The sequence below is a fragment of the Vibrio sp. 2134-1 genome, from assembly GCF_033339495.1.
The window spans coordinates 1-115,343 of record NZ_JAWOUS010000018.1 but is presented as its reverse complement, the minus strand read 5'-3'; the positions used below and the strand labels follow the sequence as shown (position 1 = coordinate 115,343).

Below are 115,343 nucleotides of genomic sequence, written 5' to 3'. Positions count from 1 at the left end.
TACTGTGCCAACTTTAATATGCCCTAAAATACGTAGTTTCTGTGACATGCGTTGCTTAAAGTCTGAGTTTGTTTGCAATTTGCAACTGCGTTATGCAATTTGACTCTATTATGCTAATGATTGATTAATAAACAATGAACCTTTTAAAGCATGACTAAACTCGCCGTTCCTAAAAAGGCGAAAAAACCAACTACATCTGTCACTGTTGTTAGAATCACCGAGCCAGCCAAAGCGGGGTCCAATTTAAACTTATCCAGAATAATGGGAATCAGCACACCAAATAAAGCTGCGGTAATAATATTGACGATAATGGCCAGCGCGATGGTTCCCCCTAGAACCGGAGATTGAAACCACAATCCGGCGAGCCCGCCGATGATTAACGCCCAAGCAATGCCGTTCAGAGAGCCAATACCCAACTCATTTTTCAAAAGCTTGAAGCGGTTACCTGGGGTGATCTGATTAAGCGCCATCGCACGAATCATTAGAGTGAGCGTTTGGCTGCCAGCAATGCCCCCCATGGATGCAACAATTGGCATGAGCACCGCCAAAGCCACTACCTGAGCAATTACATCTTCAAACAGTCCGATAGTGACAGACGCCAAAATCGCAGTAAGCAAATTGATGCCTAACCAAACCCCGCGCTTTTGCGAGCTTTTTAATACTGGCGCAAACAAGTCATCGCCTTCATCCATACCTGTACCGGCCATCAAACGTGCTTCGTAGATTTCACGCTGTGTACTCAATGCAAACTGCCAATCGACTTCACCGATCAGTGTTTGGTCTGCATCAGTTACAGGGAGAGCGGGCAGTGTGCTGTGTTCTAATGCCTCTACCGCTTCAGGAAGCATCATTTTACTGTCTAGAACCGTCACAGCCTCAATAACGAGTGTTTTTAAGCGAGTATCGGGGTCACCACGTAAGATATCGAAGTAGTTGACCGTTCCACGATACTGTTTATTACGATTAATCAGATACACCTGTTGAGGCGTGTCGTAGCTATAGCGCTCCATTAACTGCTTAGCTGTCCCAATCGTAATATTGAAGGGCAGGGTGATGATCTTACGTTCAGCCCAGTGGCCGAGTTCTTCATCAGCATACTCGTTTGCTTGATCGTAAAGTTCCAACTCATCTTTTTCTATCAACGAGAGCGCTTCGTTGATGATCGACTCTGGCAACGAATCGGCCCATTCGATGAGCGACAAGTTGTCGAGTTTAGCGAGAGTGAGCTTTAGCTCGACTTCAGATAACGCATTGATGATAGAGAAACGTACGTCCGCACGCATTTCCGTTAACACGTCGATATGTAGCTCTAGTGGTAAAGCTCGCCATAAGCGAACACGATCGTCGATTGGAAATGCTTCTAGAATCAGGGCAACCGCGCCGGGCTCGAGGCCCGCTTCAATAGATTCATTGAGCGTTGCGACTTGATCCGCTTCTTCGGCTTGGCCAATTTGCTGGATTAGAGTGGAGAGATCTTGAAACTTGCTCACCGAGTACCCCGATAGTTAATTCGTTTTATGGAAGTATGGCATGTTATTGAGATGCACAACTATGCATCTTAACCTTGCTCAAGGTACTTGAAAGTAACAGAAAAACAATAGGCTATTCGCTGTTGATGGTGAGATATGGCTGTACCAATTGGCGAATGTTCACTTTTGCGCCAATACGGGCTGCCAGCAAGTACATTCCGCCGATTTTTCTGTGTAAAAATAGGGCATCTGCTGGTGGAGTATGCCAGTATTCTTGCTCCATGCTTAGAATGGTGCCAGCCTCGCGAAGCTTTTGTGCTAAGCCGCTGGCTTTGAAATCATAGGGCTCATCGACCAACATAGGTTCACATGCCATTTTCACTAGATCGAGAATCGCTTGGCGTTGGTCTGGAAGGATGGTTTGGCTGAAGAAGCCTATTTGTTCAAGCGCATCATTCAAGCCTTGTTCGTCATTGTTAACGACAGATGCGAAAGCTTGGCGATAACCAGTGCTGAACCGCTCGCTGTACTCGCGAGTGGCCCCGAAATCTAGCAAGCCGATTTGACGAGTATTTTCGATATATAAGTAGTTGGCGAAATTTGGGTCGGTTTGTACCATCTTAAATTCGAACAGCTCTCGAAACAGTAATTCGAGTAGGCTGTGCATGACAAAATCTCGCGTACTCTGATCATAATGTTCGATTTGCTCAATCGGACTGCCATCAATGAATTCCATCGCGAGAACGGAGTCTGAGCAACTTTCAGTATGAATCTTCGGTACGACAAAATGAGGGTGCTCCTTCAAAGCGTCATGATAACGAATGGCAAATTGTGCCTCTCGTGCGTAATCGGCCTCGTCATGTAGCTGCTTTTTCGCTTCTTCGAGCAATCCTTTGTAGTCGACAGACTCGGGAATCAACCCAACGACCTTGAGCAGTGTACCGACATTATCGACGTCGCTATCGATACTTTTCCGTATGCCCGGATATTGCACTTTGACGGCTAGGTTATCGCCCGCATCGCTGTAAGCTTGGTGCACTTGTCCTATTGATGCACTGGCGATTGGTTTGAAGTTAAATGACAGAAACTCAGCTTTCCAATTCGTCCCTAGCGAACTTTCCATTACTGCGTTGAGTTGTTTTGCAGGCATTGGGTCTGCGTTGGAACGAAGACGGGAAAGAATATCGGCAAGTTCAGGTTCTAAAACATCACCAGCATCCATTGACAGCATTTGACCAAGCTTCATTGCAGCGCCACGTAGGTGAGCAAGTTGGTCAGTTAAACGCGCGATGTTCTGTGGCGTCAGCAAGAGGTCTTTCGCTTTTGGTTTGTTGCCTTTGGCTATCTGCTTCGTGCCTTCTGTAATCACATTGCCTGCGACACGGGTAGCAAGTGAAGCGAACTTGCTGAATCTTGAGATGCGATGGGTAGGTAGGCTTCTTTCCTTTGCCGACATGAATCTTCTCCGCTATTTACTAACTAATTGTTATACGGGAAAAGGATATGTTTGGATACAAATGAAAAGAAAACCGCCAGCGTAACTGGCGGTTTGCGAGTTTAGATAGAGTAGAAGAAGTACAGTTGAGACTTCATTCGGATGATGATCCCGCGAATCACATCTAAGAAGGCCATGAAGCCTATCGGTTTTTCACCGCTGACCCATGCCAGGCCAACAGAGCCAACTGGGATATCGTAGCCTTCTGGCTCATCAATCTTAAGACGAACAAAGTGGTGTTTGTTCTGTAAGTTCTTTCCAGTGGTGACACGTACGGAATCATCGAAACCCAGTAGATTACCTTGTGACTCACCTGTTGCTTCAACAATGCCTTCGACGGTCGCTGAGAAGATCTTACCTGGGTAAACGGACGAAGAGAATTCCGCTGGCTGACCCGGTTTGATGTTACGAATCGCCTGGTGGTTGACTCGCATCAGCACGTACTTCTCGTTGGTGTACATGTTGATACGCGGCATCATCGATACACGCTGACCTTCACGCAGGATAAAGTTGGTGACAAAGCCATCTGTTGGGGCATGAACTTTTGTGCTATTCAAATCCCATTGCGCTTTTGCAATTTGCTCTTCAGCTTGGCGCAGTTCGGCTTGTTTAGTTTCAACTGCAAGTTCCGCTTTATGAATCGCCAGTTGTGCACGGGAAATATCGACTTGTTTCTTCTTGATTTGAGACTCAAGGGTCAACACGTTGTGACGTGCCATATCAACCGCACTCGATTGTTTGTCGATATCGCTTTCCGTGATGGTGTTGTGCACTACTCGGTTTTGCTCAACATAACGATCTAGCATTTTTTTCTGCAATTTGTAGTCAACTTTCGCCGCTTCCAACTGGCTCTTTGATGTTTCTAGATCTTGCACTAGCGCTTCGTGGTTAGCTTCTTCAATCTCGATGTCGCCTTTTGCCGTAGCTAATGCGACTCGTGCAGAATCGGCGGATACGTTCGCCTGATTTAATGCGATTTCGTATTGCGTTGGGTCAAGTTCATAAATGAGCTGACCCTCTTTAACTTGCTGATTCGGCTTAATGTAAATGTGGTCAACTTTACCTTTTACATTGGTTGAATCTGGACGCAATTGGATGTGTGGTGACTGCACGACAGAACCACCGGATAAATCCATCGGGGTGAAATTAATCAAACCTACCCATACGAACATTAGCCAACTCAAACCGCCAAGATAAGCGAACGATTTGGTTGCTTTGTTCCAAGGCATGCCAACCAAACGCAGCAGATAGATGAAGAGAGCCCATACCGCTAAACCTTCTAACATTACGCTTCCTCTTTTGGCTGTGTTTCTGTTTGCGGTTTACTTCTCCATGTATCACGCAGATTGATGATGGCTTTTTCCATATCAACGAATGCAAAGATCACAGCTAGCACCCAAACCCAGTGCCAGACAAACCCTATCCAGGTGAGCGCAGTGATGAGCCCTATCTGATGATGGTCTTTGCTGTGCGCCTTATTAATTGGCAACTCATGGATTTTCCAAAAGCCGTAACACGCGCCCGCGACACTCGCGATTAAAACGACAGCAGCGACAACATGTAACGCCGTATCTGCGCCTGTACCGACAAATGGGACACTCAGTAAACTCATTAAACACTCCTCTATCAAACTGTTGGCGTATTGTGATCTGAATTTGATTTGCGGCTTTCTTTGTGACAGATTCAATCACTATAGGATTAAATTTGATGTAATTGGTTATGAAAACGGTTCGGTTTATTCGCGCGATGGGCATTCTAAACATGCATAACCTCGCGTTATCTAAATACAATTTGGACTCAGATGAGTTAGGGATCCCAGCATCGGTGTTTCGTAACCCAATGACACTGATCCCGCTAAAAGCCGTTGCGGAATGGTATCGTTGTGTTGAACAAGCTAGTGGTGACCCGGATGTGGTGTTGAGTCTCAGCCGAGGTATTGAACTGCAAAAGCTAGGGCCAGTGGGACGCTGGTTATTCTCCGGCAATGATTTAGCCAGTACCATTCGGCGAGTGAATTATGGTGTGAGCAACCTACAATCAGGGGCGTTTTTTGCAGGCGAACAGTCGGGTAAAATCATCAAATGGACTTACCACAACCCGTTTATAGAAACGTCAGTAAAGGTGCACGATAGTATCCGCTGTGCGGTATTTATGATTAAGGTGTTACGCGAATTTCTTGGCAAAGATTATCAGCCTTTACGTGTCAAGGTTTCAGGCTCGAGAAAAAATACTGAGCGATACCGGGAATATTTCGGCTGCGAGGTGGAATGGAGTCAGCCAAAAACAGAGATATGGATCCCAGGAGATGACCGACTAGCTTCTCGCCAAGTGAGCCATCGAGAAGACAATCGTCTAGCGATGAGTTTTTCCGATTTAGATGATTTGCTTAATATGCCCGACCCAGAAGATGAGTTGAAAGTGATTTATGAAGTGGTGAATTACAGCAGCCATTATGGATTGCCAACGTTAGAGCGCGTTTCTTCTCTGCTTGATTTATCTGAACAGCAGTTTCAACGTCGTTTGCATAAATTAGGACTCAATTTTTCGACGGTTTCTGGCTATGTATTGAGTAATATTGCAGCTGGTTTGTTGAGTAAGCGCGTGAGTATTGATGACATTGCCACGCGCCTTGGTTATACCAATGTGGCGAGCTTCAATCGTATGTTTAAGAAACATCGTGGATTAACGCCCAAGCAGTATACGGGAAGATTAGAGAAGTAGTGCTCCACTTATCTCTATGAGTACAAGCAATAAAAGCCCTCAAAGTTGAGGGCTTTGTTATTTTTTTGTGTCGTTTTATGTGATGGCTATTTCTTAGGACGCCAACTTAGTGCACTTGCAACAGCGCCGATGGCAATTACATCCTTTTTTTGTTCGCTAAGTTCAGGGAGCATCTGTACCGCAATGGTACCGTTCGTCTGCACTGCGGCAATTTCTTGTGTGCCCTCCTTAAAGCTATAACCCAATGGAATGTCTACCGCCATCATGGCGTCAGGACTAGTATGTACAGTTTCTACATTAAAGTGGGTGCTACCAATACGCACTACGCCTGTCTCTTTTTTCTCAAAGCTGATGTCGATGAGAGCCGATTTTGGCTCCATCGCAAACTCACCGACTTTTTTACCATCTTGAGTAATGTCACAGGTGTAAGGATCATTCCCACCAAAATCGACGCCCATGTAGTTAACCGACATACCGCCTCCGGTGCAGTTCAAAAGCCAAGTTTCCCCGCTGTCGATCCGAGTCACTTCTGCGCCCATTGAACCTTCTTTGAAAGAGATACGGTTAAACCAACTTGAGTTAGAAGCACTGCGTGAATACTTGCCTTTGTACTTACCAGCAAAATCAAAATGGCCATCTGCACCGAATCCCCAAAAATCACCGTCGGTTTTGATCAGCATTTCTGGTTGTGCTTTTACGGCATCAGTACGATCCATGACGGCTAGGCCACCACAACCAGCAAGGAGCAAGGGAGCGAATAGAATAAGTTTCTTCATGTTTTTCATTTTTTATAGCTTGGTTACATCTAGGGTTTGGTCGGTGAATTGGATGTTCTGAATGTCGTACAACTCGTCAGTGCCTGTAGTCGGGCACTCAACAGAAACGCTCTTTGCTTTGATAACAGTACATTCCGCCAGTTTGTGTTGCACGATATAGGTGTTGATACCGCCTTCACCATAAATGCTGTTGTCTTTGCTGTTGCCTTCAAAAGTATTGTTTTGATCATTACCGATCACATTCATCGCGTCGTCGCCAATGATCTTCACTTTTGTTAGCCACTGAGATTTGTAGGTGTACGCTTCTATCAAACCGTCTTTGTTGGGAGCCATACGGAAGGTAGGTACTGTGCCTGGATTTGTCTTTTCTGTGTAGAGCTTGACGCCCGCAGAGTCGATATTCGCGGTATATTGCAAGTATCCGTGGAATAAGCCACTGATCCAATCAACGGCTTGTGGATCTTGGGTTTGCATTTCTTCACGCGTTAATGCTTGGTAGCCATCTAAACCATGTCCGTTTGCTTTTGCTACCCCCATGTAAGCTTCAAAAGCGGCAGCAAAATATTCGTGAGAATATGAAGGGCCCGTTTGTTTAACACTTTCAGGATCGAAGTCGTCCGATTTCCAATCGTCCCAGTCATACTGAGTAGGGCGCCACACCGTCGGTTTGCCCGATTGAATATCGTTATAGATGCTTAACGCATGAGCTTGAATGTCATTTTGCAGTGCCGCAGTCGCCGTGTTAGGTGCAATACCTTGCGCTTGGACCAAGTGTAAAATTTCTTCAAAAGCGGCGTCTCGTTCGGCTTTTTTGCCAAGATTGGCGCAGTAATCGGCAAAATTACTCATGTAATGGCAATCGCCTTCAACTGTCAGTTCTCGATACATTAAAGATTGGCTATTCCTTAGCCAGTTTGGTGTTTCTTTACTAGTTACTAATGTTGACGCGATAGATGTGACAAGTGTATCCATATCATCTTCGTTAAGTACGATCATGCTTACAACAAACTTTTCTAGAGAACTTGTATCAAAAGAGTGTGCTAAGCCCGAGTTTGTAACTGCGTCGTTCAGTTTGTCTTGGCGAATCAGTTCGTTGATAAAGATTTTGGTTAACATCTCATCATTCTGTTCGTCGTTTTCGGTCAGCATTAATGTGGCATCACGCTCGGCTAATGTCTTAGCGATACGAGACTTGTCAGCACCGTACTTAGAGTCTGGTTGGTTTGTTAGAAGGTGTTGGATGATTTTGGCTGCACGAAAGATTTTTTCATTATTCGCACCGTCATCAACGGCCACAATGTGAAATGTATCATTGTTATTTGCTTCAGAAAGGGAGATTTTCACATAGTGGGTGAAGCCCGCATCAGCAGCCACTTTTAACTTGGCCGGAAACTCTGTAGAAACGACAGTTGGGATTGTGACAGTGCTCAATGTTGGCACTGGTGGTGGTGGAGGTGTTGTTTTCGATGGTTTCGGATTAGATTCACTGCCGCCACAAGCAGTTAGACTTATCGCGCAAAATATGGCTAAAGGTGTTAATTTGGAATATCTCATTTCATGTTACTCGTAGACTTTATTAGAGCAAGAAACTTAGAATCAACATAAAGTCCTGTCTATATAAGCAAACTAAGTCATATATGTTGATATTGTTTTTTGGTAAGACCTATTATTCGATACATTTAAAAATATAGTGGATTTTTATTCCGAATTTTATTTTCTATGTGAAGCTATATTCTGAGAATGAATAAAACCTCAGGTTATTGCATGGTTTTAGGGGGATAGAATGATTAGGATTATCGTATATGTATGGTTTGTAAGCGTATGTAAGCCTGCGTTTTATTAAAATTATCATTTAAGTAGGTTGCGCAGTATAGGACGAGCGATATACTCCCTCCATCATATTGGTGGAGTAAATGATTCATGGTGGGTAATACAATCTTACTGGTAGAAGACGACTCAGAGATTGCTCGATTAACCAAAATGTACCTCGAAGCCGAAGGATATACGGTAACTGTCATCGGTAACGGTCAAAATGCATTAGAAACGATTAAGGGGCTCAAGCCGGACCTAGTGCTGTTAGATTTGATGTTACCAGGAAAAAATGGCGCAGAAATATGCCAAGAGGCGCGTAAGTTTTATCATGGTATTATCATTGTTTTGACTGCGACCGATGATGAAATGAGCGAGGTGAGCTTATTTAAGTTCGGTGCTGATGATTACCTTACCAAACCGATAAAAGGCAATATCCTTCTCGCCCGTATTGAAGCAGCGTTGCGTCGCTATTGTCGTCAAGTTGATATCGTTGAAGAAGAAAAGCTGAGCCGATATGGCATTAGTCTTTGTCTTCGTCGCTCCCAAGCATTTTATTTGCAAAAAGATATTGGTTTAACGAGCTCTGAGTTTGAAATTCTAGAGCTCCTGATGCTGAATGTCGATAAACCAGTATCTCGTGAATCATGTTGCCGTCTTGCCAGAGGCATTGAATACTGTATTACTGATCGTTCGATTGATATGCGTATATCCTCACTAAGGAAGAAATTCTCTAAGGCTCATATCCATACGGCTACCATTAAAACCATACGTCACCACGGCTACATGCTGACAGGTAAATGACGCATGTTTTCCCTGTTTACTCGTCTATATGTGGGGTTAGTAACTGGCCTTGCGCTGACTGTTGCTTTGTTTCTCTTTATGGGGGAAGAGTACATGCGCAAAACAGAAGTCGGTGTTTTTTTGAGTGACGGTGCTTATTTTGTCGATCAATACATTGAGCAACGAGGCACTCCGGATTCTCTCTACAAGAAGTTAACCGAAAACGGCAAGCAAGATTTCTTTATCTTTGATTTAACATTGGTTGAAAACTGGGACGGATCACCGCCTTGTCGAGATTGTAATCTGCTGTACCGTATGCAAGGGATACCTGTTTATCTTATTGATGGCAGTACCTATGCTGCGGTATTCCCTTTGCCTAACACTTCGAAGAGTTTAGTTTTCAAAGAAAAAACGGATTTCTTTAGCCCACACGTTGATTGGAATGAAGATTCTGAGATTGTATTTATACTTACTCTACTTTTGGTTGTTGTATGCAGTTTAGGCATTATGGTTTACATACCTGTACGACGTCTTGACCGCCAAATTCGGCAACTAACGGCTGCGCAACAACAATTTGGTTCTGGTGAGTTGAATACGCGAGTCGAGCTAAAGCAATTTTCGCAACCTGTGAAAGAGCTCGCCCAAGGCTTCAACTGCATGTCTGAAGAGATTGAGAGACGAGTGCGCCAAACACACATCTTTACTCAAGCTATTCCTCATGAAGTGCGCACTCCGCTGAGTCGTATTCAGCTAGCGACGGATTTAGCTCGACGCACGAGTGGTGAAATGCAGGCAGAGTTACATGACGATATTGAACGATACGTTGATGTCGTGACGGATTTAACGTCCGACATTGTCATGCTGTCTCGCTTGAGTGTGAAAAACCACTCATGGATCGATTCTGTTGAAACCATGGAACTGCCACTTTGGTGTAAAAGCCGCATGAATTACCTAGGCTTAGAGTCCGCCATGTTGAGAGCAGAAAATAAACTCGCGAACCAATTGATTCACTTTCAGCCTACTTTGGGTAACCTTGTCCTCGATAATTTACTGCAAAACGCCAAGCGTTATGGTGAGTCCTGCGTTGAGGTGACGATTCGAACGGTAGCGGATTGCTGGAGCATCGATATTGAGGACGATGGTCCGGGCATCCCTGAGGCGATGCGAGAAGAAGTATTTATGCCATTTTCGCGCTTAGACAAAAGCCGCAACGCCGACATGAAAGGCTTTGGTTTAGGGCTTGCCATCGCTACCAGTGCAGCGCGGCAACTGGGGTGGGAGCTTTCTGTCGGCGAGAGTCACTTAGGCGGCGCACGTTTTACGGTGCTTATTCCTGCCAACGGTTAGAGTAGGCACTGCGGTAGTCTGGCTCTGCGATACCTTCATACAAATCGTCACAAGCTTGCAGCGGACCTACGACGGTTTGGTAGGGTAGGACACCTGCCCAAACAGGGATGTCCATGTCTTCCGCATCGTCGTTGACGCCAAAATTGCTGATTTTCACCGATGCTTCTGTGAGTGGAATACGCAGCAGCATGGTGGCTTTGAGTTCTTTTTCATTACTCAAACGGATTTGTTCTGTTCTCCCCGGAGCGATCTGTTCAATAAAGTGATTCAGCAACCTGTCTTTCTCTTGGTTATCTTCCACCATCTCAAACTGGCCAAAGACCACAACACTGCGATAATGCGCACTGTGGTGAAACGCACTTCGAGCCAATACCCAACCATCAAACAAAGTAAAGGTTAAGCACGTTTGCACTCCTTGTTTGAGTGAGCGTAATAGTCGACTGTTGTTGGCACCATGGATATACACGTAATCATCGACACGCCATGCCAGCATAGGGATGACCACAGGGCCTGACTCGTTGGTTATCGCAATATGAGCGATTAGGCTTTCATCTATGATGGCGTGCAGTTTGCTAACATCAGAGACGGCTTTATGTGCGCCTTTCTTAATTTCCGTTCTATTGGTGTTGGATAGCATTTTCTCTCCTTGTTTGCTCACGATTACGAGCGATTGATCCTCATTCTTTGATTGCAATGTAGCGTTTAACTGGTAGCTTAAAGAGAGCCACTTTTAACTAATGGATGGATCCAGTTTGTCTTTGATTGATATCGGTGACCTGCATTTAAAAGACAGTGATGGAACGCGTCAGCAAGCGTTGTTTTTTGCTATTCGCAAGAAAATTGTTCAAGGACTGTGGGTGAAGAATGGGAAGCTGCCTTCTACGCGGAAGCTTTCACAAGAGCTTAATCTAAGTAGGAATACCGTGATTTCTGCCTACGAACAGTTAGTGGCGGAAGGGTACTTGAACAGCCAAAAAGGTTCTGGTTTTTATGTTGCCGTAGAACTGCCAGAGCAGTACTTGCCTGAACCTAGTTCAGTTCAGAGAGACTCATCACCGAAAGCTCACTTTGATATCAACCGCGCATTTGCACCGGGTGTGCCGGATTTGGACGCATTTCCGATGGCGCAATGGCAAAAGTTACTCACTCGCCATATGTCTCGTACTTGCTTGTTGGGGAATCAAGATATTCAGGGTAGTTGGGCATTGCGCTGTGCTTTAGCTGACTACCTCGCATCAAGCCGTTCAGTGAATTGTTCTCCAGAGCGCATTATTATTACCTCTGGGGCGCAGCAAGCGTTGTCAATTGCGACGATGGTAGTGCTCAAACAAGGTGATAAGGTTCTGATGGAGCAACCAGGTTACGCGCAAATGCGGAAGTTGATTCAGTTCCAAAACTATCAATTTGAGCCTTTGTTCGTAAGAGAGAAATTAGGTTTTGATGTGGAAGCGGTGACCTCAAGCGATGCCGATGCGCTGTATATTACACCAAGTAATCAATATCCGATGGGCACCACACTCAATACCGAGCAAAGAGGAAAGATCATCAACTGGGCGGTCGAACAATCAAGTTGGATCATCGAGGACGATTATGATAGCGAATTTCAGTTTGCTCATCGTCCCTATACTAGTTTACAGGGGCTAGCAGCTCAAATGGGTCGAGATGATCGCGTGTTGTATGTGGGTTCCTTCAGTAAAGTGATGTTTAACGGATTGCGGCTTGGCTACTTTGTAGTTCCTGAGCGTTTAGTAGAGCAATGCTTAGTGGTTAAGGATGCGTTAAGTGGTGATTCGCCGACGCATACACAAGAAGCATTGGCAGACTTTATTACTGAAGGTGGGTTATTACGTCATATTCGAAAAATGCGTCGACTGTACAAAACTAAGCATGAACAGATGCATGTATCCATTCAACAGCATTTTGGCGACCGTGTTTGCGTCGTTAGCCAAGCGGCGGGGCTTCATATTACGTTGAAATGGCAAGATGGTATGGATGAGCAGCGTTTTACGAAACTAGCAGAGCATGAAGGGATCATCTTGCGACCTTTGAGCTATTATGAACACCCAGATTTTCAAGCACGTCACTGGCATGGTGCCGTGCTTGGTTACGGCAATATCGCGTTAGAGAACATAGACGCTAGTATCCAACGTTTAGCTCACATATTTCGAAATGGGAAGCGATGACTATTCAACTACACGTGTTTGTCGCTTATGTCGCCACTGTTTCCAAGGCAGTAAAAGTAGAGTAAAAATGCCAAGTGCATAAAACATTGACCAGCCTAAACATATAAAAACACCGGTACAAAGCAGTAGGGACAGTCCCGCAAGTGTTTTACCAAATCCTCGAAGCAATTTAAAAGCGGCTAACATCGCCAACATGTAAACCAGAACGAATACACTGTTTGCGAGTTTTAGGAAAAACTCCAGATCGAGCTGTGATAGGGTTCCTATCACACAAGATATCAATAATATACCGCCAACTAATATGGTGGCTGAGAAAGGGACACCACGACGCGAAATCTTGGCTAGTGGACTAGAAGGACGATGTTCACGAGCTTGAGCCCAGACCATTCGCGCTAGGCTCTGTGTGTATAAGTTAACGCTCGCGAAACAAGCGGAGAAACCTATCAAGCTGATTATCCATTTGGCTCCATCGCCTAGTAGTTGGGCACTAAGCCAGGGGATGGATGCGTTATCAAATTGAGCGTTACCATACGCGCCAAATTTTAAAGTAACGACAGAGCATGCCCAATAGGTAGCCCCTGCTACAAAACAACCGACCACAATGGCAATAGGGAAATCTCTTTGAGGGTTTTTGAACTCTTCCCCCATATGGGCAAAAGCCTCTATGCCAACAAAACACCAGAACATCACGCCTAACGCTGCGGTAATAGGCCAAATTGACTCTTGTGTGATGGCGGGCATCACAAGATCGGCGCTGTTAACGTCGCCTTTCCATAAAAATGCGCCAACAAGTGCGAAGACACTCAAAGCAATAAGAGTTTGTAAATGACCTGATGATTTTGTGCCCATCAAGTTGACGAACACAAGAAGTACTACCGTGAGAACTTGTGCAAACAGATTGTTGCTAATAGGCTCTGGCAATATTTGTTGTAGGAAGCCTGCGGCGAGTGCAATCGCGGCCGGAACCCCTACCGGAATGACACTAACAAATAGCCAAGCGACACTACTTTCCAGTTTGGCGTTAAAGGCTTTGCGTACAAAAAAGGCTGTTCCGCCCGCGTTGGGGTATCGTTTACCCAGTTGAGCAAAAGTCAGCGCAATAGGACAAATCGCGATGAACAATAAAATCCAAGCCCATAGTGAAAAATGGCCAGCTATACCTGCTGCGATAGCCGGGATCATAAACAGCCCCGTTCCCATTAATGTGGTGGATAACTGTGCGATACCTGATGTGAGTGAAATGTCTTTTTTGAGCTCTTCCATGCGAATTGATTCATCCAATGTTATGAGGCTTATTACGAAAAAGCTTGTGGCTTCTGGTTATTTCGTTTTATGTGTTTAAGCGATGCTATTTATGTGCTGAGTACTTAAGTTGGGAATTTGATTTCAATGTGTTATCTATTTTCTGTTGAAATGGATAACAGCACTCATCTCATGCCCGCCAAATAGCATATCCAAAATGTTAATAACAAAATGATTTACTAAACCGTCAATATGACGGTTGTTTTAAATAATTCCAACAAAATGTCGGTTTCTTATGCAGTTAGAATCGGTATAGAATGAGAAAAATAAGGAAAGCTTGGTAACGGTATGGACAAGTTTGATCATAAGATTGTGGATCTGCTCAGGCACAACGCTCGGCTGTCGGTGACTGAAATTGCGGATAAAGTAAACCTTTCTCGTTCTGCGGTAACGGCCCGTATTCGTAAGCTAGAGCATGACAAAGTGATTCTAGGGTATCACGCTGAAATTGCGCCTTCGGGTGGGGATTCGATTTGCGCCTATTTTGCCTTAAAGTTCGATAAATCAACCTCTACGTATTATTGCGAATCATACGCGGACGAATTATACAAAATTGATGGCGTAAAATGGTGTCATGCGATCAGCGGTGAGACGGACATGATGGTTTTTGTCGAAGTGCCTACGATGGCTCGCTTGAACGAAATCAGAGATCAAATTCAACGATATCCAGAGCTTCGAAACCTGATGACTCATACCGTCTTAGCTGAATTCTTTAACACGACTGGGAACCTGTTTGTGAAGTGACCATGAATGGATGCCATGTTGAAAACCCTTCTGAGCGAATATGTTAAACAACATTAATTTGAATCTACTTAGATCCTTGCATGTACTTTTAGAGGAGTGTCATGTCAGCCGGACCGCAGACCGTTTGCACATTACGCAGTCTGCCGTCAGTCGACAGCTTGCACAATTGCGCGATCTGTGTGGTGACCCACTGCTTATTCGTCAAGGTAATCAACTGATACCAACGCCACGAGCAATAGCGTTAAAATCAAAGCTTGATGCATTACTGGCTGAGTTTGACCATTTACTCGATGACCAACCTTTTGAGCCGCGGCAGTGGCAAGGTGAGCTTGTTATTGCTTCTAGTGACTACGTGGCGCAATACGTATTGCCCGATATTGCCGCTCACTTGGGTGAACAAGCGCCACAGTTGGATATGGCGTATCGACTGTGGCAACCCAACTTTCTTGATAAACTTCATGAGACGGGCATCCATATCGCGTCTTCTATGTATCCAGAAAAACCACAGAGTGTGTCGAGCGTTAAAATTGGTGAGGATTCATCAGTTTGTTTGATGAAATCTTCTCATCCGTTAGCAAAGCAGGACCAGATCAGTATTGAAGACTTGATTTCATATTCACACATCAAAGTGACTGGCGGCGGAGACAAAGATTCCTACACTGATTTAGCATTGAAAGAGCTAGGGCACACTCGCCACGTTACCTTTAAGGTTCCATTCTTCTCTGCTGCGATCAATCGCTTAGTTGCAAGTGAGCACCTGATGGTGGCTCCTGAACATATTGCCGTTAACCTCGCTAAGCATTGGGACTTAACCCATAAAGCATTACCACTCGAAACACCTATTCATCAATATTGGTTAATGTGGCACCCCAAATACGACACGGATCCTGCGCATAAATGGGTGCGAGAAGAGATTCGCTCAGTAATGCAAATTTCTGAATATTCCATTCGCTAATACGTACACCGTTTAGCTATGACTTGAAGTCATGATTAGTATGAATAACTTTGATTTCTAATTATACCTCTTCCGTTGATAGAGTGAGCTTCAAAGAGGGGAGATTCTTATGACACTAACAGTTTGGTTATCACTTTTTACCGTGTGTTTATTAGGGGCTATGTCACCAGGTCCCAGCTTAGCTATTGTCGCTAAGCACTCGTTGGCTGGTGGACGTATCAATGGATTAGCTACGGCTTGGGCTCATGCGTTTGGCATTAGTATATATGCGTTTATTACCTTGATTGGTCTCGCTGTTGTTTTGCAGCAAAGCCCGATGCTGTTCAAGACGATTAGCCTTGTGGGTGCGGCATATCTTGCGTATTTAGGGTTTAATGCTTTGCGTTCAAAAGGTGGTGTGGCTGCGAAGTTGGAGTCAGGTGAGGAAACAACGGTAATCCAGTCTGCGCGAGAAGGCTTTTTTATCTCGATTTTAAGTCCCAAAATTGCTTTGTTTTTTATCGCATTATTCAGTCAGTTTGTCGCGCTCGGTAATGATTTGAGTAATCAGATGATCATTGTTGCCACGCCGTTTGTTGTGGATGGGCTTTGGTACACCTTTATTACCCTAGTGCTATCGAGCTCTAAAGTCGTTGACAGAATTCGCTCTAAGGCAGTGTTGATTGATCGTTTGTCAGGGGTAGTACTCATGCTGCTGGCTCTTAGAGTGGTCGTAACGGTATAGACAAGCTCGCAAGACAGAAATACTAAAAGCAGCCCGTGTGGCTGCTTTTTTGTCTACTCTCAGTAACCCTTACACAATTTACGTAATTCTGACGCTAAACGTTGCTAAAATTAATATTATCAATAGTGTTACTTTGGTTCATATTCTCATTTGCTGTGAAAGCTACTTTCCAACGCATTGTTATAATGAGAACGATAGCCACTTAACGTTAATACTAACAGTGTCGCATATTAAGTCGAGAGTGCTTTATTGGATAAAAACGGACTTTCCTCTTACTTACCCTATGAAAGGGGTAGAGACTTCATGACCGTTTAGAGGGTGAGAGCAATATGCAAAGAATAGTAGATTTAGCTCCAGTAGTAATTTTGACCAGTGTTTGCAGCGTTGCTTGGATATTCTTTTCAACAAAGAGCATTTGGGTGTTTTTTGAACTGTTTGTATTTACGATGCTTGGCTTTGGCCTTTTGTACGGGTTACTACAAAAGGCTGATCCTAAACACTTTGACTTTGTTTTAAATCACATCGATGAAATTAAGAAGGAAGGCAAAGATGCTTGCCTAAGCGGCGCTCCGAAAGAATCCAACCCATACTCTGGTGTCGATGGTGATTTATGGGAGGCTGGTTACACAGCCTCCAACAACAAAAAGATAAAGCAATAAACCGCTAGGTGCTTATTCAACATTGTGCTTTTCAAAAAAGCACCCTGCCATTTTAAGGACAGGGTGAAAGCAAGAAGTTTCTCAGGAGCGGTCGGGGGAGAGAAACTCATCTAAATCTTATTTACTTACCGGCGAACCTCTTCAAATTCACCTTCAATCGCATCTGCTTTACCTGTATTAAACTCATACTCTTCGTGCATTTCTCTCTGCATTTTCTTGACGCGCTTTTCAATACGCTTGCCGGTAATTAATGCTGCGATGGTCAACGGAATCGCAATGATCAAGCTAAATACTAACGTAAAAAAGCCGGTAATCAGTGCTAGTGCAGTTACAATAATCCGATTCATAATCATAACCTCTCTGTAATTTATGTGCTCAGATTAATGCTGTGAACATGAACAAAACATGAATGCTGACGTTCACTTTGTCCGGAGAGTGTCAAATGAATGAAACGAAAAAACGCCTGAGGGTGATCAGGCGTATAAACGGGGAAAAATATTAGTAATGCGCATGGCGCTTATTATTTAGAACAAATATGAGATATTGTCCGCTACGCTATGTGGTTAACGTTGTGGAGCAAAGTTCACCTATCGAGGGAATGTTTGGTAACGAACACCCATCATTTGTTCCATACAGTGCACAACTTGGCAGCTGTAACCGAATTCGTTGTCGTACCAGATGTAAAGTACACAACGCTTGTCTTGTGCGATAGTCGCTTGACCATCTACGACGCCTGCATGGCGAGAGCCAACTAAGTCAGTTGATACAATTTCTGTTGAATCGGTGTAGTCAATCTGTGCCGAAAGCTCAGAGTTCAACGCCATTTCACGCAAGTAATCGTTCAGTGAATCACGGTCTACGTCTTCACCTAAGTTTAGATTAGCGACTGCCATAGAAACGTTTGGTGTCGGTACGCGAATCGCGTTGCCTGTTAGCTTGCCTGCAAGCTCTGGCAATGCTTTAGCAACTGCTTTTGCCGCACCTGTTGAAGTCAGAACCATGTTTAGCGAAGCACTACGTCCGCGACGGTCACCAGAGTGGAAGTTGTCAATCAAATTTTGGTCGTTTGTGTATGAGTGCACGGTTTCAATATGGCCAGAAAGAACACCATATTTATCGTTCAGAGCCTTAAGGACTGGCGTGATTGCATTTGTTGTACAGCTTGCCGCAGAGATGATGGTGTCATCTTCTTTAATTACCGACTCATTTACACCGAATACAACGTTTTTGATGTCACCTTTACCTGGTGCTGTTAGCAGTACTTTCTCTGCGCCTTGACACGCTAAGTGTTGGCTCAGGCCTTCAGAATCACGCCAAACACCTGTGTTATCAACAACTAGCGCGTTATTGATACCGAAAGCTGAGTAATCCACTTCGCTTGGGTTATTTGCGTAGATGATTTGGATGTAGTTGCCGTTAACGATCAGTGCTTTACGCTCTTCATCGATAACAATACTACCGTTGAACTGACCGTGAACTGAGTCACGACGCAGCAAGCTAGCACGCTTCTCCAAATCGCCTTTTTTACCGCCACGAACCACAATCGCACGTAGTCTTAGTGGGTAACCTGGACCACTTTTCTCAATGAGAAGGCGAGTAAGTAGTCGACCAATGCGACCGAACCCGTAAAGAACCACATCACGCGCTTTCAATGAAGAATCTGCGTCGCGAGCACCATCAAGTGCAGTGATAAGGAAATCGTTTAGAGAGCTTGTATCGTCATGTTCATTCCAGTACATAGTTGCCAATTGGCCAACATCGACACGGCATGAAGAAATGCTCATTTCACAAAGCGCTTGAATAATAGGCATCGTGTGCTCAAGCGAAAGTGGGTTACCGGTATAACGTCTTGCAACGCGATGAGTTTTGAGAATGTCTATAGTAGTAGCATTAATAAGCGTTTTACCAAACAGAACCACTTCGATTCCTTTTTGACGATATAGCTTACCAATTAGAGGGGAAATAGATTCAGCAATCGTTTGGCTAGTTTGCCAGTCTTGGAGATATTTCTCTGGACTCATTGTTGTATTAGACCTTTCACGTTTTGGGGGCTAACCATACTCTCTGCTGTTGCCTCTTCGGCAGCGTGCAAGAGTGTGGTGGGTTATGTAATCGGGTTGTAATAGTTATGTGTGCGGATTCTAAGGTCGGAGTCCTTATTCTGCTAGGAAAATTAAATCCAGTGTAAAACACTACTTAAGGGGACGTTAGTGGTGGATTAATGTGACTAAAGCAGTGGTTTTCACGTATTGACATTTAGAAAGTAACTTACTTTTTTTGCGATGATAACGTTTGCTTTCAAATTAGTTTTGTTGACAAAAATGGATATTTTGCATTTTTGTGTGATTTGACTCGATAAGGCAACTCAATAGGTAAACATACAATAGATGATTTCCTGAAAAGTGATGCGACTCTTAGTTGTGAGTGAAACTTTATTGTTTGCATCCAACTTTAAGATCAAAAAATATGACTTGAATCACAATTGCCACTTCATTAGCCGATGATAAAACACTCACAATAACCATAATCTAGGTAGGTGAATGTTGTTTGAAAGTAACAATGTCGTATATGCCTTTCAATGCAAGAAACTAGTCTAATATTAAATAAACGGATGAAATCAACCATTAGGCTGATGGATGTTGAGATTATCAATAAAAACACGCTTAGCACTCCTCGCACTATTACCCGCTGTGGTAATAGTGGTGTTTGCAGTTCAGCAGTTTTCTGATAATGCGTTGCGCGTGAGCCGTCTCAATCAAACGGTTAGCAATATTCAAGGTTTCCAATTGATATCCAAGGCCTCCCACTTTATTTACTCCATAGAGAAAGTACGCCGACAGCCTGATCTTCAAGTCTCTGCAGCCATTAATATTGAAGAACAAGGTGAAGTTATTTCTTCTTTGCATCAAAAGTTTGTGAGTAACCCTAATACTGCTGAGTATGCTGATGAACTGAAAGAAGCCATGCTGGGGGTATTGTCAGGTAGATTGAGTGAGATGGACGACCTGGGTGATTGGGCATTTCAACAGCTCCAAAATATGTCGCGCTCTTTGTTGCAAAATCATCAATGGTATGGCAGTGACGACGGCATTCGCATGCAAAATTTTATTGCCTACCTTGCTCAGCTCTCTTTTTGGACACAGAAAGAAGCTTGGCTGACGAACCGTTTAGTCCAAGACCCTAAGAGTCGGCTAAGTCAAAGTATGTTTTATCAGGCGATTGACCGACAGCAGCAAAATTTGGATGCGTTTTTAAACTTAGGTGGGTCATACGAGCAAGTGGATAAATTGCTTGGCTTGTTTACTTCGCCGAGATATCAGAGAAACTTGGCGTCTCGCGGACAATTAATGTCAGGAGACATGTCACAAAGTGACTACGCCGCGTATTTAAAAGAACTCGATTTTCGTGTGCAGCGCTTACAAGTGCTCATTGATGGGTTCACCAAACAAACTGAGCAGTCGCTTCTCACGCAGGTTCATGAACAAAAGGCCAATATAGCGATGATCAGTTTTGGCGTCGCCTTAGTGGTTATCCTGCTTTGTTGGCTCGGATTTAGTACTTGGTTCCGAGTTAACAGCAAACTCGATGCGATCATTCATACTTTAAACGCGTTGATCAACTCCGAAGAGAAGCAAACAAAAGTCAAAGTTGATGGAAGTGATGAACTGACCATTTTTGCTCAGCAAGTGAATCGAGTGGTTGAAGAAATGCAGAGACAAACTGAAGAAATACTGCATGCAAAAGAGTCAGCAGTATCGGCTAATCGTGCAAAATCTGTGTTTCTTGCCAACATGTCACATGAAATACGCACGCCCCTTAACGGGATCATGGGCATGACAGAAATACTCTCTCAAAGTGAGTTGTCTTCGCATCAACAAGAAGTTGTTGATGACATTGACTCCTCATCTCAAACACTGCTTACTTTACTTAACGATATATTGGATCTCTCTAAAATCGAGTCTGGACGATTGGAGCTGTCACTAATAGAAGCGGATATCCGAGAAGTCGTGTATCAGTCGATGATTTTATTCCAATCCAAAGCAACATCTAAACAGCTAAAGTTAGGTATTAATTTAGCTGAAAATATCCCCATTCGCGTGATGGTCGATGATCATCGTGTCAAACAGGTAGTTACGAATCTGGTATCGAATGCGGTTAAGTTTACCGAAAGTGGGCATGTATGCGTTGATGTTAGTTATGAAGAGTTACTTGAGAAAGAACGTGGAGTGCTGACGTTTAAAGTAGAAGATACCGGAATAGGCATTGATCAAGATAAGTTAACCACGATTTTTGAACCCTTTACTCAGGAAGATGAAGGAGTGTCGAGGCAATTTGGCGGTACAGGGTTGGGTTTGGCAATTTGTTGTCAGCTTGTGTCGATGATGGGGGGCAAGCTCGTAGCAACATCTACAAAAGGAGTGGGCACATGCTTTGAATTCTCGATTGAGGTTGAAGCAATTCCGGTGTTTGGCTGGCGTTCGGAGGTGATTAATAAAGGGCTTTTGATCTGCTCAAATTACGACTACGCCGACCAAATATTAAAAGAGTGTCGCTTAGCGAAAATCAATCTCTTTGGCGTTAATAATGTGAATGAAGTGCAAGCGATAAATGATGACTTTGATGTCATATTTCTGTGCCACAGTAACGACGCTAATACCGATGAAGTTTTGGATAATCTATCATTTAATTACGATCTTCGCCGTGTGATTATTTGCCAGCATCATTTATCCACTCCCTACGAAAATGCAGAAAAAGTACATGCCGTACTCACATTACCTTTCCTTGGCAATCGATTTAAGCATGTCATTGATGATTTAGCTAAGGTTGAAAAGACTATATCAAGTGACAATGTCACCAATAATGTTGTCAGCTCTGAATATCGAGCGTCGCGCTCTCATCGGAGGATCTTAATTGCGGAGGATAATTTGATGAACCAGAAAATAGCGAGTTTTTTTCTGGATAAAGCAGGTTATGACTATTTGATAACAAGCAACGGCCAAGAAGCGTTAGAAGCCATCACAAAGGGAGAAGAATTCGATGCAATTTTAATGGACTGCATGATGCCCGTGATGGATGGACTGACCGCGACGAAAGAAATTCGTCGTTGGGAAAAGAAAGCAGGACGTGAAAAAACGATGATTATCGCACTCACTGCGAGTGTTTTGGAAGAAGACATCCACAACTGTTTTGCGGCAGGCATGGATGCTTATTTACCTAAGCCGTATAAATCGAACCAGTTATTTGAGCTCTTTAGTGAATTAAAACTCGCCTAGCTAACATTTCAACTTAGACAAGGCGTCAAAACGATAAAGCCCCACTTCAGGGGCTTAGTTCTGATTATTCATTGTTGTGCGTTGGCTTGAGCGCCTGCGAGTTTGCGTATGGTTTGGCGATAGGTTAGGTATGCGGAAACACCAGCTAACAGGTTGCCGATACAAGCGCCTAAGAGTAAACCTCGGATTCCATCCATTTGAGCGCCAACCCACAAGCACGGTAGGAAAAAGACAAACAAGCGCAGCGCTGAAATAGTGAGCGCGGTGTAAGATTTGCCTAATGCATTACAAAGAGAAACCATTAGCATACAAACCCCTAATGAACCCAAACTGATCGGCACTATCAGTAAATGCATTTCCAAGACTTGCTCCACTTGCACATCACTTGTCATCAATAATGCGAGTGGGTTTGCGACGGCAAATGTAATGGCAGCAATCAAAAGTTGGAAACCTAGAATGAATTTTACGGCAATACTGACGAGCCTTTGGATATCTTCATAGTTCTTTGCTCCAAGTAAGCGTCCAACCATTGGAGGCATAGACATTGTCAGCGCCAAGACCGAAACGATAGCAAAGAACTCATAGCGTGAACCAAGCGCCCAAGCGGCGACTGCTGCGGTTCCAAAGCTCGCCAATAATTTTGTTGCTAGCATGGAAGACAACGGTGGCAGCAGTTGGCTAATCATCGCAGGGCCCATAATGTTACCGATAGATGCAACACTTTTGGCTACGTTAAGATCTTGCCATTGTGTCGTTGCCCAGTGATTCTTTTTCACGCGAGGAGCGACGACTAAAATACCAAACCCAAAAGCGACGATGGTTGCTATTGCCGCTCCGTTAATACCCAAGTCAAATGTGAAAATAAATAGCGGATCGAGCACAAGGTTCACGCCGCTGGTTATCATCATCATTGTGCCAGGTAACATTGTATTGCCATTAGCTCGGCAGATACTGTAATAAAAATACAAAACCGCACCAGTCCATGAGCTTAATAACCACCAAGGCCAGTAACTGTCGATTATCGGCATAACAGATTCTGGAGCGCTTAATAGAGCTAAAATGGGGTAGCGCAAAAGCCAAATTAGCCCGCCAAAAATAGCGACACCAATTGAGCCGATCATCAATACTAATCCGCCCAGTTGTTTGGCATACCGACTTTCATTCGCCCCAAGAGCTTTAGAAATGACCGCTGTCGTTGCGATCCCTAGACCGACTTGAATGCCGATAATGACCATTTGCAAAGGCAGAGTGAAACCTTGAGCGGCTAACGGTAAAACGCCGAGCTGACCGATAAACGCGCTATCCACAAGCTGAAAGCTCATTAAAGACAGAACGCCAAAAAGCATTGGCCAGGTCATCGTAAATAATTGTTTTGCAAGCGTTGGTTGTGTACTTGTCGTAGTTGAAGACATAGAAAGCTGAATGCGTTAGGAATAAGAGTTAGATTGATTGTACACGGCGGTTAGTTTAGAGACAAAAATAAACCCCGAGGAAGATATTCTTGCTCGGGGTTCGAAAATCTAGCTTACGCGTTTATTTTTTGCCGCTAGTTTGCTTGTCTTCTTCAGTCAGCTCACGAATGCGACGGCTGATGTCACGACGTGCTTTAGAGATCTCAGCGCTTTTAATGATGTGGTCATCAACACGATCTTCATAGTCTGCTTTCATATTTTTGATGATTGCGACGATTTCATCGTGAGTCATTTCTGGTTTGATGTAGTCTAGAAGGTTTTCTAGAAGATCAACACGTTTACGGTTATCACGAACTTTCTTCTCGTTATCAAGAAGCTCACGTTTTAGTTTGTTTTTACGACGAGCTTGGTTAACGATTTCAAATACGCTACTCATAGTTCTCTTTCCTAATTTTATGAATATCTTCCTCGATTAAAGCACAACATCCAGTGGCATAACAGTCTTTAGATCAATAGCAATGCAGAGTTGAACGTTTCTCAACCAATTGCGTTGTGTCCATATAATCGTGCTGCTTTCTTCGAGTTTTGGCCAACATTGTAGAATCCATCGATTCATTGTCATAACGTGGCCTTCACTATATTATCAACACCATTGAATGCAAAATGATGAACTTGATATGGACTCTGGTAACACTGCGGAGCAAGTAAATAGTCAAGATAATGAGCAAGTCACTCGCTCTGTGGCTGAAAAGTTAAAAACGGCGTATATCAACGCTCGCGAGCAACTCGAAATCATCGAAGTTGAGCTTAATCGTTCAAAAATAATGATGGTCGACCAAGATGGCAATTTGACGAGAGTGCCGATTCTCTCGGAGCATTGATACCTGACCCTATTCGTAAGGGGTGTCAGGTCTTACGCTATGCTTTAGCCTGACACCAACACCTGAACCGCTAACGCTTCTTGCACTGCTGTGTGAATTTATGGCGTATGATTTCGAAGCGATTTAGGTACAAAGTCAAATGCAAAAATAATAAGGAAATGCATTATGAAAGTTGAGCTAACGGCAATTGAAGCACGAGTTATTGGTTGCTTGATCGAAAAAGAAGTCACTACCCCAGATCTTTACCCCCTCAGCCTAAACGCATTAACCAACGCGTGTAATCAAAAAAGCAACCGTGATCCCGTGATGTCACTCTCTGAGTCAGACGTTCTCGATGCCGTTGATGCTCTTATTGAGCGCAGGCTCGTCAGTGACGAAAGTGCGTTCAACAGCCGCGTCAGCAAGTATCAACACCGTTTCTGTAATACGGAATTTGGTGATTTAAAGCTGACAGAGCAGGAGAAGGGCATTGTATGCTGTATGCTTTTGCGCGGTGCTCAAACACCTGGGGAAATTCGTACTCGTACTAATCGTCTCGCGACATTTCATGATGTAAAAGAAGTGGAAACGGTCCTTGAGCATTTAGCAAGCGAAGAGAAAGGACCATTAGTGGTCAAATTACCACGTGAGGCTGGTAAGCGGGAGTCGCGTTATATGCATTTGTTCTGTGGTGATGTTGATGCGTCCGAACTTGCAGCGCCTGTGTCTGCTGCAAGCTCGAGCTCCGATCGAGTAAGTCAGCTAGAGCTCGAAGTCGCTCAGCTGAAAGAAGAGCTGGATGAATTAAAAGCTAAGGTTGAGTCACTGCTTTCATGATGGAAAATACAACGCAGCGTTGGAGTGTCTACCTGATACGAAATAACCGCAACGCGTTGTATTGTGGTGTTACCAATGATGTTGAACGAAGATTCAATCAGCACCAAACCGGAAAAGGAGCGAAAGCTTTGAAGGGAAAAGGCCCTTTGGTATTGGAATGGTCATCGGATTTTGACTCAAAGACGCTTGCCATGCGAGCAGAGTACTATATTAAGCAACTAACTAAAGCGAAAAAAGAGCTGCTCGTTATGTCAAAAGCAAATATTGTCGTCGACGAACATCAACAAATGATGTTAGAGATAGTGGCACTCTGATAAGCCCTTGCTACGCAAAGATACACGGAAACCGCCTATGTCACATTGGCGGTTTCTTTTTGTTTTTGGAGTACCATGTAGGAATAAACTGACGCATAATGGGCTGGTGTTCTGTTTAAAGGTCCTGAATATGAAAAGCGCGAAATGTCTCTACGTTATCGAGACAAAGGAAGCGACTCAATGTACTTTATTTGTATCCACTCAGACCAAGAACCAATTTACTATTGAAACAGGCACTAAGAGGAAGGTAGATTACAAGAGTATAGGATGACTCGGCTAGGTAATGAATAGAGCTGAATTAGGCTCATAAAAAAGCTAAAAGAGCAGTAGATGAAAAAAGCGTTAGTATTCTCCCTGATTTCAATGGCCGCTTTTGCGCCGAATGTGCAGGCCACCCAAGTTCTTAATGGGTATTGGGCATATCAAGAGTTTTTAGACCAGTTTCCACAACAGAAGCAGTTAACTAGTGCGTTGGCTGAAGTGGTAAGAGAAACCCCTGTACCCGTAGCAAAAGACAAAAAGCGTCCACTGAAAATTTCTGTTGTTTATCCAGGGCAGCAGATCTCTGATTATTGGATTCGAAACATCGATGCGTTTGAAAAACGCCTAGATAAGCTTGATATCGACTATCAACTAAATCAAGTGTTTACTCGTCCTAATGCAGATATAAAGCAGCAAAGTTTGTCTTTAATGGAGGCGCTGAAAAGCAACTCCGATTACTTGATCTTTACTCTAGATACCACAAGACATCGTAAGTTTGTTGAGCATGTCTTAGATTCAAAGAAAACCAAGTTAATTTTACAAAATATCACCACACCTGTTAGGGATTGGGAACATCATCAGCCGTTTCTTTATGTTGGTTTCGACCACGCAGAAGGAAGTCGTGAATTGGCCGTTGAGTTTGGCAAGCGTTTCCCTAAACATAGCCACTATAGTGTTCTCTACTTCTCAGAGGGCTACATTAGTGACATCAGAGGCAACACTTTTATCAACCAAGTGAACCGCGATAATCAATTTGAACTACAATCTGCTTACTACACCAAAGCAACAAAGCAATCTGGGTATGAAGCTGCAAAAGCCAGTTTGGAGAAGTATCCGGACGTTGACTTCATTTACGCGTGTTCTACCGATGTAGCATTAGGTGCTGTTGACGCTCTTAAAGAGTTAGGTCGTGATGATGTCATGATCAATGGTTGGGGCGGCGGTTCAGCAGAGTTAGAGGCGCTTTCTAAAGGGGAGTTAGACGTTACCGTTATGCGTATGAACGATGATACAGGTATTGCAATGGCTGAGGCCATTAAGTGGGATTTAGAAGGAAAGCCAGTTCCCACCGTTTACTCTGGTGATTTTGAAGTCGTTACCAAATCGGACTCTCCAGAAAGAATTGAAGCATTAAGAAAACGTGCATTTAGATACTCAGATAATTGATGACAACTACATCAAAAACAAGAAAGCGTCGCTCACTGTCGACGCTTATTACCAAAATAATTATTCTAGTACTTGCTCCGATCATTCTAGGCATCTTTGTTCAGAGTTATTACTTCTCGAAGCAGATTATTTGGCAGGAAGTCGACCGAACCAAGCAGCAGACCTCTGCCCTGATCCTGAACATTTTTGATAGCCATTTTGCAGCGATTCAGATTCATCACAACAGCAATTCGAAAAGTGATGTTGTATTGGATTTTTATACAGAACGTGATGAAGAGGCACTCAATTACTTTTTCATGAGTATTGACCAGAGTGATCCTTCCCATACACCGGAGTTTCGTTTCCTAACCGATCATCAAGGTATTATTTGGGACGATGGCAACGCGCATTTCTATGGCATCAACAACCTGATACTTAGCCGACTTGCCAGTCAAGTGACCTTTAGCAACAACTGGTATTATCTACCCTCACAGACCCCGATGGGAACTCGCCATCTGTTACTTCGTCGCGTACCCGTTTTACAACCTAAAACCGGTGAAGTGATGGGGTACTCTTACAATGTTGTTGTTTTAGATAATAACTTTGGGTTGATGGAAAGGTTAAAAAATGAAGGCAACGTCGACAATGTTGTGTTGGTCGCTAACAACACACCATTGGCAAGTTCATTAGTAGGAGATGAGGCTTATCAAATATTTGACGTACTCAAACGACGAGAGTCCCAGCACAAGCTTGACCAATTATTGATCATCAAAACCCCTATTGAGGTAAATGCCGCCGAGACTGACTTGTGCTTGCTTACTGTGCAAGACAATCAGAGCGTGGTGACATTGCAAATCCAACACCTGCTAGCAATGCTAGCCTCAGTTATCGGTATGGTCATGATTGCGCTAATGACTAAAGAATGGATCGAGAATCGTGTAGTTGAAGAGTTAGGATCCCTGATGGCATATACCCGCTCGGCTCGTGAAGAAAAAGGATTTGAGCGTTTTGAGGGGTCAGATATTGAGGAATTCGATCATATTGGTTCGACACTAGAAAACACTTTTGAAGAGCTTGAAGCACAAAAGCGCTCTTTCCGCGACCTGTTTAACTTTGCGTTATCTCCTATTATGGTGTGGTCTGAATCGGGTGTGCTTGTCCAAATCAATCCGGCAGCACGCAAAGAGTTAGTCATGGAAAACGATATTGAAACCATGCACCCAGTGTTCAAAGGTTTCAAAGAAAAGTTGATGCCACACCTTCGCATGGCGGCTCAGGGAGCTACGTTGACAGGCGTTAATGTGCCAATTGGAGACAAAGTATATCGCTGGAACTTATCGCCGATTCGAGTTGATGGAGATATTAGCGGTATTATTGTTCAAGGTCAGGATATAACCACGCTAATTGAGGCGGAAAAACAGAGTAACTTGGCGCGCAAAGAAGCAGAGAAATCTGCTCAAGCCCGTGCCGACTTTCTGGCTAAAATGAGCCATGAGATCCGAACGCCAATCAATGGAATTTTAGGGGTTGCTCAATTGCTAAAAGACTCTGTGGAAACAGAAGAGCAGAATAACCAAATTGACGTACTTCGACATAGTGGTGAGCACTTACTTGCTGTTTTGAATGATATTTTGGACTTTTCGAAGATTGAGCAGGGTAAGTTTAATATCCAAAAGCACCCGTTTTCTTTCACTGATACAATTCGAACGTTAGAAAACATTTATCGTCCTATTTGTGAAAGTAAAGGCGTCAACCTTGTCATTGAAAACAAAATAGATCCCAATGTTGAAATCTTTACTGACCAAGTTCGTCTGAACCAAATTTTATTCAACCTAGTCAGTAATTCTGTGAAGTTTACGCCCTCGGGTAGCGTGCGCTTGCATGCTGAACTTGAGCAGTTCTATGGCGCTGACAATAGTGTGCTGGTCGTGGAAATTACGGATACAGGTATCGGCATCGAGTCTGACAAACTCGACCAAATGTTCGAACCTTTTGTTCAAGAAGAAGCAACAACGACTCGAGAATACGGTGGCAGTGGCTTAGGGCTGACCATTGTGAAGAGCCTCGTCGACATGCTGGAAGGTGATGTTCAAGTCCGCAGTCAGAAAGGTTTAGGAACGACTTTTGTCATTACAATGCCAGTGAAAGATCGTGAGCGAGTACTCACCCCTCTTGATTCGAGTTTGCGAGTTAAGCCAGATGAACTATTTGCAGAGAGTCTCAAAGTGTTGTTGGTAGAGGATAACCATACTAACGCATTCATTCTAAAAGCGTTTTGTAACAAGTACAAAATGCAGGTTGATTGGGCGAAAGATGGGTTAGAAGCAATGGAATTCTTAAAAGATCATACTTACGATTTGATACTGATGGACAACCAGCTTCCGCATCTTGGTGGAATTGAAACGACCAAAGAGATCCGACAAAAGCTAAAACTAGGCACGCCAATTTATGCGTGTACTGCTGACACCGCGAAAGAAACCAGTGACGCCTTTATGGAATCGGGTGCGAATTACGTGCTTCTCAAGCCGATTAAAGAAAATGCGCTCCATGAAGCATTTGTGGATTTTAAGCAGCGGTTCTTAGTTGAGCGAACATGAATCATTGGCTCACTACGGGATAACCCAATTATTCATTATCTGAAAAGCACAACATCATGACAGTGGGTTGTGCTTTTTTGTATCTGACCCTTTTACTCTTATACAAATCAGACTTTATTGGTCTCGACGTTTGTTGTGTACATCGCTGCATTTCAAATTCAAACATAGTGTTGTGTTACTTAGATTTCTCCCCCTTCACTGACACACCTAACGTGATTTCAATCACAAAAAAATATTTACTTAGCGTGCTAACTATTTTATATTACTTAGCACGCTAAGTAATTGAGTAGATCTTATGATTCAAGACATCAACAGTTTGCGAGACCTTTCTCTGGCTGAAAAATTATCTCGTGTTGCTCGTTTGTGGAAAATGGTTGCAGATCGCGAGTTAGAGCCTTTAAACCTAACGTATCCGCGTTGGACTGCGTTATGGAAGCTTTATCGAATGGGTGACAACATCAGTCAGAAGCATTTGGCTGAAGCGCTTGAGATCGAGTTAGCGTCGTTGATGCGAACATTAAAATTATTAGAAGAGCAATCTCTGATCGTTCGCCATTGCTGTGAACACGATAAGCGAGCACGTATTGTTAGCCTCACAGAAGAGGGGAAAACCCTACTAAAGCAAATGGAGGCTCGAATTCTTCAAGTTCGAAGCAAGCTCCTAACGGACATCAACGACCAGGAACTTCAGCAGCTTTCATTGATTCTTGATCAGATTGCTCACAATGCGCTTGATTCACTTAGCGAATAAGTCAGAAAACCGAATTAAAAGAGAAGTAAACGCCTATGACTCCAGATCAAAAATTCGCACGTTGGATCAAATATTCTTGCGTCGCGTTTGTCCTTGTCTTTGCCTATTTTCTAGTTGCAGATCTCGCCATGCCGTTGACGCCTCAGGCAATGGCAACGCGTGTGGTAACTAAAGTGGCCCCCCGTGTGAGTGGGCAGATTACACATCTTTATGTTGCCAACAACCAAGAAATAAGCCAAGGCGATCTACTATTTCAGATTGATCCCCAGCCTTATCAGCTTGCCGTAGAAAAGGCTCAACTTAACCTTGAGCGTGTGATTCAAAACAACGAACAACTTGATGCTTCTATTGCTGCGGCAAAAGCAGACGTTGAAGCGAGTAAAATCGTGGCGGAACAAAAAGTTCGCGAAGCAAAACGTCTTAATACCCTGTTTCACCGTAATGGTACTTCGCAACAGCAGCGTGATGACGCACAGAGCAGTGCAACGGCAGCTAAAGCGAACTTACTGGCCGCACGTGCTCGTTTAAAAGAGTTGGAAGTAAACCGCGGTGATTTAGGCGCGACGAACGTGAATATCCGCGTGGCGCAAAACCAGCTAAAACAAGCGGAACTTAATCTGTCTTACACTCAAGTCTCGGCGGAACATGATGGCGTTGTCGCTAACTTGCAGCTGGAGACGGGGGCCTATGCGGCAGCTGGTACACCTCTTGTCGCTTTAGTCTCCGATGACGTGGATATCATTGCCGACTTTCGTGAAAAGAGTTTACGACACTTTAATCAGAACAGCCGTGCGTTAGTGGCTTTTGATAGCTTGCCTGGTGATGTATTTGAAGCTCGTATTACGAGTGTGGATGCCGGGGTCAGCTCGGGTCAGTTCGATGCGGATGGTCGCTTAGCAACACCAACTGACTCAAACCGTTGGGTGAGAGACGCGCAGCGCTTACGTTTACATTTAGCTATCGATGAGCCTCAGCAGCGTGCATTTCCAGCAGGGGCACGAGCAACCGTGCAGTTGTTGCCAGAAAACGCATTATCTGGCTGGTTAGCGAGATGCCAGATCCAATTCTTGAGTCTTCTTCATTATATTTATTAACGAGGAGGCGATATGAAGTTATGGGACCACCCCATGTCGGAAAACGACTTCCGTCAGTGTTTGCGCATTGCAACTGGTGCGACTATTGGTTTCACTTTATGTAAAGTATTTGGTTGGAACTATGGCGTATTCTTTACTGTAACCCCGATGCTGTTACTTGGAATGGTGCCAGTCATGAGTCTACATGCCGCACGACAACTGGTTTTTTCAGCGGTTGTGTGTGGATTAGAAGTTGGTGTTCTTGGTGGGTTATTTGGTGGGCATCCTGGCATGATGACAATCATTGCATTCGGGTTGTTCCTGTATAAATTCGCCTGTATGTCAAAAGGGAGCTTATTCTTATTTGGAGCGAACAGCGTACTGAGCTTAAGCATCATGCTGCATTTTGCGAGTTATCCAACCACTGACTTAAATGACCTAATATTTAGCAATCTGCAAGCGAATGTTATTTCAGTGATCGTTGCTTATGTGGTGACATTTTTGATTCCCGATGCGGAACCTCGTCAGCCACCAGCGAAACCGTCGCAGCCTAAACAGAGTCATCGCATGCGTCATGAAGCCCTTATGGGGGCGAGTATCGCTACAATGTCTTTCCTTGTATTCCAGCTATTTGACCTCAGTGACTCTATGTCTGCTCAGGCGACAACCTTGCTTTTATTGTTTCCTATGCATTGGAACGGTGCTTTAGGGTATGCGCGAAAAAGAGCAATGGGAACCTTGATGGGGGTGACCTTTGGTATCGTCGGACAACTTGTATTATACGATTGGTCGGATACCTTATTGTTTATCGTCCCATTGCTTTGGATTGGGGCTATGATGTTCAGCTATATGCACGTGAAAGAGTCTAGCGGTTCGGGAGCCGGATTTGGCGGCTTAACCACATTAGGCATTTTGTTCGGCCAATATCTTACTCCGGATGGTGACTTAATGTTCAGTGCGCTGTATCGCGTGAGCAGTATTTTGTTTGCTATTGTTGCGACGCTGCTTGTGACCTATACGGTTCACAGAATACTCAACAGCTTTGAGGCGACGCGCTTTAGCGAGCAGTAAGTTCAGACGTTACTGGTTAGAAAGGATTGCTCCAGTAACTCTGTTTTTAGTTCGTGAGTCATCGCAATGGGACTGGCAAACTTAATTCCAACTACCCATCCCTTCACCAATTTCTTAATGTTGGCAATGACACATCGATTTTCTTCTCCGATATAGTGGCTTAACGGGCATTCGATGGTAACACTCTCACCCACGTTGAATTCGGGCTCAATCAAGGTTGATATACCAACACCTGCTAGAGAGAAATCGATAAGGCTACCGTCGTAGACATTCCCTGCATGAATAACGTTACAGTCCATTTGCAACTTGTAACGCTCATGTTCCCGAACTGGTTTGGTTGCAAATGTTCCTGGAATGCGGATAAACAAAAGGGGGGATGGTCGAACGGTCGTCGTCAGCACGCTGGACTTAAACGCAATGACATGGCCTAACTCCGTATCTGATACACCACGCACGATGACATCGGCGTTGGGGAATTTTCTCATCACTTGCTCTTCAAGCAAACGCATTGGTATATCAAGAATCAAATAAGCATTTTCTTTCATCCCCAGATAGGTGGTGGAATACGTATATTGATCCTTAGGCCCAAATTCGAAATTAGTAGAAAGTTTCATTCCCGGTTTGAGAAACCTATGCAGTTCATCTTTAGTATGAGTGGCTGGCATCACATTGGCGTTTTAATTATTAGTTAAGCTGAGGCTATCAAAACGCCATTTTGTTATTCAAGATAGTAAGGCATAAGTTTTTGTAAAATCATCGCTATCTGTGAAGTGGTGGGCGATAAGTTTGGCTCATTCCACCTTTCATAAAGATTTGGCTTGCCACAATACTGCCGCATGTGACCAACATCAGCGCTAACCAAGTGAGAGAATCTGGTTGTTCACCAAAAATTGGAACGGCAAGAAGTGTCGCGACGACTGGAGTTAATGAACCAAAAGCAGCGCTGGCTTCGGCACCGATGATCCTAATTGCATAAATGAAAGTGAAAGAAGCGATTAAACCTGCGCCAACACCTTGTAGCATCGCGTGGCCAAATAACTCCTCCCATGGCCACTGGCTGAACGGTGTTACCACCAAATAACTGTCTACCCACCCGAAACCAACGGCGATGATGAGCAGAGCCAAAGACGCGATTGCAACGAATCCTGCACAGACGTGTGCATTAAGATTGGCGACACGAGCGCTGATGGTGAAAGCAGCCCACATGATGCTGCCAGTTAGAAACAGGATATGCCCTTGTAATTGAGACCAGTTGTACTCTGCGCCGCTATTAGAAAGAAGGAATACGAAAATCCCTAACAGCACCGTAGAAAGCCCGATTAAGCGGTGAGCACTCAGCGACTGTTGATAACAAAGTACCGCGATAGCAGAAACAAACAATGGCAAAGTGCCAGGTACTAATGCACTGCCGTGCGCCACGGGAGCGAAATGCATAGCCGTTCCGACGACCAGAAGATAGGGAAGGCCGCTTCCAACCACAACACCAACCAGGTAGCGTTTAGGCACTACGCGCAGCGACTGTTTATGCTTAATCACAAATGGTAATAAAATTATACTTGGGATTAGAAAGCGAACTAACGCGATATCGGCTGGCTGCAAGGCAGAAATTGCGCCCCCTTTTAAAGAAATAAAGAAACCAGACCAAAGCAGTAAGGTCGTTAATATAGCTGCGTATCCCAAGATCATTATCGACATGTCCATTTGTAAATGATGTGTTAATTGTTGAATAAAACTCTTGCCAAAGGGAGGCAAAGTTTGACGTAATTAGGCTTGATGTTGGTGATAAATTGCGTATAAGTGTTAATTGTTGGTGATTAAAGGCATGAAAGAATAAATGGATAAAATTGACAGGCAACTTATCAACCTAATGCAGAAGGATGCCACTCTGACAACGGCAGAACTTGCTGACCAAGTAGGGCTATCGGCATCACCTTGTGCAAGACGCATTAAGCGTTTGGAGCAGGAAGGTGTAATAAGTGGTTATCGAGCTATTGTGTCCAGAGACACTGTAGGCATCGCGATGACTGTATTTGTTGAAGTGAGTTTAAATAACCACCAAGCTTCTTCGATTGATGAGTTTGAACATGCCGTTGTTGAGATGGATGAAGTGATCTCATGCCATGTCGTATCAGGGGCCTATGATTACCTGTTAGAGGTGGTCAGTAAAGATCTCGCTGGTTATGAAACATTTACTAGAAAGTTACAGCGATTAGAAAATGTGAAAGATATTCATACCCACCTGGCGATTAGACAAGTGAAAGGAAATGGCAGTTTGCCGATTTATGCATAAGAAAGATGAAATTTTTCGATAGACTTAAGATTGCCCACTATCATCGAAAGCGATATAGACAGTTTGGTAAAGACAGAGCCCGAACTCTGGGATGGGCAGATAAGTATAGTCAGATCAGCCGTTTTGAGGCGTTGTGCCGAGGGTTAACGTTAGACGGTTCAAGGATTTTAGATATTGGGTGCGGCTACGGAGACTTGTTAGCGTTTATCGAACTTACGGGGGGGCTTCCTCAAAGCTATATTGGCATTGATCAGCAAAAACAGTTTATCTCTGAAGCCAGAAAACGAGATTTTCGCACGCAAAGTAAGTTTATATGTGGCGATTTTTCAACGTTGGTATTGCCTCGTTGCGATTTTGTTTTTGCTTCCGGATCATTGAACTATCAATCCACCAACCCAAATCATACCATTGAAATGATTGATAAAATGTACCGAGCGACAGAGAAAGGTTGTGTGTTTAACTTGTTGGATGAATCCAAACTACCCAGCATGAAAATGTTAGCGTCGCACAATAAAGAAGGTGTCTTTCGCTATTGTCGGTTGCTGTGTCCGAATACACGATTGATTGAGGGATACTCCGAGCACGACTTTACGATTGCCATGATCAAAAAAGCGGAGTCCGTTTCCTGACTCCGCTTAATAAATTCTTAAGCCTTATTGGTTTTTGTATTGTGAGATTTCACAGTTACCTGTGTATCTATCAACCTTGAATGAGAACGCGGCTGAATGGTATTCCCTCCCATCACTCCATATTGTTTCTCCGAAGATTTTACACAGATCCAAATCACTGATTGAACCGAACTCTTTTACGTGCCTAACTACTGACAAAAACTTGGCTTTGGTAGCATTAGGACATTCCCTGTTACTTAATCGATTGATAACCATGTTTGTAGCATCATCTCCAGCCAAATGTGACTTTTTATTAAATTTTATTAATGGCTAAACTAACCAAAAAATGTCCATAAGTAAAGCATTAATGTGACGTATGTCTCTATAAATTGATTGTCTTGGTCATGGTTTAGTCAAGTTTGTCAAAGGGAACAATCCCATTATTTACATTTGATATCATTCACGACTAAGGAAAGATAAAAAGCACGAATAACGTCCAATATTGGAGTGAAAAACCAACATCGTCTATTCAAAACTGGCTCTGTTTTTACTTCGAAACATCTTGAGCGTATTGAAGCGCTCGGGCTTCTTTATCATAGACTTGTGACAGAGTTTGATATTGTGAAGAGAGGCGCTTGTAATCTTCAGCAAGTTCCAAAGCGTTGGTGTTATACCATTCCGCAGTTATTTGATTGGCTGTTTTGTTTGACTCGCGGCACTTCTGGGCCAGTATCTCCCACCCATTTGCTGACCATTGGGATTGTGTGCTCAATTTAAGCAGCTGATTCGCTTTAGTTGTGAGCTCTTCTTTGTATTGAATCGATGCTTTTAATTGCGCTTTGAACACATTTTGGTTCGACTTGGCACGCCAAAGTAGCACGAGCTCATGCAGTGAAAAGGTTTCGGACAATAACTGACGCTGTTTATGTTCGGTCAAAAGTGTATTGAATACCTCAACATGCTGATTGTAATTGGACTCTAAACGATTGAATTGGGTAAGATTGTCATTCCACGACGATGGGTTACATTGAATATTGGCGTGCCCCGTTATCGGGAACAGAAGAAATAGTAGTATCCAATTGAGTCTGTTGATCATTATTGCTCGCGTTAGTTGACCTGCTCTTTTGAGTATATACCCAAATTTCTACGACATGCGTGCTGCTGGTGGGATAAGAATAAAGAATAAAGAATGAAAAGGAAAAGGGCATGAAGAAAATTCTCGTCGCATTGATTGTCATGCTGTTGCTCGGCGGAGCGGGGGCTGGATACTATTTCTTCTTTATGCAGAAAGATGAACCTGAAGCACCAAAGGCTACGCAAGTCGAGCAATCGTCACTGCAAAAAGAAACATCCAAACCGATTCTGGATTTAGAAGCCGCTCCCCCGGAAGTTACCGAGTACTACGTTATTGAGCGTCGTGTCAATGTTTACAACAAGCCTAACCCTAATGCTTTAGTTGTCGATACGCTCTATAAGGGAGAAAAAGTATCGGTATTAGAAAAAGTAGATGGGTGGTACCGAATCTCCGGCTATCTTGTCTATGAAGAGGGTGGAGAAGAAAAAGCCGAATGGTTGAATGCTGAAGGGTTATCGGATGCAGAGCCAGTTATTAAAGAGCAAGAGCGCTTAGAGATATTGGATGAATACCTACAGAAGTCGGATGATTTAAAAGTTCACTTGGATATTTTCCGTAAGAAAACACAGCAATTGTTAGACGATGAAACCTGTGATCCGAGTGATTTTGAGGAGCTCGGAGGCTGGGTTCGTTCTGTGACGTTCAAAAAGCGCAACGTTTACTTCATCTATTGTGGCGGTTTGGAGCAAGAGAACAAGATCTACTTAGATGTTGATAAGGGCGATATTTTTTATCGATAACTCACCACCAATTACACTAGTTTTCTAAAGACGTTTTGATAAATGCAATAACGATGCAAACCTGAAATCAGAGATTTATAACTTTTTAGTTGTGAACCATAATCAATAGGAATACTATCAACGAGTCAAGTGACCTAACTTGGCTCTTTGTGTTTTTAGTGAGTTCCTATGCCTTGGATTTACCTTAGAAAGTTGATTTTGCTGCTATTTGCAATGGTATTGCTACCAGTGCATGTATCTGCTGCGCAAATCGACCACAAGGCTCACGTACCGCACTTTTCTAAGCTACAACCTTTTGTAGCCGTAAGTGTATCGCCAAACTCTTCCGTCGATTTTTCTGAAGTTTCAGAAGAAAGCTCTCAATCTCCAGTATCTGAAGGCCATGCAAGTCTCGATTCCGTTGCTTTGTTTAACTCTCAGCGCTGGACGTCTTACTTACGGGAAGGGCTTGATGACGAGCACGTAGATTTTGTCGGCGATCTCACTACTCCGTTTTACGCTGATGCGTGTTACGCATACAGCTTGATGGACATTAACTGGCGTCACAACCAGTCCACATTTTATCATTTCACAAGCGATCATCGCATTTCTGGTTGGAAAGAGACCAATGCCATGTACGTCGCACTCAATAGTCAGTTTTCTGCCTAAACACCATTTATTTGCACCATTGTGCACTCTTAACACGACGATTGTATTCGACAGGACGTGAGCGTTCTGAGCATTTCATACCCTGAATTTATTCTGGGAGCATCTGTCGTGTGTTAAGCCTTGTTATTAAAAGCTTCACTTCATCGTGAAGGGATGATGTTTACATGAAAAAAACACCAAAGCAGCAAAAGAACAGAAAGCTGATGAATCACTACTCAGCTTGGAAATATGTAGTATTAATCACGACGGTCATTATTTTAACCCTAAGTGCTATACCAACTTGGTTTGGCGAACAGCCTTCTATCCAGTTGACGTTTGCGGATCAAAACAACAGTGAAATGTCGGTTGTTCATCTGAATCAACTGCTAAAAACCAACCATATTTCAGCCGACAAAATCATCGAAAAAGACGGCAAAACAACCATTGTATTCGATGGTGAAGATGCGCAAAGTAAAGCTCGTGCGTTGTTAAACAAAGAGCTAAATAAAGACGACAGCATCACTTTCTCATACGTATCGGTTGCGCCAGAATGGTTGAATGAGATGGGCTTTAGCCCAATTAAGCTCGGTCTTGACCTTCGTGGTGGCGTTCAGTTCTTGTTGAATGTTGATGTGAATAAAGCGTTTGAAGAGCAACGTGATGCGTTGATTGATGAAATCAAAGCGAATCTACGTGATCAACGTGTTCGTGGTGTGCAAGTTCGAGCAGAAAGCGGCAACCGAATTACGGTAAACAGTGACAGCGAGCAAGCATTGTCGGAAGTGAACAAGTTCTTGCGTCAAAACTACCCGGGCTGGATTTCAAAAAGTTCATCTCGTGGCTTTGTGCTTGAACCGAGTGAACAAAATATCCAAGAATTTCAATCCTCGACTCTTCAACAAAACCTGAAGATCATGCGTGGTCGTATTGAAGAACTTGGTATCACAGAAGCACTAGTGCAACGCCAAGGTAAAGAGAGCATTCGAATTGAACTCCCTGGTGTACAAGATCCTGCTCAAGCGAAAAACGTTATTGGTGCAACAGCAAGCTTGGCGTTTTATGAAGTGAAAGATGCGAGCCAAGCACACAGCAGCCAAGATCTTGTTCTTCAAGACAATGACGGCCGTACGGTGATTTTGGCAAAACGACCAGTCCTAACGGGTGAGTACATCGTAAACGCTCGAGCTGGTGTCGACAAAATGGGTATGTCAGAAGTAAATATTTCTCTTGACCACGCTGGTGGTAAGAAAATGAGCGACTTCTCAGCAACTCACATCGGCAAGCCAATGGCGACCGTTTACCGAGAGTACAAGACAAACGATCGCGGTGTAACCGAGCGTAGTGAGCGCGTTATCAGCGTCGCGACTATTCAATCTCAACTTGGTAGCCAGTTCCGTATTACCGGAGCAGGTAGCATGGACGATGCGCAGCAGTTAGCTCTATTGCTTCGTGCGGGTTCACTAACCGCGCCGGTTACTATTGTGGAAGAGCGAACAATCGGTGCTTCTCTGGGTGCAGAAAACATTGAAAACGGTTTTGCAGCACTGGCTTTAGGTATGGGACTAACACTGACCTTTATGGCACTTTGGTACCGCCGCTTAGGTTGGGTAGCAAATGTGGCGCTTTGTGCCAACATGCTTTGTTTACTTGGCTTAATCGCCTTGTTACCAGGAGCGGTTCTAACGCTTCCAGGTATTGCCGGTTTAGTGTTAACCGTCGGTATGGCAGTAGACACCAACGTTATTATCTTTGAACGTATTAAGGACAAAATGCGTGAAGGCCGCAGCTTCGCTCAAGCGATTGATCTTGGCTTTGACAGCGCATTCTCGACCATCCTTGATGCCAACATTACTACCATGATCACCGCCGTGATTTTGTACGCCATCGGTAATGGCCCAATCCAAGGCTTTGCCTTAACACTCGGATTAGGTTTGTTAACCAGTATGTTTACAGGCGTATTTGCCTCTCGAGCAATGATCAATTTAATTTGGGGCCGCGATGCCCGTCGTGATGTGAGGGTTTAATCATGGTCGAAATGCTAAAACAAAATATTCGTAAAATTCGCTACTTTACTACGCTAGTTTCCATCATTTTAACGGTGATCGCGATCGTCGCTCTAGGCTTTAAAGGGTTGAACCTAGGTTTGGACTTCACTGGCGGTATGGTGACAGAAGTAAAGGTAGATAAGCAGCTAACTAACCATGATCTGCTTGACGTTCTGCAACCAAAGCTTGGTGAATCTGCGTCAGTGACACGCTCTGGTGAAGATGGCCGTTGGGTGATTCGCTACTCTGCGCCTGCAGAAGGTCAAACACTACCGAGCGTAGCTGATTTGCTTAAGCCTATTTCACACCAAGTGGATGTGGTGAGTAACAGCATCGTTGGTGCACAAGTGGGTCAAGATCTGTTCGATCAAGGTGGTTTGGCACTATTAGTATCAGTACTAACGATTCTTGGTTACTTGTGCTTCCGCTTTGAATGGCGTTTGGCAAGCGGTTCACTGTTTGCTTTGGCTCATGATGTGATCTTAGTGCTTGGTTTCTTTGCAATTACTCAAATGGAGTTCAACTTAACCGTTTTTGCTGCTGTGCTGGCGATTTTAGGTTACTCATTGAATGACTCGATCATCATTGCAGACCGAATCCGTGAGCTGTTGATTGCGAAACAGAGTTGGAAAACAGAAGACATCAATGATCAAGCTGTTATCGCGACGTTTTCACGCACTATGGTGACATCTGGTACGACATTGATCACTGTTGGTGCATTATGGATTATGGGAGGAGCGCCTTTGGCTGGTTTCTCAACCGCCATGTTTATTGGCGTTCTGTCGGGTACATGGTCTTCGATTTCGATTGGTACTGTGCTGCCGGAGTGGTTGAAACTGGAGCCGAAACATTATCTTCCAGTTGAGATTGACGCAGCGCCGTAGCATTATTTTTAAGGTAAAAGTGCTTGCGCCACTCATCTTGAGTGGCGCTTTTTTGTGCTTATTTCACGCGCATCAAGCGATGTTTCACAAGTCCCAAATCGAACTCTAAGACTTGTGAGCGCTTCATTGCTTCGACTTTATTCAACATCGACTCTTGGTAGCCTTTCTTCTTCATCCACTGAAGAGGTACAGAGAAAGTATCTTCATTAACGACATAAGACTCGCCTTTATGCTCACCGCTATAGACGTTCACAACCCAAACTCGGGCTTGAAAGTCCAATACTTCACCCATGACTTTAGCGATTTTATTCAGAATATTTTTCATTGTTTCCAGTTTGCCTTAGCTTAGTAGCAACCAGACACCAACTCCCATCATTAAAGTGCCTGCGATACGGTTCATTAGGCGTACATTCTTAGACTGACCTAATACGTGTTTCAACCCTTTACCACCAGTAGCGTACAGAGACATGCAAATGAACTCAAACAGTAAAATAATGGAGACAAGTATGATCAGTTGCGGTGCAAGTGCTGCGTTTTGGTCTATAAAAGGCGGTAAAAGAGAAATCATAAATGCCCAGCCTTTTGGGTTTGCGATTGCGGTAACGAAGCCTTGCATGATAAGTGCGATATTGTCACTCTTTGGTGTTTCTAAGTTGTCGACATTAATCGCAAGTTTCCCTCGCGACCGCCACATTTCAACTCCAAGATAGAGTAAATAACCGCCACCAATGAACTTTAACGCGATAAACATCCAAGGATAATTGAGCATAATCGCAGCGATACCTAACACCGCAGAGACTGACACCAGCGCGACACCGAGAAGTTCTCCTATCATCATCCATAACGTGCGACGATAACCGATACTCATACCTAACGTTAGGGCGAGAGTCATGCACATACCAGGCGTGATTGAGACAAAAAAGAAAGTAGGGATGAACATACTGAGCAATGCAAGATTCATATCTGTTGATGATTTAGTGATTAAAGAGAAGCCACAAAGATAGTGCAAAGTGGAAAAGGATGCTACTACAAAGCGAGCGATTACTTTCACTAGTAGCTAGTTGATGTTCTTCGAATATATAAATTTAAAATGAAATTATATTTTAATCTATGCGTCATAATAGTGCGTATTGCACCAGTATGAGACAAGCTCTTATATCATTTTTAGATTAAATATATTTAATTTATTATATTTTATCGGTATTAATCATCACTGTGTTAAAATAATCGAATTGATAACTAAATTATCATTAAATGCAGTAATTAAATGATATGTTTGATAATTATTTTTACTGATAATTGAATTATTATTCTAATCTCAAGTTTGTTGTAATCATATAGGCTTAAAATTCAGATCTTAAATCATGACATAATGTAACGTCTACCATTCTGTATGTAAGTGCATGATATTTAATAATTATATTTCTATTTCTGTTGGTGTAGCTTTTGTGGAAGTGTGATTTAAAACAATGACTTATGTAAAGTTAACCATTTTATAATATTTCACGGGTAATGAGATCTAAATCAATCTTATGCAATTGGGTGAGTTTTTTATTTGAAATGTAATATTTCTAGGTTAACTTAAAATAAAGGCAGCACGGGATTGGTTGTCAAAAGAATAAATAAACACGTCAGTTGGTGAACTATTTCATCAGTGTATTAAGTTTGCTTTTTAAATGCCGTTAAGAATGGAGTCTTCAATGAAGAAAGTCGCTTTGATCACTGGATCAAAAGGCGGAATTGGTTCTGCTATTTCCTCTCAATTAGTCAATGACGGTTACCGTGTAATCGCTACTTATTTCACAGGTAACTACGAATGTGCGCTGGAGTGGTTCAACAGCAAAGGGTTTACCAAAGATCAGGTTCGCCTTTTTGAGTTGGATGTAACAAACACGACAGAGTGTGCAGAGAAATTGGCGCAATTGCTTGGGGAGGAAGGAACCATTGATGTTGTTGTCAACAACGCAGGAATCACACGTGATGGCGTGTTTAAAAAGATGACTGCGCAAGCTTGGAATGATGTCATCAATACCAACCTCAATAGTTTATTCAACGTTACGCAACCCCTCTTTGCAGCAATGTGCGAAAAAGGCGGTGGTCGTGTCATCAATATCTCTTCAGTCAATGGTCTTAAAGGGCAGTTTGGTCAAGCAAACTACTCGGCGGCGAAAGCTGGGATGATCGGTTTCTCTAAAGCCTTAGCATACGAAGGTGCTCGCTCGGGTGTGACAGTTAATGTTATCGCTCCGGGTTACACGGGTACGCCAATGGTTGAGCAAATGAAGCCAGAAGTGCTGGAATCCATCACGAACCAAATTCCAATGAAACGTCTTGCGACACCAGAAGAAATTGCAGCATCAGTGAGCTTCTTGGTCAGCGATGCGGGCGCCTACATCACCGGAGAGACTTTGTCGGTGAACGGCGGCCTATACATGCACTAAGGAGAGAAGATGATGGAAAAAGTATTTATCGTAGCGGCGAAGCGTACTCCAATTGGTGCTTTTGGTGGCAGCCTGAAAAATACTTCTGCTGGCGATCTGGCAGCAGTAGCGATTAAAGGCGCGTTGGAAGCGGCAAAGTTGCCCGGCGACAAGGTTGACGAAGTGATTGTTGGCAACGTTGTTGGTGCAGGTCAAGGAATGGGTGTTGGCCGCCAAGCGGCACTGTTTGCGGGGGTTCCTGAATCTGTTCCTGCATATGGCGTAAACATGGTTTGCGGTAGTGGCATGAAAACGGTCATGGATGCCGTGTCCCATATCCGTAGTGGCGATGCTGAGATCGTTGTTGCAGCGGGTGTTGAAGTCATGTCTCAGATTCCGTTTGCCGCACCAAGCAGCATTCGTGATGGCAACAAAATGGGCAATCTGGAGCTAAAAGATCTGCTCGTAGCGGACGGTTTAACCGATGTTTACAACCAATATCACATGGGTGTGACGGCAGAAAACGTAGCAAAACAAATCGGCTTAACTCGCCAGCAGCAAGACGAATACGCGCTGTCTAGCCAACAGAAAGCGGTAGCCGCTATCGAAGCTGGCAAATTTCAAGACGAAATTGTGCCAGTGGAAGTAAAGCAACGCCGTGAAACCGTGATGTTTGATACGGATGAATACCCAAAAGCGAACGCGACAATGGAAGCCTTAAGCAAGCTACGTCCTGCTTTTGACCGCGAAGGCACTGTGACTGCGGGTAATGCATCAGGTATTAACGATGGCGCGAGTGCGATTATCGTGGCGTCTGAAAGCGCAGTTAAAGCGCATGGATTAACGCCGCTTGTTGAGATCGTAAGCTACGCGCAATCGGGTCTTGATCCGAAGATCATGGGCCTAGGTCCTGTTGAGTCCGTCAATAAAGCACTCGCAAAAGCGGAACTCAGTGTACACGACATCGACGTTTACGAGTTAAACGAAGCATTTGCAGCGCAAGCACTTGGCGTGATTCATCAGTTGGCGGAAACAAACCAAGTTCCAGTTAACGCGATTCAAGATAAAGCGAACTTTAACGGTGGTGCTATCGCGCTAGGACACCCGCTTGGTGCTTCTGGCAACCGAATCTTAGTCACGCTGGTTCACGAGCTTCATAAGCAAAATGGTCAATATGGCGTTGCTTCACTTTGTGTGGGCGGCGGCATGGGCACGGCTGTGGTTGTAAAGACAGTTAAGTAATTATTTAAACGGACATTTTTAATTCTTTCTCTAGGAGACAAACCATGTACACAGATTTCTTCAAAACATTTAGCGATCAAACTGAAAAAAATCTAGAACCTTACTTGAAGTTCAACAAGCTAGTGACAAAAAACGTAGAAGTGTTGACCGAGCTTCAATTGAACGCCATTCGCACATACAGTGAAGTGGGTCTAAACCAGATGAAAGCAGCGACAGAAATCAAAGACGTAACGTCATTGACTGCTTTCAACAGTCAGCAACTAAGCGTACTTACTAAACTTTCTCAACAAATGATGGATGACAGCAACAAGCTTCAAGCGATTGCAAAAGAGTTCAAAGAAGACGTTGAGAAAATGACTTCGGAAAATCTAAAGACTGTTACTCCAGCGTAATTTGTCCGATTCTCGCCGCCCCTAGATTTGGGCGGCGTTGTTTTTTCCGAATATAGGAGTAAGACTATGTTTCAACACTTCTTTTCGGACTATCTTGTGAAGCTTCAGGAAACCAATCATCAGTGGTGGCATGATTTCGAAGTGAACAAGGCAGTCGTGAACTCTCCTTTAAACAAGGCCATGCAAGAAGTGAACTTTGAGGATACTGCCAAACTGTTCGAACAAGCTGCGAATCAGCCTGCTGCGATTTTAAAGCTGCAAGCACAGTGGTGGGAACAGCAGCTGCAAATTTGGCAGAATGTTGCATTGGCAGGGAACCAAGCACAAATCGTCGAAGCTGAAAAAGGGGATAAGCGTTTCTCAAACGAAGCTTGGCAAAATGAAGCCATGTATAGCTTCATCAAACAATCCTACCTTTTATTTAGTAAGACCTATCTGGACACCATCGAGTCTTTGGAAGGCTTAGATGAAAAGACGAAAGAACGTATTATTTTTTTCTCTCGCCAAGCCATTAACGCCCTTTCTCCTTCCAACTTCATCGCCACTAACCCAGAGCTTTTGAAGCTGACACTTGAGCAAAACGGTCAAAACTTACTGGCAGGCTTAGAGCAGTTGAAAGAAGACGTTGAGTCGAGCGCAGACATTTTAAAAATTCGTATGACGAATAACAATGCATTCCGCGTGGGCGATGACGTTGCGACGACACAGGGCAATGTGGTTTTTCAAAACGAATTGTTTGAGTTGATTCAATATCGACCTCTAACAGAGAAAGTGAATGCGACGCCGCTGCTCATCGTCCCACCTTTCATCAATAAATACTACATCCTTGATTTAACAGCAAAGAACTCAATGGTTCGATGGTTGTTAGAGCAGGGGCATAGTGTATTTATGATGTCTTGGCGCAATCCAGGCAAGGCACAAGCGCACATAGAGTTTGGTGACTACGTGACAGAAGGCGTAGTGAAAGCCGTCGCTGCAATTGAAGATATAACAGGACAAGAGCAAATCAATGCTGCTGGTTATTGTATCGGTGGTACTGTTTTAGCAAGCACGGTTGCCTACTACGCTGCAAAACGTATGAAGAAGCGCATTAAGTCTGCCACTTTCTTCACCACGTTGCTCGACTTCTCTCAACCAGGTGAAGTCGGCGCGTATATCAATGACACCATTGTTAGTGCAATTGAAGCGCAAAATAACGCAAAAGGGTATATGGACGGCCGTTCCTTAAGCGTGACGTTTAGTTTACTGCGTGAAAACAGCTTGTACTGGAACTACTACGTCGACAATTACTTGAAGGGTAACAGTCCGGTTGATTTCGACTTGTTGTACTGGAATAGCGATAGCACCAACGTTAGCGCTGCATCTCACAATTTCTTGCTTCGCGAGCTCTATTTAGAGAACAAGCTGGTGCAAGATAAAGGCGTCAAAATTGGTGGAGTATGGATTGATCTAAATAAGATCAAAATTCCTAGCTATTTTGTGTCAACGAAAGAAGACCACATTGCGTTATGGCAGGGAACTTACCGTGGTGCGCTGAACACGGGTGGTAACAAAACGTTTGTCCTCGGTGAGTCTGGTCATATTGCGGGCATCGTGAACCCTCCAGCTAAAAATAAGTATGGTTATTGGTTGAACGATAATTTGGATGACTCTGCTGATGAGTGGTTGAATAACGCGGAACACAAAGAGGGATCGTGGTGGACACACTGGAACGAGTGGTTACTCCAATTCAACCCTAAAGAGCAAGTTGAGCCTTTCCCTATTGGCTCAGAAAACCATCCGGTTATTGATGAAGCGCCAGGACAATACGTCAAACAGGTTCTGCCAGTAAAAGAATCTTAAACAACTCCCTATAGCAGTAAATCTTAGCGGCCTTTATGGTCGCTTTTTTTATGTATGATTGCTTGTTTATTGTTGGCAAGTACCATTGAGCAATAAATAAAAAGCGCCGAGCATTTGCTCGGCGCTCAGTGTCAACAAATAGGCTAGTTGACGAGTAGAGATGCGTTACGTTACACCTCTTTATCCTTACCAAATGACAGCAGCCAGAGAGAGATTGCTGCTACCGCCACAAAGCCGGAAAGAATAATCACTGGCATAGCACTGTAGCCAAGGATATGCCAAATTACAGATTCTAATGTACTCATGGTAAGTCTCCTTAGTGCCAGCCTTCAACGCCGCTCATGTCTGGTAGTTTGTGCGCAATACCTTTGTGACAGTCTACACATGTTTTCTCGCCTGAAGCTAGAGCGGTGGAGTGTTGTTCTGCCGCACGTGATCCTTGCTGAGAGTAATCCATGAAATCAAACTCATGACAGTTACGACATTCAAGAGAGTCATTCTTTTTCATACGTGCCCACTCTCGTTCTGCGAGGTGTCCACGACGCTCTTGGAACTTCTCTGGCGTATCGATCGTCTTCGTTACGAAGTGTGCAAATAGCTCTTTAGATGCCTGTACTTTACGAACGATCTTATCCGTCCATTCATGAGGAACGTGACAGTCTGAACAAATCGCACGAACACCAGATCGGTTGGAGTAGTGAATTGTTTCTTGAATTTCAGCAACGATCGGCGCGTGACAGCCAGAACAGAATTCTTCTGTGTTGGTTGCTTCCATACCTGTGTTGAATGCGCCCCAAAATAGAAGGCCACCAGCGAAGCCTAGAAATAAAACCACACCAGCGGCAGCTTTACTCGGGCTCGACAGTCTCTTCCAAAACGCTTTAAGTATTTTCATAAGTAACCTCTTAGTACTCGCGTTTCAATTACTGAAGCGAATCGACTGCCTTAAACTCGTTTTCCACTAGTGGTTTTGCATCCGTTTGTGGAACGTGACATTGCAAACAGAAGTAACGACGAGGAGACATATCTGCCAGTACCGCATCTTCTCTGTTTACATAGTGCGTTACGCTAATTTTAGTCGCACCTGACTCTTTTGCATTTTTCCAGCTATGGCATGCAAGACACTTGTTAGCATTTAACGAAATTTCGTAGTGACGAATGCTGTGTGGGATCAACGGTGGTTGATAAACATAGCTGTCTTCAACAATTTGATCTTTAGGGAAGTCTTTGAACTCGTCTGCTGGACGCGTATCTTCCAATTGAGACATTCCACGTAAAGATTCTAGACCTCCAATACCACCTGGATTATCCAACTCAGCTTGCGCAATGCCTGTCACTAACGCACCTACAGATAAAACTGCGACAAGTAATTTTTTCATCATTTCATCTCCGCCTTTATGGCTTAAATTCTTTATTAGGCCGCCATAATGACGGCCGTAGCATTCAGTATCTGAAGGTTAAGCAATCTTAGTGATTTTGACTGGGCACTTCTTAAAGTCTGTCTGTTTAGACAGTGGATCAGTCGCATCTAGGATAAGCTTGTTAATCAAAATACGTGCATCAAAGAACGGTACGAATACCAAACCTTTTGGCGGACGGTTACGACCGCGAGTTTCAACACGAACGCGTACTTCACCGCGTTTGTTTGCCATGAGTACTTCTTCACCACGACGAACATTGCGTGCTTTTGCGTCTTCTGGGTGCATGTAACACACTGCGTCTGGTACTGCTTTGTATAATTCAGGTACACGACGAGTCATGGTGCCTGTGTGCCAATGCTCAAGAACACGACCAGTACATAACCACATATCAAATTCCTCGTTCGGTACTTCTGGTGGCGCTTCGTATGGCGCGGAAATGATCTTCGCTTTGCCATCAGCATTGCCGTAGAAGTCCCAACCAGAACCTTCTTTCGCGTATGGGTCTGAACCTTCTTTAAAGCGCCACTGTGTTTCTTTACCATCAACAACAGGCCAACGTAGACCACGTACTTGATGGTAGCGGTCGTATGGAGCCAAATCATGCCCGTGACCACGGCCAAATGTTGCGTATTCCTCAAACAGACCTTTTTGGACATAGAAACCGAAGTGGTGAGCATCGTCATTCAGTTCACGAGCTTCTTCGATAGGGAATTTGTCGACGTTACCATTGCGGTAAAGTACGTCGTACATTGTTTTACCACGGTATTGAGGCGCTTTCGCTAGAAGCTCTTCAGGCCACACTTCTTCCATTTTGAAGCGTTTCGAGAACTCCATTAGTTGCCAAAGGTCCGATTTTGCTTGACCGACTGTGCCCACTTGTTGGTACCAAGCTTGGGTACGACGCTCTGCGTTACCGTAAGCACCTTCTTTTTCAATCCACATTGCGGTAGGAAGAATAAGGTCTGCTGCTTGTGCTGTTGCTGTCGGGTATGGGTCAGACACAACGATGAAGTTTTCTGGGTTGCGGTAACCTGGAAGACGCTCTGTGTTGATGTTTGGACCGGCTTGCATGTTGTTGTTACATTGAACCCAGTAACAGTTCAAAACGCCGTCATTCAGCATACGGTCTTGCAATACGGCGTGGAAGCCAGGTTTTGGTGGAATCGTACCTTCTGGCAGTTTCCAGATGTCTTCTGCAATCTTACGGTGTTTAGGGTTAGCAACCACCATGTCCGCTGGTAGGCGGTGAGCAAACGTACCAACCTCACGAGCGGTACCACATGCTGATGGTTGGCCCGTTAGTGAGAATGGGCTGTTCCCCGGAGTCGAGATCTTACCGGTTAGTAGGTGGATGTTGTAAACCAAGTTATTCATCCATACACCACGAGTATGCTGGTTCATACCCATCGTCCATAGAGACATCACTTTCGTGTTTGGATCCGCGTATTGCTTCGCAAGCTCGATAAGCTTCTCTTTCTCAACACCAGAGATTTCAGATGCTTTCTCTACTGTGTATGGCGCTACTGATTTCTTGTACTCTTCGAATGAGATAGAAGTGAGTTTGCCAGAGTTCGGGTTCTTCGCTGCTTTTTGTAGCGGATCATCGTCACGTAGACCGTAGCCGATGTCAGTGTCTGCTTGAGTGAAGTTCGTGTGTTTGTTCACGAAGTCCCAGTTTACTGCATCGTTTTCGATGATGTAGTTTGCGATGAAGTTAGCAATTGCAAGGTCAGACTGAGGATTGAAAATGTAGCCGTGGTCTGCCAACTCAAATGAACGATGGTAGTAAGTAGAAAGCACGTTCACTTTAACGTGAGGGTGGCTTAGGCGGCGGTCAGTAATGCGAGTCCATAGAACCGGGTGCATCTCTGCCATGTTTGAGCCCCAAAGAACGAAAGCGTCTGCGTTCTCAAAGTCATCGTAACAACCCATTGGCTCATCGATACCGAATGCGCGCATGAAACCTACAACGGCAGAAGCCATACAGTGGCGAGCGTTTGGATCAATGTTGTTTGATCGGAAGCCTGCTTTCATTAACTTTGATGCAGCGTAGCCTTCCATTACTGTCCATTGGCCTGAGCCAAACATACCTACGCTTGTTGGGCCTTTTTTCTCGAGGGAAGCTTTCCATTTCTCAGCCATGATGTCGAAAGCGTCATCCCAAGAGATAGGTGTAAATTCACCATCTTTGTGGAATTTGCCATCTTTCATTCGTAGCATCGGTTGAGTTAGACGGTCTTGACCGTACATGATCTTAGAAAGGAAGTAACCTTTGATACAGTTCAGACCTTTGTTTACTGGTGCTTCTGGGTCACCCTGTGTTGCTACCACTTTGCCGTTTTGAGTGCCAACAAGAACAGAACAGCCTGTACCACAGAAACGACAAGGTGCTTTGTCCCATGTGATTTTGGTTTGATCAGAGCTTGCAATCAGGTTGGCTGCAGATGCTGGTAGTGTCACACCTGCGACAGCAGCAGCTGATGCAGCCGCGTTTGCTTTCACAAACGCACGTCTTGTCATTTTCATACTTCACCCTCGATTTGGGAATGTTGTGTTCCAGTGTCTTCTTCATCCGTTTCTTCAAGCCCAGTTTCGATTTGGTGATAAACCAATACCGTGCTTAAGACGTTCGGTAAATTGTTAATGGCATCGATAGTGTCTGTGATGAAACCTTGGTTCTCAGTTTCAAGTACGACGATAATCTTGCCTTCAGGACTGTCACCATAGATTTCCGCATTTTCGTGTGCTTCTATCTTTTGTTTGATTTCGTCCAAATGTTCCGGCAGCACATGTACTACCAAACTTGAAATATGCACTTCATTTAGTGACATATAGCTCTCTCATTTATTTTTATTGCCTTTGGCCGACGACATTCGGCTTAGGCTGTTATATTGCTCACATTGATGGATGAAGTCGGGCACACTGAAACACAGGCGCCGCAGCCGTTACACTCATCAAGGTCTAAATTGGGTTGTGCTACTTTCCCCAGTTCTAATTTGAACTGAATTGCCATCGGGTCGCACATATCCCCACAGCTTCGGCATTCGACATTTTGTTTTGCTAAGCAGTTATCGTTGATACTTGCTTTTGCTTGCCAAGGTTGTTCTGTTTCTGGCAAGAAAAGGGGCTCAGGACAGGCGTTTGCACATTGATAGCAAAATGTGCATTCATCGATGGAAAAATCGACCGAGGGGAATCCGCCATCACTTTTGGTTATAATCTTTGTTTCACAGGCCTCAATGCATTTACCGCAGCGAGTGCAATCGTCCGTAAACTGTTGCGGTTTAGTTAACCAAGGCAAACGTACGGCGTTGTCGGGGTGCGCTTTTCTTGCAAAGAGTCTTCTTCTGGAAAGGTCTACCACTTAGTCACCTCGAAACTTGGAACCCAAACTAAGCATAGTCCACAATTTTCATTAATAAACTGTCATTTAAACTAACGAAATTGTAGTTTTTGACATATTTGTATAAATACCTCTTAGGGGGTAAATGGTATGCAATATTGTTTTGGATCAATAAATTCCGTCGCAGGTGATCACATATTGATAAAGTTGAAAGGTAATGGGTTCATTGCACGTAAAAATAGGATTGTTAATGGGCGAGGAACTCAGATTGTTTAAAAATGTGAAAAAGTCGGTGACGCGCACGATTGCGTCCGCGATGCTTCTTATTTTGCTGCTCTCAGTCGCTACGACTGGTTTTGCGATTTTTACGTTAGCGTCCAGTTTGAACGATGCTGAAGCCGTCAATGTTGCTGGCTCGATGCGAATGCAAAGCTACCGTCTGGCGAATGATATTCAGGTTAAATCTGTTGACTATTCTTCACATATTGACGCATTTGAACATTCGATATATTCACCTTCAATGAAAGCGCTTCAGCATTGGTCTGTGCCAGAAGACATCACTCACGATTACTACCGTCTTATTATCAGATGGCATGAACTCAAGGCGGTGCTTAGAGGAGACAACCCGGCAGAATATCAACTCCTAGTGGCCGGTTTTGTTGAACAAATCGATGAGTTTGTATTTAAGCTACAAAGCTTTTCGGAGCAAAAACTGATTAACTTAGCCTGGATCGGCGGGTTAGGGTTGGGTGGCATTCTTTGTGTCAGTATGTTTGTCGTTCATTTTGTGCGCCTCGAAGTTGTTCGGCCTCTGCGTGCTTTAGTTTTTGCTAGCGAGCAAATTAAAAATCGCTCATTTAATATATCGCTCAATGTATCTAGCGATAATGAAATGGGAATACTGACTCGAACCTTTAATCGGATGGCGACAGACCTTGGTAAGTTGTACCGAGGATTAGAACAAGCGGTTGATGAGAAAACACGTAAATTGCAGCATGCCAACCAGTCTTTAGAGGTGCTGTATGACTCGTCAAAAGAACTCACGGCGTCGCGTATTAATCAAGACAATTTCCAGGCGATTTTGCAGCATATCGTCAGTCTTGAGGGCATTAAAGCGGTCAAACTTGAAATCGAGCAGCTGGGAGAACCGAGCTGGATATTGATGGAAGGAGAAGAATGCTGCCAAGATTGTGATGAAGATTGCCACGGTAAAGCCCTGATGCTAGATGGTGAGCACTTGGGCTATTTATATTGGAAAGCAGGGTTACCTTGTCCGAACGAGGCTCTTATTGACAACTTCGTGCAGATTTTATCACGCGCCGTGTATTACAATCGGGCGCAGCGCCAAGCAGAACAAATTCTGCTGATGGAAGAGCGAGCCACTATTGCTCGGGAGTTGCATGATTCATTGGCTCAAGCACTCTCTTACTTAAAAATTCAGGTCGCTTTGTTGAAGAGAAGCGTAAAGAACTTGCCTGACGAAAAGGCGATCGCGCAGGCTAATCAAGTCATTGCTGAGCTAGATACGGGCTTATCTGCCGCTTATACGCAGTTACGCGAGTTACTGACGACGTTTCGTCTTACGATTAAAGAGGGCAGTTTTGGCCAAGCATTGCAAGACATGGTTGAAACGCTCAGTGAACAAACTGCTGCGGACATTACGCTAAAAAATAGACTTTCATCAACTGAACTGGATGCACATCAGCAGGTTCATTTACTACAGTTGATAAGAGAAGCGGCAATTAATGCTATCAAACATGCGCAAGCAGATAATATTCACATTCAATGTCTCGATAATGATGGAAAAGTCACAGTAACCGTTAGCGACGATGGAATAGGCTTTGAACATCAAGACGAAAAATTAAATCATTACGGTATGAGTATCATGCAAGAGCGGGCCGCTAGACTGCATGCCGATCTTCACATCGAAGCATCGATAAACAAAGGTTGTACCGTAAAATTAGAATTCCAACATAGTAAGGAAGTAAACAGTGACAGTGTGTAAAGTAATGCTGGTGGATGATCATCCACTCATGCGAAGAGGTATCCACCAGCTTTTAAGCTTTGAGCCTGAGTTTGAGGTCATTGCAGAAGCAAGTAATGGCGCGGATGCAGTAGCGAAAGCGCATGAGCTGGAACTGGATCTTGTACTTCTTGATCTTAATATGAAAGGCATGTCTGGCCTTGATACTTTGCAAGCACTGCGTGCAGATGGCTGTGAAGCCAGAATTGTCATTCTAACCGTTTCGGATAGCCCAGCAGATATAGAAGCAATAGTTCGAAGTGGTGCCGATGGCTATTTATTGAAAGACACTGAGCCTGATGAGTTGGTTGAGTTGCTAAAACAAGCGCATCAAGGGGACAAGGCATACAGCCAAGAAGTTTCTAAGTATTTGAGTGAACGTTCAGAGCAAGAGGACGTGTTTGATACACTGACCGATCGTGAATCGCAGATCTTAAGAGAGGTGGCAAGAGGTTTCCGCAACAAGCAAATTGCCGATCGTCTTTTTATCTCTGAGTCTACGGTTAAAGTACATATGAAGAGTTTACTTAAAAAGCTTCAAGTTCCTTCTCGTACTGCAGCAACCGTCCTTTATCTTGAGCGCTTTGGCGACATCAAATAACATTGTTGGATTTGAATCTGTAATAATAAATAAAATCAAACAGTTATATTGATTCTGACGAATAAAAAAACCGCCTGTTAGGCGGTTTTTTTACTTGTCTGGGCGAATAGAGTACAAGTCACTGTTGTGCTTACCACACTCCAAATAGTACTGATAAGCCACTTTTTTGCTTTCAGCAATGACTCTCATGCAGTGCATTTTCCCCTGTTCAAAATATCGAATCTCATATTCTACACTGGTATCAAGTTGCTCAGCGGCTGCCATACTTCGCCTCCATAAACCATCCAAAAAACATCAATGCAAATTATATGCCGTTATAGGGAGCGTCGTTCGGTACGTTTTTTAGCCGATAATTGCGCTCTAACTCACTTTTTTGCGGATAGCTGTGATCAAAAAGTTAATTTCAAACTCTATATATTATTAAGGTGGCAATCAATATTTGTCACACTGGTGTAAGTTTGCCGCAATACTAAGTGATACAGGTTGAGTATAGAACTTAATCAACAGAAAAGGGAATACGAATAAGTGACTAAATTAAAGGATGTATCTAATAAGGCGCTTCGTTATGGCCTTCTATTTTGCTTCGTATTTCTGCTTGCCGGTTGTGCGAAAAAGTTTTTATACAGCAATATCGATTGGTTCGTGCTCGATTACTTAGAGGACTATGTCTCGTTGCAAGGGGAACAAGAAGTCCTAGTGGAAGAGCGTTTATTATTGTTGGCAGACTGGCACAAGAAAGAGGAGTTACCATTATATATCGAACATTTAAAAGACCTTGAGAGATTAAAAGCGAGCGATATCACCTTAAATTACTTACAAAAAAATCGAGATAGAATGCGATCGCATTACGATAGAGTGGTCAGCAAAGCAGCACCAGATCTTTTTGCGTTAAGTTTGCAATTAACGAAAGAGCAAGAACGCGAGTTTTTGAGTAATGTACAAGAACATTATCAAGAGCGAAACGCAAAATATGCCGATAAGACAGAAGACGAAGTGCGTGAAATTATTCTGGATAACACTGAAGAGTGGATGGAAGAATGGCTGGGGAATCTATCAGGAAATCAGCGTCAGTTAGCTCAAACATTTTCTCAGCAAGTTATTTTAAACAGCCCTTTATGGAGAGATTATCGAGCCACGGTATATCAAGAGCTCGAATACTTGTTCGACAACAAATCTAATGTTGTGACTTATCAAGATATATTTATGCGACTCTTGTTCGAGCCAGAGAGTTATTATAGTGAGCAGCTTTCTCAGAATATTGACTCTAACTTTGCATTGGTTGATCAACTGACATTAGATGTTTCTCGTTCGATGACCGATAAGCAATGGCGTCATTTTCGTGAACAGGTTAAAGAGTGGCGAGTACTGGCTGAGGAACTTTTAGATTAAATTCGTGCTTCAATTAGCGAGGGGAAAGTGCAGAAGCCTTTCTTATCAAAAAATGATTCAAAGCAAATTCTTATTGAACTAAGAGCGTAACATAGCGTGAGGTTTGATGAGGCAACGTCAGCTTATCAATGCATGATAAAGCCTCATCGTACAAAACAATGAGAATAAATATGAAACATTTAGTTGAAAGATTTCTTCGATACGTCACGTTTGATACCCAATCCAATCCATATGTGACGCTTTGCCCAAGTTCACCTGGTCAGCTTGTGTTTGCTGAGTTACTTAAAAAAGAGATGATCGAGCTTGGTTTAAGTGACGTGACTTTGGATAAAAATGGCTACTTGATGGCTAAACTGCCAGCCAATGTTGATTATGAGGTTCCTCCTATCGGCTTCATTGCCCATATGGATACCGCGCCGGATGCATCTGGCAAAAACGTAAAGCCGCAATTCATCGAAGATTACCAGGGTGGCGATATTGCATTAGGGTTGGGGGATGAAGTGTTATCTCCCGTGCAATACCCAGATTTACATCACCTACATGGCCACAATCTTATTACTACCGATGGCACTACATTACTTGGCGCGGATAACAAAGCCGGTATCGCAGAGATTCTTTCCGCGGTAGCTCTGCTACTGGAAAACCCAGACATTCCACACGGCGACATTTGTATCGGCTTTACTCCGGATGAAGAAATCGGTCGTGGTGCAGATTTGTTTGATGTTAAAAAATTTGGCGCGAAATGGGCATACACTGTAGATGGTGGCCCGCAAGGTGAGTTGGAATACGAAAACTTTAATGCAGCAAACGCTGATGTAATTTTTCATGGTGTTAGCGTTCATCCAGGTACCGCAAAAGGCAAAATGGTCAATGCGATGAACTTAGCTGCGAAATTTCAAGTTCAAATGCCCCAAGATCAAACTCCGGAAACAACCGAAGGTTACGAAGGGTTCTTCCATCTAAAATCGGCAGAAATGGGCGTTGCACGAAGCGAGCTCGGTTACATTATTAGAGACTTTGACCGTCAAAGGCTTGAGGAGCGAAAAGCCTTTATGCAGAAACTCGTCGATGAAATGAACACGGGTTTACGCCATGGTTCTGTAGAACTGAAAATAACAGACAGCTATTACAATATGAGAGAAATGGTTGAGCCTTACCCTCATATCATTGAGCTGGCGAAGCAAGCGATGGAAGCGTGTGATGTGGAACCGATTATAAAACCTATTCGCGGTGGTACAGATGGCGCTCGTTTATCTTTTATGGGTTTGCCGTGCCCGAATATCTTCACCGGTGGTTTTAACTTCCACGGAATTCATGAGTTTATTTCTGTTGAAATGATGGAAAAATCAGTACTCGTTATCGTCAAAATTGCTGAGCTCACAGCGAAAAAACACAGTTAAAAGACTACGTCGAGACCTCTTGCAGATTTAATAACAAAATAGCCCAGATCTCTCTGGGCTATTTAAATATTAAGATGGAATACTAGCGCACGTCTTTGTCTTCAATTTCAATGTCTTCTAGTGGTAACCAGTCGACTTTCACACCCGCTTGATCGAACATATCTTGACTGACTTGGATTTTATCTCCCCAGCGAGATAAAAAGTCTTCAGACTGCTCAGGGCAGTGTACGTGTGAGATCCCTGTTTGAATGATCTTTGCCGCGCAGTTAGGGCAAGGAAAATGCGTTACCCAAATATCACATCCGTCTAAGTCACGTTTTGAGAACAAAATTGCGTTCTCTTCCGCGTGCAGTGTTTTAAGGTATTTCAACTCGCGCTCATCGGTGTCGACACTGTCAGAAACACCATGCGGATAGCCATTAAATCCAACAGATACAATGCGATTCTGTTTAGTAATAACGGCACCGACTTGTGTTGATGGGTCCTTACTCCAAGACGCCACTAGTTCTGCCATCTGGTAAAAGCGTTTCGCCCATTTAGAAATCATAGTCATCCTCTCTGTCGAAGGCGTTGAATTAATTGAATGATAACCCATTTATATTAAAAAAATAGTCAAAATCGGGGTCTTGAGTATGAAGGCGTCACTTTTTACCTTTTTAGCCACAAAACGTTCTTATCTTGAGCACTGAATCTCACTTTACGCCCGAATACAATACTCCCGTTAGTGTTTCCAAGCACACGCTAAAATTCGCGATCTCCTAAGGCGTATATTAAATAGTTATGATTGAGTTGTATGTATATTGCTCATTGAATACCACTGTTAACTAAATTACTTTATTTTCCTTTTGTTTCTCATGTTTACATTTAGAAACACCTTGGGCGCTTTTCAGTGAAGTTTTCAGTGGCAGCAAGGAGTAAGGTTGATAGGAATTCAACAATATCCTGTTCTATAAAGACGGTAAATACATGCAAAAGAAACCACTTGTCGCACTAATGGCGGCTACAGCAATCCTCGCTGGATGCGGGGAAGCTAATAATGCCCAAACGAAAGGTCAAGCGCCTCTCGTAGTGACTCAGGATGTCACGGTTATCGACTACCAACCGAGCAAGTCTTATATCGGTCGCATTGAAGCAGTAGAAGATACCAATATTACCGCGCAGATTTCTGGCTACTTAAAAGCTCGTCACTTTGAAGAGGGGCAAATGGTAGAAAAAGGGCAGCTCCTTTACTCTATCGAGCCATCTTCTTTTGAAGCCCAAGTCGCGAGTGCTAAAGCCGCACTTGCACAAGCTAAAGCGGCGCTAAAAAAAGCCGAATTAGATCATACTCGAGGTAAAAACTTGTTGCCTCGCGGTAGTATCTCTCAATCTGAGTTTGATGCTTTAACTGCGGCACTTCTTGGTGCGAGAGCAGAGCTAGAAGCGGCAAATGCTCAACTTAAACTTGCTGAAGTTAACCTTTCCTATACTCAAATCCGAGCACCTTTTAGCGGACGTATTAGTGATACCAAAGTTAGTACGGGTGATCTGGTTTCTCCATCATCTGGCGTGCTGACAACTCTGGTGAGTTTAGATCCAGTTCATACCTCATTTAGTGTGAGTGAGCGTGAGCGTTTAGCTATGGGTATGGATCAAGTAAAAGGTGATGGCTCGGCTGAATCAAACCGCGTTGAAGTTCAGCTTGAACTGGAAAATGGACAGTTTTTTGAGCATCTCGGTAAGCTTGATTTCTTAGGTAATCGTATTGACACCAAAACGGGTACGATTGCTATGCGTGCGCTCGTTCCAAACCCAGATCAGAAGCTACTTCCTGGTCAGCACATCAAAGTGAACTTGAGAGACAAGAACACGAAAGACGTTATTGTTATCCCACGACGTGCCGTACAGACTGACTTAGAAGGTGACTTTGTGATGGTGATGGCTGAGGGAAGTGTGGCAGAGCGTCGTAACGTCGAGCTTGGACCTCAGGTTGAACAAGGCATTATCATTCGAGAAGGGCTCGATCAGGAAGATACGGTTATTACACAAGGCCTACAGCGTGTGCGTAATGGTGTAGAAGTGCGCCTTCAAACACCTGCTGAAGATAAGCAGTAGGGGGCACTATGTTAAGTCGTTTCTTTATTCAGAGACCTAAATTCGCGCTGGTTATTTCGATCATATTAACGCTAGCCGGCGCGATCTCACTGGCGATTTTACCAGTGGCTGAGTATCCACAGATAAGCCCGCCATCAGTAAGCGTTTCGGCTTACTACACCGGCGCGAGTGCGGAAGTTGTCGAGCAGGCCATTGCGGACCCCATAGAGACCTCAGTCAACGGCGTTGAGGATATGATATACATGTCTTCAAAGAGCGCGAACGATGGCTCTTACAGCCTAAACGTCACGTTCGATGTCGGCACCGACCCAGATATGGCGCAAGTTAACGTGCAAAACCGCGTGTCACAGATTGAGTCAAAATTGCCTCAAGAAGTTCGCATGGTTGGTGTGACGGTGAAAAAGCGTTCACCTGACTTGCTGATGGTACTTAACTTCTATTCACCTGATGGCAAATACGATGATCAGTTCTTGATTAACTACATTAACTTGAATGTAAAAGATCAGTTGGCTCGTGCGAAAGGTATCAGTGAAGTTAACGTGATTGGTGGTGGCGAATATGCAATGCGTGTTTGGTTAGATCCTGAAAAAATGGCCAACCTTAAGCTAACCACGTCAGACGTATACGCCGCTTTGGCTGAACAGAACGTTCAAGTTGCGGCAGGGCGTGTAGGTGCAGCACCATACAACAATCCGCAAGAAGTTCAGTTTAACCTTGTGACCAAAGGTCGCTTGGAAAGCGTGAGTGAGTTTGAGAACGTAGTCCTTCGAGCTAATCCCAATGGCTCTACGGTTTATCTGAAAGATGTTGCTCGCGTTGAACTAGGCAAAAAGTTCTACGATGGTAACGGTAAGTTCCGTGGCCAGGACGCGTCAATCGTTGCGTTGTCTCTTCAATCGGATGCGAATGCGTTAGAAAGTGGTCAGGCCGTCATGGAGCTCCTTGAGGGCTTGAGCAAAAACTTCCCAGAGGGAATGGAATACGAGACCAGCTACGATACAACCGTGTTCGTATCTGAATCGATCAAAGGGGTAGTAAAAACACTGATTGAAGCGATTCTATTGGTGATTGCTGTAACTTACTTGTTCTTGGGTAGTGCGCGTGCAACGTTGATTCCTGTTGTCGCGATCCCCGTTTCTCTGATTGGTACGTTTGCCATCATGCAGGCAACGGGCTTCACCATTAATACGGTTACTTTGTTTGGCTTGATCCTTGCGATTGGTATCGTTGTGGACGATGCGATTCTGGTTATCGAAAACGTCGATACTACCATGGCGAAAGACCCAACCATTTCACCGCGTAAAGCGACGTTGCTAGCGATGAAAGAAGTAACGGGCCCAATCATCACGTCGACCTTGGTCCTACTTGCGGTATTCATACCCGTCGCCATGCTGCCAGGTATCACCGGTATCATGTATCGCCAGTTCGCTTTGACCATCTGTATTTCGGTTGTGATTTCATCCATCAATGCATTGACGCTGTCTCCAGCTCTTTGCTCCTTGGTATTGAAGCAGGGTGGGGGCAATACCGCTAACTGGTTCCAGGCTTTCAACCGAGGTTTAGAGCGCATAACTACGCGTTATGGCCAGATCGCTGGTTTCTTGGTGAAGAAGTCTTTACTGCTCGCGACGTTCTTTATAGTTGCTATTGCAGCGGTCACTTTCTTTGCGAAAACCACCTCTACAGCGTTTGTTCCTCAAGAAGATAAAGGCATTTTGCTGGTTAACGTACAGCTACCAGATTCAGCCTCTTTATCACGTACTGAAGAAGTCACCAATGATTTAATGAAAATGATCGGTGAAGAACCTGGTGTGGATGGTGTGACGGTTGCGAACGGTTACTCGTTTATGACAGGCGCAGCAGCATCAAACGGTGCTTCTGTATTTATCAAATTGCATGATTGGGATACTCGTAACTCGCTGCAAGGAGAGCACTCTGCTAATGCTATCGCGGCACGTATTAACGGTCGAGCGTCGACAGAGTTACCTCAAGCGGTTGTTTTTGCGATGGGACCACCAGCGGTTCCTGGTATGGGCGCTGCGTCTGGTTTTGAGTTTGTGCTTGAAGACACGCTAGGGCGAAGTCGTACCGACTTGTCGATGGTTATGGGAGAAATGATCCAAGCGGCTAACCAAGCGCCTGAAATTGCCTACACGTTTAGCACGTTCCGCGCGAATGTTCCGCACTACTACGTTGATATCGATCGTGAGAAAGCGCAGCAATTAGGTATTTCGCTGTCGTCTATTTTCCAAACCTTGCAAGGCAACTTAGGTTCGCTTTATGTGAATGACTTCACCATGTTTGGTAAGAACTTCCGCGTAACCATGCAAGCTGATAGTCAGCATCGTAGCAGCATGGAAGATCTAGAGCGTTTCCATGTTCGTTCTTCGAACGGTGATATGGTTCCGTTAAGTACGCTAGTGAGCTACGAGCAAGTGTTTGAGCCTGATGTGGCGTGGCGTTACAACATGTACCGCAGTGCTATCATTCAAGGCCAACCAGCTCCGGGTTACTCTAGTGGTGATGCGATTGCCGCAATGGAACGCGTTGCTGCGGAAGTTCTTCCGCAAGGGTACACGTATGAATGGACAGGTATGGCTTATCAGGAAGTGCTTGCGGGTAACCAAGCCATTTATGCGTTTGCGCTGGCTTTGATCTTCATTTACTTGTTTATGGTCGCTCAGTATGAGAGTTGGAGTATTCCACTGGCTATTATTTTGGTGGTCCCAGTAGCAACGTTAGGTTCCTTCCTTGCGTTGAATCTAACTGGCACGCCGCTTAACTTGTATGCCCAAATTGGTCTTGTCTTGCTCATAGCCTTGGCGGCGAAAAACGCAATTTTGATTGTGGAGTTCGCCAAGCAAGAGCGTGAAGAAAAAGATGCTGATATCGATAGTGCAGCGGTTAAAGGAGGCACGTTACGTTTCCGCGCTGTGAATATGACCTCTTGGTCATTTATCCTGGGTATCTTCCCGCTTATCTTTGCCGCTGGCGCGGGGCACGTGAGTCAAAACTCACTCGGCGTGTCGCTGATTGGTGGTCTATTGTGTGTGCTTCTAGCAGGTACATTCTTGATCCCAGGCTTCTACGCTCTGGTGCAAAGACAGCGTGAGAAAGTTCATGGCGGCAACACCAAGCTGGTTCCTCTTGATGATGAGTAATCACATCCGAAGTGCGCAGTAAGCACGAAGTGACAATTGAAAAAAAGCCCGAAGCAATGGTTGCCTCGGGCTTTCTATTTTGAAAAAGGGTTATTTTAGCGCAGTTTTGAATTGTGCAACGGCTTCATCCATATCATGAGCTTGAGCAGAGACAGAGTTCACTTCATGCAAGCATTCCTGAGCAGATTGCATGTTATTCTCAGATATTGCGTTTAGCTCGGTGATTGAACCGCTAACTTGGTTCATAACGATACCTTGTTCTTCAATTGCTGAAGCTATGCGCTCCGAATTACCTTGAATTGAATGCATGTCAGTGATGATCTGCTGCAGGCTAGAATCCAGTTTTTCAGAAGCATTAAGTGTTTGTTGCCCTTGATCGTTACATTGATCAATATCAGCAACAACTGTCGACATTTGAGTTTGAATATCTGCAACGACCCGCGTGATTTCCTCTGTGGATTGATGAGTTCGGCTAGCTAGGGCGCGTACTTCATCGGCAACAACTGCAAACCCGCGGCCTTGTTCGCCTGCTCGCGCGGCTTCAATTGCTGCGTTGAGAGCTAGTAGGTTGGTTTGCTCTGCTATTTCTTGGATGATGTTCACGGCACCACCAATTTTATCTACATGCTGATTCAGCGAGCCAATCGACTGCTGGCTGTTTGATAAAATCGTGGTTAGTTGACCGATGTTGGTTACCGTCGCCTCAACAACTCCTCGACCTTGTTCGGCATTATTCGCTGCCTGATGTACGCCTTCTACCGCAACTGATGTGCTTTCAGAGATTTCACCTATTGTGGCAACCATTTGCTGAACTGCCGTCGCCATTGATGCAGTGTGGTCAGTTTGAGTGTGGAATTGCTCCATAACGCCTTCTAACTCACGATGCATATTATCGGTACTTGCAGTGAGTTGCGCCGATTTTTCTTGGGTACTACTAATTAGATGCTCAAGCTTATCCAATAGGTCATTGAGGTGATGACTGATATCAAATAGCTCGTCTTGACCTTTCAAATCAGATCGAAGTCCCATGTTGTTCGTTTCGCTGATACTTCGAATGGTGCCAAGTAAGCTATTCACTCGCGTATTGATTGAACGTGAAATTTGCCAAATCAATGCGAAAATAACGACTAAGATCAGAGCTGTAATGACCTGCTTGATGGTCGACATTTGTTCATCACGTTGTGCGGCAGCAGAGCTAAGGGCTGTGGAAAAGGTTTCAAATTGCTCTTCTACGGCATGGGATAATGCGCGAGTTTCACCGAGTAGGCCTTTGTCATAAGCAACCCCAACAACTTGCTTTTGGGCCGCCAATTGCTTACCTGTTTTGATAAGCTCCGGAGCATATTGCCCCTCAAGCAAGTCACTATTGAATAGTCCTGCTTTTACCGCAGAGTCAAAACGGACTAATGCCAATAACTGCTGGTGGTCTGAACGTTGTTTTGCTTCTAATAGTGCTTGTTCGTAACCAGCGAGAAGCCCACTCTTTGAATCAAGCCCGTATCGTTGGTAAGCGCTGACCAGGTTCTGAAAGCCCCTTTGGTATGCGAGCAAGTCTTGCTTAAATTGTTGACTGGAAGGTAATTCATTACTCTTGAGTATGTTCGCAAGCTCTTTTTCTGTGTCTATAAACTTGTCAACATTGGCGTCAAACTTATTCAGATATTTGTCATTACTACGTAGTAGGAAATCTTTTTCATTTCTGCGTAAGTTGAGTAAGCGTATTTCTAGATCACCAACGAGTTTGATGGCGTGATTAAGATCATTGCTCTTATTTTCAAAATGGGATGACGTACCCAAAAGGGCCACGATGCCTAAAATGGCGATAACTCCGAGGAAGTAGAGTTTTTGCCTAATAGTCATATTGTTGTTTCCTGAATAAGTAACTAAAAAGAGAAATCCAATGAGATTTCCAAGGGCTAGCAAACGTTGTTCAACTAACATGTCGAGAAAACGACATGCACTAATACAGCACTTTTTTACGTTGCTGTTTTTTCGCTCCGTGCTTGTTTTTTGTATCAAGTCGTCGGCGTTGAGAAGCGCGGGTTGGTTTCGTTTTAATACGCTTCTTCTCCTGTAAAGCGGCAGCTTTTATCAATGCTTGAAGCCGATTTAGGGCGTCTTCCTTATTTTGTTCTTGTGTCCGAAATTGTTGCGCTTTGATGATGATCACGCCATCTTTACTTATACGACTATCAGAAAGTGCAAGTAATCGCTCTTTGTAAAAGTCAGGTAAGCTTGAATGCCGGATATCAAAGCGCAGGTGTATAGCGGACGCTACCTTGTTAACGTTCTGGCCACCATTTCCTTGAGCTCTAATTGGGGATAATTGAATTTCCCACTCTTGAATTGTGACGGAGTTCGAAATTTTGAGCATGATAAGTAAATGCCGGTAAGGACGATTGAAAGAGCTGATAAATTAACATTACAGATGCACAAATAGAAGAAAAGACATGAGCACGATTGATTTTAGACCCTATGAGGGATTCATATTTGATATGGATGGTACTCTAATCGATACCATGCCAGCCCACTTGGCAGCTTGGCAAGCAACTGCTGAGCGTTTTGATTTTCCGTTTTGTCAGGAGTGGTTTCACAGTTTAGGAGGGATGCCGAGCTTTAAAATTGTTGAGGAACTAAATCGTGTGCATGAGCTTTCATTAGATCCTAAAACTGTCGCGACATTTAAAATGGAAACATTCGCTGCTATCGAGCTTCATGGTGACGTTATTCCTTGCACGAACATCGTGTTAGAGGAATATTTAGGCCATAAGAAAATTGCAGTCGGGACTGGCAGCCAACGAGAAAGTGCCATGCGCTTATTAAGCCATGCAGGTTTATTAGACAAGTTGGATGTTGTAGTAACCGCGAGTGATGTAGAGAACCATAAACCCTTTCCAGATACCTTTTTGGTGGCCGCGGAACAACTCGACTTGGAGGCGTCACAGTGTCTTGTGTTCGAGGATACTGAGTTGGGGAAGCGAGCGGCGCATGCAGCTGGTATGGATTGTGTTATGGTGCAAGATAATGAGTTGATCTTTTTCCCAAAACCATAGTGGCAATATCCCTTAATATGAGATCAAAATGGGGTGCAAATGCACCCCATTAATTTTTACCACATCATCGATCATGAATCATAGATGCTTATTCTGGTTGAACTAGCTCTTGGTATTCAAATGAAGGTACCACAACTTCTACGCGACGGTTTTTCTCACGACCTTCGCGAGTGCTGTTGTCAGCAACTGGGTTTTCTTCACCCATACCTTTAACTGTCAAACGATCTGAACCAATGCCAGCTGCGGTTAGGTAATCAGCAACAGATTGAGCACGACGCTCAGACAGTTTTTGGTTGTATGCCGCAGGGCCTGAGCTATCCGTGTAACCAGTAATCTCTACTTGAGCTTGAGGATATTCGTTCAAGAATGAAACAAAGTTGTCCAGACGTTCAGAAACGGACTCTGTTAACTTAGCACTATCGAATTCAAACGTACCTGTACCGTACTCTTCTTTGTGCACCTTGCTCATCATCACTGGTTCTGGATCTGGCTCGATCACTTCTTCCGTTACAACTGCTGCAACAACTGGAGCTGCTGCGAATTTGTAGTTAACACCGATACCAAAGAAGTTAGCATCCATGTCGTCCCACACGTCGTCAGACATATCTTGGTAGCGTTGGTATTCAGCGCGAACACTCCAGTTTCTATCGATCGAGTATTCAGCACCCAAAGAACCTGTTGGGACAAAGTCTGTTTCGTCATCAGACATCATGTAAGCACCACCGATCTTAGCAAATAGATTCCAAGAGTCGTTTAAGTGCCAGTTGAATTTAGGTGCAAGTGTTAAAGCCGTTAGATTGCCGTCAATCGTATTAATCGTATTAGCCCCTGACCTAGAGTTTCCTTCATAGTCGCCTAAGAAGTCTACGCCGTACTCTAGCCCGATGATATCGGTAAAGTCATAACCGATATGTAGTCCTGCACCGAACGCTTCATCATCACAAGGGCTATTTAGATAGCAAGCGTCGTCAAGTGTAGTCATGCCCACTTTGCCCCCGATGTACATTTCAGCTTGAGCAGAGTTTAAAAGCGCGCTACTACCAGCTACCACTGCTGCTACTGCAATTGCTACTTTGTTCATAATGTTTCCTTGTATTGATTGCATATTAACTTCTACTTCGTTTTATCAAAAAATTAGAAAAAACCAGCGTTTATAAGAAATTAGTTTAATATTCTAATCATTTCATATCAAGCAACAATATATTTGAACTTGATCAACATTTACTACCCAAAAATACCTCACAAACTTCTGATATTTCTTACATTGTAGTAAAGATTTTTTGGTGCATAAGAAAATTGATGATTATTTTGAACTTTTTTCGTAAACTTTACTTTACATTGTGCGCGGTGTTTAACAGGTGGTTTTTATTTGCATTTATTTGCAAAAACTGATTGCAAGTCTACGCCTAAGCCGATAAGTTACTTAGACGCTAGACAGAAAATGACCACAGCCCTTGATGCTGCTCGCTTTGTGAACAATGTTGCAATGAGTTCAGTTGGTAAAAATGGGGTCGGAAATAAAACCAGGAAGTAGAAGTAATGTTTCAAACTGATGATGTAAGAATAAATAGAGTAAAAGAGTTATTGCCACCTGTTGCAGTATTAGAGAAGTTCCCAGCGACTGAAACCGCTTCTTCGACCACTTTTGATTGCCGTAACGCCATTCACAATATTCTTGAAGGAAAAGACGATCGATTACTCGTGATCGTTGGCCCGTGTTCTATTCACGATCCGGCTGCCGCGGTTGAGTACGGTAAAAAGCTAAAAGTACTACGTGATGAACTGGGCGAGCAGCTTGAGGTTGTTATGCGAGTTTATTTTGAAAAGCCGCGTACGACCGTTGGTTGGAAAGGCCTTATCAATGACCCTTACTTAAATGACACCTATAAGCTAAATGATGGTCTACGTATCGGACGTAAACTTCTTCTTGATCTAACCGATATGGGCTTGCCAACGGCAAGTGAATTCTTAGATATGATCACACCTCAGTACGTGGCGGATTTGATCAGTTGGGGCGCTATCGGTGCTCGTACGACAGAATCTCAGGTTCACCGCGAGCTAGCTTCTGGTCTTTCTTGTCCTGTAGGTTTCAAAAACGGTACAGACGGGAATATTAAAATAGCGAGCGACGCGATTCGTTCTGCAAGCGCTTCCCATCACTTCCTTTCAGTAACAAAATACGGTCATTCCGCGATCGTAGAAACCGCTGGTAATCCAGACTGCCATATTATTCTACGTGGCGGTAAAGAACCAAACTACAGTGCAGCACATGTAGCTCAAATTAAAGATGAGCTGGACACTGCAGGTCTACCGAAAAAAGTGATGATTGATTTTAGCCATGCTAACAGCTCGAAGCAGTTCAAGCGTCAAATGCTGGTGTCTGATGATGTATCCGAGCAAATCTCTGCTGGCGAAGAAGCCATTTTTGGAGTGATGATCGAGTCTCATTTAGTTGAAGGTCGCCAAGACTTAGTGGATGGTAAAGCAGCCACTTATGGTCAGTCGATTACTGATGCATGTATTGGTTGGGAAGATACGGAAACGGTACTTCGTCAGCTTTCTGATGCAGTAAAAGCGCGCCGCAACAAGTAAACTCAACAGAAAAACTTTTTTTAAAAGTGAATAGTGAAGAGCCAGAGGTACTATGCCTCTGGCTCTTTTTGTTGAGAATTACTCTCATATCTTTCTATTGCTTCTGCTTTCCTATATGTTATCTGTATACGTTGTAACCAAAAGGAATTTGGAATTGAATCGTAATGTATGGCTTCTATCCCTCTGCCAAGCCTTATTAATGACAGGGAATATTTTACTCATATCTGTTATTGCCCTTATTGGCAAAACACTTGCGCCGTCATCAAGTTTTATCACATTACCAGTTGCACTGCAGTTTTTGGGACTGATGGCCGCGACAATTCCCGCGTCGCTAATTATGGGCAAGTTAGGGCGTCGCCTTGGTTTTAGCCTTGGTAATGTCATTGGCATTTTGGGTGCTAGTCTAGCGACGTATGCATTAAGTCAACAAAACTTCTATCTGTTCTGCATGTCTACGTTTTTGCTTGGTGTTGGTATAGGTTTCGGTACTCTATACAGGTTTGCTGCCATTGAAGTGTGTGAAGAGTCGGCAAGGCATAGGGCGATTTCGATATCTATGGCGGGTGGGGTGTTAGCGGCGATCCTTGGACCTAATTTGGCGGTGTACTCACAGCAGTGGTCAGGTGATGGCTTATACATTAGTGCATTTGCTGTGCTTGTCGTGCTTTATATAACCGCGTTGGTTGTGCTACAAACCATTCGTTTTCCACCTGCACACACGCAGGCGCTACACGCTAAGGCGGATAAGCTGAGACTGATTATTCGTCGACCTAATTTCATGCTGGCCGTTATCGCGGCAATGGTTGCGTACGCGGTGATGAACATTTTAATGACAGCAACTCCTTTAGCGATGATTGGTTGTGGCTTTGATTTTGATAAAGCGGCGGGAGTGATCGAATGGCACGTGTTGGGTATGTTTGCACCTGCGTTTGTCACGGGCCGTCTGATAGAGCGGTTTGGCGCTAAGAATATGATTTTGGCGGGTGGATTGCTATTTGTTGCTTGTATTGGAATTAATATACATGGAGTGTCTATCTGGCATTTTAGTCTTGCTTTAATCCTGTTAGGAATAGGGTGGAACTTTATGTTTATCGCAGCAACCGGGCTGTTTAGTCAAAGCTATGAAGCGAAAAACAGAAGCAAGGCTCAAGCGTTTAATGAATTCTTCGTGTTCAGTTGTGTCACCATCACCGCATTACTATCTGGTTGGCTTGAGTCTACCGTAGGTTGGCAGAATCTTAATTTGTATGTTCTTCCATTTGTGTTACTCGTTATCGCGATGTTTGCGTTAAAAACGAATAAAAAGCCAGAATCACAAACCGCTTAATTAAGGCTTAATATATAACCCGGCCGATCGTGTCGGGTTTGTTTATTAGCTCAAATCAACAATCTCTTCTTTATGTTTTTATCGATAATGTGAATTCCCACAATAAAAATGTCGATTTGATAAGACTTTTTATCTAACTTTTTGTAATAAAAATAAAAATCCTGTATATATCTTGCCGAAAATCAATAAAAACTAAAGAAGTTTCGTCTATGTCAGCCAATATTTCTCATAAAGCTCAAGAAACTCTCGTGAGGGAGTCTGAGGAACTCGTCTCAACAACGAACTTACAAGGTGTTATTACATATTGTAATGAAGCCTTTTGCCGCGTTGCTGAATACACTCACGAAGAACTTGTCGGTCAGAACCACAATATAGTTCGTCATAATGATATGCCTAAAGCCGCTTTCGGTGACATGTGGGCACGCCTTAAACAAGGTAAAGCCTGGCGTGGAATGGTTAAGAATGCCACTAAGTCTGGCGGTTACTATTGGGTTGATGCTTATGTCACCCCTATCTACGAAGACAACCATGTTGTTGGGTATCAATCAGTGCGCGTGAAACCAAAGCGAGAGTGGGTTGATATTGCGACAAAAGCCTACAAAAGCATGCGTGCTGCAGAGAAGTCTGGTCGAACTTGGTCGTTGAAAATCAATGAAACCATTCGCTATGCGATTCTACTTGGTGCACTAACCGCACCTGCAACCGCATATGCGTTGTCTGTTGAAGGGCCGTTGGCTTGGCTTGCAAGTGCGTTACCTGCAAGTGTTCTGGCTCTGTTATTCCGCCAAGAGTTAATTGATACACCTCAGCAACTTAAAAAGTTACAAAAGCAATATGACAGCGTAAGTCGCTTGATCTATTCCGGTAACACGGCATTTTCGATTGCCGATTTCCATATCAAAATGCTATCCGCAAGAATTCGAACCGTGTTAGGAAGAATGACTGACTCCGCATTGCCTTTGCAGCATTGCGCCGAAGAGCTCAGTCAAACAACGGCAGAAGTCTCGGCTGCATTAAATCAGCAAAATACCGATATTCATCGTGTGCGAGATGCTACCCAAGAGGTGGAGTCGTCGGCAAATTCGGTTTCTTCGAGTACCAATGATGCCCATATGTTGATTGATGATACATTGAAGTCATGCTTGATGGCGAAGGAGACCATTGATCAAACGCACACCAATCTAGCGCAATTAAGCCTTCAAGCTGAAAAAGCGACGGAAACGACGTATCAACTGAGTGATCAGGCGCAGAAGGTGAACCATTTGATGGAAGAGATTGGTGGGATCGCAGAGCAAACCAATTTACTGGCACTTAACGCGGCGATTGAAGCAGCAAGGGCAGGGGAGCAAGGTCGTGGTTTTGCTGTTGTAGCTGATGAGGTCCGCGCGCTTTCTGGGCGTACATCCAATGCAACTGAACAAATCCAAGCTTCTATCTCCACTATGTTGGCAACGATTCAAAGTTGGCAGAAAGATATTCTGGCAAACAAAGAGCAAACCGATGCCTGTTCTCAAGTAGCAGAACAAAGCGCGTTGCGTTTGTCTGAAGTTGAACAGATGATGCAAACCATGAGTGGGCTGATGGTTGATGTAGCAGAAGCGGCGAATAACCAGTTAAAGCTATCTAGTGATGTAAACCAGCACATTCATTCTATCGCTTCGACCGCAGAACAAAACTTGGCAGCAACACATTCAGTTGAGCAAAATAGCCGACAGTTGAAAGACCAAGTACAAGATTTCTATCAGCTCGCACTTCGATTTGAAGACAAATAGTCGTAACGAAAGTTGTGATGTTTATGCCCTGGCTGCGTTTATGCGAATAGGAGCCAGATAAAGAAAGCCCCGCCATTGCTGGTGGGGCTTTTCAGTTTTCACATTCGCAATAGAGAAAACTGACTATCTTTTTACTGCAATTACGCGAGTAGCTCTTTTGCTGTGTTCACTACGTTTTCAGTTGTGAAACCAAACATTTTGAATAGTTCGCCAGCTGGTGCAGATTCACCGAATGAAGTCATACCGATGATGCGACCGTCAAAGCCTACGTACTTGTACCAGAAGTCAGCAATACCTGCTTCAATTGCGATACGTGCTGTTACGTCTGATGGCAGTACAGCTTCACGGTAAGCGGCGTCTTGTTTGTCAAATGCATCTGTTGATGGCATTGAAACAACGCGTACTTTCTTACCTTCAGTAGTTAGCTGTGCTGCTGCTTCTACTGCTAGTTCAACTTCAGAACCTGTTGCGATAAGGATTAGCTCTGGCTTGCCTTCGCAATCTTTCAGAATGTAAGCACCTTTCGCGATGTCTGCTACTTGTTCTGCTGTGCGCTCTTGTTGCGCAAGGTTTTGACGAGAGAAGATAAGTGCTGTCGGTGAATCTTTACGTTCAATCGCTAGTTTCCAAGCTACAGCGGACTCAACTTGGTCACATGGACGCCATGTGCTCATGTTTGGTGTTAGGCGTAGCGATGCCATTTGCTCAACTGGTTGGTGAGTTGGACCATCTTCGCCAAGACCGATAGAGTCATGCGTGTACACTTGGATGTTCTGAATTTTCATCAGCGCAGCCATACGCATTGCGTTACGTGCGTACTCCATGAACATTAGGAATGTTGCGCCGTAAGGAACGAAACCACCGTGTAGCGCGATACCGTTCATGATCGCTGTCATACCGAATTCACGCACGCCGTAGTGGATGTAGTTACCAGAGAAGTCGCTTGCTTCTAGAGACTTAGAACCAGACCACATTGTTAGGTTAGAAGGTGCTAGGTCAGCAGAGCCACCCATGAACTCTGGTAGTAGAGCACCAAATGCTTCTAGAGCATTTTGAGACGCTTTACGTGATGCAATGTTTGCTGGGTTAGCTTGAAGATCAGCAATGATTTGGCTTGCTTTCTCTTCCCACTGTGCAGGAAGCTCACCGTTTACGCGGCGTTTAAATTCAGCTGCCAGCTCAGGGTACGCTGCTTCATAAGCTGCAAATTTCTCGTTCCACGCTGCTTCCTTAGCTGCGCCTGTTTCTTTCGCTGACCATTCTGCGTAGACTTCTTGCGGAATTTCAAAAGGACCGTGCTCCCAACCTAGTTCTTTGCGTGTTGCTGCGATTTCTTCTGCACCTAATGGCGCACCGTGACAATCGTGTGAACCAGATTTGTTTGGTGAACCAAAACCGATGATAGTCTTAGTACAGATAAGTGTAGGACGTGGATCCGCTTTCGCTGCTTCAATTGCTGCGTTGATTGCGTCAGCATCGTGACCGTCTACTGCTGGAATTACGTGCCAGCCGTAAGCTTCGAAACGTTTAGGTGTATCGTCAGAGAACCAACCTTCAACGTGACCGTCGATAGAGATGCCGTTGTCATCCCAGAATGCGATCAGCTTGCCTAGACCAAGAGTACCTGCAAGAGAACATGCCTCGTGCGAAATACCTTCCATCAGACAGCCGTCGCCCATGAACACGTAAGTGAAGTGGTCAACGATGTCGTGGCCTTCTTTGTTGAATTGCGCTGCTAGCGCTTTTTCAGCTAGAGCCATACCAACCGCGTTAGTGATGCCTTGACCTAGCGGACCCGTTGTGGTCTCGATACCTGGCGCGTAACCATACTCTGGGTGACCAGGAGTTTTAGAGTGAAGCTGACGGAAGTTTTTCAGATCGTCGATAGACAACTCGTAACCTGCAAGGTGCAGTAGAGAGTAAATCAGCATTGAGCCGTGGCCGTTAGATAGTACGAAACGGTCGCGGTCTGCCCACTCAGGGTTTGATGGGTTGTGGTTTAGATGAGAGCGCCAAAGAACTTCAGCGATGTCAGCCATACCCATAGGTGCACCTGGGTGACCAGAGTTAGCTTGTTGAACACCATCCATGCTTAGCGCACGGATTGCATTTGCTAGATGTTTACGATCCATAGTGATTACTTCTCGATATTTGATTTAAATAGAGGGAACTCGCCGAAACAAGTTCAAATAGAATTTTTTGAAAATAGTGTTGATGGTAAAAGCGAGTAGACGGGCTACTCGCTTTTGGTAAGCAATTAAAGCTTAGCTTCGATCATCGCTTCTAGTTTGCCTTGGTCAACGGCGAAGTTGCGGATACCTTCAGCCAGCTTCTCAACAGCCATTGGGTCTTGGTTATGTTCCCATAGGAACTCAGCGTGAGTCATTGGTGCTGGACGCTCAGCTGCGCCTTTAGAATCAACTAGTTTCTCAACTACTTCACCTTCAGCTGCTTCTAGTTCTGCAAGTAGAGCAGGAGCGATAGTTAGACGGTCACAACCAGCTAGTTCTAAGATCTCACCGATGTTACGGAAGCTTGCGCCCATAACTACAGTTTTGTAGCCGTATTCTTTGTAGTAGTTGTAGATCTTAGTTACAGATAGTACGCCTGGATCTTCTTGAGCTTCGAAGTCACGGCCTTCTTTCGCTTTGTACCAGTCCATGATACGACCAACGAATGGCGAGATTAGGAATACACCCGCTTCTGCACAAGCACGTGCTTGAGCGAACGAGAATAGAAGCGTTAGGTTACAGTTGATGCCTTCTTTTTCTAGGATCTCAGCTGCGCGAATGCCTTCCCAAGTTGAAGCCAGTTTGATAAGGATACGGTCGTTAGTGATGCCAGCATCGTTGTACATTTTCACTAGTTGACGAGCTTTCGCTACGCTGCCTTCCATATCGTAAGATAGACGAGCGTCTACTTCTGTAGAGATACGACCTGGGATAGTTTTTAGGATTTCTTTACCGATGTTTACTGCAAGCATGTCACAAGTATCTTGAACTTGTTGAGCTTTGTCGTTGCTCTGTGCTTTAGCGTATTCGATTGAAGCATCGATTAGAGGTGCGTACTCTGCGATTTGAGCGGCTTTAAGGATAAGAGAAGGGTTAGTTGTTGCGTCTTCTGGCTGATACTTTTTAATTGCATCAATTTCGCCAGTGTCTGCTACTACAGTCGTTAGTTTACGAAGTTGCTCTAACTTGTTGCTCATAATCGATCATCCTATTTAAATGGGCTTAAGCGTGATTTTTGTTATCACAGCTTGTGCATTTGCAAGCGAGTTAGCTAACCGTCTCATCGCATTTAATGAGACATCTGCTCAGCCAACTACGGAAAATTTCGTTACCGAACAAATGCTATGAACATTTGATCGATAGCTGAGTAAATGATGTGTCCATATTTATCCTATCTATGCTGAAAGTCAATCGCTGAAATGGACTTATAGTGAACTTCATCAACGTTTTTTTACTGTGTGTTTAGTGGTTAACCCAAATAAACGTTTGCCCTTATTGTTCAAAGCTTGAGCGTTGTCCAAGAGGGTAAAAAATTGTAGTGAGAAAATGTTATTGCGATGAGCAAATGTAGCGTTTAAATTGATAAAGAACATATGCTAAGTCAATGAGCATATGTTCACTTATTGCATACAATATCGATCCTCTTAAAGGGCGAGAGAAACCATGAGCAGTTCTAATCAAGATATTTCCATTGAAAACACGGATTTGTTGACAGAGATTTCCGTCGCGTATTATCAAGACGGTGCGACTCAGGAAGAGATATCGAGAAAATTTGCCATATCACGCGCAAAGGTCGGGCGAATGCTCAAGCAGGCGCGTGATGAAGGCATTGTTGAAATTACCGTTAAATACCATCCGGTGTTCAGCGCCAAGATCGAACAACGTTTGATCGAGCGATTCGGCGTTAAGCGCGCGCTTGTTGCTCTTGATCAACCGAATGAAGAAGCGCAACGACTACAGGTATCGGGATTGGTGTCCAATTATCTCACTAGCACGCTCAAAAACGGCATGGTGGTGACGGTCGGACAAGGGCGCAACGTATCGTCCGTCGCTCACCATATAGGTGTTATTACGCCGCGTGACTGTAAATTTGTGTGTGGCATTGGTGGTATTCACCCGCGTGGCGGTATGTATAACGCCGACCATATTTGTCGTCAGTTGGCGAAGAAGTATGGGGGAACCTCTGAAACCCTTTATGCGCCGGCATACGCAGAAAATAGAGAACAGAAGTTGGCCTTCATGCAAAATGCAACCGTGAAACAAACGCTCGACCTAGCGCGTAAAGCCGATGTCGCTTTGGTTGGTATTGGTGACATGAGCGAAAACAGTTACATGGTCGACTTAGGTTGGTTTACGCCTGATGAAGTGGTTCAGTCGAGACTTCAACAAGGTGTGGTAGGGGATTTTGCAGGTTATGACTTCTTTGATATTCACGGTAATGTAGCGAACACGGTAATGAGTGACCGAGTAATTGGACTTGGTATTGAAGAGTTTCGGCCGATCTCGGAAGTTATTGCGATCGCAGCTGAGAACAGCAAGCCACTCGCTCTACTCGGAGCATTAAGAACTGGAGCGATAGACGTGATCGCCACGAGCGTTAGCAACGCATTAACCGTGCTCAACTTAGATGAGCAAATGCACGGTAACGCGACATCTGAACGCTAACGGAAATAGTCGGCTTTTGATGTAGTCAGGCTATGAGGAGGGACAAATCACTCATAGCCAGTTTCTATTTCGAAATGACAAGTTTGGTTTAGAAGCTGCGTTTAGTTTATTGGAACACATCATCTTTAGATAAACGTAAGATACTTTGTTAAACAGACACTTGTCTTAACACTCGATAGGTAGAGAGTGGTCTGCACCCCATTCGGTCCAAGAACCGTCGTACACCGACAGGTTGTCCAGACCAATTTGATACGCCGCGAGTAATAAAATGCATGCGGTTACACCGGAACCGCAACTAAAAATAATCGAATTGTCACTATCTATCGTTAGTGCGCTAAATATCTGTTGCAACTCTGAATTTGGTTTAATGTGACCGTTGGTCAAGAGTTCTTGAAACGGTAAGCAAACCGAATTTGGAATGTGCCCACTACGTAGACCTTCTCGTGGCTCAGGCACTTCACCAAGGAAGCGAGCTTTGGCTCTGGCATCGATGATATTGGCACTTTTATTGGTTGAATGAGCAAGAACATCTTGTGCACTCAAAAAGGCATTTTGGTTGAGCTTACCCGTAAAGTTGCCTTCTTCGCTTGGTTGCGATAGGGCACTTTCGGCAGGGAGTCCTGCTTCAATCCAAGCTGGAAGACCGCCATTTAAGACTCGAACATTGTCATGCCCCATGGCTTTGAACATCCACCAAGCTCTTGGTGCCGCTAAAGTGCCTGAGTTGTCATAAACCACAATCAAGTCTTCGTTGTTCAAACCGAGTTGTTGCGCACTTTGGTTGAAGCCTTCTTCTGTTGGCATCATATGCGGTAGGGAGGAGCCGGGTAAGCAAAAGTCATTGTCGTAATCAAAGCGTAAAGTATTTGGAATCCACTTATCTTGAATCTTTTTGCCTTCAGAAGGGATTTGAAACGCAATACTAGCGTCGAGGAGCTTGACGTTAGGTTGGCCGAGAAGGCTATTGAGTTCATCAGTACTAATCAGTGCTTGCATTGTCTTTAGTTTGTTAGGTGGATAATCTTACTGTTTTACAACAAAAAAATCGCATGTTCAAAAGAACGATGCGATTTTTAAGCTTGAGATTGAAGATTTATGATGAAGGGGCGCTTTCGCGATGCCTTCAATCTATCTAGTTACATGGTCCAAGTGTTGTCTCCAGAAGTAATCACTTTCTGAATTGGGTCACTACCGTCATAGAACCAAATTTCAACAAGTAGGCTACCTTGGCTATCAGAAACATTAAAGTCGACATTTGCTGTACCATTGTTGAGTGGAACCGATGCGACTTTGCTTGGGTATTTTGCATCGTAGTTACCTGAACTGTTCTCGACAAACTCTTTGTACACGCTTAGGTGTGCTCGTTGTGAAGAGAAACCACTGATGTCTACATTGAGCGTACCTTCCGTCACTGGGTTGTAGCTAAAGCCATCTGGTACTACTAGATCATGCATGGTTGCATCTTCCACTGTTACCGTTGTCTCTTCTTCAGTAGTTTCTTCCTGCTGGGTAGTATCTTCCTCTGGCACCGTGGTTTGGGTTGGTGGAGGTGGTGTACTGTTACCACCACCGCCGCCTCCGCCACAAGCCATTAGTGCTAATCCCATGATGATTGTGATAAGTGCTTTCATAATGTTATCTCCCTATGGAATGTAGCATTTGTTAGGTGTTGGAGAGGTGTGCCAATCTGTGCTTAGTTCGCCACCAGACTCAGCCCAAGTTTGGAATTGAGGGTATGCATCGACCATGTCTACACGCTCTAGCGGCCAATCCCAATCTTCTACTATCAACAGTGCCCAAGGTAAGTTGTTTGCTGTTTTGAAGTACACACCTTGCGCAGGGTCACTTGCATCGACGCCGACACCGAAGAGGTTTTGGTCATCAAACTGTTCTGTTGGTGCTTGGTCTGCTAAGTGAACTTCCCATTTACGGCCTGGTTGGAAGGTAATCCCGTCGCCATGGTAAGTGCCCGGTGTTGCAAAGATGAACGGGTCGTATGGCATGGCTTGAATGGCTGAACGGTCAGATCCTTCAGTGAAGTACACATTCAAGGTAAAGGTGAGTGAAACGTTATCATCACAGCCAGGCTCTGTGCGGAAGTAGCTACAGTTGCTCGCCGCGTGTGTGCTTAAGTCTTCACTGATGATGAAAATGGCTTCATCAGAAATGCTTTCTAAGCCGTTGGATGCTTGTTCTACACCATTGAAGGATAGCGTTGTTAATCCGTTTTCAATCGAGCTTCTAAGTACACCCGGTAGTCGGATTGCGAAGCCATTTTTGTAGCTTGCGCCGTAAGCCGCTAGGTCACCTGTAATTTGAATATTCTCAACATGACCAGCAAGACTGGTTTCAGTGATGCGGAATTTCACGACCACATCGTTCATGTCGTAGTCTGCGGTGTATGGCCAATTATCTTCATAAGCCACGGTGGCGTAATCTTCTGCGCTCGGGAAATATTCCACTGAGTAACCATTACCAGTGATGGTAATTGGGTAATCTTCCACCTCACCAGACGTTGAGCCACCATCGTAGTTTAATCCGGTTTGTTGGCTAAAGCGGAATCGACTCCAGCTTGAACCTTCCATTGCCGCTGTTGAAACTACAAATGGTAGAGGGTTATTACCCGCAGAGAGTAATTGGTCGGTAAAGACTTGTTCGCCTTCATCATCAAAGTCACCATCGCGGTTCCAGTCAAACCATGCTGATAGGTAGCCAGAAGTAGAAGCCGTCACATTCACAATTGAGCTTAAACCTGGGTCAAGTGCGGATACAAAACCAACACCATCTTCATCAGCGGTGCCCACAGAGTTGTCGTTTGCTTGACCGTCGGCATCACCATCTGGCGCGACAGAACCAAGCCAAGTGACACCGTCCACCTCGTGGCGAGGGCCGTTTGACGCAAGTGTCGTGTGGTAGCTGTCTGGAGCGTCACCAAAATCAATTGGCTCGTCTTCGTTAATCACCGGAGCATTTGCACAACGTGCACCGTCATTTTGGCTTGAGCTTGGACCGTTGGATACAAACTCAACCGCAGGAACGATACCTGCTGCGATATTGGCTGCGTTACCTTCCGAAAGGTCAACGCGATAGATTTTGCCATCTTGGTTACGTGACACGTAGTAGTTGCCGTTTACATCGAAGTAGCCAGCACCAAATGTGCCTTTCTCACCTGTGTCACCTATCGCAGTTGCGCTACCATTTGATGGGTTGAACTGATATAGCACACCAGAGTTGTTGTCGATGCCGTAAAGGGAGCCATCACCTGGATGGAATGCAAAGTCGGTTAGGTTCACAGTCGCTGTTGAGCTGATTTTCACGATGCTCAATGTCGCATTTGGATCAGAATCGAGCGGAGAAAGGTCAATGGAGAAAAGTCCTTTGCCTTTGCGGTACAAGTAGTAGACGTGGTTGTAAACGTCACCTACGTAAAACGTGTGGTCGGTAGGAAGACCCGAAACATCAAGTGTCTCTGCTTGGAAGTCTTGACCAAGACGAACAATCTTTTTGTTTGCGGTGTCGTAGCCGTAGATATAACGGTCAGTGAAGTTAAAGCCTACACCGTTGATGCCCGAAGCCAAACCTGTGTCGTCCTCTAAAAGAGTCGTAGAGCCTGTAACCAAATTGACGCCATAGATTTGAACCGGGGTTGATTGGAACAGGTATGCTTGGCTTGGGCACGTATCAAATGGCGCCGCTTGTGCGTAAGCGCTCGCTATTAGAGACCCAAGTAGTAGTGATGTCCTTTTCATAATTCGCCCTCTCATTGGTTCGTGATATATGCAATGAAAGGAATGTGCCAACTTTTAAGTTGTTGAATTTTATAGAGCTAAGATTTGTAAGAAGAAGGGTTGTAAATCTGATTGTCAAAATGAGAAAAAGCCCAACATCGAGTTGGGCTTTTTGGGAATGATTAGAGGTATAGAACTAACTACAAACCGGACAGGAGGGCATTTTCATCAGATTCATTTCTCGCCAAGACATGCTGAGCGCATCCAAAATCAGAATTTTTCCTTTCTTTGGTTGGCCGTAATCAGCAATCACTTTAATCGCTTCCATCGCTTGCACTGCGCCAACAATACCCACAACAGGCGCCATTACTCCGGCTTCGACACAACTTAGCGCATCGCTGCCGAAGAGGGCACTTAAGCACTGGTAACATGGTTGCGCTGGATCATCGTAAGTAAACACACTCACTTGGCCTTCCATGCGAATGGCCGCGCCTGAAATCAGCGGTGTTTTGGTCGCAAAACATAGGCGGTTAAGTTGATTGCGCGTATCGACGTTATCTGATGCATCGACAACAATAGTGTGCTGTTCGATCAAGCTTTTTAGCTCTGTATCATCAAGACGCTTTGCGATGGTATCTACAATGATGTGCGGGTTAAGCTCGCGTAGTGCATCGGCCGCTGATTCTACCTTCTTACGACCAATATCCGCATCGTGATGCAGTACTTGGCGCTGAAGGTTAGACAATTCGACGATATCATCATCAATCAGCGTGATTTTACCGACACCAGCAGTCGCCAAATATTGGCTTGATGCGCAGCCTAAACCGCCAGCACCAAGCATCAATACCGATGCTTGTTTGAGTGCTTCTTGTCCTTCAAAGTCAAACTGACGAAGAATGATTTGGCGGTTGTAACGCAGCATTTCCTGATCGGAAAGAATATCCACAACGTCTTCCTAGTAAAGGGTTGAGTTGAATAGTTGAACCTGAACCGTTTCGCCCACTTCAACTCGGCCGCGCTCACGTTCCAAGACAACAAAACAGTTCGCTAGGCTCATTGAGCGGAATGCGCCAGAGCTTTGGTTACCGGTTGTTTCAACGACAAACTTGCCATCTTCCAATGTATAGATACCACGTTGGTAATCGGTACGGCCTGGCGCTTTCTTAAAGGCGGTTTTGGTTGTTGCTGGAATAGACTCGGGGGCTTTCCATTCGGTATGGCCTGCAAGTTTTGCCAGCATTGGTTGAACAAGCACGTACATAGTAAGGACTGCAGAAACCGGGTTACCCGGCAGTCCACAGAACCAAGCTGTACTTAGCTTACCAAACGCGAAAGGTTTACCCGGCTTGATTGCTAGCTTCCAGAAACCGATTTCACCAAGTTCTTCAAGAATGTCTTTGGTGTAATCCGCTTCGCCTACACTGACACCGCCTGAGGTCACGACCACATCTGCCAATGTTTGCGCTTGTTCAAAGGTTGCTTTTAGAGTCTCTGGGCAATCTGGAATGATGCCCAGATCAACGGCTTCACAACCGAAGTTCTCGATAAGCGGTTTAATACCGTAACGGTTGCTGTCGTAGATCTGACCTTCGTCTAGCGGTTCGCCCAGTGGTTTAAGCTCGTCACCAGTAGAGAAGAACGCAACTTTTGGCTTACGTACTACAGTCACATGGCTGACACCAAGAGACGCAATCATCGGAATATCGCGAGGTGTCAAACGTGCACCTTTTGCCAGTACGATATCGCCTTGTTTGATGTCGTCACCCGTTGGGCGGATGTTGTTTTGCGGCTTCACGTCAGTTTGGTTGAACTGAATGCCAGCATCCGTCACTTCTGTGTTTTCTTGCATGATAACGGCATTACAACCCTGTGGGATTTTTGCGCCAGTCATGATGCGAACACAGGTACCTTGAGGCCATTCACCTTCAAAAGGTTGTCCTGCAAATGATTTACCTGCCAGAGGCAATACGGGAGACGACTCAAGATCTTGAATGCGAATAGCGTAGCCATCCATTGCTGAGTTATCGAATGGCGGTACGTGAATAGGAGACAAGATGTCTTCTGCCAGTACAAAACCGAGTGCTTCAGCAAGTGGAAGAGAAAGCGTTGTTTGGATAGGTTTGATTCGCGATAGCATTTTGTCCATCGCTTCTTCAATTGGCATCAAGCCAGGTGCGTCGCAGCAGCCCATTGAGAAAATCCTGTGTTCTTTTGTTTTGTGGCAACTTTACCATAAAAGGGGACTGAGTAAGAATGTCCACCTATAAAATATGGGTGTAATTATTCAAAAATCCGAGTATCCTTGTCAGCCATCCAAAAGGGGTAAAAAACCTGCGGAGCTCAAGAAAATCAGCTCAGTACCTTCATCTGATGTGACTTGGTGTAAAGACACGAACTGAGCAACTCAAAGCGAAAAGTATGAATGCAATTTTGATTGGGTTTGTACGAAGGCTGAAGTAAAACAAAAGAGGAAGTGGAATGTCAGGTCTTAGCGAGTCAGCGAAGTTAGTAAAAGAAGCGCTAGAGCAACGCGGTTTGGAAACGCCAATGCGTCCAAACAACGTAAGTCGTGAAGAGAAGAAAGAGAAGATCGAACACCACATGCGTGAGATCTTAGGTCTGCTTCAACTTGACCTCACTGACGATAGCCTAGAAGAAACCCCTCACCGCATTGCTAAGATGTACGTTGACGAAATCTTCTCTGGTCTGGATTACTCCAACTTTCCTAAAATCACGGTGATTGAGAACAAGATGAACGTGAGCGAGATGGTTCGCGTGAAGGACATCACGGTGACCAGCACTTGTGAACACCACCTTGTGACCATCGATGGCAAGGCTGCTGTGGCTTACATTCCACGTGGCAAGATCATTGGCCTGTCAAAGATCAACCGTATCGTTCGCTTCTTTGCGCAGCGTCCACAAGTTCAAGAACGTATGACTCAGCAAATTCTTGTTGCACTTCAAACGCTGCTTGAGTCCGATGATGTGGCAGTGACGATTGACGCAACACACTACTGCGTGAAATCTCGCGGTGTGATGGATGCAACCAGCGAAACCACGACAACAGCATTGGGCGGTATCTTCAAAAGCAACCCAGCAACGCGTGCCGAGTTTCTGCACGGTTTACGTTAGGTAACCAAGCACTATTCTAAGAGGATGGCAAACGCCATCCTTTTTTTATGCTTGTTTAGAAAATGACTTCATGATTTCTGGCCAATACATTTTGACGTAACCTGCCGATACCCAAACAACCAATACAGTCGCGATACTGAGCTCTAGAAAACCAAAGTCGTGCAGCCAGTGCCAGTGAGGGTGCGATTCGGCAAAAAAAGAGGTTAAGCGATGCATTGCGATAGCGCTGATCACGGAAGGAAAGGTTACTGCCGCGATAGAAGGTTGAAACTTCAAGCGAAGTAAGCGGAAGTAACATAAGTAGATCAATAAAGTCATAGTGATGGCGATCCCTGCCAATGCGCCTGTTAGTATCGGATCAGGTAAGGGAAAGTTCACCAAGTATGCTGCTAATGACAAGTTTACCGGCGCGGCCATAATCGCGAGGGTCGGTCTTGCTCGCCTTGGTAGAGAGCCGAAAAACACCAAACGATACAACACGAGTGGCAGCATGAAGAAATAAATGCCGATGCACATCATCGCTAGCGTTTCGGAGAATAAGTTGTGACCTAGTTGAGAACCGGCTAGTGAACTACTGATCAGCCCCACCGGATAAAGAAACCAACTCGGTACGATATTGGACATTTTGAAGTTCATTAGCTGAAAGCTAAAAAACAGCACCATCATAGTAAAATGCAGCAAAAGCGCCATAAACCAAAGTGGATAAGCGATGATAGGCGCTACAGCGGCAAGATAATCTGCAAGGATCAGTAACGCCATACTCATTGGTGCCATTAAACTACCACTCAGCGGGTGACGAATGTCGACCATGAATAATCGTGGATTAGCGGCATATTTTATGAGTACAGGGGCGAGTAAAAGTGCGCCGAGTGACGCCAAAAATGGGCGTATCGGTTCACCAATCTCAGGAACATAGAGTGCCCAAGCTTGCCCTAAACCTATCATACCTAGTGCCAACGCGGCTTGAGACGGCGGGACACTATAAAAATGCACAAGTCTTCTCCAGTTCAAATCTACTCCATTTGATTTTTGCATGAATGAAACGAAACATGACGATTTGGATGAAATGCTCTATTTAAGTAGCAAATACTAACAAGTATGGAGAGGGGTTTCTCATGAAAGGTGGTGAGCAAATATCAGAGAATGATAATTTTGTGAGTTTGGTATCGAATATTTGGGAAAAGATGTAAAAACGCAGAGTTTATCGCTCCAAACCCTTCGATAGTCCGGAGCGAAGTGATAACAAAGAGAATGTTATGTTGATTGATTCTCCGGTAGATCCTGTTGGCGTAACTTTTCGTTTTTGATTGTGCGATGCAGCAGCTGGCTGTAAATAGGTTGTCCACCCAACAATTGAGCAATAATCACAGCGCCCAAACAAGTAATGATCAATGGCAGGATTAAGTAGTAGTTATTCGTCATTTCAATCACTAACAAAATACCAGTAATCGGTGCACGTACCGTTGCAGCAAACAGGGCACCCATGCCCGCAATCGCAAATACACCAGGCTCGATATCAAGCGCAGGGAGCAAGACATCAGCACTTGCTCCGAACGCATAGCCAAATAAGGTTCCCAGAGCAAGCATAGGTGCAAAGATGCCTCCCGGCGCACCAGAACCAAAACAGAGCAGGGTTGTGATTACACGACCAAAGAAAAGCAAAACTAAAATGGATACCGAGTAGTTACCGTTAGTAATGTCAGGAATAAGGCCGATACCACCACCAGTTAGTTGGGGTACGTACAAAAGAAGCAAGCCAAACACGCCTCCCAGTAACGAACCTACAATCAAGTAGCGCTTACGATCGTTTTTGTGAATTGCGACAAAACTGTCTTGTGCCACGGTAATCAGTTTATTGAAGATCACGCCAAACACGCCAAACAATGCGCCAAGCAATAAAAACAGCCATAGGGTTTGAAGCTCTGGCGACTGGTATTGCGGCATAGTGATAACGGCGTCTTGCCCGTTAATGGCGCGAAACACTATGTTCGCCATAATGGCAGAAATGATCACTGCGCGAATTGAGATCAAAGAGTAGCGAAACTGAGGTCGCATTTCCTCCACAACAAACATAATGCCTGCGAGTGGGGCATTAAAAGCCGCAGCCAAACCGCCAGCAGCACCAGAAGCGAGCAGGGAGTGGCGGGTATCGTCATCCTTTACGCGGAATATATCGGTCACCATTCGACCAACAGCGCCCCCCATTTGAACGGTTGGGCCTTCACGACCCAGCACCATACCTGAGCCAAGTGCGCCCATGCCGCCGAAGAATTTTACTGGTAGAACTCGCCACCAGCGCACTGGACGAATATTATCCATTGCCCCTTCGATTTCAGGAATACCAGAGCCTGCCGCTTCTGGCGCAAAGCGGTGCACAAGAAAATAGCCAATAAAAGCTAAAAGTGCGCTAATGAGAACCGCTGCCAGCCACAATGGTAGAACATTACCAATTTCGCTTCTTAACCATTCTGTTCGTGTTTCAGAAACGAAATGAACGGCAAGCTCGAAATACGTACCGACAAAACCAGCCAACGTACCCACAATGGCGGCCATAATGAGAACAGAAAATGGTGTTGACCCTCGAGAGACAAACTGGTTAATCGCATCTTTCGGTACGTGCGCTAACACAGATTTCACAATTCTCTCGCGTTTGGTCATTAACAAGCTCTCCTGTTGCTGGGGGAAGGTACGAAAGAAAGTATACGCTTCGCAGAGTCTAGACCTAATCAATAAAGATGCAATTTAGCTTTTCACTATTGAGTGTTCGAAGTGTCACGATATTATTCATTCACTCAGATTGTGCTATTGCTCTCATAATTTAGGATAAAAAACTTGTTTTTTGAAAAAAATGAACCATGCTTTAAATGTAAAGCAACATGACTGCTTCAGAAGGAGGGATGTGAGGTTTTACACACAATTTGGATGGATTCAAACCCTACGGTAAGTCCTCGTTTTATGTTCGGGATGCATCAATAGACATCGCCGATTCGCACACTCACGATTGAGTAACGAGGTAGAGGCGCACGCACATGTGCGCCTTCTTAATTTCTGCGTTATAACTTTCATCACCACCTGCCACTATTTTTCTCTTGAACATTTTCTTGCAGTTAGTAATGTCTTGGTTCGATGTCAACCAACTAGAGCAGTGCATGCGCTTTTATCTTCGACTCTTACTTTCTTTATGTTGTTGTTCGGTAACGTTTCCGGCACTTTCAACGCCGAGCTGGTGGCAAGACACGTTGTCAGCAATGCCATATTCCAATTTAAAAGAACGTATAGAAAAAAGTGGAAGCTGGTATGGTTGCGAAGTGCAGTTGCGAGACAACTCAACGTTTATCAGCGCATTTTGTTTGGATGATTTTTCGTACTACCAGCAGCACTTGTATGGTGAAGTGGTTTTGAGAAGAGAAAGTGCTCAGTTCTCGTTTCTCACTGAATACGAGTGGCAGCGTCTGAATGACTTACTTCTCAACTTAAGAAAGGATGGGTTAGTTTTACGCAGAGTTACTATCGGACAAGAACACTATGATGTCGTTGAAGCTCTGGAAAAGAAATCTTCCGAACTTGTCGATAAAGAAGTTGTTTTGTTGATGAACCGCTATCCACAAGAAACGATTCGAAGTTTGCTTTGGGTAAAACCGGACGAGTTTCTGACGCCATCACCGTCCTTAAATGTGCAATTGCGCAGTGATGGCGAAATTATCGAGGTCAAAGTGACTCGTTTTTAGATTCTTTATGGAGAGATAGGAAGGTCGCCATTGCAGACTCATCCAAAAAACCATCCGATTTTTTGTGAGCGCGCAGGTATTGATAGCCTGCGATTAGCTTGCGGTGTATCTCTTCTGCATCGTCTGACAACGGCTGATTCATAACGTGTTGAAAGGCAAGTTTGTACGCATCCATATCCACGACTTCAGCACGGCGATATAAATAACCACATCCCGTTGCTAACCATTCAAGAGAGCAATTGGCGCGCATTGCAATTTGATTTGCTTTAGTTAGGCTAGGTTCACTGCCTTTAAGGTATTTGCGTATTAAAGCTTCAGACACATCGACGCGTCGAGCGAACCCGCTGATGCTTTCTTCTCCGATCAGGGTGGCTAGGCGTTGGGCAAAAGACATATTTCGTACTCCAGTTCGAATTGCGAAAGTTTACCCGTTGAGCCGGTACGAAAACAAGACTACGATGAATGCAGATCAATTGAAGGAGAAAACCCATGGTTGCAAAAGTAGTAACTGCACCAAAAGGCCCAGAGTTCTCAGAGCTGGTTCAAGGATATTGGCGTGCAGTTGAGTGGGGAATGACGGCTCAAGAGCGTTTGTCATTTCTTAAGCAACACATTGAGTTAGGCATTACGACAGTCGATCACGCCGACATCTACGGTAATTACGAGTGTGAGGCGTTGTTTGGTGAAGCGTTAGCTTTAGACAAGAGTGTTCGTGAGCAAATTCAGATCGTGACGAAATGCGACATCAATTTGTGTGGCGATAAAACGCCAGAGCGTAAGATCAATCACTACGACACGAGCTCAGCACATATCTACCAATCGGTGAATAACTCGCTAGAACGTTTGAATGTGGATGAAATCGACGTACTTTTAATTCATCGTCCTGACGTGTTAATGGATGCAGACGAGGTTGCAGAAGCATTTTCTGAGCTTCACAAAGTCGGCAAAGTGAAGCACTTTGGCGTGTCTAACTTCACCCCACGCCAGTTTGAACTGCTGCAATCTCGCTTAGGTAAGCCGTTGGTTACTAACCAAGTGGAAATCAACCCACTTAACTTTGAGGTTGCACACGATGGAACGCTTGATCAAATGCAAATGTTGCGCACGCGACCAATGGCTTGGTCTTGCCTCGGTGGTGGTTCAATTTTTAGTGGTGACAGTGAGCAAGCTGTTCGTGTCCGTAACGAATTAGAAGCAATTCGTGAAGAAGTGGGCGCAGCGAGTATTGACCAAGTAATTTATGCCTGGGTACGTCGTTTGCCATCTAACCCTATTCCAATCATTGGCTCTGGTAAAATCGAGCGTGTGCAAACTGCAGTTAATGCATTGAACATCGAACTTACTCGAGAGCAATGGTATCGCGTATGGGTGGCTTCTAAAGGTCATGGTGTGCCATAGAATTGATATCTTATCGATGAAATTATTATTAAAGGCATCCTCTAGCAGGGTGCCTTTTTAGTTTTAGCGCGTTACTGTTTACCCATTATGGAAATAGAAAGAATGAAATTCGAGCAAAAATGGGCTTTGGATGTTAGCTGCAACTTTTTGCTTACTTTGGGTGGAGGAGTTTTACCCATGTTTGTTTTATGTCACTAAACAGCGAATGTGATGCTTGCTTTTTAGTCATTTTGTTCACTCATTCATTCATATTGCGTATGCTTATTGAATAATAAAGAAATAAAAAACTCGTCAGTTTTCTCGTATTACATGCTGTAACAATCTGTTAGACTCCGGCGCAGATTGTGGAATATAAAAAGGTGATTGAATGTCTTTTCCCGTACTCATCTGTGATGATTCAGCGTTAGCACGCAAACAGATGGCGAGATCACTACCAGCCACATTGAATGCCGATATTACGTTTGCTATCCACGGAAAAAACGCGCTAGAAGAACTCGAAAAAAACGAGTTTAAATTGATGTTTCTTGATTTGACCATGCCAGAAATGGATGGCTTTGAAACACTAGAGCACATGCAACGGTTGGGGGATAAAACTCCGGTGGTTGTGGTGTCGGGGGATATCCAACCTAAAGCGAAAGAGCGCGTGTTCGCACTGGGTGCAAAAGCGTTTATTCAAAAACCAATCGCCAAAGATGAACTCAAGAAGGCGCTTAAAGAGTTGGTCGAGCCAGAACCTCGTCCTCAAATTATCACGCCTGTCTCTATTGAGTTACCGATTTTACGTCGTCGCGATATTTACATGGAAGTGGCTAACGTTTCAATTGGTCGAGCAGCCGATGCGTTGGCGCGTCACTTTGATGTGTTTGTGCAACTACCTCTGCCGAACGTCAATATCTTTGAAGTGAGCGAACTTCACATGGCCCTACGCGACTTGGCGTCGCATGACAACGTATCGGGTGTTTGTCAGGGATTTTGTGGCGAAGGTATTGCTGGCGAAGCGCTAGTGATCTTGAGTGATTCAAGCGTATCTGATCTCAAAAAGTTGATGAAAGTACCAGCAGACAGCGAAGAGCTAGAAGAGCTTGAGCTGCTAATGGATATTTCTAATATTTTGGTGGGGTCGTTCTTAAATGGTTTAGGCGAGCAGTCTGAAGTCCGATTCTTCCAAAGTCCACCAGTACTCCTTGGTCAGCATATCTCAATTGACTCGATCATTGAATCTACAACTGGAGCATTCAGCCGCACGATGACATTCGAAGTGAGCTACAACATTGAAGGAACGTCGATTCGTTGTGACTTGTTGTTTATGTTTGTGGATGAATCCTTGCCGCTGCTTGATAACAAACTGTCTTATCTAATGGAGGAGTTCTAATGTTGAATATGCCAGCAGAGTTTGAACAATTCCATTGGATGGTGGATATGGTACAAAACGTCGACATGGGCTTAGTGGTCATTGATCGAGATTACAATGTACAGGTCTGGAATGGGTTTATGACTCATCACAGTGGTTTGCAGTCTCATGATGCGATAGGTCGTTCTATATTTGATATCTTCCCTGAAATCCCACAGGAGTGGTTTAAATTAAAAACAAAACCAGTGTATGACCTAGGCTGTCGCAGCTTCATCACATGGCGACAACGACCTTACTTATTCTGCTGTCGCAATGTTCGACCAGTTACGCAGCAAGCGGAGTTTATGTACCAGAATGTTACGTTGAACCCAATGCGCACACCGACTGGAAAAATCAACTCGTTGTTTTTGTCTATACAAGACGCGACGGCTGAAGCTCTGATGTCTCAGAATCAATAGCGATAAAAAACTTTCTCAAAAGCCAAGGTCCGCCTTGGCTTTTTTGTATACTTATAATTGTGTTTCCCAATGCGTAGAACGTGAACATGGACTTTAATCTCGCCCTAAAACTCTACACCGCAGAGCAAGTAAAAAACGGTGAAACGCTGGCTGCGCAAATGGCTGGTGTTTCTATGTATAGCTTAATGGAACGCGCTGGTATGGCCGTGTATGAGCGCTTTTTACATCTGTATCCTAAATCAAAAAATATCTTAGTGATTTGCGGTAAAGGGAATAACGGTGGCGATGGTTACGTATTTGCATCTCTTGCGAAACAAGCTCAACTCAATGTACATGTTTTCCAAATTGGTGATGTATCTGCGCTAAAAGGTGATGCTTTGCGCGCATACCAAGATTGGCAGTCAATCGACGGTGTTAACAATGATTGGGATGAATGGAATACCGCATTGTTAGAGGCAGATGTGATCATTGATGCCATGTTAGGTACTGGTTTAAGCGGTGAGGTTCGTTCGGAGTATCGTCGCTATATTGACCAAATTAATCAAATTCATACCCCTGTGATTGCAGTCGACGTTCCTTCTGGTCTGTGTGCTAATACAGGTGCAGTTTTAGGTGATGCTATTCGTGCCGAGCATACAGTAACCTTCATTGGGGTTAAGCAAGGCTTATGCACTGGACAAGCGAGAGATCGCGTTGGCGAGCTCTACTTTTGTGGTTTAGGCGTCAATACTAAGTTTGATACTATCGAAGTAGAAAGTGCATTAGGTATTGATCATCAGGTTGTTTCAAGATTAATGCCCAAGCCAAATCCAACGGTCCATAAAGGTGACAACGGGAAGTTGCTTTGTGTTGGTGGCAACCAAGGGATGTCTGGGGCGATTCGTTTATGTTCCTCCGCAGCGATTAGAACCGGAGCGGGTTTAACTGCCGCAATTACTCACACGAGTAGCCTTATTCCACTGCAGGTTGGTTGCCCAGAAGTAATGAGCCAGAGCATCACCACTGACTTGCTCAGGGATACTGAGAACGACTTAACTAAACGCATACGCTGGGCTGACGTATTAGTGTTTGGTCCTGGCTTTGGAGATGATGAGTGGGCTTATCAAGCCTATCAATATCTGGCTCAAGAGCAGAAACCTAAAGTTGTTGATGCTGATGGCCTCAATATTCTAGCGATGCTGAGCCAGCGATGCGATGGCACTCTAGTGTGCGACAACCATCGAGTGATCACGCCGCATCCTGGAGAGGCAGCTCGACTACTAAATGTAACCATTCAACAAATAGAAAGTGACCGATACTCTGCTGCAAGACAACTGCAAGAGCGTTATGGCGGTGTAGTGGTTTTAAAAGGCGCGGGGACGCTTATTTACGATGGAACGAGAATGTACGTCTGTCTAGCGGGTAACGCCGGAATGGCGACGGGGGGAATGGGAGATGTGTTATCTGGAGTCATTGGTGCATTACTAGCCAAAGGTTTACCAATTTCTGTTGCCGCACGTTTAGGTGTGGTACTTCACAGTCATGCTGCTGATATAAACGTGAGTCAGAATGGTCAAATTGGTCTTTTGGCAAGTGATGTCGTTAGCACTCTTCGTACCGCTATCACCCAAGAGCTCTATCGAAATTAATTAGATTTCATGCATTGCTGAGAAAATTGGTCGATTTTTTTGAGTACTTTTTTACGAATTAGCAGGGCATCTTAGTATTAGGTGATTGAGTTTTAGGCAGATTTGAGAGGTGATGCGTTTTAATTTTTAAGATATGACGCAAAGGTTTGCGCAATGGGTTAACTTAAGTGCTTTCTCAAGTTGTTGATAGTTATAAATAATAAGAGGTTTTGGTGACTTGGGGAGCGTTTTTGATATGCGATTTTCAAGATGGTATCACAAAAAAAATTCAAATATCAGACTTGTAGGAAATAAATCACAGCCTATAATGCTGAAAACCGGAGCGTCTGCCAACGCTCCGGTTTTTTTGTGTCCGAAGAACAGTGAACTCGTCTGCCAACGAAATCACTACGCACTCTGAAATGACACATATACATATGAATCAAGGAATTACACAATGCGTATCGAACAAGAACTTAAGTTAGGTTTTAAAGATGTACTGTTTCGCCCGAAACGTTCTACCCTTAAGAGCCGTTCTCAAGTAAATTTAACCCGCGATTTTACATTCAAGCATAGTGGTCGTCAATGGTCTGGTGTGCCAGTAATCGCAGCAAACATGGATTCGGTTGGTAGCTTTGCAATGGCTAAAGCTCTAGCTGAGCATGGTGTAATGACCGCTGTTCACAAACATTACACGGTAGAAGATTGGGCTGAGTTTGCTAAATCAGCAGATAAAGTAACCATGAATAACGTTATGGTGTCTACTGGGACATCTGACGCAGACTTCCAAAAAACCAAAGACATCATGGCACTTTCAGATGAATTTATTTTCATTTGTATCGACATTGCAAATGGTTACTCAGAGCATTTGGTCGAGTATGTTGAACGCGTGCGAGCAGAGTTCCCAGACAAGGTCATTTCTGCAGGCAACGTGGTTACTGGTGATATGTGTGAAGAGCTAATCCTAGCTGGTGCAGACATCGTTAAAGTGGGTATCGGCCCAGGCTCTGTATGTACAACTCGTGTAAAAACGGGGGTTGGTTACCCGCAGCTTTCTGCAATCATCGAGTGTGGTGATGCAGCGCACGGCCTTGGTGGCATGATCGTCGGTGACGGTGGCTGTTCTTGCGCGGGTGACGTAGCGAAAGCATTCGGTGGTGGCGCGGATTTCGTAATGCTAGGTGGGATGCTAGCGGGTCACGAAGAGTCAGGCGGCGAAGTGATCGAGAAAGACGGCGAGAAGTTCATGAAATTCTATGGCATGTCGTCGAAGAGCGCGATGGACAAGCACTCAGGTGGTGTCGCTGGCTACCGTGCGGCCGAAGGTAAAACCGTATTATTGCCATACCGTGGTAGCGTTCACGGCACTATTCAAGACATCCTTGGCGGCGTTCGCTCAACATGTACATACGTGGGTGCAGCAAAGCTTAAAGAGCTAACCAAGCGTACTACATTCATCCGCGTTCAAGAACAAGAGAACAACGTGTTCGGTAAAGAGTAAATCGACTGAATGTAACAAGTGTAAAAGCAACCATACGTTATATCTATAGCAGATAAAACTATACTATATGCAGCTATGAGCCAGAGTGAGATTGATTTCTTACTCTGGCTTTTTGCTTCTCATTTGTTTGCGCTTCAAAATTAACTCTAAGCGATTTTAATAGTTGGTCGAGATTCGACTTGTTCAAACGATAATGATGTTGTAACTGGCATGAGCTGTAAAACGCTTGAAATCTGACAGTCTCTATTTAACCCAATATAGTCTTTGACATTAGCGACTCGCCAAGTCATGTCTCCGTAAGTACGCAGATAGAACGCGGGTGATTGATGACTGTTATGTCTAATAACGCTCCATTGGGTAATATCACTAAAAAAGACTTCAGGGTTATCGGATGTCTCAAACTCATTCGCCATGATGCCCAAAGGTATATCAACGCGATTAAGTAGCTTTTGTCCGAGTGAGAAGGCTTCGTCGAAGTTAGTTGGTTGTTCGCTTAACTGCTTAATTGCATAGGTTTGTACAAATCGAGACGGCGGTGTTGGGTCGGCGGGTAGACCCATCAAGCCAGCGCCATTGATTGATTGAAGTGGGCCAGGCACTTGGATATGACGTTGCATGGTTGCTTCATTGTTCGGTTCTGGGTTGTAGTTGCGCAAATTAGAAAAATAAGAGAGGTGATTGACATGCCAATGGTAATTTGGGCAGTTAGTCATTACTCCAACGTAGGAGTGGTCCACAACCACTTTATAATCATCAAAGTCGTATTCGGTACATTGATAGCGTGCTTGCTGATTTTCCTCTTTGCTGAACATATCGCTTTCTTTGAATGCTCGATAGATATGCATATTACCGTTAAGAAACTCAATGACGGCACTGTCATTATTTGCATCGTGAATCACGAAATGCTGGTCCAAAGCCATGTTGTCACTCTCTGTTTCACCAGTTGAAATAGTCGAGTTAAACACGTAAACGGGGTGGGTGGTGAAGTAGGTCACCATCTCGTCCACAGTATTAAACGTAGACAAGATAAAAGTACCAAACAGGCCGCTGCCTAATGCAAAGGCATCATCAGGGATGTGAGAGGTCGATACATTTTGATTGAGAATGGGCAAGTACAGTGACCCAACAGAAAGGCCAGATTCATTAATGCCATCAGCTGTTAAAAGAGGGTTATTATACCGGGTAATGGCATTGCAGTGTATGAAGCTCAACTCTCCCTGCCAATTTGCTCGAAACTCACATTCTTTACTGTGACGTTTTGGCGGCTGACCATTGAAAACACGGTCGGCTTTTCCGTCGGAAGTAAAGGTCGTAATTTGGTAAGTTTGTTGGGCTCTAAACCAAATCTCGGTCTGAAGGTTAACTGCAAACTCCATGGTTCTAGCGGATAAGGTTTGGTTGTTGCAACCATAATTGATATTAACATCTGTACACATAGCCATGCTTTCCGTTGTTTATCTTGAATGATGAATATCCAAGAAACCCTCTGAATCAAATGCTTAGAGATTACGTGGATATAGATGAATTGCGCTTTAGTAATGGTTTTAGCCATTGAGATAAGCGCATGCTATTAAGTTAAGCATTCAATCAAAAAACGTCAGTAGCAGTTTAGTATCAGTTGATAGAGTTAAAATAAAAAGTGATGTATTAAGTAAAACTCTTTGATCTTAGAAATTAATAATATATTTATTTTTTCAATCTTGGTTACTCTAGATTTAAAGTTTATTTTAAAAGTGATTTGTATTTATTCGATTATCTTGCAGTGGTGATATAAAGTGAGAACATAAAGTTAACAATTTCAGATTGTGATTGAAAATGGGGAGAGTCTTCAATCCAAATACCGAGAAATGAAACTGCCCGAGAAGTTGTGCAACTGTCTCGGGCGAAGTGATGAATCAGGTGAGCAGCTATAAAGTTTTCTCACAAGAACCGCTAAGTGGTGGAGATATTTTTAAATTATCATTAAAGATTTCTACAACGACGGGGCCTTTATTTTCATCTTTTGCATAGTATGCACAGGACTTGTCCCCAGTATAGGTTTTACCTGCCTTTTTGAAACTGTAATACCAGGAGTCATGGGTAGCGGCACCGGATTCAAAACTAGCAGATTCAGATTGTTCGCCAATATTCAAGTCGAAATGAACCTCCATTTCCGGAGAGTCTTTAAATCTCACATATCCGGTGATTTTATCGTTGGAGTTATTTTTAACGTAAAATGAACCCTTAGTTGTCATAATTTTTCCTCTTTTTTAATTTCTATACGTGATAGAACGGCCAAATGACGTTCTGTTAATATATGCTTTTTAAGATGCATATTGATGTTAAATGATGGTCTTATTAGTTCTAAGGTGATTAAACTTATCCTTAGCGTATTTTTCTTTTATACCGATTAAGTCGCGGTAGCTTCGATCAAAATAAACGCTTGTCGGAATTGCCGGATCTTTAAAGCTGATGAAGGCACCATAGGTTCCCGGTATATCAGCTTCTCTGGCTTTATCAATCCAGTCCATGGCTCTGTTTACATCAACAAGTACTGGGTTATTTTGTAGTTCTAGTTTTTGCTTTATCTCTTCATTCCACCAGGTTTGGTATTGGACTGTATATTGACACTGGCGGTAGGGGAAAGATATGTCTTCAAGGTCGTCTGAGTGATGATAAAAACCGCCAGTGATCGCCCCTAAGGTTACGTAACTAAATAGCCCTTGATCGCGGTTTTCTGGCTTTATCAAAGGTGAAGTTAAGCTTTGCAAAAGTGCAGTATAGCCTTCTGGTTTAAGACCTCGCTCTGACACCAATCGCGAAGTGATTTTGTGAGGTGCTGGGGCGTCATAATCGGGAGGGAAAGGAGAACCGTTTTGACACAAAGAATCGCGCCCCCATGTGCTCATCAGGGAGTGATCGTATTTCTTCCCGTCAAAGTCAGTGCCATGTGCTTCATAGACTTGAACTAAATCAGGGAAGCAAGCGCCAAATTGAACGGCTATAAATTGGTGAAGATCTTGTTCTGTTCCTTCCCAGTAGCCATACATGGTGCAGTGATGGCTGATGGTTTCAATATCACAGTGGTTAGATGATTCAGGCAGAGCATCAATTTGCAAGTTGGTGCCAAGAAGTTTAGGCGTATCGAGGCTTTTTATAGCCTGCTCCCAATTTTTTAGCACATCTATGGTAGGGTGCGTTGGTATTGGCTGAAGCATACCGTTGATTTTTGGATAGAGGTTCCACTGAAGCTCGAAGCGGTGGATCTCTTTGGGTAAAGGGAATGTTTTTACGCGTAGCTCGGTAACAATGCCATAGCTCATGCCTCCGCCGCCTCTTAGTGCCCAAAATAGGTGAGGGTTGGACTCTGCTGAGACTTCTGTGATCGTACCATCACCCAATACCACGGTTGCACTCACTAGGTGCTCACAACACATGCCGTATTTTCGCGTCCAAGGGCCCCATCCTCCGCCTTGAATATAGCCAGTCAACCCAACTGTGGCACAGGTTCCATGTGCAATCATTCGATCATGCTCTGCAAGTTTTGGTGTCAGTTGATAGAAGCGATAGCCAGCACCAATGGTGGCAATATTGTCACACAATTGGAAGGTCTTAATTCTGCTCACGTCAATCAAAATGACGTTGTCACCACTGCATTCACCTGCGTGATCATGCCCTCCTGAGCGAACACGAATCGGGAGATTGAATTGAGTTGCTGTTAGATAGGCTTGCTGAACTTCTTGCGTACTTTTGCACATGACAATGACAAAGGGTTGGTGTTGATAGCGAGTATTGAAGATGAGTGACTCGACTTGATATTGGTTCAAACCGGGAACCGGTGAAACCGTGTTTTCAAGAGGTGTCAGTAATCGTTCTTTAGGAAAACCGCACTTATCCATTTTCTGAATAAACAGTTTGGCATTATTGACTGAGATTGAGTACGCGCTAAGTACAGCGAGGCGTTGTATTTGAGGGTTAGGGTGCTGTTCTACCACTTGGTTTTCTTTAGTTCCCTGCATCCATTCATGTTCCATTATTTTTTCCATTTGGCTTATGTATTGAATAGTTGTTCAAATATTAAACCAAATGCATACATTCACCATATCAGTTTGGTATCAGTTGTTCTGTACAAATCGCCAAAAGCATCAGCGAGAGAGCAACAATATCTGGTTGATGAAAAGAACGATCGGCATCTGCGTGACCGTGGATAATTTATGTAGTCAAGTAGATCTGAGCCTAAATTGATACTGAACCAGAATGACGTGTTATCTACATTGAATGGGTCACTAACGACAATAAATTCAGTTGGAGAACACAATGAAAATGGACTCAAAAGAATCACAAGCAATTTTTACTGCTCATTATCAAATTGGTAACGGCTTACCTGGAGGAGTGAGCTTCGATGTTAATCTACTCGTGGCCAGTGAAGACAAATCAATAGTGGGTAAAGGACATATCTTTCAGGCCGTTAACCCACCGTTAAATGTGGTGTCTGATCTCAATGGTAGTTTCAACTATCAATGCACGATGCGTGATTGTCATATCATGGTGACGTTGCAGGGCTACCAGCCTTATCTAGGCATTGCTCCTTTAGGAGCTGATCTTCATAACGTAACGCTCAACCTCCTACTTAATGATGATTGGAAGTCAGGCGTGGCATTCTATCGATATAAAAATAGTTCAGGTAAATGGATTGAAGCAGCAAATCAACGCGTTACTCTACTTTTGCCTGAGCATGTTCCTAGCATCGAGAACTTTAAGGTGGAGCAAAATGATCTTGCGCCAGCATAAATCTCATCAGCGATGACACTGTGCCAAAACACAGATATTCGATGGTTTCGAATATCTGTGTTTGACGAGGTAAATCGAGTAAACACGATGACTTGACGGTGCAATTAATCGACTTTCTTCGTTTATTGAATATTTCATGGTTGAGTAGATGTGGAGAGCCAATGGTCGAGCTCATCAACACTTATTTGAGCCTGATTCAGTTGATGCTTACGCGCGGCCTGATTGAAGTTTAACAACTCAGAGACGGAGCTGGACTGGTCGAGTAAGGCAAGCATCAGATTCGCTTGTTCAATATAAAAATCACCCCATGGATGCGGATCTTCTTGGGTGAAGTTAGACAGCTTATCGCGATATTTTCGAAGTAGCGTAGGCTGCTTATACTGCCACGCTACTTGGATTCCTTGTTGGTAAAAGCGTAAATAGTTATGACCAACACAGGTAGATTCTAGCCAAGCCTCACCAGTGCGCAAAGCGGAAAGGGCCGTTGATTCATCGCCACAAATAAGTGCCTTGGTAGATACGAGCCAAGGACCAATAAAATTGTGTAGCTTATTGATATGAACAAGATCTAGAGCCGTGTCGATGTCCGAAAGGGCTTTCTCCTCTTTTCCCTGATACCAGTGCAATCTTGCACTGGACTCCAAAAGAAAAGCGACAAATCGATGAGCATTAAGCTGTTTTGAAAGTTGTAGAGCGGTCGAGATTTCGTTTTCAGCTTGCACCAAGACATTACGGTCGAGAAAGATCCATGCAGCCGTAAGCCTAGAAACAATTTCTGCTCGGCGGTTTGCCGTGAGATAGGCAAGATTCGAGGCATGCTGAGCCTGTTTTAGTGCTTCGTCAGATTGCAGTTGATAGATCATCACTGTTGCCAGCATGTAGCGATTGGCAGTTTCAATCGAAAGCAACTGATGCTCTTCACACAGTTGCAAACACTCGGTTAAGTGCTCGTATGAGCGAGCCATTTTTCCTTGTGCGTAGGCACAATCACCGAGGCCGCCAAGCGATTTTGCTTTCGCGCGAAAACAGTTTGCTCGTTGACTGTAATCTAATGCAAGTAAATGTTCTTTCTCACATTCGTCTAGCTGCCCAGTGGGGAACAGCATATTACCTCTCATCGAGTGAATTTCACACAAAGATTTATTTAACGTCAGCTTTTCGCACAGGGCTTGGGCTTGGTCTAAAATCGACATCGCTTGTACAAAGTTGTCGGTTAAACGGTAGGGGTTAATGAGGTCTAAATAGTATTGAACACGTTCAGAATCATTTTCTGTGTGATGAATCGCTTGCTCAAGAACCTCAATGCTCTCTTTGATGCGTCCCATCGAATACAGGCAGTTTCCTTTCATATTTAGTGCATACGCCATCTGTGCTTTAGGTGACTCTTTAATAGCGTATTCAATAAGAGTCAGTGCTTTTTCAAATTGATAATTGCTCAGGTAATGTTTGGCGGTCTGGTCAAGAACAGTAAATACACCTTCGCCCTTGGCATGATTGATATGGACTGCATATAAGAACCGATCTCGGTTCTCATACCATTTTGCGCAGGCCATGTGTATTTTTGAACACTGTGACTTGTCTATTTGACGGAAAACAGCATTACAAATCAAATCATGATGGAAAAGGTATTGATCGCCATTGAGTTTTACTAAGCCAGCGTCGACTAACTTATCTGGTACGTAGCCGGGAATTCGAGTGATTTCACGCAGTTGCTCCAGTTGAAAGTACTGCCCTAACACAGATGCAGTACAGAGTGCTTGGCGATCTTGGGCTGGAAGTTGAGCTAATTGTATCGAAACTAAATGTTCCAATGACTCCGGAACGTCTTTATCAAACTGAGAACAAAGTAGTGTTTGGCGTAAGTATAGAGGATGGCCTTTCGCAAGCTTTATACAGTCATTGATATGTTTATTCTGTTGGCATGTGATTGAGCAAGCTAACTCGTAAGACTCTTCAGATGATAACTCCCTAAGTTCGATTAGATTCACGTTGGCAAACCAAGATTGTTTGGAACTAAGTCGTTTTTGCTGCCTAAACGTCAGAAAGAGTAAAATATTGGTGTTTGTAATATAAGGTAGCAGTGTCTCAAGAAATGCCAACATTACCTCGTCGGCCCAATGGACATCTTCAACAATAATCAAATGCGGTTTGCTGGTCTGCCGTTGTTGAATTAAGAAAGGGATAGATTGCTCTATCGTTTGTTTCAGCGTTTGGAACTCCATTAAGTTCAGCAGCTGTTTTTCTGATTCGTTGAGTGTTACCCCCATTAACCAATAAAGGCAGAGATGGAAAGAAGAGGGAATTGATGACTCGACAGTCTGCTGACGAATAGAATCATCGGTATCTTCACGAGTAAATGAACAAATTGCCCGAGTGAATATATTTTGAGGGGACAAGAGATCAGCACTGCCATGATTCAGGATTTGAATCTCTGTGGTTAAACACGAAGAACGACTCAAAGACGAAATGACCTGGTTGAGTAGGCTGGTCTTTCCTATCCCTGCGGTACCAGTAATACAATACGTTTGGCCTGCTTCTTGTTTTTGCCATCGCTTGATTCCGCTATTCAATGTTTCTAGTTCAAGTTTACGCCCTACGAAACAGTCAGTATGGTTTTGGTGTAAGGATACAAAATGCCAGTTGTTGAAGTCTGGCTCTCCTGTTAGAAAAGGTTTTATTGGTCTGGCACAATTGGACGAGATAAAGCAAGGACAAGCAGCTATTTCTCCCCAAGGGATTTTAACTAGGATTTCATTGATTGGGGTTATCGCATTCGGATGTTCCGATAGCTCAGTGATTCGATGCATGTATTTCACATTGATAAAAGACCGAATCGAAGCCGAAAGAGCAACCTTTAATTGAAGGGCTAGTTGTCGAATTCGCTCAAAAATATATTCGTCCGATTCCTGTAAAGACCAAGTAAGAACAAACGTTCGGTTTTGTATTATGGGTGTAGTGTTTTGGCTGAGAAGTAAGGTTTGCAGAGCCTTTGCGGTCAAATCACACTTTGCTTCGATTGCAAAAATAAAAAAATATGGTGGTGATGAAGATACATTTGTAAATAATGGTTCTGAGGCCCGATCTATTAAAAGGTCCTCTACGGGGACAGAAAAGTATTCCGCGAGATTGGATGCGGTACGATACAGCACATTCGCCCCAGACTCTGCTCGCTTTATAGAAGCAATAGATACGACAAAACCCTGTTGAAAGCATTCTTCCGCCAGTTTTTCTTGGCTCAGTCCTAATTTCTTTCTCAGTTCTTTGAGTCGTAATACGTTGAGTGGAATTCTTCCATCCCTATTTGCCATATTTCACTCCGTTGTAACGTATAGCTTTTCCCAGTAAACCTGAATCGATTGGATATGTTGAGTGAATAAATTTATCTTATTTCACCACATATATAATACTAGTAGTTAAAATGTTATATACGAAAATGAAATGGGCATTTTAATCTTCAAACCACCTTAATTCATTGTTATATTAGTGGTGTTTTTTTATTAATAATTTTGATATTTATTTTTGTGAGTTCATGTTTTTCTTAATAAGTTTTTTGAAATATCTTTAAACTTATATCTTTTAAAAGATTGCACACCTTAAACTTATATTGGACTTCATTAAACTTTAAAAATTAAATTCTTTAATTTTAGAGATATAAATTGACAATCTTATTTTTAGTGTTTTTTTTGATCTCTATTCTGGCTAACTGATTTTTTCTAGTCTATAAATCAAATATCGGCAATTTCAAAATAACTGCCGAAAAAATTATTTTAATTTCAATATTATAAATAGTTGGCTTTATACTATGGATATTGGCTTTTTCTGCCTGTTAAAAGGCTTTCATATTACACCACATTTGAGTGCCGCGCTTACCTCTACTAAGGAGACTGCGTGGCTGCCATATGTCAAACGATCTTGCCATCTAGGGGATTGGCAAGCGCTTGCTTTAGAAGAATCACATCGAAAGGCCTATTACCCTAACTATTTACTACTCTCTGAATTTACAGGATTAGAACTGTTTTTATCTCAATTTTTCTGCCCAATTTTGTCAGTACGGTTTATGAAGTTAGAGCCGGGAGCTGAGATATTGTAACGCGGACCTCTGGCATATGTTTTTCTCAAGTACAGGTGTGTTACATCATTAACTACTGCTACAGCGGCAAGTGAGGTTCATGAATTATGCAAAAAGGCTCATCTATAGAATTCTACCAGCAACGTCCTCAATCTCGTGAGACGGTCGGTGTTGAAGAAGTGCAGCAACAAACTCAACAGTTTGGTTTTGCTGAACCCGAAATGGATGAGCTGCTTAAGTACTCATTACGGACTCAACTTGAGGCTATGCTCCAAAACCAACTCAGCACGGCTGAACGCCAACGGCAACTGAAAGAGAGTTTCGCTGCGGCAGTTGAGCTCGTATTGAAGGAGACGAAAGTTGAGCACCGAACACTGGTGCAAGCCTTTCAGAGCATGTATGGCAACGCTTGCCAATCTCTTTCTCTGGCTAAACTCACTCAAGAGGAACTGACCCGACAGTACATTTCCACGTCTGGGCTGGTGATGTCCCCACTTAACTGTAAACACACCATCAAAGATGTGTACCGAATTAAAGGCTTTGCGTGTGGTATAAACAAAGCTATCCAACATATGCTTGCCAACAAGTCACAGGTTAAAGTGCTTTATCCAGCTTGCGGCCCCTTTGCACCATTGCTGCTGCCTTTACTTGCTCACTACAAACAAAGTGATCGAATTAGCGCAGAGCAGCTTCAGGTGACACTAGTAGATATTCACCCCGGAGCCATTAAAGCACTCAATCAATTGATCGCGGATCTCGATATCGCAGACTACATTGAAGCCTTAGTGGAAGAAGATGCTACCCAATTTTCGCCAACTCAAACGTTTGATCTCCTGATACTTGAAGCGATGCAGCATGGCTTTAGTCGGGAAGGGTTCCTCAGCATCGCGAAACATTTGGTTCAATATTTACATATTCAAGGCGAAATGATCCCCAATCAGGTATCTGTGCGCGCCATGATGGTCATCGGGGAGACGGAATTTAATCAACAATGGGAAAAAGCAGAGTATGCACATTCCAACCATTGCCAGCCGGAAGCGATCGATGATCGAATTGATCTGGGAGAAATTCTTAACGTCAATAAAGCCATGTTGCTCAGAAGCGAGATTTTTGAGCTAGATGGTGGAATAAAAATGCTGCAAGGCAACACCATTGAGCTGCCGAAAGATGTGCCAGATATGGCAAAACGTATCCTCGCCATTTACAGCCATATCGATACTTACGGAGATGCGATGGTCGGACAATACGACTCTGGTATTACCCATCCTAAACCCGACATGACTTTTTATGTGGATGCCAAGCCCAAAGCTGTTGAACACCATTACTTTGAAGCGAAGGGAGGGGATAAGGTCAGTTTCTATTATCAGTTAACCGGATTGCCAGGTTTTGTCGCCACCCATGGATGATTTCGATATGCAGCAAAAATACGTCGTTTTTACAGGAAGTTGTTACGCCTTGCCCATCATTCAGTTGTTGGCACAACAGCATAAATTGGCGGGCGTGGTAGTACCGGAAGGAGAACTAAATCCTGACTTACAGCAGCTACAGAGCTATCTGAGCGCTCAATCGATTCATATTGCTCAGTATACCGCCAATGACAGCAGTGCTTTGATAGCGCAACTCGATGTTTGGCGAGTCACGGATGGCGTTATCTATTTGTTCAGGCACATAGTTCATTCCTCGCTGTGTCAGTTTTTCAACGGAAACTTGTACAACATTCATCCGGGAAAGCTGCCCGAGTATCGAGGCCCGATGCCTCTCTATTGGCAATTAAGAGAGGGTTTAGACACCTTTAGCCTCACCCTGCATCGTCTTGAGGCATCGGCTGATTCCGGCGCTATAGGAATGGAGTTAGAGGTACCATTTCACCCGTTTGAGACCTTAACCAGTGCTCAGCAAAAAGCGTCACAAATGACGGCTAAGCTGATGTATGACTTCCTCATCGCGCAACAAAAGCAAGGGCTGGTTTGGCGTGAACAAGTATCAAACCCCAACGAAGTGGCACGAGCAGTAAACCAACATGATCTGCACCTTCGTTGGAACGTGCAAACGAGTCGCGAAATCGTCAACTTAGTGCGAGCAGGCAATCATGACTTCGGTGGTGCGATGTTGAGCTTGCCAAGTGGTGTCGCCAATGTTTTGCAAGCAAGCGCAATGGAGACTTCTTTAGTCGGTGTTGAGGCGGGGAGAATTCTCGAGATCAGCCCACAACATGGGTTACAAGTGAAAACGTTAGATAGCGCCATATCAATAGATGTTATTGCTACACCGCAAGGCGTGTTTTCGGGTTATCGCTATGCGCAAATGGCTGGGCTAGATGCTGGGATGTCATTGCTCCAGCACGCTTCTGCTTGTGAGTAAATAAATATCTCAATACGGCTCTTTGCGGCAGTGATGAAGCCCGTAACGGTATTTAGTAATGCGAGATTGGAAAATTTTAACCAACCACACCAATTTCGTTATGGGCTGGTTTTAACTTAAGTGTATACGTTGAAAGGAAGAACAGTATGGCTACAGAACCGTATCTTGGGACACTAACCGCATTTGGTGGCAATTTTGCAATTAGAAATTGGGCAATGTGCTCGGGGCAAATGCAGGCAATTGAAGATAATCCAGCGCTCTTCTCTCTAGTTAGCACTCTATACGGAGGTGACGCCCGAACTACCTTTGGTTTACCTGATTTGCGTGGCCGCAGTCCAGTTGGTGTAGGCACACGACCTGGGGGGATGGATTATCATCAGGGAGAAAGATTGGGTACTGAACTGGTAACTATTGATATAACTCAAATGCCAGCACACTTACATACGGCAATTTTTACCCCTCTTGGCACTTCTGCACCTGTAACAGGCAGGATGCAGGTTGCTACCAATGCTGCAAATACACAGGTACCCGATAGTAATTCGTATATAGCGCAAAACTCTACCCCCGGGTTCTATAAACCGACGTTTCAGCAACCAGATTTGACCGAGATCGAAGGCTTAAGTGTGTCTGGTGGTGGCTCGGGCGGAGGTACTGTAACTGTGACTGAAACAGGCGGTTCAATGCCACTTAATATTTTGAGCCCGGTATTGCCGATTAATTGGTTAATTGCCACTGCGGGAGTATACCCACCACGCAGCTAATCAACCAAGAAAGAATTGGCTGAAACTTTCGCTAATCCTTTCCTATAAAAAAATTAAACATTTAAGTTGATTATGATAACCCGGCTATGTTGATAAGGCCGTCATCTTCAGGAGAGGAAAATGAGATTACGTCGTCAGGTAGCGATCGCAATTACAACAGCATGGGTGTCCTCAGCGTTTTTTTCCGGTGAAGCCTGGGCTGCACAGCAAACGATTAACTACTCTAATGGTTCAGGTTCCAGTTTTAGTGAGGTGGAGACAGGCGTCACTGGGGGTATGCCCTCGGTCACTCTTACCAATGCAGGTGCTGTGTCTATGGTATTAGATGCCGGCAATAGCACTGATAGCACTCCGTTTACTGGCCTAAATGACCTCGGGTTTGTAGCTGGTGTTTTTTTCTCAAATACCATGATTAATGAGTTCAACAATCGTGGCTTCCGCTTTTTTGAGAGATCAAGTACTAACTTCAGTTTCGACGAAATTACCTTTATGCAGGGGTCGGCCCGAGACTCAGATAAAACGTATCAACTTGTGTTAACTGGCTTCTCTAATAATACTCAAACAGTGACCGAAACTGTCACCTTGCCAAAAGGTGGTGAAGCAAACTCAGGGTTACAGGATTTGTTTACCCTGACCCGTGGTACAGACTTTACTGATTCTGCATGGCAGGACGTTGATACAGTGACTATGGCGTTTACCCGAAGTCCGGGTGCTGACTCTCGTTATCTTATCAGAAGTATCAAGATTGATGACGCTGCGGTTTCAGACTCTACCGCGCCTACTTTTGTCAGTGCGAGCTCAACCCCCACTGATGATGCAACCAATGTTTCTGTTAGCAACAACATCGAGATTGCCTTCGATGAAAATATTCAGCTGAAGAGCGGCAATATTACCATTCGTAATGTTACCGACAGTCGCGACTTTGAAGTATTTAATGTTGCCACCGAAAGCGATGGCACAACAACATCACCAGGCGCTGGTCGCATCAGTGTTACCAACAATAAAGTTTACTTAAACCCAACCAGTGATCTGGCAGGGAACCGGACCTACGCCATTCATATTGAATCCAGTGCCGTGGCTGACAGCGCAAATAATAGCTTCGCTGGGATCAGCGATGATGCCACATTTAACTTTACGACAGTCGATACCACGCCAAATGCGCCATCTACACCCGATTTAGATGCTAGTTCGGATACCGGGCCATTAAATACTGATAATATTACCAGTGACACTACACCAACGTTTAGTGGGACTTCTGAGAGTGGATCGATCGTTACTTTATACAGTGATCAAGTCGGTGGAGGTGCAACGGTTATTGGCACAGGCACTGCTACTGGAGGAAACTGGCAGATAACAACCAATGAGTTGGCGTCTGGTATTACACATGCAATAAGTGCTAAAGCGTCTGATAGCGATGATAATGTTAGCTCGGCATCCAACGCGTTAAGTGTCACCATTGATACAATAGCACCATCCGTAGTGAGCATTACCACGCCGATTGAGGCTGACAGTATCGTCAACGCTGCAGAAGACAACGATGTGTTGATCGCTGGCTCCGGCGCGGAAGCAGGCAACAGCGTGACCGTGACTATCACAGACAATAACAGCTCTGTCAGTCGTACGGTGACGGCCGACAACTCAGGCAACTGGACGCTGAGCGGCAGCGAGCTGGATGTCAGTGGCTTGAACAATGGTACCCTGACGGTGTCTGCAACCCAAGCTGATATAGCTGGTAATATCTCCACCGCAGCCACACAGAGCATTACCCTGGACAATGCAGCCCCATCAGCAGTGACCATCACCACGCCGATTGAAACTGATGGGATCGTCAATGCAGCGGAAGATAACGATGTGTTGATCGCTGGTTCCGGCGCGGAAGCAGGCAACAGCGTGACCGTGACCATCACGGACAATAACAGCGCTGTCAGTCGTACGGTGACGGCCAACAACTCAGGCAACTGGACGTTGAGCGGCAGTGAGCTTGATGTAAGTGCGTTTAACAACGGCACCCTGACTGTGTCTGCAGCCCAAGCAGATATAGCAGGTAATACTTCTACCGCAGCCACCCAGAGTATTACTCTGGATAATGCAGACCCATCTGCTGTAATCATCAATACGCCGATTGAAACTGATGGGATCGTCAATGCGGCAGAAGACAACGACGTACTGATCGCTGGCTTCAGTGCGGAAGCAGGCAATAGCGTGACCGTGACTATCACGGACAATAACAGCTCTGTCAGCCGTACGGTGACGGCCGACAACTCAGGCAACTGGACGTTGAGCGGCAGTGAGCTTGATGTCAGTGGCCTGAACAACGGCACACTCATAGTTGTTGTGACGCAATCGGATACGGCGGGTAATACCTCCAGAGTGACCACCCAGAGCATTACCTTAGATAACGCCGCACCATCAGCTGTGACCATCACTACACCGATTGAAACCGATGGTATTGTCAATGCAGTGGAAGATAACGATGTGTTGATTGCTGGCTCCGGCGCGGAAGCAGGCAACAGCGTGACCGTGACTATCACGGACAATAACAGCTCTGTCAGTCGTACGGTGACGGCCGACAACTCAGGCAACTGGACGTTGAGCGGCAGCGAGCTGGATATCAGTGGCCTGAGCAATGGCACCCTGACTGTGTCTGCAACCCAAGCTGATATAGCAGGTAATACTTCCACCGCAGCCACCCAGAGCATTACCCTAGACAATGCTGCTCCATCTGTTGTGATCATCACTACGCCGATTGAAACTGATGGCATCGTCAATGCGGCAGAAGACAATGATGTGCTGATTGCTGGCTCTGGCGCGGAGGCTGGCAATAGTGTGACCGTGACCATCACGGACAATAACAACTCAGTCAGTCGTACGGTGACGGCCGACAATACCGGGGCTTGGACGACTATTGGCAGTGAGTTTGATGTAAGTGCGTTTAACAACGGCACCCTGACGGTCGCGGCGAGCCAGAGCGATGCGGCGGGCAACACCTCCAGTGTAGATAGCACAACAATTACGTTAGATAACGTGAGACCAACTGTTTCTTTGAGCAGCTCAGACCTTGATTTGATCTCTGGCGAAACGGCGAGTATCACGTTCACCTTAAGTGAGTCCTCAAGTGACTTTACTGAGTCAGATGTCACCGTCACTGGCGGCAGTTTGTCTAACTTTGCGGGCAGCGGTGACAATTACACGGCCACCTTTACGCCGGATAGAGACAGTACAAGTACAGCGACGATTAACGTGGCGGCAGATTTCTTTACCGATGCTGCCGGGAATAGCAACACTGCTGCGCCTCAACTGTCTATAACCGTTGATAGTTTAGTGCCGAGTGTGACTATCTCCAGTGATAAATTGGCGCTGAAAGCGGACGAAACGGCGACCATTACCTTTACCTTAAGTGAAGCGTCGAGCGATTTTACCGAGGCGGATATCACGGTTAGTGGCGGTACTTTGTCTGGTTTTGCTGGCAGTGGTAGCAGCTACACTGCGACCTTTACACCAACGGAAGAGAGTACGACGAGCGGTACTATTGAAGTTGCCACAGGCACATTTACCGATGCCTCTGGTAACACCAATAGTGCAGCTACACCACTTTCCATCAGCGTCGATACTGTGCTTCCAACCGTTAGTATCACTAGCTCCAGCGCTGCGTTGAAAGCGGGTGAAACGGCAACACTCACGTTTACCTTGAGTGAAGCCGCAACTGATTTTTCCGAAGCCGATGTGACCGTGGCTGGAGGAACTCTTTCTAACTTTGCGGGCAGTAGCGCCAGTTATACGGCTACCTTTACACCTGCAGAAGAAAGCACTGAGGATGCAACTATTGATGTTGCAGCCGAGAAATTTAGCGACGCAGCTGGCAACCTCAATACAGCAGCGACTCAGTTGTTGATCTCAGTGGATACGGGGATCCCGACTGGACATAGCATCAGCATTGATCAGGAGAGCATTAACAAAACCAACGAACAGGCGATGAGCTTTACCTTCGCAGCAGCTGAAGTGAACGCGATGTTCACTTATAGCGTGACCGACGGTACCACGACCATTGACGGCGCTAGTCAAACAATTTCTTCGGAGACCATGCAAGTAACGGGCATTGACGTCACTATTTTGCAAGAGGGGACGTTGACAGTAAGCGTGGTGGTAACCGATGCCGCAGGCAACGCATCTGATGCAGTGACGGATACTGTGACCAAACGCTACGATGTCGCGCCAACGGTAGTTGATGATAGCTTCTCGACTGAGGAAGATACGGCGAAACAATTTAATCTGTTAGCCAACGATTCCGATGTTAATGATGACATGGTCGCTTCTTCTACAACGATTAAAACGCAACCAATTAAAGGTCAGGTGTCGATCAGCAACGGCGTTGTTACCTATACGCCAAATAATAATGAGACAGGCACAGATAGCTTTACCTATACCGTGAAAGATGCCCTGCTGCAGGAGTCGCAAGAGGCGACAGTGACCGTCACTATCATGGCTATAAATGATGCGCCAGTCGCTAAAGCGCTGACCATCAACACCGACGAAGATACCGCAAGCGCAGCAGTCAGCGCGCGTAGTCAAGCGGAGGATGTTGAAGATGGCATCCCAACGGGTGATTTATCGTTAGTTAGTTTGCCTCAAAAAGGACAAGTAGCCATTGATCAAACTGTAGGCACTTTTGTATATACGCCGAATCCGAATGAAAATGGTAGCGATAGCTTTACTTACACGATCGCAGACAGTGAAGGCGGCGTTTCTCTTGCGGCCACGGTCAGCGTCAATATCGGTTCCGTCAATGACTCACCAGTAGCGGAGGAAGACAGTTTTACTTTTGATGAAGATATCACATCGACACTCGATATTTTAAGTAACGACAGTGATATTGAAGATGGGTCATTCACCCCGAGTAGTATTACCCTGCAAGATCTTGGTCAAGGAGAGGGGGTATACAGTTTTGCCACGGTGAGTGTCAATGTCGATGGGACCTTAAAGATTGTGCCAACAGCGAACGTTAATGGTCAACATAGCTTTACCTACATGCTAACCGATAGTGGTCAAGCAGTCTCAGTGCCTGCAACCGTCACGCTCAATATTACGCCAGTGAATGATGCCCCCGTTGCTGTTGATAACAGTGCACAACTACTAGAGGGAGGCTCCTTCGAGGTCAATGTATTAGGCAATGATAGTGATGCCGATGTTGGAGACAGTTTTGAACTCACTAGTGTCACAGTCGTCGATACGCCAGCACATGGCAGTGTGAACGTGACGGCGTCAGGAGCGATTGTTTACAACCCCAATGAGAACTACTTCGGTGAAGATAGCTTCACCTATACGGTGGCAGACTTAGCAGGTGCTGTATCTAACGCCGCAACAGTGACCATGACAGTAACACCAGTCAACGACGCACCAATGGCGCAAGCACAGTCACAAACGCTTGATGAAGACAATAGTTTGGTGATCACGCTGGTTGGTTCAGATATTGATAACGATGATGACACTCTGCAGTATCTTATCACTGAGCAAGTCAGTCATGGCGTGCTAGAGCAGTTGACCAATAATAGTTGGCGCTATACACCAGAAGCGGACTTCAATGGCTCCGACTTCTTCTTGTTCAAGGTCAACGACGGTGATCTCGACTCGACAGAGGTTCGTGTCGATTTGACGGTTAATGCAGTCAACGATACACCAACCGCGACCGATATCAGTGCTACGGGAGAGGAAGAAATACCGCTGACCATTACTTTAAATGGTAACGATGCAGAAGGCTCATCTTTGAGCTATCAAATTGTAAAATCGCCAGTCAACGGTAATGTTACCGTCACAGGCAATCACGCGGTTTATACGGGTAACAGTAACTTCTTTGGTCAGGACAGTTTCACTTACAGCGTAAGTGACGGAGAACTTACCTCTGGAGTGGCGTTAGTGACCATCACGGTGAATAACGTTAATGACGCGCCAGTGATTACGGGTACCCCATCGGCGCAAGTTGATGAAGATAGTGTGTATCAGTTTGTGCCCGCGGCATTGGACAATGACCCAGCGGATACTCTGACCTACTTGATAGCTAACAAGCCACCTTGGGCTACATTTGACAAGACAACAGGAGCGCTTTCTGGCACGCCAAGTAACCGTTATGTGGGGACTTATCCAGGTATCGTGATTAGCGTATCCGATGGCACTATTTCTTCCTCATTGTCAGCGTTTTCGATTACTGTGAATAACGTTAACGATGCACCCGTTATCTCTGGTTCACCAGCAACACAAGTGAATGAAGACAGCACCTATCTGTTCACGCCACAAGTGTCAGATGTTGACAGCCAAGCCTTCACCTTCAGTATCGTGAACAAGCCATCTTGGGCTAGCTTTGATGCATCAACAGGCACGCTTAGTGGTACACCAGATAATGGTGATGTTGGCAAATATCAGGGCATTGTTATCTCGGTTTCTGATGGTCTCACGACCACAATGCTCAATAGATTCAGTATTGTGGTTAACAATGTCAATGACGCGCCAGTGATCAGTGGCACTCCTGCTCTTACCGTCAACGAAGGCAATACGTACCGCTTTGCGCTGCAGGCATCGGATGTTGATAGTAGTAGCTTGAGCTTTTCAATCCGCAATAAACCATCATGGGCAACCTTTGATAGAGCAACTGGGTTGCTAAGTGGTACGCCGGAAAATGAGCATGTTGGCAGCACCAATAATATTGTTATTAGTGTCTCAGACGGTGAGCTAAGCACATCTTTAGCAGCGTTTAGCATCACGGTAATCAACGTTAATGATGAGCCAGTGGCGGTTAATGATACCTATGTCTTTACCGAGAGTAACGATGGTAGCTACTTATTGGATGTACTCAGCAACGACAGCGATGTTGATCTAGATACATTACAACTGGAATGGGTTAAACCTACATCTGGAACGGCAACGATTGTGGGCAGTCAAATCCAATTGGTAACGACCTCAATTGGTACAGTGGCAGTGCAATACAGTGTGAAAGATGGTAACGGTGGAAAGGCCACCGCGAAAGCAATCGTGACAATTAAAAGTGCGCAATTGGACGCACCAACAATAGTCGCACCTTCAGATATCGAAGTGAACGCAACTTCGCTCTTTACTAAAGTTGCATTAGGCTCTGCTGTGGCACGAGATAGTACAGGCAAGCTATTACCTGTTTCATTGGTCGACAGCACGACCTTTTTCCGACCTGGAACTAATACGGTCTATTGGCGCACTCAAGACTCTGATGGAAACGTCGCTGAGGCTAGTCAAACGGTAACAGTGTATCCACTGATAAGTATCTCCAAAGATGCGCAAACCACGGAAGGCACCAACCATAGCGTATCGATACACCTTAACGGTCCTTCGCCGAGCTACCCAGTAATCATACCTTATTCGGTTTCAGGAAGCGCGGACAGTGATGACCACACGCTCACCTCTGGTGAAGTGGTGATACCTAGTGGTACCGAAGGCAAACTTTCGTTCGAACTACTTAATGATGGACAAAATGAAGGCGTTGAAACCTTAGTGATTGATCTGGACAGCACCCTTAATCTAGGTAGTAAGCGTCGTTACACCTTGACAATCTTTGAAGAGAATGTGGCTCCGAAGGTCACGGTAAGTGTATCTCAGGTGGGGGAGCAGCGGAGCCAAATTGAAAATGGTGTTGAACCGGTCACAATCACGAGCAGTGTTAGTGATGCAAATATGTCCGATATACACAGTTTCAGATGGAGTAGTGATAGCGATGTACTTAACCAAGCGATTGCGGGGCAGATGTACAGCGAAACATTGACTTTCTCTCCGCAATTACTGAGTTCAGCGATTTACAATTTGCAATTGACAGTTACTGACAATGGCACTCCACCATTATCAGTGACACGGAATGTCTATTTAGAAGTGGTACAAACATTGGCGGAGCTCGGGAGTGAAGACAGTGATGGCGACTTAATCCCGGATGATCAAGAAGGTCATAATGATAGTGATGGTGATGGTATCCCTGATTATCTTGATGCAATTTCTGACTGTAACGTAATTCAACAGGTTGTGTCAGAAAAAGATCGCTTCCTCATTGAGGGGCAGCCTGGTGTCTGTTTACGCAAAGGAATAACCATTCTGACTAACACAACAGGAGGAGCTTTATTGCTGGATGAGGAGCTTCCTAAAGATATCAATATGAAGAGCATAGGGGGAATCTTTGATTTTGTAGTAACTAATTTGCCGCTTCCCGGTCAAAGCTATCAATTAGTTATGCCTCAGCGTTTACCTGTTCCAGCAAATGCAGTGTACCGAAAGTATAATGCTGAACAGGGGTGGGTAGACTTTATTGAGGATGCTCAAAACACGGTTTCTTCTAGTGCTGGCGAGGCTGGTTATTGTCCGCCACCAGGGCACAGTTCATGGTCACAGGGTCTGACTGAAGGTGACTGGTGTGTACAACTTACCATTGAAGACGGTGGTCCGAACGATGATGACGGATTGGCTAATGGCAGTGTCGTTGACCCTGGCGTCGTTGCCGCTCGTGTAAGCAATAATACACTCCCTCAAGCGATTGACGACAATGCGTTTGTTAGTCTCAATGGTACGGTGACGATCGATGTATTGAGCAATGATGCTGATGCTGATGGTGATGGGCTGAAGGTAAGTCGCGCTTCTGTAGATATTGGTAGTGTTAGTGTTAGTGTGGTTGATAACAAACTAAGTTATGTCACTCAACCACAGTACTACGGGGAGGCTTTGATCACTTATAGCGTAACGGATGGTAATGGTGGAACGGGATCGGCGAAGGTGACGGTAAATGTGGTAAACAGTCAGAATCCGAATGCGGTGGACGATAATATTACCACCGATGATCGTACCCCTGTCACGGTTTATGTCCTTGCTAACGATACCGATCCGGATAACGACACATTGAAGTTGGTTTCAGTCCAAGCGCAGTATGGGCAGGCGGTCATGAATGCAGATCAGAGCGTGACCTATACCCCTACCTCAGGGTTTGAAGGCAATGATGTGTTGACATATATCATTCAGGATAGCCAAGGCCTGCAAGACGCGGGGAAAGTTATAGTGACCGTTAAGTTGGTAAGAGATGTAAAGGTTGAAAATACTTCAGCAGGATCATTGGGTGGCATGGTGTTGATGCTTTTGATTTTGTTAGGAGCCATGCAACGTTATGGAAGAAACAGTGCTCTAGCACTAATTGCTGTGTTTAGTTTTAGTAGTCAAGCGGGCTGGTATGTTGATGTTCAAATGGGGTCAAGCCATGCAGATGAGCGTGATGCTGTTGAAGGTGATAACGTAATCTCTACTGACAACACCGGGTTCTATCGCTCTGTCGGGTTGGGATATACTTTTTCTGATCAATGGTCTGGAACTATTCGTTATATTGATATGGGTGAAGGTAGTGCTACATTGCGTAGTGCTACTACTTCACCAGAAGACTATCACGCCAATGTCGCATCTATAGCCCCACTCCTTGTTAAGGGCATGGGCTTCGACATCGGTTATAAGTTCTGGCAATACAATTCATGGTCCGCAAAACTAAGTTTGGGGGGCTTGTTCTGGGATACCGATATTGAAAGTACGTATCAAGGCAGCAAGATAACGACGGAAGTGGATGGTTTTGATGGATATATTGGTGCAGAAGTTGGCTACAACCTCTCAGATAATTGGGAGATCGGTATCCAAGGCGCTCGTTATTTTTTACATGAAAATGATGTTGATATAATTGCGGTACAACTTCGTTATTTTTTTGAGCCGTTAACAGCGTATTAACCTAGGGTTTGGTATTTTTCGATAATTTGTATCCTAAGCGATCATGAAGCGATATGGTAAATTACTGGAGATTAATGTCGTGATTGTGATCTTTATTATATAGGTCAATACTCTATAACAAATCCTTAATTACCTTGAAGTCTTTTCTTCTTTAACATCTAGCGAAAGATAGTGTTTTGATAGAGTGTTAAGCAGAACTTACTGTTCGATATTAGAAAAATAAGGTTCATTGAATGCTCGATGTGAACTTAAAAGAAGATGATTTACGCAATAGGGTTGCTGGTGGCGCTGAAAGTGTCAGCGTGATACGTCGCTTTACTTGAACCTAGTGCGTCTACAGTCGAAGAAATATAGTGTTGGGGCTGAAGCCAAACCAAGCGGGTTAGAGCGACACAATTCGTAGTGAACTCTTATTTGGTTGAAAAGCGTTCCAAGTTCGCAGTTGCCCCTGACTCTGCTGGTGATAACAAGACGATAAATTGATACCGAGCAAAACGATAATTTTATATCTGCTTTAATCCAATACTGATTGAATAATATCAAATGCTGTTTCTATTTTTTGGATAGGGATAATGCCAAACCCAAATAAGAGGGCATTAGAATGATTGTTGATAGAAAAATGCGATGATGGATAAACCGCTACATTTGATGAAGCCAGTTTATTCATCATTTGTGTCGCGCATCCCGATACTTCAGCTGCTATATGCAATCCACCTTGGCTTGGAATACGTTGTAAGCAATCTACGTTGTCAATTAATTGAGTGAGTTTATGGTACCTTTCGCTATAGATTTTATTCATATTGAGTAAATGGTGAGAGAAATGACCGTCACGCATGAATTCGTCAAGTAGGATTTGAGACACTACAGATGTACTTCTTCCCAAGTGCCACAACATATTTGAAATTGGCTCCATTAAAGACTTTGGTGGAATCATATAGCCAATGCGTATGCCGGGAAATAGTATTTTAGAGAAACTGCCTACCATAATGACGCAGTCATTTTTATTTTCAGCCCTAAACCACCTACTTCAGTAGGTGGTTATCATCCGTTTCGGCTTTGCCTGTAAAACTACTCATGCTAA

At 44.4% G+C, this 115,343-nt stretch carries 93 protein-coding genes; 50 read left to right on the top strand and 43 right to left on the bottom strand.

Features of this window, described 5'->3' with window-relative positions:
- Nucleotides 1–143: 143 nt before the first annotated feature.
- From R7R78_RS18660 to R7R78_RS18645, 4 genes are all read right to left on the bottom strand, one after another.
- On the bottom strand, nucleotides 144–1,490 hold the full coding sequence (locus R7R78_RS18660) for a magnesium transporter (protein WP_005373641.1): 1,347 nt from the start codon (nucleotides 1,488–1,490) through the stop codon (nucleotides 144–146).
- A gap of 112 nt (nucleotides 1,491–1,602) precedes the next feature.
- On the bottom strand, nucleotides 1,603–2,925 hold the full coding sequence (locus R7R78_RS18655; protein WP_225455317.1) for an ABC1 kinase family protein: 1,323 nt from the start codon (nucleotides 2,923–2,925) through the stop codon (nucleotides 1,603–1,605).
- A gap of 101 nt (nucleotides 2,926–3,026) precedes the next feature.
- Nucleotides 3,027–4,250, bottom strand: a complete 1,224-nt coding sequence (locus R7R78_RS18650) for an HlyD family secretion protein (RefSeq protein ID WP_054729669.1) — start codon at nucleotides 4,248–4,250, stop codon at nucleotides 3,027–3,029.
- The gene (locus R7R78_RS18645; protein WP_046875867.1) at nucleotides 4,250–4,576 is read right to left on the bottom strand and encodes an MFS transporter; all 327 of its coding nucleotides are present in this window, start codon (nucleotides 4,574–4,576) and stop codon (nucleotides 4,250–4,252) included. Before R7R78_RS18645 ends, R7R78_RS18650 begins: the two co-directional genes overlap by 1 nt.
- A gap of 107 nt (nucleotides 4,577–4,683) precedes the next feature.
- Between R7R78_RS18645 and R7R78_RS18640 the strand changes: the two genes are divergently transcribed.
- The gene (locus R7R78_RS18640; protein ID WP_054574582.1) at nucleotides 4,684–5,685 is read left to right on the top strand and encodes an AraC family transcriptional regulator; all 1,002 of its coding nucleotides are present in this window, start codon (nucleotides 4,684–4,686) and stop codon (nucleotides 5,683–5,685) included.
- 86 nt (nucleotides 5,686–5,771) lie between these two features.
- Here R7R78_RS18640 and R7R78_RS18635 read toward each other — a convergent pair whose 3' ends face one another.
- Both R7R78_RS18635 and R7R78_RS18630 read right to left on the bottom strand, forming a co-directional pair.
- Entirely contained in the window at nucleotides 5,772–6,461 is a 690-nt protein-coding gene (locus R7R78_RS18635; protein ID WP_031778833.1) for a hypothetical protein, read from the bottom strand.
- A gap of 12 nt (nucleotides 6,462–6,473) precedes the next feature.
- The gene (locus tag R7R78_RS18630) at nucleotides 6,474–8,015 is read right to left on the bottom strand and encodes a hypothetical protein (protein ID WP_213899205.1); all 1,542 of its coding nucleotides are present in this window, start codon (nucleotides 8,013–8,015) and stop codon (nucleotides 6,474–6,476) included.
- A 366-nt stretch (nucleotides 8,016–8,381) separates the two neighbouring features.
- Here R7R78_RS18630 and R7R78_RS18625 point away from each other — a divergent pair, with 366 nt between their 5' ends.
- Nucleotides 8,382–9,074 carry a response regulator transcription factor gene (locus tag R7R78_RS18625; RefSeq protein ID WP_053349274.1) on the top strand — a complete coding sequence of 231 codons (693 nt, stop codon included), beginning with the start codon at nucleotides 8,382–8,384 and terminating at the stop codon, nucleotides 9,072–9,074.
- 3 nt (nucleotides 9,075–9,077) lie between these two features.
- The gene (locus R7R78_RS18620; RefSeq protein ID WP_005373622.1) at nucleotides 9,078–10,400 is read left to right on the top strand and encodes an ATP-binding protein; all 1,323 of its coding nucleotides are present in this window, start codon (nucleotides 9,078–9,080) and stop codon (nucleotides 10,398–10,400) included.
- Here R7R78_RS18620 and R7R78_RS18615 read toward each other — a convergent pair.
- The gene (locus tag R7R78_RS18615; RefSeq protein WP_225474108.1) at nucleotides 10,381–11,037 is read right to left on the bottom strand and encodes a pyridoxamine 5'-phosphate oxidase family protein; all 657 of its coding nucleotides are present in this window, start codon (nucleotides 11,035–11,037) and stop codon (nucleotides 10,381–10,383) included. The genes R7R78_RS18620 and R7R78_RS18615 overlap by 20 nt on opposite strands.
- 100 nt (nucleotides 11,038–11,137) lie before the next feature.
- Between R7R78_RS18615 and R7R78_RS18610 the strand changes: the two genes are divergently transcribed.
- Nucleotides 11,138–12,583 carry a PLP-dependent aminotransferase family protein gene (locus tag R7R78_RS18610; protein WP_225474107.1) on the top strand — a complete coding sequence of 482 codons (1,446 nt, stop codon included), beginning with the start codon at nucleotides 11,138–11,140 and terminating at the stop codon, nucleotides 12,581–12,583.
- Here the strand turns inward: R7R78_RS18610 and yjeH are convergent, their stop codons facing one another.
- Nucleotides 12,584–13,846, bottom strand: a complete 1,263-nt coding sequence (gene yjeH, locus R7R78_RS18605; protein WP_225474106.1) for an L-methionine/branched-chain amino acid transporter — start codon at nucleotides 13,844–13,846, stop codon at nucleotides 12,584–12,586.
- Nucleotides 13,847–14,173: 327 nt separating this feature from the next.
- Here yjeH and R7R78_RS18600 point away from each other — a divergent pair, with 327 nt between their 5' ends.
- From R7R78_RS18600 to R7R78_RS18585, 4 genes are all read left to right on the top strand, one after another.
- Nucleotides 14,174–14,629 carry an Lrp/AsnC family transcriptional regulator gene (locus R7R78_RS18600; protein WP_005373615.1) on the top strand — a complete coding sequence of 152 codons (456 nt, stop codon included), beginning with the start codon at nucleotides 14,174–14,176 and terminating at the stop codon, nucleotides 14,627–14,629.
- A 40-nt stretch (nucleotides 14,630–14,669) separates the two neighbouring features.
- Nucleotides 14,670–15,584 (top strand): LysR family transcriptional regulator, encoded by a 915-nt coding sequence (locus tag R7R78_RS18595; RefSeq protein ID WP_225474105.1) that lies wholly within the window; start codon nucleotides 14,670–14,672, stop codon nucleotides 15,582–15,584.
- A gap of 109 nt (nucleotides 15,585–15,693) precedes the next feature.
- Entirely contained in the window at nucleotides 15,694–16,308 is a 615-nt protein-coding gene (locus tag R7R78_RS18590) for a LysE family translocator (RefSeq protein ID WP_225474104.1), read from the top strand.
- A 329-nt stretch (nucleotides 16,309–16,637) separates the two neighbouring features.
- A complete protein-coding gene (locus R7R78_RS18585) occupies nucleotides 16,638–16,967 on the top strand; it encodes a hypothetical protein (protein ID WP_054577762.1) in 330 nt (109 codons plus the stop codon).
- A 125-nt stretch (nucleotides 16,968–17,092) separates the two neighbouring features.
- On the opposite strand, the gene R7R78_RS18580 is transcribed toward R7R78_RS18585, so the two are convergent.
- Both R7R78_RS18580 and R7R78_RS18575 read right to left on the bottom strand, forming a co-directional pair.
- Nucleotides 17,093–17,314 (bottom strand): hypothetical protein, encoded by a 222-nt coding sequence (locus R7R78_RS18580; protein ID WP_005373607.1) that lies wholly within the window; start codon nucleotides 17,312–17,314, stop codon nucleotides 17,093–17,095.
- 240 nt (nucleotides 17,315–17,554) lie between these two features.
- Nucleotides 17,555–18,988 (bottom strand): glyceraldehyde-3-phosphate dehydrogenase, encoded by a 1,434-nt coding sequence (locus R7R78_RS18575; RefSeq protein ID WP_005373606.1) that lies wholly within the window; start codon nucleotides 18,986–18,988, stop codon nucleotides 17,555–17,557.
- 615 nt (nucleotides 18,989–19,603) lie between these two features.
- Here R7R78_RS18575 and R7R78_RS18570 point away from each other — a divergent pair.
- On the top strand, nucleotides 19,604–22,240 hold the full coding sequence (locus tag R7R78_RS18570) for an ATP-binding protein (protein ID WP_167416150.1): 2,637 nt from the start codon (nucleotides 19,604–19,606) through the stop codon (nucleotides 22,238–22,240).
- A gap of 68 nt (nucleotides 22,241–22,308) precedes the next feature.
- Here the strand turns inward: R7R78_RS18570 and R7R78_RS18565 are convergent, their stop codons facing one another.
- Nucleotides 22,309–23,652 carry an MATE family efflux transporter gene (locus R7R78_RS18565; protein WP_025767935.1) on the bottom strand — a complete coding sequence of 448 codons (1,344 nt, stop codon included), beginning with the start codon at nucleotides 23,650–23,652 and terminating at the stop codon, nucleotides 22,309–22,311.
- Nucleotides 23,653–23,773: 121 nt separating this feature from the next.
- Entirely contained in the window at nucleotides 23,774–24,088 is a 315-nt protein-coding gene (locus R7R78_RS18560) for a DUF496 family protein (RefSeq protein WP_005373603.1), read from the bottom strand.
- Nucleotides 24,089–24,329: 241 nt separating this feature from the next.
- On the opposite strand from R7R78_RS18560, the gene R7R78_RS18555 reads away from it, so the two are divergent.
- The 8 genes from R7R78_RS18555 to R7R78_RS18520 all read left to right on the top strand — a co-directional run bounded on the left by R7R78_RS18555 (nucleotide 24,330) and on the right by R7R78_RS18520 (nucleotide 32,562).
- A complete protein-coding gene (locus R7R78_RS18555; protein ID WP_031777159.1) occupies nucleotides 24,330–24,533 on the top strand; it encodes a hypothetical protein in 204 nt (67 codons plus the stop codon).
- A 165-nt stretch (nucleotides 24,534–24,698) separates the two neighbouring features.
- A complete protein-coding gene (locus R7R78_RS18550; protein ID WP_005373594.1) occupies nucleotides 24,699–25,349 on the top strand; it encodes a YceH family protein in 651 nt (216 codons plus the stop codon).
- Complete coding sequence (locus tag R7R78_RS18545; protein WP_005373593.1) at nucleotides 25,346–25,663, top strand: GIY-YIG nuclease family protein; 318 nt, start codon at nucleotides 25,346–25,348, stop codon at nucleotides 25,661–25,663. Before R7R78_RS18550 ends, R7R78_RS18545 begins: the two co-directional genes overlap by 4 nt.
- Before the next feature lie 330 nt (nucleotides 25,664–25,993).
- Nucleotides 25,994–27,091: an autoinducer 2-binding periplasmic protein LuxP gene (locus R7R78_RS18540; protein ID WP_005385634.1), complete on the top strand. Its 1,098-nt coding sequence runs from the start codon at nucleotides 25,994–25,996 to the stop codon at nucleotides 27,089–27,091.
- Entirely contained in the window at nucleotides 27,091–29,667 is a 2,577-nt protein-coding gene (gene luxQ, locus R7R78_RS18535; RefSeq protein ID WP_225474103.1) for a quorum-sensing autoinducer 2 sensor kinase/phosphatase LuxQ, read from the top strand. Before R7R78_RS18540 ends, luxQ begins: the two co-directional genes overlap by 1 nt.
- Nucleotides 29,668–29,962: 295 nt before the next feature.
- On the top strand, nucleotides 29,963–30,418 hold the full coding sequence (gene slyA / locus R7R78_RS18530) for a transcriptional regulator SlyA (protein WP_017635177.1): 456 nt from the start codon (nucleotides 29,963–29,965) through the stop codon (nucleotides 30,416–30,418).
- A 35-nt stretch (nucleotides 30,419–30,453) separates the two neighbouring features.
- Nucleotides 30,454–31,512: an HlyD family secretion protein gene (locus R7R78_RS18525; protein ID WP_005373588.1), complete on the top strand. Its 1,059-nt coding sequence runs from the start codon at nucleotides 30,454–30,456 to the stop codon at nucleotides 31,510–31,512.
- Nucleotides 31,513–31,524: 12 nt separating this feature from the next.
- Nucleotides 31,525–32,562 (top strand): DUF2955 domain-containing protein, encoded by a 1,038-nt coding sequence (locus R7R78_RS18520; protein ID WP_225474102.1) that lies wholly within the window; start codon nucleotides 31,525–31,527, stop codon nucleotides 32,560–32,562.
- 2 nt (nucleotides 32,563–32,564) lie between these two features.
- Here the strand turns inward: R7R78_RS18520 and R7R78_RS18515 are convergent, their stop codons facing one another.
- Both R7R78_RS18515 and R7R78_RS18510 read right to left on the bottom strand, forming a co-directional pair.
- Entirely contained in the window at nucleotides 32,565–33,227 is a 663-nt protein-coding gene (locus R7R78_RS18515; protein WP_225474110.1) for a flagellar brake protein, read from the bottom strand.
- A 94-nt stretch (nucleotides 33,228–33,321) separates the two neighbouring features.
- The gene (locus R7R78_RS18510) at nucleotides 33,322–34,248 is read right to left on the bottom strand and encodes a DMT family transporter (protein WP_017635181.1); all 927 of its coding nucleotides are present in this window, start codon (nucleotides 34,246–34,248) and stop codon (nucleotides 33,322–33,324) included.
- Between the two features lie 148 nt (nucleotides 34,249–34,396).
- Between R7R78_RS18510 and R7R78_RS18505 the strand changes: the two genes are divergently transcribed.
- Both R7R78_RS18505 and R7R78_RS18500 read left to right on the top strand, forming a co-directional pair.
- Nucleotides 34,397–34,852: an Lrp/AsnC family transcriptional regulator gene (locus R7R78_RS18505; RefSeq protein ID WP_005373581.1), complete on the top strand. Its 456-nt coding sequence runs from the start codon at nucleotides 34,397–34,399 to the stop codon at nucleotides 34,850–34,852.
- A 5-nt stretch (nucleotides 34,853–34,857) separates the two neighbouring features.
- Complete coding sequence (locus R7R78_RS18500; protein ID WP_213883395.1) at nucleotides 34,858–35,481, top strand: class I SAM-dependent methyltransferase; 624 nt, start codon at nucleotides 34,858–34,860, stop codon at nucleotides 35,479–35,481.
- A 526-nt stretch (nucleotides 35,482–36,007) separates the two neighbouring features.
- Here the strand turns inward: R7R78_RS18500 and R7R78_RS18490 are convergent.
- Nucleotides 36,008–36,556, bottom strand: coding sequence for a hypothetical protein (locus R7R78_RS18490; protein WP_017635183.1), 549 nt, complete (start codon nucleotides 36,554–36,556; stop codon nucleotides 36,008–36,010).
- 110 nt (nucleotides 36,557–36,666) lie between these two features.
- Here R7R78_RS18490 and R7R78_RS18485 point away from each other — a divergent pair, with 110 nt between their 5' ends.
- From R7R78_RS18485 to secF, 4 genes are all read left to right on the top strand, one after another.
- Nucleotides 36,667–37,335, top strand: a complete 669-nt coding sequence (locus R7R78_RS18485; RefSeq protein WP_225474101.1) for an SH3 domain-containing protein — start codon at nucleotides 36,667–36,669, stop codon at nucleotides 37,333–37,335.
- 168 nt (nucleotides 37,336–37,503) lie between these two features.
- Entirely contained in the window at nucleotides 37,504–37,983 is a 480-nt protein-coding gene (locus R7R78_RS18480; RefSeq protein WP_225474100.1) for a hypothetical protein, read from the top strand.
- A 164-nt stretch (nucleotides 37,984–38,147) separates the two neighbouring features.
- Nucleotides 38,148–39,986 carry a protein translocase subunit SecD gene (gene secD / locus R7R78_RS18475; protein ID WP_225474099.1) on the top strand — a complete coding sequence of 613 codons (1,839 nt, stop codon included), beginning with the start codon at nucleotides 38,148–38,150 and terminating at the stop codon, nucleotides 39,984–39,986.
- Between the two features lie 2 nt (nucleotides 39,987–39,988).
- Entirely contained in the window at nucleotides 39,989–40,891 is a 903-nt protein-coding gene (gene secF, locus R7R78_RS18470) for a protein translocase subunit SecF (RefSeq protein ID WP_225474098.1), read from the top strand.
- Nucleotides 40,892–40,949: 58 nt separating this feature from the next.
- Here secF and R7R78_RS18465 read toward each other — a convergent pair whose 3' ends face one another.
- Nucleotides 40,950–41,216, bottom strand: coding sequence for a hypothetical protein (locus tag R7R78_RS18465; RefSeq protein WP_017819888.1), 267 nt, complete (start codon nucleotides 41,214–41,216; stop codon nucleotides 40,950–40,952).
- A gap of 15 nt (nucleotides 41,217–41,231) precedes the next feature.
- Complete coding sequence (locus R7R78_RS18460) at nucleotides 41,232–41,852, bottom strand: LysE family translocator (RefSeq protein WP_021035942.1); 621 nt, start codon at nucleotides 41,850–41,852, stop codon at nucleotides 41,232–41,234.
- Between the two features lie 739 nt (nucleotides 41,853–42,591).
- Here R7R78_RS18460 and R7R78_RS18455 point away from each other — a divergent pair.
- From R7R78_RS18455 to phaC, 4 genes are all read left to right on the top strand, one after another.
- Nucleotides 42,592–43,332, top strand: coding sequence for an SDR family oxidoreductase (locus R7R78_RS18455; RefSeq protein WP_005373555.1), 741 nt, complete (start codon nucleotides 42,592–42,594; stop codon nucleotides 43,330–43,332).
- A gap of 12 nt (nucleotides 43,333–43,344) precedes the next feature.
- A complete protein-coding gene (locus R7R78_RS18450) occupies nucleotides 43,345–44,553 on the top strand; it encodes an acetyl-CoA C-acetyltransferase (protein ID WP_225474109.1) in 1,209 nt (402 codons plus the stop codon).
- A 44-nt stretch (nucleotides 44,554–44,597) separates the two neighbouring features.
- Nucleotides 44,598–44,945, top strand: coding sequence for a phasin family protein (locus R7R78_RS18445; protein WP_005373550.1), 348 nt, complete (start codon nucleotides 44,598–44,600; stop codon nucleotides 44,943–44,945).
- 66 nt (nucleotides 44,946–45,011) lie between these two features.
- Nucleotides 45,012–46,787: a class I poly(R)-hydroxyalkanoic acid synthase gene (gene phaC / locus R7R78_RS18440; RefSeq protein WP_017819891.1), complete on the top strand. Its 1,776-nt coding sequence runs from the start codon at nucleotides 45,012–45,014 to the stop codon at nucleotides 46,785–46,787.
- Nucleotides 46,788–46,957: 170 nt separating this feature from the next.
- Here phaC and R7R78_RS18435 read toward each other — a convergent pair whose 3' ends face one another.
- From R7R78_RS18435 to napF, 6 genes are all read right to left on the bottom strand, one after another.
- Nucleotides 46,958–47,092, bottom strand: coding sequence for a TIGR02808 family protein (locus R7R78_RS18435; protein WP_005373546.1), 135 nt, complete (start codon nucleotides 47,090–47,092; stop codon nucleotides 46,958–46,960).
- A gap of 11 nt (nucleotides 47,093–47,103) precedes the next feature.
- Entirely contained in the window at nucleotides 47,104–47,682 is a 579-nt protein-coding gene (locus R7R78_RS18430; RefSeq protein ID WP_005373542.1) for a NapC/NirT family cytochrome c, read from the bottom strand.
- Between the two features lie 28 nt (nucleotides 47,683–47,710).
- Nucleotides 47,711–48,166: a nitrate reductase cytochrome c-type subunit gene (locus R7R78_RS18425; protein WP_005389061.1), complete on the bottom strand. Its 456-nt coding sequence runs from the start codon at nucleotides 48,164–48,166 to the stop codon at nucleotides 47,711–47,713.
- 78 nt (nucleotides 48,167–48,244) lie between these two features.
- Nucleotides 48,245–50,734, bottom strand: coding sequence for a periplasmic nitrate reductase subunit alpha (napA, locus tag R7R78_RS18420; RefSeq protein ID WP_225474097.1), 2,490 nt, complete (start codon nucleotides 50,732–50,734; stop codon nucleotides 48,245–48,247).
- Nucleotides 50,731–51,039 carry a chaperone NapD gene (locus R7R78_RS18415; protein WP_005373535.1) on the bottom strand — a complete coding sequence of 103 codons (309 nt, stop codon included), beginning with the start codon at nucleotides 51,037–51,039 and terminating at the stop codon, nucleotides 50,731–50,733. Before R7R78_RS18415 ends, napA begins: the two co-directional genes overlap by 4 nt.
- A gap of 47 nt (nucleotides 51,040–51,086) precedes the next feature.
- Nucleotides 51,087–51,572: a ferredoxin-type protein NapF gene (napF, locus tag R7R78_RS18410; RefSeq protein ID WP_080276949.1), complete on the bottom strand. Its 486-nt coding sequence runs from the start codon at nucleotides 51,570–51,572 to the stop codon at nucleotides 51,087–51,089.
- A 247-nt stretch (nucleotides 51,573–51,819) separates the two neighbouring features.
- On the opposite strand from napF, the gene narQ reads away from it, so the two are divergent.
- Nucleotides 51,820–53,556, top strand: a complete 1,737-nt coding sequence (narQ, locus tag R7R78_RS18405) for a nitrate/nitrite two-component system sensor histidine kinase NarQ (RefSeq protein WP_025767926.1) — start codon at nucleotides 51,820–51,822, stop codon at nucleotides 53,554–53,556.
- Nucleotides 53,557–53,560: 4 nt separating this feature from the next.
- Nucleotides 53,561–54,175 carry a response regulator gene (locus tag R7R78_RS18400; RefSeq protein WP_031777156.1) on the top strand — a complete coding sequence of 205 codons (615 nt, stop codon included), beginning with the start codon at nucleotides 53,561–53,563 and terminating at the stop codon, nucleotides 54,173–54,175.
- A gap of 90 nt (nucleotides 54,176–54,265) precedes the next feature.
- On the opposite strand, the gene R7R78_RS18395 is transcribed toward R7R78_RS18400, so the two are convergent.
- Nucleotides 54,266–54,439: a hypothetical protein gene (locus R7R78_RS18395; RefSeq protein WP_005373524.1), complete on the bottom strand. Its 174-nt coding sequence runs from the start codon at nucleotides 54,437–54,439 to the stop codon at nucleotides 54,266–54,268.
- A gap of 261 nt (nucleotides 54,440–54,700) precedes the next feature.
- On the opposite strand from R7R78_RS18395, the gene R7R78_RS18390 reads away from it, so the two are divergent.
- Together R7R78_RS18390 and pepT are read left to right on the top strand one after the other, a co-directional pair.
- Nucleotides 54,701–55,564, top strand: a complete 864-nt coding sequence (locus tag R7R78_RS18390; RefSeq protein WP_213907780.1) for a DUF6279 family lipoprotein — start codon at nucleotides 54,701–54,703, stop codon at nucleotides 55,562–55,564.
- Nucleotides 55,565–55,734: 170 nt separating this feature from the next.
- Nucleotides 55,735–56,964 carry a peptidase T gene (gene pepT, locus R7R78_RS18385; RefSeq protein WP_213893513.1) on the top strand — a complete coding sequence of 410 codons (1,230 nt, stop codon included), beginning with the start codon at nucleotides 55,735–55,737 and terminating at the stop codon, nucleotides 56,962–56,964.
- A gap of 82 nt (nucleotides 56,965–57,046) precedes the next feature.
- On the opposite strand, the gene R7R78_RS18380 is transcribed toward pepT, so the two are convergent.
- Nucleotides 57,047–57,511 carry a dCMP deaminase family protein gene (locus tag R7R78_RS18380; protein WP_005373515.1) on the bottom strand — a complete coding sequence of 155 codons (465 nt, stop codon included), beginning with the start codon at nucleotides 57,509–57,511 and terminating at the stop codon, nucleotides 57,047–57,049.
- Between the two features lie 419 nt (nucleotides 57,512–57,930).
- Here R7R78_RS18380 and vmeY point away from each other — a divergent pair, with 419 nt between their 5' ends.
- Both vmeY and vmeZ read left to right on the top strand, forming a co-directional pair.
- Nucleotides 57,931–59,058 carry a multidrug efflux RND transporter periplasmic adaptor subunit VmeY gene (gene vmeY / locus R7R78_RS18375; RefSeq protein ID WP_225474096.1) on the top strand — a complete coding sequence of 376 codons (1,128 nt, stop codon included), beginning with the start codon at nucleotides 57,931–57,933 and terminating at the stop codon, nucleotides 59,056–59,058.
- An 8-nt stretch (nucleotides 59,059–59,066) separates the two neighbouring features.
- Entirely contained in the window at nucleotides 59,067–62,219 is a 3,153-nt protein-coding gene (gene vmeZ, locus R7R78_RS18370) for a multidrug efflux RND transporter permease subunit VmeZ (protein WP_225474095.1), read from the top strand.
- A 90-nt stretch (nucleotides 62,220–62,309) separates the two neighbouring features.
- On the opposite strand, the gene R7R78_RS18365 is transcribed toward vmeZ, so the two are convergent.
- Both R7R78_RS18365 and arfB read right to left on the bottom strand, forming a co-directional pair.
- Complete coding sequence (locus R7R78_RS18365; protein ID WP_025767924.1) at nucleotides 62,310–64,079, bottom strand: methyl-accepting chemotaxis protein; 1,770 nt, start codon at nucleotides 64,077–64,079, stop codon at nucleotides 62,310–62,312.
- A 100-nt stretch (nucleotides 64,080–64,179) separates the two neighbouring features.
- Nucleotides 64,180–64,593, bottom strand: coding sequence for an alternative ribosome rescue aminoacyl-tRNA hydrolase ArfB (gene arfB, locus R7R78_RS18360; RefSeq protein WP_017635196.1), 414 nt, complete (start codon nucleotides 64,591–64,593; stop codon nucleotides 64,180–64,182).
- A 76-nt stretch (nucleotides 64,594–64,669) separates the two neighbouring features.
- On the opposite strand from arfB, the gene R7R78_RS18355 reads away from it, so the two are divergent.
- A complete protein-coding gene (locus R7R78_RS18355) occupies nucleotides 64,670–65,272 on the top strand; it encodes a beta-phosphoglucomutase family hydrolase (protein WP_225474094.1) in 603 nt (200 codons plus the stop codon).
- An 88-nt stretch (nucleotides 65,273–65,360) separates the two neighbouring features.
- Here R7R78_RS18355 and R7R78_RS18350 read toward each other — a convergent pair whose 3' ends face one another.
- Nucleotides 65,361–66,353, bottom strand: a complete 993-nt coding sequence (locus R7R78_RS18350; protein WP_005373499.1) for an OmpA family protein — start codon at nucleotides 66,351–66,353, stop codon at nucleotides 65,361–65,363.
- A gap of 458 nt (nucleotides 66,354–66,811) precedes the next feature.
- Here R7R78_RS18350 and aroG point away from each other — a divergent pair, with 458 nt between their 5' ends.
- From aroG to R7R78_RS18335, 3 genes are all read left to right on the top strand, one after another.
- Nucleotides 66,812–67,864, top strand: a complete 1,053-nt coding sequence (gene aroG / locus R7R78_RS18345) for a 3-deoxy-7-phosphoheptulonate synthase AroG (RefSeq protein ID WP_017635200.1) — start codon at nucleotides 66,812–66,814, stop codon at nucleotides 67,862–67,864.
- Nucleotides 67,865–68,018: 154 nt separating this feature from the next.
- On the top strand, nucleotides 68,019–69,191 hold the full coding sequence (locus R7R78_RS18340; RefSeq protein WP_025767923.1) for an MFS transporter: 1,173 nt from the start codon (nucleotides 68,019–68,021) through the stop codon (nucleotides 69,189–69,191).
- Between the two features lie 209 nt (nucleotides 69,192–69,400).
- The gene (locus tag R7R78_RS18335; protein WP_005389027.1) at nucleotides 69,401–70,963 is read left to right on the top strand and encodes a methyl-accepting chemotaxis protein; all 1,563 of its coding nucleotides are present in this window, start codon (nucleotides 69,401–69,403) and stop codon (nucleotides 70,961–70,963) included.
- 140 nt (nucleotides 70,964–71,103) lie between these two features.
- Here the strand turns inward: R7R78_RS18335 and tkt are convergent, their stop codons facing one another.
- Together tkt and tal are read right to left on the bottom strand one after the other, a co-directional pair.
- A complete protein-coding gene (gene tkt / locus R7R78_RS18330; RefSeq protein WP_225474093.1) occupies nucleotides 71,104–73,095 on the bottom strand; it encodes a transketolase in 1,992 nt (663 codons plus the stop codon).
- A gap of 125 nt (nucleotides 73,096–73,220) precedes the next feature.
- The gene (tal, locus tag R7R78_RS18325; protein ID WP_005373488.1) at nucleotides 73,221–74,171 is read right to left on the bottom strand and encodes a transaldolase; all 951 of its coding nucleotides are present in this window, start codon (nucleotides 74,169–74,171) and stop codon (nucleotides 73,221–73,223) included.
- A gap of 466 nt (nucleotides 74,172–74,637) precedes the next feature.
- Between tal and R7R78_RS18320 the strand changes: the two genes are divergently transcribed.
- Nucleotides 74,638–75,639, top strand: a complete 1,002-nt coding sequence (locus R7R78_RS18320) for a sugar-binding transcriptional regulator (RefSeq protein WP_005387670.1) — start codon at nucleotides 74,638–74,640, stop codon at nucleotides 75,637–75,639.
- Nucleotides 75,640–75,804: 165 nt separating this feature from the next.
- On the opposite strand, the gene R7R78_RS18315 is transcribed toward R7R78_RS18320, so the two are convergent.
- The 5 genes from R7R78_RS18315 to moeA form a co-directional block, all read right to left on the bottom strand.
- Entirely contained in the window at nucleotides 75,805–76,635 is an 831-nt protein-coding gene (locus tag R7R78_RS18315) for a sulfurtransferase (RefSeq protein ID WP_206953445.1), read from the bottom strand.
- A gap of 140 nt (nucleotides 76,636–76,775) precedes the next feature.
- A complete protein-coding gene (locus tag R7R78_RS18310; protein WP_169629067.1) occupies nucleotides 76,776–77,270 on the bottom strand; it encodes a hypothetical protein in 495 nt (164 codons plus the stop codon).
- A 12-nt stretch (nucleotides 77,271–77,282) separates the two neighbouring features.
- Nucleotides 77,283–79,388: an LruC domain-containing protein gene (locus tag R7R78_RS18305; protein WP_225474092.1), complete on the bottom strand. Its 2,106-nt coding sequence runs from the start codon at nucleotides 79,386–79,388 to the stop codon at nucleotides 77,283–77,285.
- Nucleotides 79,389–79,563: 175 nt separating this feature from the next.
- On the bottom strand, nucleotides 79,564–80,313 hold the full coding sequence (gene moeB, locus R7R78_RS18300; protein ID WP_005387678.1) for a molybdopterin-synthase adenylyltransferase MoeB: 750 nt from the start codon (nucleotides 80,311–80,313) through the stop codon (nucleotides 79,564–79,566).
- 9 nt (nucleotides 80,314–80,322) lie between these two features.
- Nucleotides 80,323–81,558 carry a molybdopterin molybdotransferase MoeA gene (moeA, locus tag R7R78_RS18295; protein WP_225474091.1) on the bottom strand — a complete coding sequence of 412 codons (1,236 nt, stop codon included), beginning with the start codon at nucleotides 81,556–81,558 and terminating at the stop codon, nucleotides 80,323–80,325.
- Nucleotides 81,559–81,845: 287 nt separating this feature from the next.
- On the opposite strand from moeA, the gene folE reads away from it, so the two are divergent.
- The gene (folE, locus tag R7R78_RS18290; RefSeq protein WP_005373478.1) at nucleotides 81,846–82,499 is read left to right on the top strand and encodes a GTP cyclohydrolase I FolE; all 654 of its coding nucleotides are present in this window, start codon (nucleotides 81,846–81,848) and stop codon (nucleotides 82,497–82,499) included.
- Between the two features lie 45 nt (nucleotides 82,500–82,544).
- On the opposite strand, the gene R7R78_RS18285 is transcribed toward folE, so the two are convergent.
- Nucleotides 82,545–83,492 carry a TDT family transporter gene (locus R7R78_RS18285; RefSeq protein WP_225474090.1) on the bottom strand — a complete coding sequence of 316 codons (948 nt, stop codon included), beginning with the start codon at nucleotides 83,490–83,492 and terminating at the stop codon, nucleotides 82,545–82,547.
- A gap of 261 nt (nucleotides 83,493–83,753) precedes the next feature.
- Entirely contained in the window at nucleotides 83,754–85,157 is a 1,404-nt protein-coding gene (clcA, locus tag R7R78_RS18280; protein ID WP_005373473.1) for a H(+)/Cl(-) exchange transporter ClcA, read from the bottom strand.
- 455 nt (nucleotides 85,158–85,612) lie between these two features.
- Between clcA and R7R78_RS18275 the strand changes: the two genes are divergently transcribed.
- Entirely contained in the window at nucleotides 85,613–86,227 is a 615-nt protein-coding gene (locus R7R78_RS18275; protein WP_225474089.1) for a hypothetical protein, read from the top strand.
- On the opposite strand, the gene R7R78_RS18270 is transcribed toward R7R78_RS18275, so the two are convergent.
- On the bottom strand, nucleotides 86,208–86,621 hold the full coding sequence (locus R7R78_RS18270; protein ID WP_005373470.1) for a helix-turn-helix domain-containing protein: 414 nt from the start codon (nucleotides 86,619–86,621) through the stop codon (nucleotides 86,208–86,210). The genes R7R78_RS18275 and R7R78_RS18270 overlap by 20 nt on opposite strands.
- A gap of 95 nt (nucleotides 86,622–86,716) precedes the next feature.
- Here R7R78_RS18270 and R7R78_RS18265 point away from each other — a divergent pair, with 95 nt between their 5' ends.
- The 5 genes from R7R78_RS18265 to R7R78_RS18245 all read left to right on the top strand — a co-directional run bounded on the left by R7R78_RS18265 (nucleotide 86,717) and on the right by R7R78_RS18245 (nucleotide 92,542).
- Nucleotides 86,717–87,625 carry an aldo/keto reductase gene (locus R7R78_RS18265; protein ID WP_005387688.1) on the top strand — a complete coding sequence of 303 codons (909 nt, stop codon included), beginning with the start codon at nucleotides 86,717–86,719 and terminating at the stop codon, nucleotides 87,623–87,625.
- A 367-nt stretch (nucleotides 87,626–87,992) separates the two neighbouring features.
- Complete coding sequence (locus tag R7R78_RS18260) at nucleotides 87,993–88,997, top strand: response regulator (RefSeq protein ID WP_005373466.1); 1,005 nt, start codon at nucleotides 87,993–87,995, stop codon at nucleotides 88,995–88,997.
- Nucleotides 88,997–89,434, top strand: a complete 438-nt coding sequence (locus R7R78_RS18255; protein WP_005373463.1) for a PAS domain-containing protein — start codon at nucleotides 88,997–88,999, stop codon at nucleotides 89,432–89,434. The genes R7R78_RS18260 and R7R78_RS18255 overlap by 1 nt, the downstream gene beginning before the upstream one ends.
- Nucleotides 89,435–89,520: 86 nt before the next feature.
- Complete coding sequence (locus R7R78_RS18250; RefSeq protein WP_225474088.1) at nucleotides 89,521–91,062, top strand: NAD(P)H-hydrate dehydratase; 1,542 nt, start codon at nucleotides 89,521–89,523, stop codon at nucleotides 91,060–91,062.
- A gap of 436 nt (nucleotides 91,063–91,498) precedes the next feature.
- A complete protein-coding gene (locus tag R7R78_RS18245) occupies nucleotides 91,499–92,542 on the top strand; it encodes a GMP reductase (protein ID WP_005373458.1) in 1,044 nt (347 codons plus the stop codon).
- A 146-nt stretch (nucleotides 92,543–92,688) separates the two neighbouring features.
- On the opposite strand, the gene R7R78_RS18240 is transcribed toward R7R78_RS18245, so the two are convergent.
- From R7R78_RS18240 to R7R78_RS18230, 3 genes are all read right to left on the bottom strand, one after another.
- Nucleotides 92,689–93,978 (bottom strand): linear amide C-N hydrolase, encoded by a 1,290-nt coding sequence (locus R7R78_RS18240; RefSeq protein WP_213906153.1) that lies wholly within the window; start codon nucleotides 93,976–93,978, stop codon nucleotides 92,689–92,691.
- 471 nt (nucleotides 93,979–94,449) lie between these two features.
- Nucleotides 94,450–94,776, bottom strand: coding sequence for a hypothetical protein (locus R7R78_RS18235; RefSeq protein WP_005373454.1), 327 nt, complete (start codon nucleotides 94,774–94,776; stop codon nucleotides 94,450–94,452).
- Nucleotides 94,777–94,863: 87 nt separating this feature from the next.
- Nucleotides 94,864–96,555: an FAD-binding oxidoreductase gene (locus R7R78_RS18230; RefSeq protein WP_225474087.1), complete on the bottom strand. Its 1,692-nt coding sequence runs from the start codon at nucleotides 96,553–96,555 to the stop codon at nucleotides 94,864–94,866.
- A gap of 283 nt (nucleotides 96,556–96,838) precedes the next feature.
- Here R7R78_RS18230 and R7R78_RS18225 point away from each other — a divergent pair, with 283 nt between their 5' ends.
- Entirely contained in the window at nucleotides 96,839–97,312 is a 474-nt protein-coding gene (locus R7R78_RS18225) for a DUF1842 domain-containing protein (protein WP_005373450.1), read from the top strand.
- Between the two features lie 134 nt (nucleotides 97,313–97,446).
- Here the strand turns inward: R7R78_RS18225 and R7R78_RS18220 are convergent, their stop codons facing one another.
- Nucleotides 97,447–100,620 (bottom strand): AAA family ATPase, encoded by a 3,174-nt coding sequence (locus R7R78_RS18220; protein ID WP_017819913.1) that lies wholly within the window; start codon nucleotides 100,618–100,620, stop codon nucleotides 97,447–97,449.
- Between the two features lie 868 nt (nucleotides 100,621–101,488).
- On the opposite strand from R7R78_RS18220, the gene R7R78_RS18215 reads away from it, so the two are divergent.
- The 4 genes from R7R78_RS18215 to R7R78_RS18200 all read left to right on the top strand — a co-directional run bounded on the left by R7R78_RS18215 (nucleotide 101,489) and on the right by R7R78_RS18200 (nucleotide 114,262).
- On the top strand, nucleotides 101,489–102,787 hold the full coding sequence (locus R7R78_RS18215) for a hypothetical protein (RefSeq protein ID WP_053307255.1): 1,299 nt from the start codon (nucleotides 101,489–101,491) through the stop codon (nucleotides 102,785–102,787).
- Nucleotides 102,788–102,794: 7 nt separating this feature from the next.
- Nucleotides 102,795–103,742, top strand: coding sequence for a formyltransferase family protein (locus R7R78_RS18210; RefSeq protein WP_224721233.1), 948 nt, complete (start codon nucleotides 102,795–102,797; stop codon nucleotides 103,740–103,742).
- A 146-nt stretch (nucleotides 103,743–103,888) separates the two neighbouring features.
- Nucleotides 103,889–104,503: a phage tail protein gene (locus R7R78_RS18205; protein ID WP_047008153.1), complete on the top strand. Its 615-nt coding sequence runs from the start codon at nucleotides 103,889–103,891 to the stop codon at nucleotides 104,501–104,503.
- A gap of 120 nt (nucleotides 104,504–104,623) precedes the next feature.
- Nucleotides 104,624–114,262 (top strand): Ig-like domain-containing protein, encoded by a 9,639-nt coding sequence (locus tag R7R78_RS18200; RefSeq protein WP_225474086.1) that lies wholly within the window; start codon nucleotides 104,624–104,626, stop codon nucleotides 114,260–114,262.
- 514 nt (nucleotides 114,263–114,776) lie between these two features.
- Here R7R78_RS18200 and R7R78_RS18195 read toward each other — a convergent pair.
- Nucleotides 114,777–115,247, bottom strand: a complete 471-nt coding sequence (locus R7R78_RS18195) for a hypothetical protein (RefSeq protein WP_225474085.1) — start codon at nucleotides 115,245–115,247, stop codon at nucleotides 114,777–114,779.
- Nucleotides 115,248–115,343 lie beyond the last annotated feature (96 nt).

What these genes read in the sequence shown, in the direction of transcription:
- napA (WP_225474097.1), bottom strand. Translation starts at nt 50,734, where the DNA reads ATGAAAATGACAAGACGTGCGTTTGTGAAAGCAAACGCGGCTGCATCA.
- R7R78_RS18550 (WP_005373594.1), top strand. Translation starts at nt 24,699, where the DNA reads ATGAAAGTTGAGCTAACGGCAATTGAAGCACGAGTTATTGGTTGCTTG.
- R7R78_RS18490 (WP_017635183.1), bottom strand. Translation starts at nt 36,556, where the DNA reads ATGATCAACAGACTCAATTGGATACTACTATTTCTTCTGTTCCCGATA.
- R7R78_RS18270 (WP_005373470.1), bottom strand. Translation starts at nt 86,621, where the DNA reads ATGTCTTTTGCCCAACGCCTAGCCACCCTGATCGGAGAAGAAAGCATC.
- phaC (WP_017819891.1), top strand. Translation starts at nt 45,012, where the DNA reads ATGTTTCAACACTTCTTTTCGGACTATCTTGTGAAGCTTCAGGAAACC.
- R7R78_RS18415 (WP_005373535.1), bottom strand. Translation starts at nt 51,039, where the DNA reads ATGTCACTAAATGAAGTGCATATTTCAAGTTTGGTAGTACATGTGCTG.
- R7R78_RS18560 (WP_005373603.1), bottom strand. Translation starts at nt 24,088, where the DNA reads ATGAGTAGCGTATTTGAAATCGTTAACCAAGCTCGTCGTAAAAACAAA.
- R7R78_RS18525 (WP_005373588.1), top strand. Translation starts at nt 30,454, where the DNA reads ATGACTCCAGATCAAAAATTCGCACGTTGGATCAAATATTCTTGCGTC.
- R7R78_RS18515 (WP_225474110.1), bottom strand. Translation starts at nt 33,227, where the DNA reads ATGCCAGCCACTCATACTAAAGATGAACTGCATAGGTTTCTCAAACCG.
- R7R78_RS18435 (WP_005373546.1), bottom strand. Translation starts at nt 47,092, where the DNA reads ATGAGTACATTAGAATCTGTAATTTGGCATATCCTTGGCTACAGTGCT.
- R7R78_RS18265 (WP_005387688.1), top strand. Translation starts at nt 86,717, where the DNA reads ATGGTTGCAAAAGTAGTAACTGCACCAAAAGGCCCAGAGTTCTCAGAG.
- R7R78_RS18450 (WP_225474109.1), top strand. Translation starts at nt 43,345, where the DNA reads ATGGAAAAAGTATTTATCGTAGCGGCGAAGCGTACTCCAATTGGTGCT.
- R7R78_RS18320 (WP_005387670.1), top strand. Translation starts at nt 74,638, where the DNA reads ATGAGCAGTTCTAATCAAGATATTTCCATTGAAAACACGGATTTGTTG.
- slyA (WP_017635177.1), top strand. Translation starts at nt 29,963, where the DNA reads ATGATTCAAGACATCAACAGTTTGCGAGACCTTTCTCTGGCTGAAAAA.
- R7R78_RS18195 (WP_225474085.1), bottom strand. Translation starts at nt 115,247, where the DNA reads ATGGTAGGCAGTTTCTCTAAAATACTATTTCCCGGCATACGCATTGGC.
- R7R78_RS18425 (WP_005389061.1), bottom strand. Translation starts at nt 48,166, where the DNA reads ATGAAAAAATTACTTGTCGCAGTTTTATCTGTAGGTGCGTTAGTGACA.
- R7R78_RS18615 (WP_225474108.1), bottom strand. Translation starts at nt 11,037, where the DNA reads ATGCTATCCAACACCAATAGAACGGAAATTAAGAAAGGCGCACATAAA.
- R7R78_RS18610 (WP_225474107.1), top strand. Translation starts at nt 11,138, where the DNA reads ATGGATGGATCCAGTTTGTCTTTGATTGATATCGGTGACCTGCATTTA.
- yjeH (WP_225474106.1), bottom strand. Translation starts at nt 13,846, where the DNA reads ATGGAAGAGCTCAAAAAAGACATTTCACTCACATCAGGTATCGCACAG.
- R7R78_RS18640 (WP_054574582.1), top strand. Translation starts at nt 4,684, where the DNA reads ATGAAAACGGTTCGGTTTATTCGCGCGATGGGCATTCTAAACATGCAT.
- tkt (WP_225474093.1), bottom strand. Translation starts at nt 73,095, where the DNA reads ATGGATCGTAAACATCTAGCAAATGCAATCCGTGCGCTAAGCATGGAT.
- R7R78_RS18225 (WP_005373450.1), top strand. Translation starts at nt 96,839, where the DNA reads ATGAAAATGGACTCAAAAGAATCACAAGCAATTTTTACTGCTCATTAT.
- R7R78_RS18460 (WP_021035942.1), bottom strand. Translation starts at nt 41,852, where the DNA reads ATGAATCTTGCATTGCTCAGTATGTTCATCCCTACTTTCTTTTTTGTC.
- R7R78_RS18230 (WP_225474087.1), bottom strand. Translation starts at nt 96,555, where the DNA reads ATGGAACATGAATGGATGCAGGGAACTAAAGAAAACCAAGTGGTAGAA.
- R7R78_RS18355 (WP_225474094.1), top strand. Translation starts at nt 64,670, where the DNA reads ATGAGCACGATTGATTTTAGACCCTATGAGGGATTCATATTTGATATG.
- R7R78_RS18635 (WP_031778833.1), bottom strand. Translation starts at nt 6,461, where the DNA reads ATGAAGAAACTTATTCTATTCGCTCCCTTGCTCCTTGCTGGTTGTGGT.
- R7R78_RS18455 (WP_005373555.1), top strand. Translation starts at nt 42,592, where the DNA reads ATGAAGAAAGTCGCTTTGATCACTGGATCAAAAGGCGGAATTGGTTCT.
- arfB (WP_017635196.1), bottom strand. Translation starts at nt 64,593, where the DNA reads ATGCTCAAAATTTCGAACTCCGTCACAATTCAAGAGTGGGAAATTCAA.
- R7R78_RS18395 (WP_005373524.1), bottom strand. Translation starts at nt 54,439, where the DNA reads ATGGCAGCCGCTGAGCAACTTGATACCAGTGTAGAATATGAGATTCGA.
- R7R78_RS18585 (WP_054577762.1), top strand. Translation starts at nt 16,638, where the DNA reads ATGCAAAGAATAGTAGATTTAGCTCCAGTAGTAATTTTGACCAGTGTT.
- luxQ (WP_225474103.1), top strand. Translation starts at nt 27,091, where the DNA reads ATGACAACTACATCAAAAACAAGAAAGCGTCGCTCACTGTCGACGCTT.
- R7R78_RS18205 (WP_047008153.1), top strand. Translation starts at nt 103,889, where the DNA reads ATGGCTACAGAACCGTATCTTGGGACACTAACCGCATTTGGTGGCAAT.
- R7R78_RS18445 (WP_005373550.1), top strand. Translation starts at nt 44,598, where the DNA reads ATGTACACAGATTTCTTCAAAACATTTAGCGATCAAACTGAAAAAAAT.
- R7R78_RS18380 (WP_005373515.1), bottom strand. Translation starts at nt 57,511, where the DNA reads ATGATTTCTAAATGGGCGAAACGCTTTTACCAGATGGCAGAACTAGTG.
- moeA (WP_225474091.1), bottom strand. Translation starts at nt 81,558, where the DNA reads ATGGGCTGCTGCGACGCACCTGGCTTGATGCCAATTGAAGAAGCGATG.
- R7R78_RS18275 (WP_225474089.1), top strand. Translation starts at nt 85,613, where the DNA reads ATGTCTTGGTTCGATGTCAACCAACTAGAGCAGTGCATGCGCTTTTAT.
- R7R78_RS18500 (WP_213883395.1), top strand. Translation starts at nt 34,858, where the DNA reads ATGAAATTTTTCGATAGACTTAAGATTGCCCACTATCATCGAAAGCGA.
- R7R78_RS18625 (WP_053349274.1), top strand. Translation starts at nt 8,382, where the DNA reads ATGGTGGGTAATACAATCTTACTGGTAGAAGACGACTCAGAGATTGCT.
- R7R78_RS18505 (WP_005373581.1), top strand. Translation starts at nt 34,397, where the DNA reads ATGGATAAAATTGACAGGCAACTTATCAACCTAATGCAGAAGGATGCC.
- R7R78_RS18540 (WP_005385634.1), top strand. Translation starts at nt 25,994, where the DNA reads ATGAAAAAAGCGTTAGTATTCTCCCTGATTTCAATGGCCGCTTTTGCG.
- R7R78_RS18620 (WP_005373622.1), top strand. Translation starts at nt 9,078, where the DNA reads ATGTTTTCCCTGTTTACTCGTCTATATGTGGGGTTAGTAACTGGCCTT.
- aroG (WP_017635200.1), top strand. Translation starts at nt 66,812, where the DNA reads ATGTTTCAAACTGATGATGTAAGAATAAATAGAGTAAAAGAGTTATTG.
- R7R78_RS18580 (WP_005373607.1), bottom strand. Translation starts at nt 17,314, where the DNA reads ATGAATCGGATTATTGTAACTGCACTAGCACTGATTACCGGCTTTTTT.
- R7R78_RS18655 (WP_225455317.1), bottom strand. Translation starts at nt 2,925, where the DNA reads ATGTCGGCAAAGGAAAGAAGCCTACCTACCCATCGCATCTCAAGATTC.
- R7R78_RS18645 (WP_046875867.1), bottom strand. Translation starts at nt 4,576, where the DNA reads ATGAGTTTACTGAGTGTCCCATTTGTCGGTACAGGCGCAGATACGGCG.
- folE (WP_005373478.1), top strand. Translation starts at nt 81,846, where the DNA reads ATGTCAGGTCTTAGCGAGTCAGCGAAGTTAGTAAAAGAAGCGCTAGAG.
- R7R78_RS18365 (WP_025767924.1), bottom strand. Translation starts at nt 64,079, where the DNA reads ATGACTATTAGGCAAAAACTCTACTTCCTCGGAGTTATCGCCATTTTA.
- R7R78_RS18555 (WP_031777159.1), top strand. Translation starts at nt 24,330, where the DNA reads ATGGACTCTGGTAACACTGCGGAGCAAGTAAATAGTCAAGATAATGAG.
- R7R78_RS18575 (WP_005373606.1), bottom strand. Translation starts at nt 18,988, where the DNA reads ATGAGTCCAGAGAAATATCTCCAAGACTGGCAAACTAGCCAAACGATT.
- tal (WP_005373488.1), bottom strand. Translation starts at nt 74,171, where the DNA reads ATGAGCAACAAGTTAGAGCAACTTCGTAAACTAACGACTGTAGTAGCA.
- R7R78_RS18250 (WP_225474088.1), top strand. Translation starts at nt 89,521, where the DNA reads ATGGACTTTAATCTCGCCCTAAAACTCTACACCGCAGAGCAAGTAAAA.
- R7R78_RS18255 (WP_005373463.1), top strand. Translation starts at nt 88,997, where the DNA reads ATGTTGAATATGCCAGCAGAGTTTGAACAATTCCATTGGATGGTGGAT.
- R7R78_RS18235 (WP_005373454.1), bottom strand. Translation starts at nt 94,776, where the DNA reads ATGACAACTAAGGGTTCATTTTACGTTAAAAATAACTCCAACGATAAA.
- R7R78_RS18650 (WP_054729669.1), bottom strand. Translation starts at nt 4,250, where the DNA reads ATGTTAGAAGGTTTAGCGGTATGGGCTCTCTTCATCTATCTGCTGCGT.
- R7R78_RS18570 (WP_167416150.1), top strand. Translation starts at nt 19,604, where the DNA reads ATGTTGAGATTATCAATAAAAACACGCTTAGCACTCCTCGCACTATTA.
- R7R78_RS18600 (WP_005373615.1), top strand. Translation starts at nt 14,174, where the DNA reads ATGGACAAGTTTGATCATAAGATTGTGGATCTGCTCAGGCACAACGCT.
- R7R78_RS18315 (WP_206953445.1), bottom strand. Translation starts at nt 76,635, where the DNA reads ATGCAAGCACTGATTAGTACTGATGAACTCAATAGCCTTCTCGGCCAA.
- secD (WP_225474099.1), top strand. Translation starts at nt 38,148, where the DNA reads ATGAAAAAAACACCAAAGCAGCAAAAGAACAGAAAGCTGATGAATCAC.
- R7R78_RS18510 (WP_017635181.1), bottom strand. Translation starts at nt 34,248, where the DNA reads ATGATCTTGGGATACGCAGCTATATTAACGACCTTACTGCTTTGGTCT.
- R7R78_RS18200 (WP_225474086.1), top strand. Translation starts at nt 104,624, where the DNA reads ATGAGATTACGTCGTCAGGTAGCGATCGCAATTACAACAGCATGGGTG.
- secF (WP_225474098.1), top strand. Translation starts at nt 39,989, where the DNA reads ATGGTCGAAATGCTAAAACAAAATATTCGTAAAATTCGCTACTTTACT.
- R7R78_RS18310 (WP_169629067.1), bottom strand. Translation starts at nt 77,270, where the DNA reads ATGAAAGCACTTATCACAATCATCATGGGATTAGCACTAATGGCTTGT.
- R7R78_RS18260 (WP_005373466.1), top strand. Translation starts at nt 87,993, where the DNA reads ATGTCTTTTCCCGTACTCATCTGTGATGATTCAGCGTTAGCACGCAAA.
- R7R78_RS18220 (WP_017819913.1), bottom strand. Translation starts at nt 100,620, where the DNA reads ATGGCAAATAGGGATGGAAGAATTCCACTCAACGTATTACGACTCAAA.
- pepT (WP_213893513.1), top strand. Translation starts at nt 55,735, where the DNA reads ATGAAACATTTAGTTGAAAGATTTCTTCGATACGTCACGTTTGATACC.
- R7R78_RS18245 (WP_005373458.1), top strand. Translation starts at nt 91,499, where the DNA reads ATGCGTATCGAACAAGAACTTAAGTTAGGTTTTAAAGATGTACTGTTT.
- R7R78_RS18590 (WP_225474104.1), top strand. Translation starts at nt 15,694, where the DNA reads ATGACACTAACAGTTTGGTTATCACTTTTTACCGTGTGTTTATTAGGG.
- R7R78_RS18305 (WP_225474092.1), bottom strand. Translation starts at nt 79,388, where the DNA reads ATGAAAAGGACATCACTACTACTTGGGTCTCTAATAGCGAGCGCTTAC.
- R7R78_RS18240 (WP_213906153.1), bottom strand. Translation starts at nt 93,978, where the DNA reads ATGTGTACAGATGTTAATATCAATTATGGTTGCAACAACCAAACCTTA.
- vmeZ (WP_225474095.1), top strand. Translation starts at nt 59,067, where the DNA reads ATGTTAAGTCGTTTCTTTATTCAGAGACCTAAATTCGCGCTGGTTATT.
- R7R78_RS18465 (WP_017819888.1), bottom strand. Translation starts at nt 41,216, where the DNA reads ATGAAAAATATTCTGAATAAAATCGCTAAAGTCATGGGTGAAGTATTG.
- R7R78_RS18485 (WP_225474101.1), top strand. Translation starts at nt 36,667, where the DNA reads ATGAAGAAAATTCTCGTCGCATTGATTGTCATGCTGTTGCTCGGCGGA.
- R7R78_RS18210 (WP_224721233.1), top strand. Translation starts at nt 102,795, where the DNA reads ATGCAGCAAAAATACGTCGTTTTTACAGGAAGTTGTTACGCCTTGCCC.
- R7R78_RS18335 (WP_005389027.1), top strand. Translation starts at nt 69,401, where the DNA reads ATGTCAGCCAATATTTCTCATAAAGCTCAAGAAACTCTCGTGAGGGAG.
- R7R78_RS18595 (WP_225474105.1), top strand. Translation starts at nt 14,670, where the DNA reads ATGTTAAACAACATTAATTTGAATCTACTTAGATCCTTGCATGTACTT.
- R7R78_RS18545 (WP_005373593.1), top strand. Translation starts at nt 25,346, where the DNA reads ATGATGGAAAATACAACGCAGCGTTGGAGTGTCTACCTGATACGAAAT.
- R7R78_RS18400 (WP_031777156.1), top strand. Translation starts at nt 53,561, where the DNA reads ATGCTGGTGGATGATCATCCACTCATGCGAAGAGGTATCCACCAGCTT.
- R7R78_RS18215 (WP_053307255.1), top strand. Translation starts at nt 101,489, where the DNA reads ATGCAAAAAGGCTCATCTATAGAATTCTACCAGCAACGTCCTCAATCT.
- R7R78_RS18565 (WP_025767935.1), bottom strand. Translation starts at nt 23,652, where the DNA reads ATGTCTTCAACTACGACAAGTACACAACCAACGCTTGCAAAACAATTA.
- R7R78_RS18480 (WP_225474100.1), top strand. Translation starts at nt 37,504, where the DNA reads ATGCCTTGGATTTACCTTAGAAAGTTGATTTTGCTGCTATTTGCAATG.
- R7R78_RS18630 (WP_213899205.1), bottom strand. Translation starts at nt 8,015, where the DNA reads ATGAGATATTCCAAATTAACACCTTTAGCCATATTTTGCGCGATAAGT.
- vmeY (WP_225474096.1), top strand. Translation starts at nt 57,931, where the DNA reads ATGCAAAAGAAACCACTTGTCGCACTAATGGCGGCTACAGCAATCCTC.
- R7R78_RS18350 (WP_005373499.1), bottom strand. Translation starts at nt 66,353, where the DNA reads ATGAACAAAGTAGCAATTGCAGTAGCAGCAGTGGTAGCTGGTAGTAGC.
- clcA (WP_005373473.1), bottom strand. Translation starts at nt 85,157, where the DNA reads ATGACCAAACGCGAGAGAATTGTGAAATCTGTGTTAGCGCACGTACCG.
- R7R78_RS18430 (WP_005373542.1), bottom strand. Translation starts at nt 47,682, where the DNA reads ATGAAAATACTTAAAGCGTTTTGGAAGAGACTGTCGAGCCCGAGTAAA.
- R7R78_RS18520 (WP_225474102.1), top strand. Translation starts at nt 31,525, where the DNA reads ATGAAGTTATGGGACCACCCCATGTCGGAAAACGACTTCCGTCAGTGT.